The organism is Kitasatospora sp. MAP5-34, assembly GCF_029894335.1.
Taxonomy (GTDB): Bacteria; Actinomycetota; Actinomycetes; order Streptomycetales; family Streptomycetaceae; genus Kitasatospora.
The window spans coordinates 1-112,473 of sequence record NZ_JARXZC010000018.1 but is presented as its reverse complement, the minus strand read 5'-3'; the positions used below and the strand labels follow the sequence as shown (position 1 = coordinate 112,473).

At 72.1% G+C, this 112,473-nt stretch carries 106 protein-coding genes and 1 riboswitch; of the genes, 60 read left to right on the top strand and 46 right to left on the bottom strand.

Annotated features, from left to right (window positions below; translation table 11 throughout):
* Position 1: 1 nt before the first annotated feature.
* The 4 genes from P3T29_RS17155 to P3T29_RS17140 form a co-directional block, all read right to left on the bottom strand.
* Positions 2–811: a family 1 encapsulin nanocompartment shell protein gene (locus P3T29_RS17155; RefSeq protein WP_280717350.1), complete on the bottom strand. Its 810-nt coding sequence runs from the start codon at positions 809–811 to the stop codon at positions 2–4.
* A gap of 2 nt (positions 812–813) precedes the next feature.
* Complete coding sequence (locus P3T29_RS17150; protein ID WP_280717349.1) at positions 814–1,947, bottom strand: Dyp-type peroxidase; 1,134 nt, start codon at positions 1,945–1,947, stop codon at positions 814–816.
* 183 nt (positions 1,948–2,130) lie between these two features.
* On the bottom strand, positions 2,131–2,586 hold the full coding sequence (locus tag P3T29_RS17145) for an NUDIX domain-containing protein (protein WP_280717348.1): 456 nt from the start codon (positions 2,584–2,586) through the stop codon (positions 2,131–2,133).
* A 73-nt stretch (positions 2,587–2,659) separates the two neighbouring features.
* On the bottom strand, positions 2,660–4,183 hold the full coding sequence (locus P3T29_RS17140) for an SDR family NAD(P)-dependent oxidoreductase (RefSeq protein ID WP_280717347.1): 1,524 nt from the start codon (positions 4,181–4,183) through the stop codon (positions 2,660–2,662).
* 169 nt (positions 4,184–4,352) lie between these two features.
* Between P3T29_RS17140 and P3T29_RS17135 the strand changes: the two genes are divergently transcribed.
* Positions 4,353–5,126: a class I SAM-dependent methyltransferase gene (locus tag P3T29_RS17135; protein WP_280717346.1), complete on the top strand. Its 774-nt coding sequence runs from the start codon at positions 4,353–4,355 to the stop codon at positions 5,124–5,126.
* A 10-nt stretch (positions 5,127–5,136) separates the two neighbouring features.
* Here P3T29_RS17135 and P3T29_RS17130 read toward each other — a convergent pair whose 3' ends face one another.
* From P3T29_RS17130 to P3T29_RS17120, 3 genes are all read right to left on the bottom strand, one after another.
* Complete coding sequence (locus tag P3T29_RS17130) at positions 5,137–5,481, bottom strand: SHOCT domain-containing protein (protein ID WP_280717345.1); 345 nt, start codon at positions 5,479–5,481, stop codon at positions 5,137–5,139.
* Positions 5,482–5,700: 219 nt separating this feature from the next.
* Positions 5,701–6,114 (bottom strand): VOC family protein, encoded by a 414-nt coding sequence (locus P3T29_RS17125; protein WP_280717344.1) that lies wholly within the window; start codon positions 6,112–6,114, stop codon positions 5,701–5,703.
* A gap of 36 nt (positions 6,115–6,150) precedes the next feature.
* Positions 6,151–6,591: an AraC family transcriptional regulator gene (locus tag P3T29_RS17120; RefSeq protein WP_280717343.1), complete on the bottom strand. Its 441-nt coding sequence runs from the start codon at positions 6,589–6,591 to the stop codon at positions 6,151–6,153.
* Between the two features lie 361 nt (positions 6,592–6,952).
* On the opposite strand from P3T29_RS17120, the gene P3T29_RS17115 reads away from it, so the two are divergent.
* The gene (locus P3T29_RS17115; RefSeq protein WP_280717342.1) at positions 6,953–7,828 is read left to right on the top strand and encodes an NAD(P)H-binding protein; all 876 of its coding nucleotides are present in this window, start codon (positions 6,953–6,955) and stop codon (positions 7,826–7,828) included.
* A gap of 35 nt (positions 7,829–7,863) precedes the next feature.
* Here P3T29_RS17115 and P3T29_RS17110 read toward each other — a convergent pair whose 3' ends face one another.
* The 3 genes from P3T29_RS17110 to P3T29_RS17100 all read right to left on the bottom strand — a co-directional run bounded on the left by P3T29_RS17110 (position 7,864) and on the right by P3T29_RS17100 (position 11,799).
* Positions 7,864–9,252: an FAD-binding oxidoreductase gene (locus P3T29_RS17110; RefSeq protein WP_280717341.1), complete on the bottom strand. Its 1,389-nt coding sequence runs from the start codon at positions 9,250–9,252 to the stop codon at positions 7,864–7,866.
* Between the two features lie 13 nt (positions 9,253–9,265).
* On the bottom strand, positions 9,266–10,912 hold the full coding sequence (locus P3T29_RS17105) for an NAD(P)/FAD-dependent oxidoreductase (protein WP_280717340.1): 1,647 nt from the start codon (positions 10,910–10,912) through the stop codon (positions 9,266–9,268).
* A gap of 191 nt (positions 10,913–11,103) precedes the next feature.
* On the bottom strand, positions 11,104–11,799 hold the full coding sequence (locus P3T29_RS17100) for a TetR/AcrR family transcriptional regulator (RefSeq protein WP_280717339.1): 696 nt from the start codon (positions 11,797–11,799) through the stop codon (positions 11,104–11,106).
* Between the two features lie 128 nt (positions 11,800–11,927).
* On the opposite strand from P3T29_RS17100, the gene P3T29_RS17095 reads away from it, so the two are divergent.
* From P3T29_RS17095 to P3T29_RS17065, 7 genes are all read left to right on the top strand, one after another.
* Positions 11,928–13,619, top strand: coding sequence for an amidohydrolase (locus tag P3T29_RS17095; protein ID WP_280717338.1), 1,692 nt, complete (start codon positions 11,928–11,930; stop codon positions 13,617–13,619).
* A gap of 28 nt (positions 13,620–13,647) precedes the next feature.
* Entirely contained in the window at positions 13,648–15,285 is a 1,638-nt protein-coding gene (locus tag P3T29_RS17090) for an ABC transporter substrate-binding protein (protein ID WP_280717337.1), read from the top strand.
* Between the two features lie 20 nt (positions 15,286–15,305).
* On the top strand, positions 15,306–16,244 hold the full coding sequence (locus tag P3T29_RS17085; RefSeq protein WP_280717336.1) for an ABC transporter permease: 939 nt from the start codon (positions 15,306–15,308) through the stop codon (positions 16,242–16,244).
* Positions 16,241–17,080 (top strand): ABC transporter permease, encoded by an 840-nt coding sequence (locus P3T29_RS17080; protein ID WP_280717335.1) that lies wholly within the window; start codon positions 16,241–16,243, stop codon positions 17,078–17,080. The genes P3T29_RS17085 and P3T29_RS17080 overlap by 4 nt, the downstream gene beginning before the upstream one ends.
* Positions 17,080–18,111, top strand: a complete 1,032-nt coding sequence (locus P3T29_RS17075) for an ABC transporter ATP-binding protein (protein WP_280717334.1) — start codon at positions 17,080–17,082, stop codon at positions 18,109–18,111. Before P3T29_RS17080 ends, P3T29_RS17075 begins: the two co-directional genes overlap by 1 nt.
* Positions 18,108–18,971: an ABC transporter ATP-binding protein gene (locus P3T29_RS17070; RefSeq protein ID WP_280717333.1), complete on the top strand. Its 864-nt coding sequence runs from the start codon at positions 18,108–18,110 to the stop codon at positions 18,969–18,971. The genes P3T29_RS17075 and P3T29_RS17070 overlap by 4 nt, the downstream gene beginning before the upstream one ends.
* Before the next feature lie 222 nt (positions 18,972–19,193).
* A complete protein-coding gene (locus tag P3T29_RS17065; RefSeq protein WP_280717332.1) occupies positions 19,194–20,636 on the top strand; it encodes a GuaB1 family IMP dehydrogenase-related protein in 1,443 nt (480 codons plus the stop codon).
* A gap of 10 nt (positions 20,637–20,646) precedes the next feature.
* Here P3T29_RS17065 and P3T29_RS17060 read toward each other — a convergent pair whose 3' ends face one another.
* The 3 genes from P3T29_RS17060 to P3T29_RS17050 all read right to left on the bottom strand — a co-directional run bounded on the left by P3T29_RS17060 (position 20,647) and on the right by P3T29_RS17050 (position 23,037).
* Positions 20,647–21,363 carry a DUF5995 family protein gene (locus P3T29_RS17060; protein WP_280717331.1) on the bottom strand — a complete coding sequence of 239 codons (717 nt, stop codon included), beginning with the start codon at positions 21,361–21,363 and terminating at the stop codon, positions 20,647–20,649.
* Positions 21,364–22,102: 739 nt separating this feature from the next.
* On the bottom strand, positions 22,103–22,540 hold the full coding sequence (locus P3T29_RS17055; protein WP_280717330.1) for a hypothetical protein: 438 nt from the start codon (positions 22,538–22,540) through the stop codon (positions 22,103–22,105).
* Positions 22,537–23,037 carry a DUF5995 family protein gene (locus P3T29_RS17050; protein ID WP_280717329.1) on the bottom strand — a complete coding sequence of 167 codons (501 nt, stop codon included), beginning with the start codon at positions 23,035–23,037 and terminating at the stop codon, positions 22,537–22,539. Before P3T29_RS17050 ends, P3T29_RS17055 begins: the two co-directional genes overlap by 4 nt.
* Positions 23,038–23,282: 245 nt before the next feature.
* Between P3T29_RS17050 and P3T29_RS17045 the strand changes: the two genes are divergently transcribed.
* Both P3T29_RS17045 and P3T29_RS17040 read left to right on the top strand, forming a co-directional pair.
* Complete coding sequence (locus P3T29_RS17045; RefSeq protein ID WP_280717328.1) at positions 23,283–24,029, top strand: SDR family oxidoreductase; 747 nt, start codon at positions 23,283–23,285, stop codon at positions 24,027–24,029.
* 1 nt (position 24,030) lies between these two features.
* The gene (locus P3T29_RS17040; protein ID WP_280717327.1) at positions 24,031–25,095 is read left to right on the top strand and encodes an S-adenosylmethionine:tRNA ribosyltransferase-isomerase; all 1,065 of its coding nucleotides are present in this window, start codon (positions 24,031–24,033) and stop codon (positions 25,093–25,095) included.
* A gap of 30 nt (positions 25,096–25,125) precedes the next feature.
* On the opposite strand, the gene P3T29_RS17035 is transcribed toward P3T29_RS17040, so the two are convergent.
* The gene (locus P3T29_RS17035) at positions 25,126–25,359 is read right to left on the bottom strand and encodes a hypothetical protein (protein WP_280717326.1); all 234 of its coding nucleotides are present in this window, start codon (positions 25,357–25,359) and stop codon (positions 25,126–25,128) included.
* A gap of 34 nt (positions 25,360–25,393) precedes the next feature.
* Here P3T29_RS17035 and P3T29_RS17030 point away from each other — a divergent pair, with 34 nt between their 5' ends.
* Positions 25,394–25,651, top strand: coding sequence for a hypothetical protein (locus P3T29_RS17030; protein WP_280717325.1), 258 nt, complete (start codon positions 25,394–25,396; stop codon positions 25,649–25,651).
* A gap of 177 nt (positions 25,652–25,828) precedes the next feature.
* Positions 25,829–26,158 (top strand): hypothetical protein, encoded by a 330-nt coding sequence (locus P3T29_RS17025; RefSeq protein ID WP_280717324.1) that lies wholly within the window; start codon positions 25,829–25,831, stop codon positions 26,156–26,158.
* A gap of 67 nt (positions 26,159–26,225) precedes the next feature.
* Here the strand turns inward: P3T29_RS17025 and P3T29_RS17020 are convergent, their stop codons facing one another.
* Complete coding sequence (locus P3T29_RS17020; protein WP_280717323.1) at positions 26,226–26,681, bottom strand: group II truncated hemoglobin; 456 nt, start codon at positions 26,679–26,681, stop codon at positions 26,226–26,228.
* 176 nt (positions 26,682–26,857) lie between these two features.
* Positions 26,858–27,202, bottom strand: a complete 345-nt coding sequence (locus P3T29_RS17015) for a hypothetical protein (protein WP_280717322.1) — start codon at positions 27,200–27,202, stop codon at positions 26,858–26,860.
* A 176-nt stretch (positions 27,203–27,378) separates the two neighbouring features.
* Between P3T29_RS17015 and P3T29_RS17010 the strand changes: the two genes are divergently transcribed.
* Genes P3T29_RS17010 through P3T29_RS17000 form a run of 3 tightly spaced genes read left to right on the top strand, consistent with a single transcriptional unit; the run spans position 27,379 to position 29,248 of the window.
* On the top strand, positions 27,379–28,164 hold the full coding sequence (locus P3T29_RS17010) for a DeoR/GlpR family DNA-binding transcription regulator (protein ID WP_280717321.1): 786 nt from the start codon (positions 27,379–27,381) through the stop codon (positions 28,162–28,164).
* 35 nt (positions 28,165–28,199) lie between these two features.
* Positions 28,200–28,592 (top strand): DUF4406 domain-containing protein, encoded by a 393-nt coding sequence (locus tag P3T29_RS17005; protein WP_280717320.1) that lies wholly within the window; start codon positions 28,200–28,202, stop codon positions 28,590–28,592.
* Positions 28,589–29,248 carry an NUDIX domain-containing protein gene (locus tag P3T29_RS17000; protein WP_280717319.1) on the top strand — a complete coding sequence of 220 codons (660 nt, stop codon included), beginning with the start codon at positions 28,589–28,591 and terminating at the stop codon, positions 29,246–29,248. The genes P3T29_RS17005 and P3T29_RS17000 overlap by 4 nt, the downstream gene beginning before the upstream one ends.
* 42 nt (positions 29,249–29,290) lie before the next feature.
* Here P3T29_RS17000 and P3T29_RS16995 read toward each other — a convergent pair whose 3' ends face one another.
* The 3 genes from P3T29_RS16995 to P3T29_RS16985 form a co-directional block, all read right to left on the bottom strand.
* Complete coding sequence (locus tag P3T29_RS16995) at positions 29,291–30,061, bottom strand: DUF4239 domain-containing protein (RefSeq protein ID WP_280717318.1); 771 nt, start codon at positions 30,059–30,061, stop codon at positions 29,291–29,293.
* Between the two features lie 69 nt (positions 30,062–30,130).
* Positions 30,131–30,928 (bottom strand): hypothetical protein, encoded by a 798-nt coding sequence (locus P3T29_RS16990; RefSeq protein ID WP_280717317.1) that lies wholly within the window; start codon positions 30,926–30,928, stop codon positions 30,131–30,133.
* Between the two features lie 99 nt (positions 30,929–31,027).
* Positions 31,028–32,431: a family 2B encapsulin nanocompartment shell protein gene (locus tag P3T29_RS16985; RefSeq protein ID WP_280717316.1), complete on the bottom strand. Its 1,404-nt coding sequence runs from the start codon at positions 32,429–32,431 to the stop codon at positions 31,028–31,030.
* Between the two features lie 309 nt (positions 32,432–32,740).
* Here P3T29_RS16985 and P3T29_RS16980 point away from each other — a divergent pair, with 309 nt between their 5' ends.
* From P3T29_RS16980 to P3T29_RS16970, 3 genes are all read left to right on the top strand, one after another.
* Positions 32,741–32,947 (top strand): antitoxin, encoded by a 207-nt coding sequence (locus P3T29_RS16980; RefSeq protein ID WP_280717315.1) that lies wholly within the window; start codon positions 32,741–32,743, stop codon positions 32,945–32,947.
* Between the two features lie 287 nt (positions 32,948–33,234).
* Positions 33,235–33,408, top strand: a complete 174-nt coding sequence (locus tag P3T29_RS16975; protein ID WP_280717314.1) for a hypothetical protein — start codon at positions 33,235–33,237, stop codon at positions 33,406–33,408.
* Between the two features lie 54 nt (positions 33,409–33,462).
* Entirely contained in the window at positions 33,463–34,770 is a 1,308-nt protein-coding gene (locus tag P3T29_RS16970) for a flotillin family protein (RefSeq protein ID WP_280717313.1), read from the top strand.
* A 12-nt stretch (positions 34,771–34,782) separates the two neighbouring features.
* Here P3T29_RS16970 and P3T29_RS16965 read toward each other — a convergent pair whose 3' ends face one another.
* From P3T29_RS16965 to P3T29_RS16955, 3 genes are read right to left on the bottom strand one after another with little or no spacing between them, the layout of a single operon-like run.
* Positions 34,783–34,995: a hypothetical protein gene (locus P3T29_RS16965; RefSeq protein WP_280717312.1), complete on the bottom strand. Its 213-nt coding sequence runs from the start codon at positions 34,993–34,995 to the stop codon at positions 34,783–34,785.
* On the bottom strand, positions 34,979–35,176 hold the full coding sequence (locus P3T29_RS16960) for a 3-oxoacyl-[acyl-carrier-protein] synthase III C-terminal domain-containing protein (RefSeq protein ID WP_280717311.1): 198 nt from the start codon (positions 35,174–35,176) through the stop codon (positions 34,979–34,981). The genes P3T29_RS16965 and P3T29_RS16960 overlap by 17 nt, the downstream gene beginning before the upstream one ends.
* Positions 35,173–35,349, bottom strand: coding sequence for a hypothetical protein (locus tag P3T29_RS16955; RefSeq protein ID WP_280717310.1), 177 nt, complete (start codon positions 35,347–35,349; stop codon positions 35,173–35,175). Before P3T29_RS16955 ends, P3T29_RS16960 begins: the two co-directional genes overlap by 4 nt.
* Positions 35,350–35,751: 402 nt before the next feature.
* On the opposite strand from P3T29_RS16955, the gene P3T29_RS16950 reads away from it, so the two are divergent.
* Positions 35,752–35,997 carry a hypothetical protein gene (locus tag P3T29_RS16950; RefSeq protein ID WP_280717309.1) on the top strand — a complete coding sequence of 82 codons (246 nt, stop codon included), beginning with the start codon at positions 35,752–35,754 and terminating at the stop codon, positions 35,995–35,997.
* Between the two features lie 165 nt (positions 35,998–36,162).
* On the opposite strand, the gene P3T29_RS16945 is transcribed toward P3T29_RS16950, so the two are convergent.
* A complete protein-coding gene (locus tag P3T29_RS16945) occupies positions 36,163–36,615 on the bottom strand; it encodes a hypothetical protein (RefSeq protein ID WP_280717308.1) in 453 nt (150 codons plus the stop codon).
* Between the two features lie 246 nt (positions 36,616–36,861).
* Here P3T29_RS16945 and P3T29_RS16940 point away from each other — a divergent pair, with 246 nt between their 5' ends.
* The 8 genes from P3T29_RS16940 to P3T29_RS16905 all read left to right on the top strand — a co-directional run bounded on the left by P3T29_RS16940 (position 36,862) and on the right by P3T29_RS16905 (position 43,751).
* Complete coding sequence (locus tag P3T29_RS16940) at positions 36,862–37,557, top strand: response regulator transcription factor (protein ID WP_280717307.1); 696 nt, start codon at positions 36,862–36,864, stop codon at positions 37,555–37,557.
* Positions 37,554–38,915 carry a HAMP domain-containing sensor histidine kinase gene (locus P3T29_RS16935; protein ID WP_280717306.1) on the top strand — a complete coding sequence of 454 codons (1,362 nt, stop codon included), beginning with the start codon at positions 37,554–37,556 and terminating at the stop codon, positions 38,913–38,915. Before P3T29_RS16940 ends, P3T29_RS16935 begins: the two co-directional genes overlap by 4 nt.
* A gap of 128 nt (positions 38,916–39,043) precedes the next feature.
* Positions 39,044–39,568, top strand: coding sequence for a hypothetical protein (locus tag P3T29_RS16930; protein ID WP_280717305.1), 525 nt, complete (start codon positions 39,044–39,046; stop codon positions 39,566–39,568).
* The gene (locus tag P3T29_RS16925; protein WP_280717304.1) at positions 39,565–40,527 is read left to right on the top strand and encodes an FAD:protein FMN transferase; all 963 of its coding nucleotides are present in this window, start codon (positions 39,565–39,567) and stop codon (positions 40,525–40,527) included. Before P3T29_RS16930 ends, P3T29_RS16925 begins: the two co-directional genes overlap by 4 nt.
* Entirely contained in the window at positions 40,524–41,264 is a 741-nt protein-coding gene (locus P3T29_RS16920) for a ferric reductase-like transmembrane domain-containing protein (protein WP_280717303.1), read from the top strand. The genes P3T29_RS16925 and P3T29_RS16920 overlap by 4 nt, the downstream gene beginning before the upstream one ends.
* Positions 41,261–42,637 carry an NADH-ubiquinone oxidoreductase-F iron-sulfur binding region domain-containing protein gene (locus P3T29_RS16915; RefSeq protein ID WP_280717302.1) on the top strand — a complete coding sequence of 459 codons (1,377 nt, stop codon included), beginning with the start codon at positions 41,261–41,263 and terminating at the stop codon, positions 42,635–42,637. Before P3T29_RS16920 ends, P3T29_RS16915 begins: the two co-directional genes overlap by 4 nt.
* Positions 42,634–42,873 (top strand): ferredoxin, encoded by a 240-nt coding sequence (locus P3T29_RS16910; protein ID WP_280717301.1) that lies wholly within the window; start codon positions 42,634–42,636, stop codon positions 42,871–42,873. Before P3T29_RS16915 ends, P3T29_RS16910 begins: the two co-directional genes overlap by 4 nt.
* Positions 42,874–43,037: 164 nt before the next feature.
* A complete protein-coding gene (locus P3T29_RS16905) occupies positions 43,038–43,751 on the top strand; it encodes a hypothetical protein (RefSeq protein WP_280717300.1) in 714 nt (237 codons plus the stop codon).
* A gap of 36 nt (positions 43,752–43,787) precedes the next feature.
* Here the strand turns inward: P3T29_RS16905 and P3T29_RS16900 are convergent, their stop codons facing one another.
* Positions 43,788–44,492 carry a VC0807 family protein gene (locus tag P3T29_RS16900; protein WP_280717299.1) on the bottom strand — a complete coding sequence of 235 codons (705 nt, stop codon included), beginning with the start codon at positions 44,490–44,492 and terminating at the stop codon, positions 43,788–43,790.
* 319 nt (positions 44,493–44,811) lie between these two features.
* Here P3T29_RS16900 and P3T29_RS16895 point away from each other — a divergent pair, with 319 nt between their 5' ends.
* Entirely contained in the window at positions 44,812–45,102 is a 291-nt protein-coding gene (locus tag P3T29_RS16895) for a hypothetical protein (protein ID WP_280717298.1), read from the top strand.
* A 24-nt stretch (positions 45,103–45,126) separates the two neighbouring features.
* On the opposite strand, the gene P3T29_RS16890 is transcribed toward P3T29_RS16895, so the two are convergent.
* Positions 45,127–46,158: a LacI family DNA-binding transcriptional regulator gene (locus tag P3T29_RS16890; protein ID WP_280717297.1), complete on the bottom strand. Its 1,032-nt coding sequence runs from the start codon at positions 46,156–46,158 to the stop codon at positions 45,127–45,129.
* A gap of 231 nt (positions 46,159–46,389) precedes the next feature.
* Here P3T29_RS16890 and metG point away from each other — a divergent pair, with 231 nt between their 5' ends.
* The 5 genes from metG (at position 46,390) to meaB (ending at position 54,714) form a co-directional block, all read left to right on the top strand.
* On the top strand, positions 46,390–48,126 hold the full coding sequence (metG, locus tag P3T29_RS16885) for a methionine--tRNA ligase (RefSeq protein WP_280717296.1): 1,737 nt from the start codon (positions 46,390–46,392) through the stop codon (positions 48,124–48,126).
* Between the two features lie 179 nt (positions 48,127–48,305).
* Positions 48,306–49,499: a hypothetical protein gene (locus P3T29_RS16880; protein ID WP_280717295.1), complete on the top strand. Its 1,194-nt coding sequence runs from the start codon at positions 48,306–48,308 to the stop codon at positions 49,497–49,499.
* A 158-nt stretch (positions 49,500–49,657) separates the two neighbouring features.
* On the top strand, positions 49,658–51,505 hold the full coding sequence (gene mutA / locus P3T29_RS16875; RefSeq protein ID WP_280717294.1) for a methylmalonyl-CoA mutase small subunit: 1,848 nt from the start codon (positions 49,658–49,660) through the stop codon (positions 51,503–51,505).
* Positions 51,502–53,706: a methylmalonyl-CoA mutase gene (gene scpA / locus P3T29_RS16870; protein ID WP_280717293.1), complete on the top strand. Its 2,205-nt coding sequence runs from the start codon at positions 51,502–51,504 to the stop codon at positions 53,704–53,706. The genes mutA and scpA overlap by 4 nt, the downstream gene beginning before the upstream one ends.
* 12 nt (positions 53,707–53,718) lie before the next feature.
* Complete coding sequence (gene meaB, locus P3T29_RS16865) at positions 53,719–54,714, top strand: methylmalonyl Co-A mutase-associated GTPase MeaB (RefSeq protein ID WP_280717292.1); 996 nt, start codon at positions 53,719–53,721, stop codon at positions 54,712–54,714.
* On the opposite strand, the gene P3T29_RS16860 is transcribed toward meaB, so the two are convergent.
* Positions 54,708–55,601, bottom strand: coding sequence for a helix-turn-helix domain-containing protein (locus P3T29_RS16860; protein ID WP_280717291.1), 894 nt, complete (start codon positions 55,599–55,601; stop codon positions 54,708–54,710). The genes meaB and P3T29_RS16860 overlap by 7 nt on opposite strands.
* Before the next feature lie 328 nt (positions 55,602–55,929).
* On the opposite strand from P3T29_RS16860, the gene P3T29_RS16855 reads away from it, so the two are divergent.
* Complete coding sequence (locus tag P3T29_RS16855; protein ID WP_280717290.1) at positions 55,930–56,283, top strand: hypothetical protein; 354 nt, start codon at positions 55,930–55,932, stop codon at positions 56,281–56,283.
* 64 nt (positions 56,284–56,347) lie between these two features.
* Here the strand turns inward: P3T29_RS16855 and P3T29_RS16850 are convergent, their stop codons facing one another.
* Entirely contained in the window at positions 56,348–57,022 is a 675-nt protein-coding gene (locus P3T29_RS16850; protein ID WP_280717289.1) for an MSMEG_1061 family FMN-dependent PPOX-type flavoprotein, read from the bottom strand.
* 354 nt (positions 57,023–57,376) lie between these two features.
* A riboswitch (FMN riboswitch) is annotated at positions 57,377–57,504 on the top strand.
* A 206-nt stretch (positions 57,505–57,710) separates the two neighbouring features.
* On the opposite strand from P3T29_RS16850, the gene P3T29_RS16845 reads away from it, so the two are divergent.
* From P3T29_RS16845 to P3T29_RS16805, 9 genes are all read left to right on the top strand, one after another.
* Positions 57,711–58,373 carry a riboflavin synthase gene (locus P3T29_RS16845; protein ID WP_280717288.1) on the top strand — a complete coding sequence of 221 codons (663 nt, stop codon included), beginning with the start codon at positions 57,711–57,713 and terminating at the stop codon, positions 58,371–58,373.
* Positions 58,370–59,017, top strand: coding sequence for a nicotinamide mononucleotide transporter family protein (locus tag P3T29_RS16840; protein WP_280717287.1), 648 nt, complete (start codon positions 58,370–58,372; stop codon positions 59,015–59,017). Before P3T29_RS16845 ends, P3T29_RS16840 begins: the two co-directional genes overlap by 4 nt.
* A complete protein-coding gene (locus P3T29_RS16835) occupies positions 59,014–60,300 on the top strand; it encodes a bifunctional 3,4-dihydroxy-2-butanone-4-phosphate synthase/GTP cyclohydrolase II (RefSeq protein WP_280717286.1) in 1,287 nt (428 codons plus the stop codon). The genes P3T29_RS16840 and P3T29_RS16835 overlap by 4 nt, the downstream gene beginning before the upstream one ends.
* Before the next feature lie 42 nt (positions 60,301–60,342).
* Positions 60,343–60,828: a 6,7-dimethyl-8-ribityllumazine synthase gene (gene ribH, locus P3T29_RS16830; protein ID WP_280717285.1), complete on the top strand. Its 486-nt coding sequence runs from the start codon at positions 60,343–60,345 to the stop codon at positions 60,826–60,828.
* A gap of 87 nt (positions 60,829–60,915) precedes the next feature.
* Entirely contained in the window at positions 60,916–61,188 is a 273-nt protein-coding gene (locus P3T29_RS16825) for a phosphoribosyl-ATP diphosphatase (protein WP_280717284.1), read from the top strand.
* Positions 61,189–61,257: 69 nt separating this feature from the next.
* The gene (hisG, locus tag P3T29_RS16820) at positions 61,258–62,106 is read left to right on the top strand and encodes an ATP phosphoribosyltransferase (RefSeq protein ID WP_280717283.1); all 849 of its coding nucleotides are present in this window, start codon (positions 61,258–61,260) and stop codon (positions 62,104–62,106) included.
* Positions 62,107–62,165: 59 nt separating this feature from the next.
* Positions 62,166–62,606, top strand: a complete 441-nt coding sequence (locus P3T29_RS16815) for a PH domain-containing protein (protein WP_280717282.1) — start codon at positions 62,166–62,168, stop codon at positions 62,604–62,606.
* Between the two features lie 234 nt (positions 62,607–62,840).
* The gene (locus P3T29_RS16810; protein WP_280717281.1) at positions 62,841–64,283 is read left to right on the top strand and encodes a hemolysin family protein; all 1,443 of its coding nucleotides are present in this window, start codon (positions 62,841–62,843) and stop codon (positions 64,281–64,283) included.
* Positions 64,280–65,326 carry a hemolysin family protein gene (locus tag P3T29_RS16805; RefSeq protein WP_280717280.1) on the top strand — a complete coding sequence of 349 codons (1,047 nt, stop codon included), beginning with the start codon at positions 64,280–64,282 and terminating at the stop codon, positions 65,324–65,326. Before P3T29_RS16810 ends, P3T29_RS16805 begins: the two co-directional genes overlap by 4 nt.
* Before the next feature lie 36 nt (positions 65,327–65,362).
* Here P3T29_RS16805 and P3T29_RS16800 read toward each other — a convergent pair whose 3' ends face one another.
* Both P3T29_RS16800 and P3T29_RS16795 read right to left on the bottom strand, forming a co-directional pair.
* Positions 65,363–67,423, bottom strand: coding sequence for an AAA family ATPase (locus P3T29_RS16800; protein WP_280717279.1), 2,061 nt, complete (start codon positions 67,421–67,423; stop codon positions 65,363–65,365).
* Positions 67,424–67,712: 289 nt separating this feature from the next.
* Entirely contained in the window at positions 67,713–68,360 is a 648-nt protein-coding gene (locus P3T29_RS16795; RefSeq protein WP_280717278.1) for a hypothetical protein, read from the bottom strand.
* 228 nt (positions 68,361–68,588) lie between these two features.
* On the opposite strand from P3T29_RS16795, the gene P3T29_RS16790 reads away from it, so the two are divergent.
* Complete coding sequence (locus P3T29_RS16790; RefSeq protein ID WP_280717277.1) at positions 68,589–69,752, top strand: acyl-CoA dehydrogenase family protein; 1,164 nt, start codon at positions 68,589–68,591, stop codon at positions 69,750–69,752.
* Positions 69,753–69,837: 85 nt separating this feature from the next.
* On the opposite strand, the gene P3T29_RS16785 is transcribed toward P3T29_RS16790, so the two are convergent.
* On the bottom strand, positions 69,838–70,242 hold the full coding sequence (locus P3T29_RS16785; RefSeq protein ID WP_280717276.1) for a hypothetical protein: 405 nt from the start codon (positions 70,240–70,242) through the stop codon (positions 69,838–69,840).
* Between the two features lie 235 nt (positions 70,243–70,477).
* Between P3T29_RS16785 and P3T29_RS16780 the strand changes: the two genes are divergently transcribed.
* The 4 genes from P3T29_RS16780 to fxsA all read left to right on the top strand — a co-directional run bounded on the left by P3T29_RS16780 (position 70,478) and on the right by fxsA (position 74,982).
* Positions 70,478–70,918 carry an Lrp/AsnC family transcriptional regulator gene (locus P3T29_RS16780; RefSeq protein WP_280717275.1) on the top strand — a complete coding sequence of 147 codons (441 nt, stop codon included), beginning with the start codon at positions 70,478–70,480 and terminating at the stop codon, positions 70,916–70,918.
* An 83-nt stretch (positions 70,919–71,001) separates the two neighbouring features.
* A complete protein-coding gene (locus P3T29_RS16775) occupies positions 71,002–72,609 on the top strand; it encodes an amidohydrolase (protein WP_280717274.1) in 1,608 nt (535 codons plus the stop codon).
* A gap of 116 nt (positions 72,610–72,725) precedes the next feature.
* Entirely contained in the window at positions 72,726–74,387 is a 1,662-nt protein-coding gene (lnt, locus tag P3T29_RS16770; protein ID WP_280717273.1) for an apolipoprotein N-acyltransferase, read from the top strand.
* A gap of 58 nt (positions 74,388–74,445) precedes the next feature.
* On the top strand, positions 74,446–74,982 hold the full coding sequence (gene fxsA, locus P3T29_RS16765) for an FxsA family membrane protein (protein ID WP_280717272.1): 537 nt from the start codon (positions 74,446–74,448) through the stop codon (positions 74,980–74,982).
* Between the two features lie 84 nt (positions 74,983–75,066).
* Here fxsA and P3T29_RS16760 read toward each other — a convergent pair whose 3' ends face one another.
* The 3 genes from P3T29_RS16760 to P3T29_RS16750 all read right to left on the bottom strand — a co-directional run bounded on the left by P3T29_RS16760 (position 75,067) and on the right by P3T29_RS16750 (position 77,555).
* Positions 75,067–75,441: an RNA polymerase-binding protein RbpA gene (locus tag P3T29_RS16760; protein ID WP_030396357.1), complete on the bottom strand. Its 375-nt coding sequence runs from the start codon at positions 75,439–75,441 to the stop codon at positions 75,067–75,069.
* Positions 75,442–75,694: 253 nt separating this feature from the next.
* On the bottom strand, positions 75,695–77,245 hold the full coding sequence (locus tag P3T29_RS16755; protein ID WP_280717271.1) for an FtsK/SpoIIIE domain-containing protein: 1,551 nt from the start codon (positions 77,243–77,245) through the stop codon (positions 75,695–75,697).
* A gap of 115 nt (positions 77,246–77,360) precedes the next feature.
* The gene (locus P3T29_RS16750) at positions 77,361–77,555 is read right to left on the bottom strand and encodes a hypothetical protein (protein WP_280717270.1); all 195 of its coding nucleotides are present in this window, start codon (positions 77,553–77,555) and stop codon (positions 77,361–77,363) included.
* A 227-nt stretch (positions 77,556–77,782) separates the two neighbouring features.
* On the opposite strand from P3T29_RS16750, the gene P3T29_RS16745 reads away from it, so the two are divergent.
* The 3 genes from P3T29_RS16745 (at position 77,783) to P3T29_RS16735 (ending at position 79,880) form a co-directional block, all read left to right on the top strand.
* On the top strand, positions 77,783–78,229 hold the full coding sequence (locus P3T29_RS16745) for an ankyrin repeat domain-containing protein (RefSeq protein WP_280717268.1): 447 nt from the start codon (positions 77,783–77,785) through the stop codon (positions 78,227–78,229).
* 46 nt (positions 78,230–78,275) lie between these two features.
* Positions 78,276–78,758 carry a GNAT family N-acetyltransferase gene (locus P3T29_RS16740; protein WP_280717267.1) on the top strand — a complete coding sequence of 161 codons (483 nt, stop codon included), beginning with the start codon at positions 78,276–78,278 and terminating at the stop codon, positions 78,756–78,758.
* Between the two features lie 147 nt (positions 78,759–78,905).
* Positions 78,906–79,880 (top strand): polysaccharide deacetylase family protein, encoded by a 975-nt coding sequence (locus P3T29_RS16735; RefSeq protein ID WP_280717266.1) that lies wholly within the window; start codon positions 78,906–78,908, stop codon positions 79,878–79,880.
* Between the two features lie 229 nt (positions 79,881–80,109).
* Here P3T29_RS16735 and P3T29_RS16730 read toward each other — a convergent pair whose 3' ends face one another.
* From P3T29_RS16730 to P3T29_RS16720, 3 genes are all read right to left on the bottom strand, one after another.
* Complete coding sequence (locus P3T29_RS16730; RefSeq protein WP_280717265.1) at positions 80,110–82,965, bottom strand: BTAD domain-containing putative transcriptional regulator; 2,856 nt, start codon at positions 82,963–82,965, stop codon at positions 80,110–80,112.
* A gap of 226 nt (positions 82,966–83,191) precedes the next feature.
* Complete coding sequence (locus P3T29_RS16725) at positions 83,192–86,689, bottom strand: S8 family serine peptidase (RefSeq protein WP_280717264.1); 3,498 nt, start codon at positions 86,687–86,689, stop codon at positions 83,192–83,194.
* A 439-nt stretch (positions 86,690–87,128) separates the two neighbouring features.
* The gene (locus P3T29_RS16720; RefSeq protein ID WP_280717263.1) at positions 87,129–88,268 is read right to left on the bottom strand and encodes an AI-2E family transporter; all 1,140 of its coding nucleotides are present in this window, start codon (positions 88,266–88,268) and stop codon (positions 87,129–87,131) included.
* 207 nt (positions 88,269–88,475) lie between these two features.
* Between P3T29_RS16720 and P3T29_RS16715 the strand changes: the two genes are divergently transcribed.
* Both P3T29_RS16715 and P3T29_RS16710 read left to right on the top strand, forming a co-directional pair.
* Positions 88,476–89,696, top strand: coding sequence for an aromatic acid exporter family protein (locus P3T29_RS16715; RefSeq protein WP_280717262.1), 1,221 nt, complete (start codon positions 88,476–88,478; stop codon positions 89,694–89,696).
* Between the two features lie 104 nt (positions 89,697–89,800).
* A complete protein-coding gene (locus P3T29_RS16710; RefSeq protein ID WP_280717261.1) occupies positions 89,801–91,993 on the top strand; it encodes an NB-ARC domain-containing protein in 2,193 nt (730 codons plus the stop codon).
* Positions 91,994–92,000: 7 nt separating this feature from the next.
* Here the strand turns inward: P3T29_RS16710 and P3T29_RS16705 are convergent, their stop codons facing one another.
* Complete coding sequence (locus P3T29_RS16705; protein WP_280717260.1) at positions 92,001–93,725, bottom strand: hypothetical protein; 1,725 nt, start codon at positions 93,723–93,725, stop codon at positions 92,001–92,003.
* A 622-nt stretch (positions 93,726–94,347) separates the two neighbouring features.
* On the opposite strand from P3T29_RS16705, the gene P3T29_RS16700 reads away from it, so the two are divergent.
* Together P3T29_RS16700 and P3T29_RS16695 are read left to right on the top strand one after the other, a co-directional pair.
* The gene (locus P3T29_RS16700) at positions 94,348–95,082 is read left to right on the top strand and encodes a glutamate ABC transporter substrate-binding protein (RefSeq protein ID WP_280717259.1); all 735 of its coding nucleotides are present in this window, start codon (positions 94,348–94,350) and stop codon (positions 95,080–95,082) included.
* 73 nt (positions 95,083–95,155) lie between these two features.
* Complete coding sequence (locus tag P3T29_RS16695) at positions 95,156–95,434, top strand: DUF4873 domain-containing protein (RefSeq protein ID WP_280717258.1); 279 nt, start codon at positions 95,156–95,158, stop codon at positions 95,432–95,434.
* Positions 95,435–95,494: 60 nt separating this feature from the next.
* Here the strand turns inward: P3T29_RS16695 and P3T29_RS16690 are convergent, their stop codons facing one another.
* The gene (locus P3T29_RS16690; RefSeq protein ID WP_280717257.1) at positions 95,495–95,869 is read right to left on the bottom strand and encodes a cupin domain-containing protein; all 375 of its coding nucleotides are present in this window, start codon (positions 95,867–95,869) and stop codon (positions 95,495–95,497) included.
* 131 nt (positions 95,870–96,000) lie between these two features.
* Here P3T29_RS16690 and P3T29_RS16685 point away from each other — a divergent pair, with 131 nt between their 5' ends.
* Positions 96,001–96,498, top strand: a complete 498-nt coding sequence (locus tag P3T29_RS16685) for a MarR family winged helix-turn-helix transcriptional regulator (RefSeq protein ID WP_280717256.1) — start codon at positions 96,001–96,003, stop codon at positions 96,496–96,498.
* A gap of 586 nt (positions 96,499–97,084) precedes the next feature.
* The gene (locus tag P3T29_RS16680; RefSeq protein WP_280717255.1) at positions 97,085–97,471 is read left to right on the top strand and encodes an MmcQ/YjbR family DNA-binding protein; all 387 of its coding nucleotides are present in this window, start codon (positions 97,085–97,087) and stop codon (positions 97,469–97,471) included.
* A gap of 19 nt (positions 97,472–97,490) precedes the next feature.
* Here P3T29_RS16680 and P3T29_RS16675 read toward each other — a convergent pair whose 3' ends face one another.
* Together P3T29_RS16675 and P3T29_RS16670 are read right to left on the bottom strand one after the other, a co-directional pair.
* Positions 97,491–99,662 carry a radical SAM protein gene (locus P3T29_RS16675; protein ID WP_280717254.1) on the bottom strand — a complete coding sequence of 724 codons (2,172 nt, stop codon included), beginning with the start codon at positions 99,660–99,662 and terminating at the stop codon, positions 97,491–97,493.
* 8 nt (positions 99,663–99,670) lie between these two features.
* The gene (locus tag P3T29_RS16670) at positions 99,671–101,140 is read right to left on the bottom strand and encodes a tryptophan 7-halogenase (protein WP_280717253.1); all 1,470 of its coding nucleotides are present in this window, start codon (positions 101,138–101,140) and stop codon (positions 99,671–99,673) included.
* 374 nt (positions 101,141–101,514) lie between these two features.
* Between P3T29_RS16670 and P3T29_RS16665 the strand changes: the two genes are divergently transcribed.
* Entirely contained in the window at positions 101,515–101,973 is a 459-nt protein-coding gene (locus tag P3T29_RS16665; protein ID WP_280717252.1) for a hypothetical protein, read from the top strand.
* An 80-nt stretch (positions 101,974–102,053) separates the two neighbouring features.
* On the top strand, positions 102,054–102,527 hold the full coding sequence (locus tag P3T29_RS16660; RefSeq protein ID WP_280717251.1) for a hypothetical protein: 474 nt from the start codon (positions 102,054–102,056) through the stop codon (positions 102,525–102,527).
* A 70-nt stretch (positions 102,528–102,597) separates the two neighbouring features.
* Here P3T29_RS16660 and P3T29_RS16655 read toward each other — a convergent pair whose 3' ends face one another.
* The 6 genes from P3T29_RS16655 to P3T29_RS16630 form a co-directional block, all read right to left on the bottom strand.
* On the bottom strand, positions 102,598–103,305 hold the full coding sequence (locus P3T29_RS16655) for a class I SAM-dependent methyltransferase (RefSeq protein WP_280717250.1): 708 nt from the start codon (positions 103,303–103,305) through the stop codon (positions 102,598–102,600).
* A 23-nt stretch (positions 103,306–103,328) separates the two neighbouring features.
* Entirely contained in the window at positions 103,329–104,087 is a 759-nt protein-coding gene (locus tag P3T29_RS16650) for an alpha/beta fold hydrolase (RefSeq protein ID WP_280717249.1), read from the bottom strand.
* Entirely contained in the window at positions 104,084–105,190 is a 1,107-nt protein-coding gene (locus tag P3T29_RS16645) for a Gfo/Idh/MocA family oxidoreductase (RefSeq protein WP_280717248.1), read from the bottom strand. The genes P3T29_RS16650 and P3T29_RS16645 overlap by 4 nt, the downstream gene beginning before the upstream one ends.
* On the bottom strand, positions 105,187–106,317 hold the full coding sequence (locus tag P3T29_RS16640) for a saccharopine dehydrogenase NADP-binding domain-containing protein (protein ID WP_280717247.1): 1,131 nt from the start codon (positions 106,315–106,317) through the stop codon (positions 105,187–105,189). The genes P3T29_RS16645 and P3T29_RS16640 overlap by 4 nt, the downstream gene beginning before the upstream one ends.
* On the bottom strand, positions 106,314–111,833 hold the full coding sequence (locus P3T29_RS16635; RefSeq protein ID WP_280717246.1) for a non-ribosomal peptide synthetase: 5,520 nt from the start codon (positions 111,831–111,833) through the stop codon (positions 106,314–106,316). The genes P3T29_RS16640 and P3T29_RS16635 overlap by 4 nt, the downstream gene beginning before the upstream one ends.
* Positions 111,830–112,473 (bottom strand): phosphopantetheine-binding protein (locus P3T29_RS16630; protein WP_280717245.1); only part of this gene is annotated, 644 nt, incomplete at its 5' end. The genes P3T29_RS16630 and P3T29_RS16635, both read right to left, overlap by 4 nt.

Here is a 112,473-nt window from a genome sequence, read left to right as displayed (position 1 = left end):
TTCAGGAGTTCAGGGGTGTCAGTGAGACTGCGGCTTCCGGCGAGTGGAGGCTGAAGGTCAGCGTCTGCTGGAGGTACAGCTCGACGGTGTCGGCGTCGTGGGCCCGGTAGCCGATGGACAGGTCCTGGCCGAGGTGGAGTTCGAAGTCGCCGCCACGGGTGGAGACGAGAGCGCCGCCGGTGATGGCGGGAGCCCAGACGATGGGGCCGGACAGGACCCGGGTGATGTGTTCCCGGACGGGGTAGCCGTGGTCGGAGGTCTCGTTCACGGCGGTGTAGGCGTCGGCGCCGAGCAGCAGGGCGTACGGGCCGTCGACGCCGGCCAGGCGCAGGGTGGTCAGGGCGTGGCTGACGGCGTCGGGGTAGGCGGTGACGTCGGCGGGAAGCGGTAGAGGCGGATTGGTGGAACCGGAGCGGATGCCGTCGACACCGGCCTCGGGCCAGCCCTCGAAGATGATCCGGTCCTCGGCGAGGGCCATGGTCCGGGCGGCGACCTTGGCGGGCTCCCAGTCGCTGTCGCCGGCGCCGCGCTCGACGTCGTCGACGGCATCGCGGGCGAGAGTGAAGGCGACGCGTAGTTCCGTGCTGGGCCGGACGAGATGGACGCGTGCCCGCAGGCCGGGGGAGGAGGGCGTGGAGATCTGGGTGAGATGGCCGGTGCCGACGGCGGCGAGTGCGGGACCGGCCGGGTCGGCGGTGTCGACGACCCGGCGGCCCGCCAGGTGCAGGACGAAGGTGCGGCGCACCTCCTCCTCGATCCCGGCCCAGGCGGCGGCGCTGACGGGCGCGAGGTCGCGGTGCAGATTGTCCATAGTCAGTGCGCCTCTTCCGGGGCCGGTGGGCTGTTGGCGGGTTCGAGGCTCGTGGGCTCGAGGTCGGCGGGCTTGGTGTCTGCGGGCTTGAGGCTGCCGATGCCGAGCGAGCCGTCGAGGACGGCGCTGCTCCGTCCTGGCGCGGTGGCGGGCCGCCCCTGCGAGACGGGGACGAGGACGGCGTCGGCGTGGGGAAGCGGCGGCGGGTCGTCCAGGAAGTCTGCGCCGGGGACGAAGAACAGGCCGCCGGTGGTGGCGGTGGAGAAGTCCAGGATGCGGTCGTGGGCGGCGTCGGCGGTGCCGAGGAACATGTTGCGCAGCAGCTGTTCCGTGACGGCCGGGGTCCGGCAGTAGCCGATGAAGTAGGTGCCGTACTCGGCCTGGGAGAGGGACCCGAAGGGCATGTTGGCGCGGACGATCTGCTGTTCGTTGCCCTCGGCGTCCAGCACCTTGTTGACGACGACGTGCGCGTCGGCGGGCTGTGCGTCCTCGGGGAGTTCGACGTCGGAGAGTTTGGTACGGCCGACGACGTGCTCCTGCTCCTCGGTGCTGAGGGTGTCCCAGTGCGTGAGGTCGTGCAGGTACTTCTGCACGATGACGTAGCTGCCTGCGGCGAACGGCGGGTCCTCGGCGCCGACGAACGCTGCCTGCCGGGCCTTGCGGCCTTCGGGGTTCTCCGTGCCGTCGACGAAACCGAGCAGGTCGCGCTGGTCGAAGTAGGTGAAGCCGTGGGTCTCGTCGACGATCCTCGCCGCTCCGTCGAGCCGCCGGGTGACGAGGGAGGCGAGCTCGAAGCACAGGTCCATGTGGTGGGCGCGGATGTGTAGCAGGACGTCCCCGGCGGTGGCGGGGGCGACGTGCCGTCGGCCGCGGAGGGCCTGGAACGGGTGGAGCTCGGCCGGGCGGGGGCCGGTGAACAGGCGGTCCCAGGCACCCGACCCGATCCCCGCCACGCACGTCAGGTGCTCGCCGGGAAGCCGGAAGCCCACCGAGCGGACCAGGCCGGACAGGTCGGCGAGCAGTTCGCGGACCGCGCCGTGGCCGCCGGGTTCGACGGTCAGGACGAGGAACATCGCCGCGCGGGTCGCCCCGGCCAGTACGGGCTGCGGGACCGGCGCCGTCGGTACGGTGTCCAATGGCTGCTTCCCCGTTCGTCGCCGGCCCCGGCCGACGACCGGGCGGGTCCACCCACCGTGCCCGTTCCGGCGAGCCGGTACGGATCAGCGGTCGCAACGTGCCCCGAACGGACCACCGACGCTCACCCGGCTCGCCCAACGTCCGGCCGTCCGGCGGACCGTCGTACGGGTGGCTCGGGCCGACTACCGGCGGACGTCCTGGACGGGGTAGCGGTACGCGCCGTCGGACGGGTGCCGGTAGTCGGGCAGCCAGCTGCCGAGGACCAGGCCGGACGGATAGAACATCGGGGTGGGCAGCGCGTCGAGGGCGAAGCGTTCCCACCCCGAGCAGGCGTGCGGCTCGGTGACCTCGGCCGGGGCGTCGGTCGGCGGGGCGAGCACGGCGGCGGTCAGCCGGGGCCGGCCGAGCTGGTGGTCGAGCAGGACGGCGAGCACCCGCAGCTGCTCGGCGGGCACCAACAGGCCGGTCTCCTCGGCGAGTTCACGCGCGGCGGCCTGCTCGAAGGACTCGCCCGGCTGGTCCACCTTGCCGCCGGGCAGGCTCCAGGTCGGCGTCTCACCTGCGGTGATGCGCCGGCCGAGGAGTACCCGCCCGTCGGTGGTGGGCACGATCACGCCTGCGCCGAGGATGGGTGGCATCCGATGTCCTCCAGGACTACCAGGTCGCTACCGGGGGGCCGGGGTGCTGCCGGGGTTGCTACCAGGGTTGTTGCTACCAGGGCGAGGGGGCGAAGTCCTTCAGGAAGCAGCCGTACAGGTCCTCGCCCTGCTCGCCCCGGACGATCGGGTCGTAGACCCGGGCCGCGCCGTCGACCAGGTCGAGCGGGGCGTGGAAGCCCTCCTCGGCGAGGCGCATCTTGTCGGGGTGCGGGCGCTCGTCGGTGATCCAGCCGGTGTCGACGGCGGTCATCAGGATGCCGTCGGTGTCCAGCATCTCCTTGGCGCTGGTGCGGGTGAGCATGTTCAGCGCGGCCTTGGCCATGTTGGTGTGCGGGTGCCCGGCGCCCTTGTACGCGCGGCTGAACTGGCCCTCCATCGCGGAGACGTTCACCACGTACTTGCGGCGTGCCTTGGCCGCCGCCATCGCCGGTCGCAGGCGGCTGACCAGTACGAACGGCGCGGTGACGTTGCAGAGTTGGACCTCGAGCAGCTCGACCGGGTCCACCTCGCTGACGGTCTGGACCCAGGTGTTGGTCGCGGCGAGGTCGGGCACCAGGCCGCCGGCGTCGATCGCCGTCCCGGCCTCGATCCGGGCCGGGGTGGCCGAGCCGGTGACCAGCGCGAGGGCCGTCACGTCGTCGGCGGTGAGCGCCTCGTGCGCGCCGGAGGACTGCCCGGGCAGCGCCGGGCGCTCCACGCTGCCGCTGCCGAAGCTGCCGATCACGACGGCGGGCGGCAGCTCGCCGGCGGGCAGCGGGGCGGACTCGGCGGCGATCAGCTCGCTGTACGCCTTGGGGGAGCGGCGCACGGTCTGGGCGGCGTTGTTGATCAGGATGTCCAGCGGGCCGTCGGCCGCGACGGTGTCGGCCAGCGCGACGACCTGGGCGGGGTCGCGCAGGTCGATCCCGATGATCTTCAGGCGGTGCAGCCAGTCCGCGCTGTCCGGCATCGCCTTGAAGCGGCGGATCGCGTCGTTCGGGAAGCGGGTGGTGATCGTGGTGTGGGCACCGTCACGCAGTAGGCGGAGCGCGATGTACATCCCGATCTTCGCCCTGCCCCCGGTGAGCAGGGCGCGCCGACCGGTCAGGTCGGCCTTCTCGTCGCGGCGGGCACGGTTCTGCTTGGCGCACGGCGGGCAGAGCTGGTGGTAGAACGCATCGACCTCGACATACCGGGTCTTGCAGGTGTAGCAGGAGCGCGGCCGCTCCAGGATGCCCGCGATCTCCGTGGTGGTGACGGTCGTCAGGCCGAAGGCGCCCTGCGTCTCGTCGTCGATCCGCCCCGGCGCGCCGGTCGCCGTGGCGGCCGTGACGGCGCGGTCGTTGGCGGTCTTGCGAGCGCGGGTCTCCTGGCGGCGGCGCTGCTTGAGCGTCCGGAAGATGCCACCGACCGCCACTCGGACGGTGATCGCGTCCGGGTGGTCCACGTCCAGTTGGTCCAGCTCGGCGAGTACGTCGAGGAAGAGTTCCAGCCGCTCGGGGGCGATGCCCGGGCCGTACTCGATCTCCTGGGTCTCTTCCGTCTGGATCTCTTCGGTGGTCTGTTCGGTGTTCTGGATGTCCTCGCCCGCCGTCATGCCCGCAACTGCTTCCTCGTCCGCCCTGCCTGGTTTAAGGATGAACTCTACGTAGTGCCGGGCGGGTAACCAAACGAGTAATGCCCCCAGGGCCCTTGCGTCCATTACTGATCGTTCTCTAGGGTTGGTAACAGCTGAAGGCGCAAGTGGACCATTACGAGGGGGAGTCTTGATCGAGCGGAAGTACGACCAGAAGCACCAGAAGCACTGGGAGAACTGGCAGCGCAGCTGGGACCGTCAGCAGGAGTGGTACATGCCGGACCGGGAGGAGCGCTTCCGGGTGATGCTCGACCTGGTCGAGGCCGTCGGCGGCTCCGAGCCGCGCGTGCTCGACCTCGCCTGCGGCACCGCCAGCATCAGCGAGCGGCTGCTCGCCCGGCTGCCGGGCGCCGTCAGCGTCGGAGTGGACCTGGACCCGGCGCTGCTCACCATCGCCGGTGGTCTGTTCGCGGCCGAGCCCCGCCTCACCCTGGTCACGGCCGACCTGAGGGACCAGGACTGGGCGGCGCAGCTGCCGCCCGGCCCGTACGACGCGGTGGTCACCGCCACGGCGCTGCACTGGCTGGCCACCGACGACCTGATCCGGCTCTACGGTGACCTCGCCGGTCTGCTCCGCCCCGGCGGGGTGTTCCTCAACGCCGACCACATGCCCGAGCCCGCCACCCCGGTCCTCAACGCCGCCGACCGGGCGTTCCAGCGGCGCCGGCAGGAGCGCGAGCGGTCGGAGGGCGTCCTTGACTGGGCCGACTGGTGGACGGCCGCCGCAGCCGACCCGCTGCTCGCCGACCACGTCGCCGCCCGGTCGGCCCTCTACCGCGAGCACACCGACGGCGACCTGCACCCTGCGGACTGGCACACCGCCCGACTGGTCGAGGCGGGCTTCCGCGAGGCTGGGGTCGCATGGCGATCCGTCAGCGATTCGCTGGTCGCGGCCGTCCGCTGACCCGCCGTCTTCAGCCGGTCGGTGGTGGCGGCTCGGCTCCCGAGCCCGGGGGTGGACCGCCACGGAGTTCGGCCAGCCGCTGACGGTAGTCGTCGATATCGATGTCACCGCGTGCCAGGCGGTCGGCCAGTACCTGCTCGGGGGAGGGGCGCTGGTCGACTGCCGGGCCGGGTGCCTGCCAGTGCGTCGGCTGTCCCTGCTGTCCCGACTGTCCCGGCTTCACCGCGCGGTGCGACCACACCCGCCAGACCAGCGCCAGAACGGCGATCAGCACCAGCCACAGCAACACCATCGTGATGCCGAACGGGACCCACCCCCACCCGCCGTGGTGCCCGTAGTGCCCGAAGTGCCTCATTCCTGTCTCACCTGCCACAGGTGCGGGACGGCTGCCGTCCCGTACCTCGCTCGTCCTGCGCCACCGCCCCGAGGACCCGGACGACCCCGAGTACGAGCGGCCTACCTCTACGTATACGCCCGGCTGGTAAGAACAGTGTTAAAACGCCAGGCGGCCCGCCGGTCGGCCCAGATCGGTAGGCCGCAACCCTGTCACGGCTCGGGGTTGCGGCCTACGAGATCAGCGGAGCTGGGTGAGGCGGATGTTGTTGCCGGACGGGTCGCGGAACCCGCAGTCGCGGCCGTAGGGCTGGTCGGTGGGCTTCTCGTTGAACTCGACGCCACGCCCCGAGAGTTCGTTGAAGGCGGCGTCGCAGTCGTCGGTGGTCAGGAAGACGGTGCCGGACGCGCCCTTGGCGGTCAGCTCGCGCACCTGGATCTGGGTCTCGGCGTCGAACACCGGCGGGCCGGGGATCGCCATCAGCACGATGCCCACGTCCTCCTGTCCGACCGGGCCGACGGTGAGCCAGCGGAAGTTCCCCATCTCGGGGAGGGTGACGTCGGCCCGGACCTCCATACCGACCTTCTTGGTGTAGAAGGCGAGCGCTTCTTCCTGGTCGTGGACCCAGAGTTGTGCGGTGGCGATCTTGATCATCGGATCCTCCTGGCAGGTGTTCTTTAGGCGGTACCGTCACGCTATTCCGGAGTCCTGGGTGCCGTCTTCTCGAAACGTGCGGTGTTGCGGCCGTCCGTAGGCGCGCCGCACGCAGCCGGGGATGATCGCGTGCGCGGCGGCCGGCGGGAAGGCGGCCCGGTAGGCGGCCGGGGCCTGCCCGTACATCCGGGTGAAGCTGGTGGTGAACGAGCCCAGACTGTTCAGCCCGACATCGAAGCAGATGGTGGCGATCGGCCGGTCCGTGGCGCGCAGCAGCGTGGCTGCCCGCTCCAGGCGCCGGGTGAGTAGATACACGTGCGGTGACTCCCCGAACGCGCGCCGGAACTGGCGGCTGAAGTGCGCGCGGGACAGACCGGCCGCCGCCGCGAGTTCGGCGACCGTGAGCGGTTCGGCGTACCGGGCGTCGGCGAGGTCCTTGGCGCGGAGCAGATGACGGGCGGGGGGATGCGGGGCCACGAGGACCCAGGGTAGTCAGCCCCGGGCCGCCGCCGCGCACTCCGGCCTCTCGGTGTCGGATGCCGTCCCGATTCTTGATCGATCCGTCCGCTACCCGCCTCCGTGCGGCAGGCTCGGTCGTGGGCAGCGAACTCGTGGGCGCCGAGCTCGTGGTCGGCGGCGGCACCTCGGCGTGGCGGGCTTCCGGTCGGGGCCGCCGTGGCACCGGGAACGGGACCGGCCGACTGTTTCCGTTCCCGCCTTGATCAGCCACCGCCCTTCTGGCATCGTCAGGCTGACGGACAATCAAGTCCGCAGCAGCGGGTCGGCGGTTCAGGTGGTATCGGCCGGTTCAGGGTAGTTCGAACGGGGAGAGATTTTGATGATCGTGGTCACTGGTGCGACCGGCACTGTGGGTTCGAAGGTCGTCGCCGGTCTGCGCGAGCGCGGTGAGACCGTCCGGGCGTTGGTCCGTGACACCGGCTCGGTACCGGCCGAGTGGGACAAGGGAGTTGAGCCGGTCGCCGCGGATTTCGCGGACCCGGCCTCGCTCGACGCCGCGCTCGCCGGCGCCGACGCCGTCTACCTGCTGGTGGCGGTCCACCCCGAGATGAGCGCGCACGAGCGGAACGTGATCGACGCGGCCGTCCGGACCGGGCGCAGCCCGCGCATCGTGCTGCACGCCGCCGCCGGGGTCGAGCAACGGCCCGAGGGCGTACGGTTCGTGGCCGCGCACGTCACCGGGTACGACCACCTGGTCGCCAGCGGGCTGCCGTGGACGGTGCTGGCGCCCAACGGCTTCTACCAGAACTTCGTCGGCATGGCCGAGTCGGTGCGCGCCGGGAAGCTGGCCGTCCCCGGCGGCGAGGGTGCGGTGTCGTACGTCGACGCGCGCGATGTCGCGGACGCGGCCGTCCGGGCGCTGACCACCGACGGTCACCAGGGCGCGGTCTACACCCTGACCGGCCCGGCGGCGCTGTCGCACGGCGAGATCGCCGCTCAGCTCGGCGCTGTCGTCGGACGGGACGTGGAGTACGTCGCGGTGGACCCGGCGGCCGCCCTCGCCGGGATGCTCGCGGCCGGCTGGGACGCCTGGCGGGCGGAGGGCATGGCCGAGCTGTACGGGCTCTACGCGGCCGGGTACGCCGCCGCCGTCAGCGCGGACGTGGAGAAGCTGACCGGCCGCCCCGCCCGCTCGTTCGCCGAGTTCGCGGCCGAGCAGGCAGGGGTGCTTCGCGGAGCTGGCGAGGGCGTGTGAGGTGACCTGACGTGACGGGCCCGCCCGCCCCGGGGTCAGCGGCCCGACACGCGGTCCGCGAGCCGCGCCACCGGGTCGGTGGCTGCCCGGTGCCCGGCCGACTCACGGCGGTCGGCGCCCCGGTAGGCCGCGTACATGACGTTCACGCCGAGCCAGCGCAGCGGCTCCGGCTCCCAGCGGCGTACCCGGTGTCCGACCCACGGCAGCCCGGTCAGCTCGGTCGCGGCGCCCTCGCCGGAGTCGAGCAGCACCAGGTCGCGCAGCGTACGCGCCGCCAGGTTGGCCGTCGCGACCCCGCTGCCGACGTAGCCGCCCGCCCAGCCGAGCCCGGTGGAACGGTCCAGCTCCACACCGGTGCACCAGTCGCGCGGCACCCCGAGCACTCCCGACCAGGCGTGGTCGACGGCCGCGCCGGCCGTGGCGGGGAAGAAGCGGACCAGGATCTCCCGCAGCGCCTCGACCGTGGCGGCCTGGGTCCGCCCGTCGTTGTCGGTGCGCGAGCCGTACCGGTACGGCACCCCGCGCCCGCCGAGCGCGATCCGGTCGTCGGCCGTGCGCTGCGCGTACATGTAGGCGTGCGCCATGTCCCCGAGCGTCTCGCGGCCCGCCCAGCCGATCTCGTCCCAGACCTGCGCGGGCAGTGGTTCGGTCGCGATCATGGAGGAGTTCATCGGCAGCCAGGTCCGCTTCTGGCCCTTGAGCGCCGCCGTGAACCCCTCGGTGCAGCGCAGCACGTACGTGGCGCGGACGGTCCCGTGCGGCGTGACGGCGCGGTGCGGGCCGATCTCCGTCACCCGGGTCCGCTCGTGGACGACCACCCCGAGCCGCTCGACGGCTGCCGCCAGGCCCTGGAGCAGCTTGACCGGGTGGATCCGCGCGCCGTGCGGGGTCCACGCCCCGCCGAGCGCGCCGGCCACCCGGATCCGCTGCGCCGTCCCGGCCGCGTCCAGCAGCAGCCGGTCCGTCTCGCCGAAGCCGACCTCCGTCTCGTGGAAGGCCCGCAGACGGGCGAGTTGGGCCGGGGAGTACGCCACCTCCAGTACGCCGCCCTGGTGGATGTCGGCGTCGATGCCCTCCGCGCGGGCGGTCCGCACCACTTCGTCCACCGTCCGGTTCATCGCGTGCTGCAGCGCGACGGCGGCCTCGCGGCCGTGCAGGGCGGCGTACCGGTCGCGGCCGGCCACGCCGTTGTACAGCCAGCCGCCGTTGCGCCCGGACGCGCCGTAGCCGCAGAACTCCTGCTCCAGCACGACGATCCGCAGGGACGGCAGCGCCTTCTTCAGGTAGTACGCGGTCCACAGCCCGGTGTAGCCGCCGCCGACCAGGCACACGTCGGCCGTCGTGTCGCCGGGCAGCGGTTCGCGCGGCTCGGGCAGGCCGCTCTGCGCGTACCAGAACGAGATGCCGCCGTTGACGGTGGTCATTGTGCTGTCCCTTTCAGAGTTGCGCGGTGATCTCGGCCGCCACCCGGACCCCGGAGGCCACGGCGGCGTCGAGGGTGGCGTTGTCCACGTCGGTGTGCTCGCCCGCGAAGTGGATCCGGCCCTCCTGGACGGCCTCGTAGCCCGCGAAGGAGGTGTACTGGCCGGTCTTGTAGTAGTGGTAGGCGCCCAGGTGCCAGGGGTCGAGCGACCAGTGGTCCTCGTACGCCTTGCCGTTGTAGGCGGCGGTGGTGCCAGGGTAGACACTTTCGATCTGCGCCAGGAAGGCGTTCACGTCGGTGGCCGGGGCCGGGCCGTGGGCCGCTCCGGTGAGCCGGTCGCGGGCGCCGGCGCCGCCGGGGAAGTTGACCAGCAGGGCGGGTGCGCCCTTGGCACCCAGGCTGACCGAGCCGTCCCAGGCCGTCTGGTAGCCGAGCGGACCGGTGTTGGAGACGCCGTTGTAGCCGAGCGCGGGCCAGGTCTTCTTCGTGAGCTGGGTGACCAGCTTCGCGTTCTGGCCCATGCCCTGCTGCCCGATCGCGGTCAGCTTCAGGGCGGTGAGGTTGGCCCGCGAGAGGTCGACGTTGCGCAGGGTGCTGAACGGGAGTGCCAGCACCACGTGGTCGGCGGGGACGGAGACCGTGCTGCCGCAGTGGTCGAAGGTGCAGGTGTAACTGCCGTCGATGTTCTGGGCCAGCGCGATCAGCTGGTAGCCCTGCTGGACTGTCCCGGCCGGCAGCCGGCCGACCATCCCGCTGACCAACTGGTCGTTGCCGCCGACCAGATGGTACTTCTCGTCGAAGCCGCTGCCGCCGTCAAAGGTACTGGACGAGCCCAGGAAGCTGATCATGTTCAGCGCGGAGGACTGCCCGGGTTCACCGCCGGACTGCAGCTGGATCGACTGGATCAGCTGGCCGAGCTGCGAGTTCGCGGGCAGGCCGATCTCGGCGAGGTAGTCCAGGCAGGACAGTTGGTCGAGTCGGAACGCCTCGGCGGTGTGGTTGTCGTAGCGCGGCGTGCCGATGGCCTGGTACGAGGCGCTGAACGCGGCGAACGCCTGGCCGGCCCAGTCGCTCTGCTGCTCAACTCCGCCGTACAGCGCGCCGTTGATCCAGGCGGCGTACGAACCGGCGTCCAGCGCACCGCCGTTCGCGTACTCGCGTTTCAGGCCGAGGCTGTCCGCCAGGCTGAGCACCGCGTTGTCGGTCGAGCTGATGAACGAGCCGCCGTGCTCGCTCACCTGGCCAGCGGCGAAGAAGCCGCGCAGCGACCAGCAGCGGCCCCCGAGGTGGCTGGTGTCCGCCTCGTAGACCGTCGCGGCGACCGGCTTGGCCCGGTTCCACAGCTGGTCGGCGCAGCGCAGCCCCGCCAGGCCCGCCCCGACGATCACCACCCGGGGTGCGGTCGCACTCGCGGCGGCGGCCCGGGACGGGGCGAGCAGCCCGGCGGGCACGGTGGCGGCGGCCGCGACGGCAGCGGTGGCGCCGAGCAGCTGACGGCGGGTGAAGCGCTGCTCGGTGCGCGCAGCTGCTTCGGCCCGCTGGCCGGCGACCTCGGCGACGGGCATCCGGCGGCGGTGGGCCTCGCCGTAGACGGAGAAGACGGCACGCAGCGGGTCGGGGAGGCCGGCGCGATCTGCGGAGCTGCTGGGTTCGCGGTGCATGTGGTGCCTCTTCTCGTGGGGGAGGTCTCGGAGAGGCTCGTGCGGCGGGGTGGGGCCCGGCGCGTTTTCGAGTTGTGGGGGAGTGAAGCCCGGGCGCAGCAGTGTTGTCAACAGTGTTGCGCAAGATGCCGCGATCCCGGTCCGATCCTGGCGCCCGTCCCGGTGGCACCCGTCCCGGTGGCGTCCAGGCGTCACGCCTCGCGGACGGCCGCCGCCCGCTGCTCGATCGCGGTGATCAGCGCCTCGACCCTGGCGTGGAAGATCTGATCATCCGTCACCTCTGCCAGCTGCTGGGCAAGTCGGGTGATGTTGGGGAAGCCGTGTGCGTCCACCAGTCGGTACTCGCGGTTCCAGGAGGACTCGTCGCCGGCCCGGCTCTCCGGGTCGAGGAGCAGGTAGGCGGCCCGCTGGCCGACGTGGGCGAGCAGGGAGTCGCCGACCATCCGGTAGTGGACGGCCGCCTCGGCGCCGTCCAACCCGGCCTCGGTGACCGCGCCGAGGATCAGTTCGACGACGCGGAACTCGTTGGTGCGCCTGGTGGTCCGGCTGGCCATGATCGAGCTGACCGCCGGGTACTTGAGCGCGACCGCCAGCGAGCCGGCGGCCAGCGCCCGCAGCCGGTCCTTCCAGTCGAGGCCGTCCGGGATGCTGTCGAGCACCTCGCCGAGCGTCCGGTCGGCGACGGAGAGCAGCAGCTCGTCCTTGTCGCGGAAGTGCCGGTAGATCGCGGTCGGATCGGCGCCCAGCTCCTCGCCGAGGCGGCGGACCGTGAAGGCGTCGGCGCTGCCTCGGGCGGCGATGCGCAGGCTGGCCTCGATGATCGCCTCGGGCGTCAGCTGGGCACCGACGCGCTTGGTACGGGCGGGGGTTACGGATGACTTCGACATGGTGCCGTCAGTCTAGCGATGGGTGGGCGACTTCGCGCAACACCGTTGACAACGGCGTTGCGCTGCCGTTCACTCCTCCTCAACACCACGCCGTGCGGGGCTCACCCGCCGAGGGGGAGGAAGCCGTAATGGCACAGAGTAGGCAGCGGGCCGACACCGTCTTCGTCGGGGGCCGGGTCTTCACCGCGATCGCGTCGGCTCCGATCGACGCCGCCGTGGCGATCGGCGGCGGCCGGATCCTCGCCGTCGGCGACGAGGCGGCCGTCCGGCTGCTGGCGGATGAGGCCACCGAGGTGGTCGACCTGGCGGGCGGCCTGCTCGTCCCGGGGTTCCAGGACGCCCACGTGCACCCGGCGGTGGCCGGGGTCCAGATGCTGCGCTGCGACCTGTCGGCGGAGCGCTCGGTGGACGACTACCTGGCCGTCATCGCCGCGTACGCCGAGGCCAACCCCGACGCGGAGTGGATCTGCGGCGGCGGCTGGTCGATGGACGTCTTCCCCGGCGGCATCCCGACCCGCGCGATGCTCGACGCGGTGGTACCGGACCGGCCCGTGCTGCTCACCAACCGGGACGGCCACGGCGCCTGGGTCAACTCGGCGGCGCTCCGGCTCGCGGGCCTCGACCGGGACACCCCCGACCCGGCGGACGGCCGGATCGAGCGCGAGCCGGCCGGCAGCCCGGCCGGCACCCTCCAGGAGGGCGCGATGGACCTGGTCGCCGCCCACGTCCCCGTCGCGACCCCGGACGAGGCGCTGGCCGGCCTGCTCGTCGCCCAGCAGCACCTGTTCTCGCTCGGGGTGACCAGCTGGCAGGACGCCATGATCGGCGCGTTCCCCGGCAACCCCGACAACTACGGCGTCTACCTGCGGGCGGCGGCCGAAGGCTCGCTGCAGGCCCGGGTGGTGGGCGCGCTCTGGTGGGACCGCGAACGCGGGCTCGAGCAGCTCCCCGAACTGGAGGAACGCCGCAAGGGCGGCCAGATCGGCCGGTTCAACGCGACCACCGTGAAGATCATGCAGGACGGCATCGCCGAGAACTTCACCGCGAGCATGCTGGAGCCCTACCTCGACCGCTGCGGCTGTCCGACCCAGAACTCCGGACTCACCTTCGTCGGGCCGGAGTTGCTGGCCGAGGCGGTCTGCGCACTGGACGCGGCGGGCTTCCAGGTGCACTTCCACGCGCTGGGCGACCGGGCCGTCCGCCAGGCCCTCGACGCGCTGGCCGCCGCCCGGGCCGCCAACGGCGCCACCGACAACCGCCACCACCTCGCGCACCTCCAGGTCGTCCACCCCGACGATCTCCCGCGCTTCGCGGAGGTGGGCGCCGCCGCCAACATCCAGGCGCTCTGGGCCGCGCACGAGCCGCAGATGGACGAGCTGACCATCCCCTTCCTCGGGCCCGAACGCTCCGCCCTGCAGTACCCGTTCGGGGATCTGCAGCGGGCCGGCGCCCGGCTGGTGGCCGGCAGCGACTGGTCGGTGAGCAGCCCCAACCCGCTCTGGGGCATCCACGTCGCGGTCAACCGGGCCGTGCCGGTGGACGCCCCCAACGCCCCGAACGCCTCGGAGGATCACGAGCCGCGTGCGCCGTTCTACCCGGAACAGGCCCTGACGCTCGCCCAGGCCCTCACCGCGTACACCGCCGGCAGCGCCTGGGCGAACCACCTCGACGACGTCACCGGGACGGTCGAGGTCGGCAAGTACGCGGACCTCGTCGTGCTGGACCGCGACCCCTTCGCCCACCCGGCCGACGAGATCTGCCGCACCCGGGTGCTCCGTACCTACCTCGAAGGCCGCGCGGTCTTCACCGCCACTCCCTGACCCCCGTATGCCCCACCGGAGGACCCCCATGTCGGCAGACCCTTCCAGACCCGCCCCCCGCCGCCTGCTGGCCGCCGTCGTCGCGGCGACCGCCCTCGCCACCAGCGGGTGCGCCGGCACCGCCCACCCCACCGGCGGCACCGCGTACCAGCTGACGAACACGACCCCCGCCTCCGCCGGCGCGATCGACTCGTTCACCTGGTCCCTGTTCGCGGAGCCGACCTCGATCGACTACGCCTACTCCTTCGACTTCCCGCCGAACCAGATCCTCGCCAACGTCTGCGAGAGCCTGCTGCGTTGGAACCCGGACCTGACCACCTCGCCGAACCTGGCCACCTCGTTCAGCAACCCGACCCCGACCACCTGGGTCTACCAGATCCGTTCCGGCGTGCACTTCCACGACGGCACGCTGCTCACCGCCGACGACGTGGTCGCCTCTCTGCGCCGCAACCTCGACCCGGCCGTCGCCGGTGACTGGGCCTTCCCGTACCGCAACGTGCAGTCGGTCGACAAGACCGGGCCGTTGCAGGTCACCGTCACGCTCAAGACGCCGGACTCCACCTTCAACAAGTACCTGGCCGCCAGCCCGGGCACCGTCGAGTCGGCCGCCACCCTGGCCAAGGACGGCAAGAACTACGGCAACCCGGCGACGGGCGTGAACTGCACCGGCCCGTTCGCCTTCTCCTCCTGGACCTCGGGCCAGTCGCTGGTGCTCAAGCGCTTCGACGACTACTGGAACCCCCAGCTCAAGGCCAAGTCCGCCCAGGTGAAGTTCGTCTTCCTGTCCGACCCGACGACCCGCGTCAACGCCTTCCGCACCGGCGAGGTGGACGGCGGCTGGATGGTCCCGCCCGACGCGTACGGCCAGCTGCGCTCCACCCCCGCCGGGACGCTCTACTTCGGCCAGAACACCACCGTCGCCGACGAGGTGGTCAACAACCTCAAGGGCCCGCTGGGCGACGCCAAGGTGCGGCAGGCGCTGCTGATGGCCATCGACCGCAAGGGCATCGTCAAGGCCGGCGCGGGCGGGGTCGGCGAGGTCGCCGACAACATGGTGACGGCCAACAACTGGAACGGCGCGCCGGGGGCCGCCGACCTGCTCAAGGCGCTGCCCGCCTATCCGTACGACCCGGTGAAGGCCAAGGCCCTCGCGGCCCAGGCCGGGGTGAGCGGGCAGAAGGTGGTGATCGCGACCAGCCCGCTGGACTCCCAGACCACCATCATCACCCAGGCCGTCGCCCAGGCCGCCACGGCGATCGGGCTGAAGCCGGAGATCGACACCATCTCCGCCGACAAGTACACCTCGCTCTTCACCGACCCGGCCGCCCGCCAGGGCATCGACCTCTTCCTGACCTTCTGGTACACCTCGATCACCGACCCGCTGGACATGTACGGCGGGCTGCAGACCGGCGCGTTCACCAACTACGGCAACTGGTCCGACCCGAAGTTCGACGCGGCCGTCGACCAGGCCGTCGGCGCCTACGACCCGGCCGCGCACGCCGCCGCCACCGGCGCCGCCCAGCAGATCGCCATGACGGAACTGCCCTGGCTGCCGCTCTACACCGAGCCGGTCAGCGTCTTCCTCGGCAAGCGGATCACCGGTGTCCAGCCGTCCATCGCCTACCTGTACTACCCGTGGGCCGCCGAGATCGGGGCCAAGGGGTGACGCCCGGTCGGCTGTGGGCGGTGGCCCGCAGGCTGCTGGGCATGGCGTTGACGCTGCTGGCCACCTCGTTCCTGGTGTTCTCCTCGCTCTACCTGGCGCCCGGCGACCCGGCGAGCTTCCTGGTCCGGGGACGCAGCGCGAGCCCGCAGGAACTGGCCGCGATCCGGCACCAGTACGGCTTCGACGACCCCTTCCCGGTGCGGTACTGGCACTGGCTGGACGGCGTGCTGCACGGCGACTTCGGCCGCTCGTACCTGTTCCACCAGAGCGTCGGCGAGGTCCTCTGGTCCCGGCTGCCCGCCACCCTGCTGCTGGTCGGGGTGTCGACGCTGTTGATCGCCGTGGTGGGCATCGGCGTCGGCATCGTCGGTGCCCTGCGGCGCGGCACCCGGACGGGGTCGGCGGTGCTGCTGCTGGTGACGGTCGGCGCCGCCGTACCCTCGTTCGTCGCGGCGATCGTGCTGCGCTCGGTCCTCGGCGTACGGCTGGGCTGGTTCCCGACCATCGGCAACGGCACCGGCGTACTGGACCGGCTGCACCACGTGGTGCTGCCCGCGATCGCGCTCTCGGTGACCTTCATGGCGCTGGTGACGCGGGTGACCCGCTCGGCGATGCTCGACGAACTCCGGCGCGAGCACGTCGAGGTGGCGCTCAGCCGGGGGCTGCCCCGGCGGACGGTGATCCGGCGGCACGTGCTGCGCAACGCGCTCGGCCCGATCGTCACCGTCTGCGGGCTGCTGGTCTCCGGAATGCTGGTCAGCACCGCGATCGTGGAGACCGCGTTCGGGATGTCCGGGATCGGATCGCTGCTGGTGCAGAGCGTGGACGAGCTGGACTTCCAGGTCGTCCAGGCGATCGTGCTGCTGGTGGTCGCCGCCTTCGTTGTCGTCAACACCTTGGTGGATCTGGTGTATCCGCTGATCGACCCGCGCGTGCGCGCGGCTGGAGGAGCCCGATGAGCGCTTGGACCACCCGCCTGCGAAGGCTCGGCGGCGGCCCGCTGGTACGGATGTCCACCGTGGTGCTGGCCCTCTTCGTGCTGGTCTCGGTGCTCGCGCCCTGGCTCGCCCCGCAGGACCCGACCTTCGGCGAACTGGGCGACAGCTTCGCCGGGATCGGCGCCGGCCACTGGCTCGGCACGGACGGCGGCGGGCACGACACCTTCTCCGCGCTGATCGAGGGCACCCGCACCAGCCTGGTCGGCCCGCTCGCCGTCGTGCTGGCCTCCACCGTCACCGGCGTCGCCGTCGGCCTGTTCACCGCCTGGCGCGGCGGCTGGGTCGACACCGTGGTGGGCAGGGTGCTGGACATCCTGTTCGCCTTCCCGGCGCTGCTGCTGGCGATCCTCGCCGTCGCCCTGTTCGGCAAGGGGCTCGGGGCGCCGGTTCTCGCCATGGCCGTCGCCTACATGCCGTACACCGCCCGCCTGGTGCGCAGCCTCACCGCGCAGGAGAAGGTGCGGCCGTACATCGCGGCGTACCAAGTCCAGGGCCACAGTGAGGTGTTCGTCGCGCTGCGGCGGCTGCTGCCGAACATCACGCCCACCGTACTGGCCCAGTCGACGGTGAACTTCGGTTACGCGCTGCTCGACCTCGCGGCGCTGTCCTTCCTCGGGCTCGGCGTCCAGCCGCCGACCCCCGACTGGGGCGCGATGATCAATCAGGGGCAGGCGGCCGTGCTGCAGGGGCAGCCGATGTCCGCGATCGTCCCGGCCGTCGCGGTCGTGCTGGTCGTGGTCGCCTTCAACGTCGTCGGGGAACACCTCGGCGACCGGCTCGCGGGGAGGGAATCCTGATGCCGCCGCTCGAAATGCCGCTGCTCGAATACGACGGCCTGCGGGTCGAGTTGCCCGGGACAGCACGTCCGATCCTGGACGGCGTCACCCTGAGCGTCGCCGCCGGGGAGGCCGTCGCCCTGGTGGGCGAGTCCGGCTCGGGCAAGTCGGTGACGGCCCGCGCCGCGCTCGGCCTGCTCCCGTCCGGGGCCCGGACGGGTGGCCAAGTACGCGTCGACGGAACCGACTTGGTCGGCGCGGACGCCGCCCGGCTGCGCGCGGTGCGGACCGGCGTGGCCTCCATGATCTTCCAGGACCCCCGGGCCGGCATCAACCCGGTCCGCCGCGTCGGCGACTTCCTCACCGAGTCACTGCGCCTGGTAGGCGGCCGGACCAGGGCCGAGGCCGAGGCCCGCGCCCTCGAACTGCTCACCGCCGTCGGCCTGCCCGACCCGGCCCGCCACCTGCGCCAGTACCCGCACCAGCTGTCCGGCGGCATGCTCCAACGCGTGATGATCGCCGGAGCGCTCACCGCCGACCCGCAGTTGCTGCTCTGCGACGAACCCACCACCGCCCTCGACGTGACCACCCAGGCCGAAATCATGGCCGTCCTGGGGCAGTTGCAGCGCGACCGGGGCCTCGGCCTGCTCCTGATCACCCACGACCTCGACCTCGCCGCCGCCACCTGCGACCGGATCTACGTGATGTATGCCGGACGGATCGTCGAGACCGGCACCGCCGCCGACCTCCTCGCCATCCCCCGACACCCCTACACCGCAGGGCTGTTGGGCTCCTCCCCGCCGCTGGAGGGCACGCCCGGCCGCCTCACGCCCATCCCCGGCGCCCCGCTGAGCCTGGCGGAGGCCGCATCCGGTTGCGCCTTCTTCGCCCGCTGCCGCTTCGCCCAGCCCGGCCGGTGCGACCTCACCCCGCCGGTGCTGACCTCGCCGGTGCTGACCCCGCCGGTGCCCACGCTGCCGGTGCCGGCCCCCGCAGCGCCGACGCTCGTCGCCTGCCACCGGGCCGACGAACTCATCGAGGAGAACCGTTGACCGCCGACCCCGATCTCCTGCTCCAGGTCGACGGCCTGCGCAAGACCTACCCGGGCGACGGAGCACCCGTCGTCGCCGTCGACGACCTCTCCTTCTCCCTCCGCCCCGGCGGCGCGCTGGGCATCGTCGGCGAGTCCGGCTCCGGCAAGACCACCACCGCGCGAATGCTGGTCGGTCTGGAACGCCCCGACCAGGGACAGATCCTGGTCCAGGGCACCCCGCTCGTGGCCAGAGCTCGTGGCCGGGTAGCCCGGCTGGCCCGCGCCAAGGCCGTCCAGATCGTCTTCCAGGACCCGTACCTCTCCCTCGACGCCCGCCGCACCATCGGCGCGACCCTGGACGGGGTGCTGCGCCTGCACGGCTCCGCTTCACCCGCGCGTACCAGGGAGCTCCTCGCCCAGGTCGGCCTGGGCGACCGCGAGGCCGCCGCCCTGCCCCGCGAGCTGTCCGGTGGGCAGCGCCAACGCGCGGCCATCGCAAGGGCGTTGGCGGTCGAGCCGGCAGTGCTGGTGCTCGACGAGGCGGTGTCGGCGCTGGACGTCTCGGTCCAGGCGCAGGTCCTCAACCTGCTCTCCGACATCCGGCGTGACACCGGCATCGGGTTGGTCTTCGTCAGCCACGACCTGGCGGTCGTCCGCTACGTCTGCGACGAGGCGCTGGTGATGTACCGGGGCCGGACGGTGGAACACCGACCCGTGGCCGACCTCCTCGCCACCCCCCGGCACCCGTACACCCGCCTGCTGCTGGCCTCCGTACCGCACCCGGGCTGGAACCCCGAGGCCATCGGCCTGCAACGCCGCGAACTCGCGGCGTTGCAGGCACCCCTGCTGCTCCCGGTCGACGCGGGCGGTGGCCGGTAGGGGCGCCCGGTGTCGCGCTCCGGCTGTTGTAGGTTCCTACAGCAGCCGGAGTGATCTTGTCGGTCGGCGTTGTGCGGAGCTTCAACGTTCGCGTGGGAACTGGCTTTCGGGCCCGGGATCGACAAGTATTGACGGTTGGGTGCGGGACGCCCGAGTGCGCCCGGCGGCAGAGCCGTAACCGCACCCGAGGTGTACCTTTCTCCCAGCCAGAGAGCCCCATTCATGCGCTTCCTGAACGACCTCAAGCCCGCGTACGACCTCACGTACGACGACGTCTTCATGGTCCCGAGCCGTTCCGCCGTGGGCTCCCGGCAGGGTGTCGACCTCTCCTCGAACGACGGCACCGGGACCACCATCCCGCTGGTCGTCGCCAACATGACCGCCATCGCCGGCCGCCGGATGGCCGAGACCGTCGCCCGCCGTGGCGGCCTGGTCTCCATCCCGCAGGACATCCCGACCGAGGTCATCACCGACGTCATCGGCTGGGTCAAGCAGCGCCACCTGGTGCACGACACCGCGCTGACCCTCAGCCCCGGCGACACCGTCGCGGACGCCCTCTCGCTGCTCCCCAAGCGTGCCCACAACGCGCTCGTGGTGGTCGAGGGCGGCAAGCCGGTCGGCGTGGTCACCGACTCCGACTGCCACGGTGTGGACCGGTTCACCAGCCTCTCCGAGGTGATGTCCCGCGACCTGCTGCTGCTGGAGGACGGGATCGACCCGCGCGCGGCCTTCGAGAAGCTCAACGAGGGCCACCGCAAGCTCGCCCCCGTGGTGGACGCCGACGGGCAGCTGGTCGGCATCCTGACCCGGAAGAACGCGCTGCGCGCCACCCTCTACACCCCCGCCGTGGACGCCGACGGCAAGCTGCGGATCGCCGCCACCGTCGGCATCAACGGCGATGTGGCCGGCAAGGCGAAGGCCCTGATCGAGGCCGGCGCCGACGTACTCGTCGTCGACACCGCGCACGGCCACCAGGAGTCGATGATCAGCGCGCTGCGCGCGGTGCGCGGCCTCGACCCGCAGATCCCGATCGTGGCGGGCAACGTGGTCTCCGCCGTCGGTGTCCGCGACCTGGTCGAGGCCGGCGCGGACATCCTCAAGGTCGGTGTCGGCCCCGGCGCGATGTGCACCACCCGGATGATGACCGGCGTCGGCCGCCCGCAGTTCTCCGCCGTCCTGGAGTGCGCCGCCGAGGCCCGCAAGCTCGGCAAGCACGTCTGGGCCGACGGCGGCGTCCGCCACCCGCGCGACGTCGCGATGGCGCTCGCCGCCGGTGCCTCCAACGTGATGATCGGCTCCTGGTTCGCCGGGACGTACGAGTCGCCCGGCGACCTGCAGACCGCCGCCGACGGCCGTCAGTACAAGGAGAGCTTCGGCATGGCGTCCGCGCGTGCCGTGCGCAACCGGACCTCCGAGGAGTCCGGCTACGACCGCGCCCGCAAGGCGCTCTTCGAGGAGGGCATCTCCACCTCGCGGATGTTCCTCGACCCGGCCCGCCCGGGTGTCGAGGACCTGATCGACTCGATCGTCGCGGGCGTGCGCAGCTCCTGCACCTACGCCGGCGCCAACAGCCTGGAGGAGTTCCACGAGAAGGCGATCGTGGGCGTCCAGAGCGCGGCCGGCTACGCCGAGGGCAAGCCGCTGCACTCCAGCTGGGGCGTGTAGTACCAGCGTGTTACGGTCGGCTTCCTGCTGCGGCGGGGAGCCGGCCCTCGCTGTCCAGCGGGGTGAGCAGCGCGCGGCTGACCATGCCGACCGAGCCGTCCAGCGCTCCCAGTACGGCCCGGTACGCCATCGGCACCTGCCGCAGCTCCCAGAACCCGACGATGCTCGCCCAAGCCGCCTCGCGAGCCCGGTCCACGCTCCAGACGCCGACCACGTGCAGCAGCGGGTCGGCGACCCGCAGCGCCTCCGGTTCGGGCAGCAGTTCCTCCCGTACCCGGGCCTCCACCCGGGCCAGCAGGTCGTTGATCCGCTGGTAGTCGGCCTCGACGTCCTTCGGCTCCTGCCCGGTCGCGCGGCAGGTGTCCAGCACGGAGACCGGCAGGTCGTACTCGATGTGCGCGTTCATGCCGGCTAGGGCAAATTGCAGGGGGTGGATGCCGGGATGGTGGCGCAGCTCGAAGAGCGGGCGCCAGCAGGCGGGCAGCCGCTGCCCCGCCGCGTCGCCCGCCACGGCGTCCAGGTAGCGGGCGGCGAACAGCGCGTCCAGCTCGGCCATGGCGACCGGGTCGTCGAAGTACGTCTGCTTGAGCTGATCAGAAATCAGCTCGGTGACGGTCAGGTACATCCGGTTGAAGACCGCGACCCCGTCAGCCGTGGGCAGCCCCGCCTCGATCTCCCGCATCCGTTCGATCACCTGGTCGACGGTCAGTACCTGGCTGATGGTCATCCGGTCATCTCATCCTCTCGGTCGGGACAGGGAGTACCTACCCTGGCAGTCACCCGGCCCCGCCGGAAGTCGCCGCGCCACGACGTGGCGGTGGGCGCCCATGCCGCCTGGTTCGGACAGACCTGAATCCCCGGGTGAGGGTGCAACCCGTACACCACTTCCCTGGACGCAGCCGACGCCCGACACATCCACGGTCGGCCGAACACCCCGCCATGGGTCAGCGCTGCTTACCAGCCTCTCCGATCGGCAGGCTCACCGCACGACCCCCGTCCGCCTGATCGGACGGAGGCCCTGACGGAGTTCACCACCACCACCCGCGGCACGGTCGGTGGCCCGCCGAAGTCCCGTGTTCCACAAGCCTGTTAACGGATCGGTCCCCTTACCCGGGGTGGGTGGTGTTGCTAGTGATCCACGAGTACCGACACGCCGCCTGGCCTCGTCCGATGAGATTTCGGCAGGCGCAGAACCCTTTCTCCTCGCCCGGCAGGGCGGACCGGTCTTCGCCGCCCCCGGTGAGCTGTGCCGCGCTGCGTTCTCCAGGCGCGGTGGCGACGACTGCCGCGGAGCCGCCCCGGTGTCCCGCCGAAAGCCCTGGGCGGGACACCGGCGGCCGTGGCCGAAGCGGGCGTCGGCCTTGTCCGGGCCGGGTCCTGATCCCCAGGCCGCCCGGGCGGGGCTCGCCCGGGCGGCCTGACCGGTCAGCTACGCATTCGGCGCTGACCGTGCTCACTTGCTACGTTCAGCAGTTCACCGGCACATCGATGGTGACCGGGGTGTTGAACCGCCCGAAGGAGGCGACCGAGAACGAGCCGTGGACGGTCGAGCCGCACGGCACGGTCCCGCCCACGCCGCCGACCTGCAGCGTCTGGCTCTGGAAGTGAAGCGACTGCTGAACGGTCCCGAGGGTGCCCCCGCCGACGACGTTGCCGCTCAGGGTGACCACGACGTCCTCCTGCAGCGGGGAGGGGCCGGCCAGGCCGAGCTGGCCCGTGAGCTGGACGGTGCCGTCGGTCACCGTGGCGCACAGCTTGGTCGCCAGGCCCGCCTGGAGGCCGTAGTTGCCACAGGTCGTGCTGGTGGTGGTGGGCACCGTCGCGGCACCGGCCGGAACCGCGCCGACGAGAGCGATGCCCATGGCGCCCACTACGCCGGCCACTGCAAGGATTGTGCGCGTCATGAGGGTTCTCCTGGTTCGTAAGAGCCACTGGATCGTCCAGAGCAGTTGCAATGTGATATTGCACATGCTCTCTGGATCTGAGGCATCGTCAATCTGAACAGACTGCGGCCAGTTGAAGTGGATCTCGCCACGCGATCGCCTGTGGCGCTCGGAAAGACCAGCCGAGCATGAGCCTCGTTCATGATCAGGACGTGGTCGAGCGCCTCGCGCCCGATACTGCCAGCCGCCCGTTCGCAGTGGGCGTTCATCCGGGGAGCCCGTGGCGCGCTCTTGATCACGTCCATGTCGTCGGCTTCGAAGACGGCGTCGAGCCGGGCCACTCCCGCCGGATCGCCGAAGTACGTGGTCGCGAGCTGGTCCCGGATCAGCTCGGTGACGGTCAGGTACACCTGGTTGAAGACGGCGACGCCGTCGCTCGCGGGCAGGGACGCCTGTAATCCCGTCAGCCGGTCGACGACATGATCGATCGTCAGTGGATTGTCCGTCGACTGCGTCATCTCGCCTCGTTCCGTCGGCCGTCCGTCACAGGTCCAGCGGAGTGTCGATCCACCGTCCTCATCGGTCCACCGGCGTCATCGATCCACCATGACAAGGCGCCGCCGTTCCGAGAAGCCCCCTTTCGGGCGATGTACGGCAGGTGGCGGACGGCATGCCGACCGCAGCCGTCCTAGGCCGAAGGACCAACGGGTGGGAGGACCGCCGACCGATCCGCCGGGACCGGTGGCGGGGCGAGAGTCGAGTCATGGACAACACACCTGCCGACAAGCGCACCGCACCTTCCCCCGTCGCCGTCATCACCGGAGCGTCCCGGGGGCTCGGCCTCGAACTCGCCCGGGCACTGGCCGAGGACGGGTGGCGGCTCGTCCTGACCGCCCGGAACCCGGACGAACTGGCCGCCGCCGAGACCGAACTCAAGGAGCACACCCGGACCGTCGCGCTGCCCGGCTCGGTGGTCGAGGACGAGCACCGCGAGCGGCTCGCGCAGGCGGCCGCTGAGCTGGGCGGCGCCGCACTGCTGATCAACAACGCCTCCACCCTGACCGGCTACGACCTCGCGGGCGCACCGCTGCCGACGCTCGCCGACTTCCCGCTGCCCGGCCTGTTGGAGACCTTCGAGGTGAACATCCTCGGCCCGGTCGCGCTCACCCAGCTCCTGCTGCCGCAGCTGAGGGCCGCGCGGGACGGCGCGATCATCAACCTCAGCTCCGACGCCGCCGTCGAGGCGTACCCGGGGTGGGGCGGGTACGGCGCCAGCAAGGCTGCCCTGGACCACGCCTCCGCCGTCCTCGCCGCCGAGGAACCGGCGCTGCGGGTCTGGGCGGTGGACCCGGGCGACATGCGGACCCGGATGCACCAGGACGCCTTCCCGGGTGAGGACATCTCCGACCGTCCGCTGCCCCGCACGGTCGTACCGGCCTTCCGTGCCCTGCTCCGGGATCGTCCCGACTCCGGCCGCTACCGGGCCGCCGACCTGACGGCCGGTGAGTGACGTGGCCACCGTGCTGGAACCCGACTTCGACTTCGTCGTACCGTCCGAACTCTCCGCCCGCGCCCCGGCGGAGGCCCGGGGCGCGGGGCGTGACCGCGTCCGCATGCTGGTGGGGCGCGGGGCGGGCCTCGCCACCGAACACTGCGAATTCACCGACCTGCCAACGGTGTTGAATCCCGGGGACCTGCTGGTGGTCAACAACTCCGCCACCCTGCCCGCCGCCCTCCCGGGCCGGTTCCCGGACGGCACCCCCGTCGCCCTGCACCTCTCCTCCGCGCAGCCCGACCCGCGCGGCGCCCACCTGGTCGAGCTGCGCCGCCCGGCGGCCGGCACCTCCGAGTACTACCCGCCCGAGCACTCACCCGCCCGTCCCGGGCTGCGAGTTGTCCTGCCGGGGGGCGCGTCGGCCGAGCTGACAGCGCCGTACACCGCCCGGCTCTGGCACGCCCGGCTCAGCCTGCCGGGGGAGTTGACGGCCTATCTGGCGCGGTACGGCAAGGCGATCCGGTACGGCTACGTGGACCGCGACTGGCCGATCGAGGCGTACCAGACCGTCTTCGCGAGCGTGCCGGGCAGCAGTGAAATGCCCAGCGCGGCCCGCCCGTTCACCGCCGAGCTGGTGGCCCGGCTGGCCGCCAGGGGCGTCCTGCTCGCCCCGATCACGCTGCACACCGGCGTCGCCTCGCCGGAGGCCCACGAGCCCCCGTACCCGGAACGCTTCCAGGTGCCGGAATCCACCGCCCGGCTGGCCGAACACGTCCGCGAGCAGGGCGGCCGCGTGATCGCCGTCGGCACCACCGCCGTCCGCGCCCTGGAGTCCGCAGTCGGCCCGGACGGCCACCTCCACGCCGCCGACGGCTGGACCGACCTGGTGATCACCCCGGAACGGGGCGTCCGCGCGGTCGACGGCCTCCTCACCGGCTGGCACGAGCCCCAGGCCTCCCACCTGCTGATGCTCCAAGCCGTCGCAGGCCGCGCCCTCCTGGACCGCTGCTACCGCGAGGCGATCGCCGCCCGCTACCTCTGGCACGAGTTCGGGGACGTGAACCTGATACTTTCCCACTGACAGTGGTCGGGCACGGCAGCGGCCACCCAGTTACGGCCTGTACATCTCTCGCCGGATCATCGCGTCCGCCTCGGCCACGTGCGCCCGCAGAGTCTCGGCCGGGTCCGCCGGGCGTACCTGCTGCGGGATCGCCTCCCACTCTTCGCGCATCCCGAGCCACGGCGGCCGGAGGGTCGGAGCCCGGTCGGCCACGTCGGTGACGACGGCCGTTCGGTCGGTCCGGGTGTCGACCACGACCACGCCGATCTCCGGAGTCTCGTTCACGCGATCACCGCTTCACGGGACCGGCACGCTGACCATGACTGCGGCGTCCGGGGACGGGGGCGAGACCGGTGTCAGCGCAGTCCTCGGGTTCGACGGTTCGACGTACTCGCTGGTCCTGACGGTCAACGGTGCCACCCCTGTCATGTGGACCGGCCAGTCGGCAGCCGGTGCGGTGGCGAGCCGTACCGTGGACACGGTCAAGCTTGCGGGCCTCGCGGTCACGCAGCCGACCGGCAGTACTGCCACGGCCACCGGAACCCTGACGTGCTCGGGGACTCAGGCGCTGCTCTGACCTCGGGCTGATTCCGGCCCTGCCCTGGCTGCGGCAGGGCCGGCCTGTGGTGCGTCGGCGGGGGATCGGGAAAAAGGCCGTGCACGGTGTGTGATGGTTCGTATACTCTTGGCATCCGATGGCGCTCGGGCCTCGTGGCGAGCAGCGCCGACAGTGACCAAAGCGAGGAGAAGAACCATGAAGCTCCGCCTCCGCAAGGCCGTTGCCGTGCTGGCCGCCGCCGGTACGGTCTGCGCTCTGGGTATCGGCACCGCGACGGCTGCCGGGACGGGTCGGGCGGTGCCCGGGTCGGTGGCGAGCACCCGGCAGTCGCCGACGCCGGACTGCGCCGACAACGGGAACGTCAACCCGTGTTACGAGTACCAGACTTGGTTCTGGACGTTCGCAGCCTGCAACGACTACACGAACAACCACCCGCTCGACCCCGCCAAGTACGACCGGCACGTCTGCGCGGTGTTCACCGACGGCGCGACCGTCGGGCTCTGGTACCACAAGGTGAATGGCTGAGGCTCGGTCCGATCAGTGCGGGATTCCGCCACCCCGTCGCTGAACGCCTCGACCCGTCCGGTCTCGCTCACATCAGGCCGTCCCAGCCCCATCGTGGTGTCGGTCCGGGGTCGCCGAGATCCGCGCCGACCGGTGAGGACGAGATGTCGCGGGCGATCCGGGTGCCCCAGTCGAAGTAGGCGAGGACCTGGCGGCGCAGCAGTTCGTCCGCCGGGAGTTCGGCGGCGACGGCGGCGGCCATCAGTTCCAGCCAGCGGGTGCGCTGCTGCTCGGTGATCGACAGGCCGAGATGGGCGCGCAGGAGGGCCTGGTGGCCGCCGAGTTCCGTACTGAACCCGGCCGGGCCGCCGAAGACCTCGGCGAGCCAGACGGCGACGTGTTCGACGTGAGTCGGAGTGAAGTCCGCGAAGACCGGTGCGAGCAGCGGGTCCGCCAGGACCTGGTCGTAGAAGGTCAGGCTGAGCCTGCGCAGGCCGTCGATACCACCGACGGCTTCGTACAGGTTCTCGGTGTGTTCGGACATGCGGTGCCTCCGACGACGATGACGTCAACGCTTCCCGGGGCCGTCGACTCTACTGGTCGGGCACAGCCGAACTCGCTGCTGAGAGCCGTGATTGACGGAGTGTCTCGGCTGGTCACTCCTTCGGGGCGACACCTGCCGGCGGTCCGTGCCGTCAGGGCCGGGCCGGGTGAGAGCTGTCAGAGGAGTTCTTCGGCCGGTGTGTCGGGGTCGATGCGCAGACCGAGGTCGTCGCCCTCCAGCCAGGTGACCCGCAGGCCGCGCTCGGCGCTGAGGTGCCGCACGGCGCTGCGGACGCGGTAGAGGCAGAGCAGCAGGGCCTGCAGGGCGTCGACGCCGTGGACGGTGACGACGGAGTCGTCGCCGAGGCCGTCGACCTGGCCGGGGCAGGACCAGTCGAGGCCCTTTTCGCGGGCGGGGTATGGGCGGCCGATGCGGATCACCACGCGATGGGTGGAGCCGTCCGGGTGGTGGACCTCCAGGACGCGTTCGGCGATCACTTCGCCGAGGGGCTGGTTCTCCACGGTCCGCTCCGTTCGCCAGGGCCGGCCGGTGGCCGTGCGTTCCGTGATTCTCGCGGTCCGCGCGCCGATTGCCGACGACCCGGGGCGGTGTGGCGGGGAGATCGGGGGAGATCCGCCCGGGATGGCTTCCTAACATGAAGCTGTCACTTCGAACATTTGCGTGATAGAAAGATGGCATGGGAATCGCAAACCGGCTCGATGTGACTCTGCGCCTGGTGCTGGGTGGCGGTGGAGCGACGGTGACCGAGCTCGCGCGGCGGCTCGGCGTCTCGGAGATGACGGCGCGCCGGGATCTGGACGAGCTCGAACGGCAGGGCCTGGTCCGCCGGGTGCGTGGGGGTGCCGTCCCCGTCCGTACCGTCGAGGCGGGGTCGGGCTTCGACGCGCGGGAGGTTTGGCAGTCGGCGACCAAGGAGCGGCTCGGCGCGGCGGTCGCCGGGCTGGTGGAGCCCGGGCAGACCGTACTGCTGGACGCCGGGACCACCACCGTGCACGTGGCCGAACAACTGGTCGCCCGGGCGCCGTTGACCGTGGCGGTGCTCAGCCTGCAGGCGGCCGTCCGGCTCGCCGACCGGCCGGGCATCCGGCTGCTGGTGCTGGGCGGGGAGTCCAGGCCGGGGGAGCGTTCACTGGTCGGCCCGCTCGCGCTGAGCACGCTGGAGACCCTGGCCTTCGACTGTTTCGTGATGTCCATCGGGGGTGTGCACGGCGAACACGGCTGGTCGGAGTTCTCGCTGGACGACGCGTCGGTGAAGCAGGCTGCCCTGGCCCGTGCCGAGCGCGTGATCGCCGTCGCCGACGCCACCAAGCTCGGCGTCCGGGCCTTCAGCCGGGTCGCCGACCTGGGTGCCGTCTCCACCTTCGTCACCGACACCGCCGCCGCCGACATCGCCACCCACCCCAGCGGCCCCGAGACCCTGACCGCCCTGCGCGAGGCGGGCGTCTCGACGTTGCTGGTCTGACCGCTACCGAATCCTGAGGAAGAGGCAACAGCCTGATGCAGCACACCGATTCCCGCTCGCTGATGATCCTGGTCGCCGGGCCGTACCGGTCCGGTACCGGGGACGACCCCGACCGGCTGGCCGCCAACGTCAGGGCCATGAACGAGGCCGCGCTCGTTCTCTTCCGGGCCGGCCATCTGCCGGTCACCGGAGAGGCGTTGGCCCTGCCGCTGGCCGAACTGGCCGGCTCCACGACGGTCGGCGACCCGGCCTTCGACGAGGTCTTCCACCCCGTCGCCGAGCTGTTGCTCACCCGCTGCGACGCTGTCCTGCGGATCGGCGGAGCCTCCGCCGGAGCCGATCTGATGGTCAGTCAGGCCGGTATCCAGGGCAAGGCCGTCTACACGGACCTCGGCGATGTCCCGTCCGTCCGAGGCGCGGGCCGATGACCGAGGGCATCGACACCCCCGACCGACGCGGGCGCACCGGCCTGGACCGGCAAGGCCGGGATCTCACGGGCAACCCGGGCGTCCGGGTCCGCGACGTCCGGCTGCTCTCCTGCCACTGGTACGTGCTGCGCACCACGAGCTTCGACTACCGGCACGCCGACGGCCACTGGAGCACCGAGCAGCGCGAGACCTACGACCGGGGCAACGGCGCGACCGTCCTGCTCTACGACCGCAGCCGCCGGGCTGTCCTGCTGACTCGTCAGTTCCGTTACCCCGCCTACGTCAACGGCCACCCGGACGGCATGCTGCTGGAGACGGCCGCCGGCCTGCTGGACGACCAGGACCCCGAGACCGCGATCCGCCGGGAGGCGGTCGAGGAGACCGGCCACACCATCGGCGAGGTCGAGCACGTCTTCGACGTCTACATGAGCCCCGGCTCGGTCACCCAGCGGCTGCACTTCTACGCCGCCCCCTACAGCCCGGCCGACCGTACCGGCGCGGGCGGCGGCCTCGCCGAGGAGGGCGAGGACATCGAAGTCGTCGAACTACCCTTCCAGCAAGCCCTGGAGATGGTCCGCAGCGGCGAGATCGCCGACGCCAAGACCGTCATGCTGCTGCAGTGGGCCGCCCTGGACGGCCCGTTCGCGGCCGGGTGATCCCAGCGGGCAGGTGATCCCAGCGGCCGGCCGACCCTGCGGTCAGCTGGATCCGCCGATGCCGGGGAAGAGGTCGAGGAAGGGCTGGGCGGTCATCGAGATGCCCCGGCTGAACGGGTTGTCGAAGTCCCAGATCAGGAAGAGCAGGAAGCCGATCAGCGCGCTGAACACCCCGGCGAGCAGCAACTCACGTGGGGTGCGCCGGATCTGCAGGGTGAAGATCAGGCCCACCGTGATCACCGCGCCCACGATCAGCCCGAACCAGACCACCGGTGGCATCGTCGGTCCGGCGGCCTGCCCCCGGGAGTTGCGGGCCGACTCCACCGCCGCGATCTGGTCCACGATCGGCTGGTACGTCTGGGACTCCAGATCGCTCTGCGGCGCGCGGCTCGCCACGTCGGTGCGGAGCTTGTCCAGCAGTTCCGTGCCGCGCGGCGAGATCGCGCCGTGGTCCTGCATGTATTGGGCCTCGGTGTTGACGACGAACGACGCGTAGGCGTCGACGTCGGACCGGACGAGGTTGCGGAAGTCGGCCGGGTACACCTGCGCCCGAGCGCTCACCTCGTGCAGCGCCTGGGCCTCCTGCTGTACGTCGGCCTGAGCGCCGTTGCGCCCCTCCCAGACGCCCGCGATGGCGAGGCCGAGCACGATGGCATAGACCACGCCGATCATCATCGTCATGTACTCCATGACGTCCGGGCTCTCCGAGGTGTCCTCGTCCTCCCCGGCCCGTCGGCTTCTCAGCAGCACCACCGCCACGACGACGACGCAGGCCACCGACATGGCGATCGCCAGAACCAGCCACTGCGACATGACAACTCCTTGTAAAAATACGGTTGTTGGTACTGCTGCGCCGTCAGCGGGAATCGGGACGGCGGCGGGTCAGGACCTGCTGCCCCGGGAGTTTCGCGAGCGCGGCTTCAGGGTCGCGGCAGCCAGTACCGCCGGCACGGTGACGACCATCATCGTGGTCAGGGGTGACCCGCCCCGGTGCGGCTTGCGGGCGAGCACCGGCGCGGCCAGGGGGAGGTGCACCCGGCGCGGTGCGGCGGGCGGTGGCGCGGGCTGCGGCGCGCTCGGTACGGGCGTCGGCCTGGCCACGACGAGCACTGGGTGCGGGCTCGGCTTCGGCGCGGGTGGGCGCGGTACCGGCTGCCTGACCGGGGTCGGAGCGGGCGGCGGCGGAGTCGTCGGCGGCGGCGAAGGTGGCGGGGTCGGCGTGGGCGTGGGCGTCGGCGTCGGCGTCGGCGTTGGTGAAGGCACCGGCGTGGGCGTGGGCGACGGGTGCGGAGGGCACGGAGTGGGGTGTGGCAGCGGCGGGCACTGCCAGGGCGGGTCGTGCCGGTGATGGTGGGAGGGCAGCGCCACCGACACGCTCACGCTCACCTGTACGTTCACGTCGCCCCCGCCCTCCGGCAGCCCGGTCCGGGCGACCACGCAGGCTGCGACCACCGTCCCGCCCGGGACGGGCCAGGACGACGGCTCGTCCTTCGCCTCCGCCATGCCGGTGAGCGCGCTGCAGAGCGCGGCCACCCCGGCCGCCGCCCCGGCCAGCCGGGTGGCCCGCCCGACGCCACCGGTCGAGCGCTGCGCCTCACGGCGCGGCGGCTCACCCCGCCGTGGCTCACGCTGCCGTTCGCGGTCCGGCCGCCCGCTGCGGATCAAGCCCTGGTCGTCCATGCCCCACCCCACCCCAAGCCCGAGGTTCGCGTTCGGAAGCGCCAGGCCGCCCGGGGTGGGCGACCTGACGCAACGTCAACTGTCATTACCCGCAACTGGTTACGGGCGGTGCGCGATCTCGACGTTCTCCAGGACGCCCAGGGCGTCCGGGACGAGGACGGCGGCGGAGTAGTAGGCGGTGACCAGGTACGAGATGATCGCCTTCTCGTCGATGCCCATGAAGCGGACGGAGAGGCTGGGCTGGTACTCGTCCGGGATGCCGGTCTGGTGCAGGCCGATCACGCCCTGGTTGTCCTGGCCGGTACGCATGACCAGGATGGAGCTGGTCCGCTCCTTGGTGATCGGGATCTTGTTGCACGGCAGGATCGGGACACCGCGCCAGGCGGGGACCTTCTGGCCCTGCAGATCCACGTGATCCGGGTACAGGCCACGGGAGTTGAGCTCGCGGCCGATGGCGGCGATGGTCTTCGGGTGGGCCAGGAAGAACTCGGAGTCCCGGCGCCGGCTGAGCAGCTCGTCGAGGTCGTCGGGGGTGGGCGGGCCGGAGTGGGTCTGGATCCGCTGGTCGAACTCGGCGTTGTTGAGCAGGCCGAACTCGGGGTTGTTGATCAGCTCGTGCTCCTGGCGCTCGCGGAGCGCCTCGATCGTCAGTCGGAGCTGCTGTTCGGTCTGGTTCATCGGCTGGTTGTAGAGGTCGGCGACGCGGCTGTGCACCCGCAGCACGGTCTGGGCGACGCTCAGTTCGTACTCGCGCGGACGCAGGTCGTAGTCGACGAAGGCGCCGGGCAGCTGGACCTCGCCCGTGTGGCCGGCCGACATCGGGATGTCCGCCTCACCCCGCTCGTTCTGGCGCTGCAGCGGCAGTGCCAGGAAGTCCCGGATATGGGCCTGCAGCGCGGGCGAGGCGGCCACGACGGCCTCGAACTCCAGGCGGGACAGCGAGAGGATGGTCCCGCTGGTGAGGGAGGTGGCGGTGTACTCCCAGCTGCCCTGGCCGTCGAGGATGCTCTGCTCGCCGAAGCGGTCGCCGTCACCGAGTACGCCGAGCACGGTGGTGTCGCCGTACTTGCCGGTGCCGACCTGGTTGATCTTGCCATGGGCGATCAGGTGGATGTGGTCGGCCGGGGTGCCGCGCTCCGCCAGGACCTCGCCCGGACCGAAGTCGCGCTGGACGCAGCGGTCGGCGATCGAGGTCAGTACGTCGACGTCCTCGAAGCCGCGCAGCAGGGCCAGCTCGCCGAGCTCGCGCGGGATGACCCGGACCTCGGGCCCGGTCTTGATGAACTCGATCCGGCCGTCGCCGACGGTGTAGGTGAGCCGCCGGTTGACCCGGTAGGTCCCGCCTGCGGTCTGCACCCAGGGGAGCACCTTGAGCAGCCAGCGGGAGGTGATCTCCTGCATCTGCGGTGCGGACTTGGTGGTGGTGGCGAGATTGCGGGCAGCGGCCGTCGCAAGGCTCTGCTGCGGTGTCTGCTGGGTCTCCGGGCTTGCGTCCACGGACATCGGCAGAGTTCTCCTTCATGTGGCCTTTTCGTGCCGCCAGGCTGTCCTGGTGACACGTCAGATCTGGTCTCCCACACGCGATATGGCGAGCCAGGCGTAACGGTTCTCCAGAGCGGGACACTAGATCGTCCCGGTGCCGCCGTACCGCCGAAAGGGTGCGTCACTACCCGATTGAGTGAATATCCCGGGAGGAACGGTTGGCGGTCACCGGCGGCTGTGGTGGCAGCGGGTGGTGCCCCTACTGCGGATGCGGAACCGTTCGGCCGCGGACATCCTGGAAGCCTGAAGCCCGGAAAGGCAGGACGAGCCATGTCGATGTTGGACAAGATCAAGAGCATGCTCAGCGGCCACGAGGACACGGTCCGCTCGGGAGTCGACAAGGCGGGTGACGCCGTCAACGACAAGACGCAGGGCAAGTACGGCGACCCGGTCGACTCGGCTGAGCAGAAGATCAACGACCAGCTCGGCGGCCAGGCGCCACCCACCTCCGACGACTCCCACCCGCCGCAGAACTGACTTGCCGCGCGGGTCAACCGTGCGTGGGTCCGTACTGGGACCGTAAGCAGGTCGGCGGCGCGAGCCCCCGCGACCTCGGCCGACCCCGGCCGGGTCGCGGGGGTGTTTTCCGTTCCGGCGGCGAACAGGGGCCCGGAGCCGCGCCGGAGTGCCGCTGTCCGGACAAGGTCTTTTTGGCGCTGCGGTCGTTACATTGGAGGCAGGAGTTCTGCTGCGCGAGAGGGCGGGCGAGCCGGATGGACGGGTCGGACGACGCCGAGCAGAGCCCGGTGGGAGCCGTTGGGCGGGTGACCGTGTCGATCCCGCAGGATGGGCCGGGCGAGGTGCTGGTGCCCGTACGCGGCGGAAGTGAGGCGTTCGCCGCCTGGTCCGAGGCGCCGATCGCGCGGCACACCCTCGTCATCGTCGTGGACCGCACCTCGGCGCGGTCCGTCGTCGTCGTACCGTTCCCGCCCCCGTAGGAAGCCTTCCCCGGCGGCCCGGTGCCGGCCGCCCGACACCACAGGAGACTCGTCATGTTGTTCTGGCACGTTCCCGCGCCGAACGAGGCGCTGCTGATCTCCGGCTCGAAGCGGCAGCAGCAGGACACCCAGTTCCGGATCGTCACCGGCCACGGCAGCTTCGTGATGCCGGTCAAGCAGAAGGCCCGGATCCTGTCCCTGGCGCTTCGCGAGGCGGAGATCGCGGAGGACTGCGTCACGCAGCAGGGCATCCGGCTCAACGTCCGGGCCGTCACGGTGTTCAAGGTCGGCGACGACTTCGTGTCCATCGCCAACGCGGCCCGGCGCTTCCTGGCGGAGCAGGAGCGGATGGAGGAGCTGGTCGGCCGGATCTTCGCGGGCCATCTGCGATCGATCATCGGCGGCCTCACGGTCGAGCAGATCATCCGGGAGCGGGACCGGGTCGCGCAGGAGGTGAAGGAGGGCAGCCACACCGAGATGGAGAAGCTGGGCATCGTGGTGGACGCGCTCCAGATCCAGGAGATCGAGGACGCCTCCGGCTACATCACCAACCTTGCCGCGCCGCACGCCGCCGCCGTCGCCAGCCAGGCCCGGATCGCGCAGGCGAAGGCCGACCAGGAGGCGACGGAGCGCGAGCAGCAGGCCGCCGCCCTGAAGGCCCAGTACGAGCGGGACACCGCGATCAAGCGGGCCGGATTCGTCGCCGAGACCGAGCAGGCCAACGCCCGGGCCGCGCAGGCGGGGCCGCTCGCCCAGGCGCGGGCCTCGCAGGAGGTCATCGAGGAGCAGACCGCGCTGGCGCAGCGTCAGGCCGACCTGGCGGCCCAGCGGTTGGAGGCGGAGGTCCGCCGCCCGGCCGATGCGGAGGCGTACCGGCAGCGGACGCTGGCCGAGGCCCAGCGTGACCAGGCGAAGTTCGAGGCGGAGGGCGAGGCGTACCGGCGTACGACGCTCGCGACCGCCGAGGCCCAGGCGGTACGCGTCCAGGCCGACGGCACCGCGTACGCCGAGCGGACCACCGCCGAGGCGCAGGCCGCCGCCAACAACGCCCGGGCCGAGTCGCTCAAGGGCGGGCACCAGGAGCTGATCGCCGCCAACCGGGTCATCGAGAACCTCCCTGGCCTGGTCGACGCGGCGGCCCGGGGCATCGCGGGTTCGAACCTGACCATCCTGAACGGGACGGACGGCGTCAACCAGGTCGCCGCCGGGATCGTCGGGCAGGGGCTGGCGATCCTGGACACCCTCCGGCAGTCCACCTCGGCGGTGGGCCGCAGCGCCGCGAGCGCTGCCGCGAGTGGCGGAGCGGACGCCGGGTCGGGTACTGGGTCGGGTGTCGTCGCGGTGGATGGTGACAACAAGTAGTGCTGGGACGGGTCACCGGGCGGACCGGAAGGCGAGGACGGCGTTCTGGCCGCCGAAGCCGCTGGAGACGCTGAGGGCGAGAGCGAGGTCCGCCGGGCGGGCGGCGGTCCGGGCGAAGGCGACCGCGATGGCCTGCCCGATGCCCCGGGAGGCGCCGGTGACCAGCGCGCGGGTGCCGTCGACGCGGAAGGGGTCGCGGGTGCTCTCGTCACCGGGGGCGTTCATGGGAGTCCTCTCGGGTGGGTCCGGTCTGCCGGTTCGCGTCGGGCGGCAGCGGGCTGCGCGCGGGGTTGGTGGTGCCGGTCCAGGTCACGACGGTGCTGCCCCAGGTGAGGCCGGCCCCGAAGGCGATCAGCATCACCCGGTCGCCGGGTAGATCCGACTCGCGGACGGCGCGCCCGTTCACTCGTCGGGGGTGGAGGTGGCGAGGACGAGCAGATCCAGCTGCCCGGCGTCGATACCGGCGCAGTCGAGCGCCGAGCGGACGGCCTGCGCGGCGAGGTCCGAGGTGGCCTGGCCGGGCGGCGCGTAGTGCCGGCGAAGGACGCCCGTCCGTTCCAGAATCCATTCCGGACTCACGCCCGAGCGGGCCGCGACTTCGGCATTAGTTCGTATTATCAGCGGAAGATATGCGCCGGTTCCCAGAATTCCGGTACAGGTTCTCATGGTCTGGCCCCTGGGTGTACGTGTACGTCCGGGCTGTGCGGGGAAGTCATGCTCCGCGTCAGCAATGCTTCACTGTTGCGGTGCGCGACGGAAAGGGGATCCAGCGCCGGGGTGGGTACGAATCCGCGTGCGTTAAGACACAGGCTCTGGTGCCGGCGGAGGGAATGTCATGGATGAACGCCACCAGCCCAATGCGTCGTTGCGCGCACTCCTGGGCGAGGCGCGCTGGACGGGCGAGGAGCTGGCCCGGGCGGTCAACGCGGTGGGGAAGGAGGCCGGGCTGCCCCTGCACTACCAACGTCCCTCTGTCGCACAGTGGTTGGACGGCGCGGCAGCGCCGACCAGCAGCTGCTGGTCGGCGCCTACCACGGGGCGTCCCTCGCCCATCAGCGCTCGGTCGTCGCCACCCACCTCGGTGACCTGCCCGGCGCCGTCGCGGCCCTGCGGGACTCGCTGCGCCACCGGCCCGCGCAGGAGAACCGCTCGCGCGCCCTCACCCTGGCGAGACTGGCCGAACTGCAGCCGGCGTCCGGCAGTCTCGAGGCCGCATGTCTGACGTAGCGTCAGTTCCTGTCCTGTCGGGAACTGCTGTCCTCGTACCGGTCCGACCGGGCGGTCGTCCTGATGCGGGCGCACACCGCGCTGCACCGGAACCACCCGGCGGTCCGGGAACTGCTGGGGCGTGTCCGAGTGTGACCTGCGGCCGGCGGGCCCGATCCTGCCGGGTCAGCGGCCGGCGAACTCCTTGGCCCTGCGGGCCTCGGCGGCGATCACGGGCCTGCGGGTGCCGGCGAACAGGAAGGCCAGGGCGGCCACCAGCAGCACACCCTCCACGGCGACGCTGATCAGGCCGAGCGGTTCGGTCCAGTTGCCCTTGTCGTCGGCGTAGTCGGGCAGGCCCGGCCCGCGCGAGAGGACGAAGCCGACCAGCGGGCCGAGTGCGATGCCGACCGCCAGCAGCCAGCCGATCCGGTTGATCCGCTCGCGGTGCCCCGCGAGCAGCAGGACGGCGCAGAGCACGCCGGCCGCCTCCAGCAGGTAGTAGCCGACGCCGACGTAGCCCGGTGTCTTGTCCCCGGGAAAGCCGCCCTGGTCCTGTACGTGAATCCAGGAAACGGCGAGGCAGAGGGCGGCGGCGGACACTCTTGGGAGAGTGCCGGTGGCTGACGATGCTGGCATGGGAACCTCCGTTGTTTCGGGGTGCGGGCATGCGTGCGAAAGCGGGCGTGATCGGCGGCTCGGCGCCTTGGCGTACGCGCGCGGGAAATCGCGTCCGAGCATTTGACGCGACAGTGCCAAGTCTGATGCAGTCTCAGCTCCGGTGTCAGCCCCGCCCGCCTCTGAGAATCATCTGAATCAAGCCCCGCCCGCCTCTGAGAATCCTCTGAATCACCCGGGACCACACGGGGGTCATAGGCTTGTCCCATGCAAGAGACGAGCGCGGAGGCCGGTGCCGTGCGGGTGCTGGTGGTCGAGGACGATCCCGGCATCGCCCGGTCACTCGTACGGGGACTGGACCGGGCGGGCTACTCCGCGCAGAGCGTCGGCACCGGACGGGCGGCGCTGGCCGCCGACCCCGCACCCGAGGTGGTCCTGCTCGATCTCGGGCTGCCGGACCTGGACGGGGCCGAGGTCTGCCGGCTGCTCCGGCGGCGGTCCGACGTGGTGATCATCGTGGTGACGGCACGCGGGGAGGAGGGGGACCGGGTCTCCGCCCTCGACGAGGGCGCCGACGACTACCTGGTCAAACCCTTCGGCCTGGCCGAACTACTGGCCCGGATAAGGGCGGTACTGCGCCGGACCCGCCCCAGCGAGCCGGAGCTGCTGCGGCACGGACCGCTCACGGTGGACCTCCGCACCCGCAAGGTCAGCGTCGGGGGCGACGAGATCGCGCTGACGCCCAAGGAGTTCGACATCCTGGAGTGCCTGGCCACCGACCCGGGCCGGGTGGTGACCCGCCAGGAGATCCTGGAACGGGCCTGGGACGAACACTGGTACGGACCGACCAAGGTGCTGGACGTCCACATGGCGGCGCTGCGCCGCAAGCTCGGCCTGCCGGGGCTGGTGGAGACGGTCTACGGCCGGGGGTTCCGGCTCGGTGACGTGGGCCGGCCGGCGTGACCCGCCGGATCGCCCTCACCGTCCTGGCGCTGGTCACCGTGCTGCTGGTGCTGGCCGTGGTGCCGCTCGGGGTGCTGCTGACGGAGCGGGAGGAGACCAGCTTCCGGGGCACGGCGGAGGCCTCCGCCCGCGCCGTCGCCTCGGCCGCCGAGGAGCACCTCTCCGACCACAAGCCCGAGGACGCGATGCTGCAACTGCTCGACGAGACCCAGCAGGCGGGCGACTGCGCGGCGGTCTACGGGCCGACCGGCCAGGTGATCGCGCGCACCTCGTGCACCACCGCCACTGGCAGCCGCGTGCAGACACAGGTGAGCGCGGTGCTCGCGCATCCGCAGACCCGCAGCGCGCAGGCCGACGGCCGGTTGACGGTGGCGGCACCGATCGGGGACAGCGAGGAGACCGTCGGCGTGGCGGTACTGGCCCGTTCCACCGACCCGCTGGACGACCGGATCACGGTCGTCCGGGCCTGGCTCGCGACCATCGGCGTGGTCGGACTGCTGGCCGGCACCCTGGTCTCGGTCCGGCTCGCCCGCTGGGTGGGCAGCCCGCTGTACCAGGTGTCCGAGGCGGCCCACCGGCTCGGTGAGGGCGCGCTCGACGTCCGGGCGCCGGCCGGGCGCGGGCCGCAGGAGGTGCGGCGGCTCGCCGCGACCTTCAACACCATGGCGGCCCGGACCGAGGCCCTGGTGCATGGACACCGAACGGTGATCGCCGACGTCTCCCACCAGCTGCGGACCCCGCTGGCCGCCCTGCGGCTGCGCCTCGACCTGCTGGCCTCCGACGCCGACGGGGAGGCCGCGGTGGATCTGGCGGGCGCCCAGGAGGAGATCGCGCGGCTCTCCCGGCTGGTGGACGGGCTGCTCGCCGTCGCCCGCGCCGAGAGCGCCGTGCCGAGGCCGGTCGCCGTCCGGGTGGACGAGGTGGTCGCGGAGCGGCTGTCCGCCTGGGAGCCGGTGGCGGCCGAACGGCGGGTGGCGCTCACCGCGCGCTGCGAGGAGGGGATCGCGGCCTCACTCGGCCCCGGTGATCTCGAGCAGGTACTCGACAACCTGCTGGCCAACGCCCTGGACGCCGTCCCGGTCGGCGGCCGGGTGCGGGTCGAGGCCGAGGCGGCGACCGGGCAGTCGAACACCGCCCCGGTACTCCTGCGGGTGGTCGACAACGGACCGGGAATGAGCGCGTCGGCCCAGGAGTCGGCGTTCCGCAGGTTCGGCAACCCCGAGGCCAGGGGGACCGGCCTCGGGCTGGCGATCGTGCACCGGTTGGTCACCGCCAACGGGGGTACGGCCCGCCTGGCGGACACCACCGGGGGCGGCCTGACGGTCGTCCTGGAACTGCCCCGGGTACGCCGCAGCTGACCGGTACCACCACTCCCACCTGGGGTTTCGTCCGGCTTTACGAGTTCCGAAGGTTTTCTGAACAGGTTCCCGACGGCCGGTCGCGGACGCTGGAACTCAGCCGACCGATCGCCTGAGGAGCACCGACGATGCCGCACCAACATCGAGCCCCACGCGGCCGGACGGCGCAGCACCGCGCGCAGGGACGGCGCCGGGTCGGGCTCGTCACGGCCGGGATAGCCGTCGCCGCCGGTGGCTCGGTCATGCTGGGCACCGCGTACGCGCAGTCGGTGACGAGCACCGCCGCCGGTACCGGGCCGCGACCGAGCAGCGCCTCGCCGTCCGCCACCGGCACCCCGTCGCCCACGGGCACCCCGACCCCCACGGCGCCGACCAGCACCCCGGCCACCAGCGCTCCTGCGTCGGCCGCGCCCGCTCCGCCGACCGCCACCCCGTCGCACCGGCCGGTCCCGGCCCAGCAGACCCGTAAACCCACAGCGGTCCAGCCGCCCCAGGCCCCGCAAGCGCAGGCCCCGCAGACCCGAGCCCCGCAGCCCCAAGCCCCGAAAGCCCCCGCTCTCCAGGCCCCGGCCCAGCCGCCCGCTCCCGTCGCGCCGGTGCCGCAGGCCACCCAGGCACCGCAGCCGCCGCCGACGAAATCCGGTGCGTCATGACAGTCGGCGCAGCAGGTCCGGTCACGGTCGCCTTCCCAGCCCTCGGCACGACCGCCGTGCTGGTGGTCACCGATCCGGCCGCCCTCGACGCGGCCCGGCAGGTCCTGGAGGCGGAGCTCGCCGCGATCGACCTGGCGTGCAGCCGGTTCCGCCCGGACAGTGAGCTGTCCCGGGCCAACGCGGCGGCGGGGAAGCCCGTCACGGTGAGCCCGCTGTTCGCCGAGGCGCTGGAGACCGCGCTCCGGGCCGCCGAACTCACCGACGGCGTGGTCGATCCGACGGTGGGTACGGCGGTGGCCGCGCTCGGCTACGACCGGACGTTCGCCTCGGTCCGGCCCGAGGGGATCGGCGCCGTGACCGTCGTCCGGCCCGCCGGTCGGCGGAGCGTCGGCTGGGAGCCGGGCCGCCGCCGACTCCTGCTGCCGCTCGGCACGGCCCTCGACTTCGGGGCCACCGCCAAGGCGCTGGCCGCCGACCGCGCCGCCGGGCGGGCGGCACGGGCCGTGGGGTGCGGCGTGCTGGTCGGCCTCGGCGGCGACCTGTCCACCGCCGGGCCGGCACCCGCAGCGGGCTGGCAGGTGGAGATCGCCGACCACCACGCCGAGAGTTCGTTCCCGCCCGGCCCCACCGTGGCCCTGCACACCGGTGGCCTCGCCAGTTCCGGCACCACGGCACGGACCTGGCGGCGCGGCGGCCGTACGCTGCACCACATCGTCGACCCCGCCACCGGTGACGTGCCGTCGCCGGTCTGGCGGACCGTCAGCGTCGCCGCCGCGAGCTGCGTGGACGCCAACACCGCGAGCACCGCCGCCGTCGTCCTGGGCGAGAAGGCACCCGGCTGGCTCGGGTCGGCCGGGCTGCCCGCCCGGCTGGTCCGTACGGACGGCTCCGTGCTGACGCTGGGCGGCTGGCCCGCCGATCCGCCCGCCCGCACCCCGGACCAGGGAGGCCCCGGATGACCGGGCCCGTTCAGCTCGCCGCAGCCACCCCCAGCCCGCTCTGGTACGCCACCCGGGCCGGCGGTACCGTCGCGTTGCTGCTGCTCACCGCGACCGTGGTGCTCGGCATCGTCGCGGGCGGCCAGTACGTGCCCCGCCGGATCGCCCGGTTCGAGATCACCGCGTTGCACCGGAACCTGTCCGTGCTCGCGCTGCTGTTCCTCGTGCTCCACATCGTCACCGCGATCTCCGACACCTTCGTCCACCTGACCTGGGCGGACGCGCTGGTGCCGTTCGCCGGCTCCTACCGGCCGCTCTGGCTGGGCCTCGGGACGCTGGCGTTCGATCTGCTGCTCGCGGTGCTGCTCACCAGCGCGGTCCGGCTGCGGATCGGCCGAAGCCGCTGGAAGGCGGTGCACTGGCTGGCGTACGCGTGCTGGCCGCTCGCGCTCTTCCACGGCGCCGGCACCGGGACGGACACCCGGCTCTCGCTCCAACTCGTGCTCTACGCCGCGAGCCTGGCCGCCGTGGTCCTCGCCGTGTGGTGGCGCCTGTACCGGGCCGGGCCCGGCCACCGTGCCCTCCGGCTGTGGAGCGGCGTGGCCGCCGCCGCGATCCCCGTCCTCCTGACCGTCTTCCTGGCGGCCGGCCCGCTCAAGCCCGGGTGGGCCCAGCGCGCGGACAGCGCCCCGCAGGCGGCCGTGACCACCGCCGCCCACCAGCCGACCGGCGCAGACCGGACAGGAGCCTCCGCGTGAACCAGCCGCACCCCGACACCCTCCCCGCTGCGCTGACCCGCGCCGTGCCGGTCTCCACCCTGCCCGTCCACGCCGGGCCCGACGGACCGTACGGCAGCCGACTGCTGCACGGCTGGTTCGCCACCGGCGGCCCGGCCGGCCTCGCCGAGCACCTGGGCCGCTACGGCCAGGCGCCCCTGCCGGACGGCAAGCGGCCGTCGATGCCGCTGATCCACGCCGTCGAGGAGGCCGGGCTCACCGGCCGTGGCGGCGCGGCTTTCCCCACCGGCCGCAAGCTGCGTTCGGTCGCCGAGCGGCGCGGACCCGCCGTGGTGGTGGTGAACGGCATGGAGAGCGAGCCGGCCAGCCAGAAGGACGAGAGCCTGCTCCACCTCGCACCGCACCTGGTGCTCGACGGCTCGGCGCTGGCCGCCGCGGCGGTCGGCGCCGCCGCCGTCCACCTCTGCCTGCCGCGCAGCCGCGCGGACCAGGTGCGCGCGCTCCTCGCCGCCGTCGAGGAGCGCGGCCGGGCCGGGATCGACCGCCTGCCGGTGCAGGTGCACGTGCTGCCGCACCACTACGTCTCCAGCGAGGAGACCTCCCTCGTGCGCTGGCTGAACGGCGGCGAGGCCCGCCCGATGGCCACCCCGCCGAGGCCGTTCGAGAAGGGCGTGGACGGCCGGCCCACCCTCGTCGACAACGTGGAGACCCTCGCCCACCTGGCCCTGATCGCCCGCTACGGTCCGGCGTGGTTCCGCAGCGCCGGCCGCCCCGACGCCCCCGGCACCACCCTGGTCACCGTCTCCGGAGCCGTCCGCAGCCCGGGCGTGCACGAGATACCGCTCGGCACGCCCGTCGGCGCGGTGCTGGAGCTGTCCGGGGGACCGTCCTGGCCGCTCGCGGCCGTACTCGTCGGCGGCTTCTTCGGCAGTTGGCTGCCGGCCGACCAGGCGGTGCGGGTGCCGTTCAGCAAGGCGGAACTCGCCGCCGCCGGGGCGGGACCGGGCGCGGGCGTACTGGTGGCGCTCCCGCACGGTGCCTGCGGCCTGACCGAGACCGCGCGGGTGCTGGACTACCTCGCCGCGCAGAGCGCCCGGCAGTGCGGCCCGTGCCGGTTCGGCCTCCCGGCCGTGGCCGAGGACTTCCGCCTGCTCGCCGGGGGCCGCCCGGACGGCGGGCTGATGGACCGGCTCCGGCGCCGGGTCGGGCTGCTCCCCGGACGCGGCGCCTGCCGCCACCCCGACGGGGCGTCCCGGCTGGCCGCCACTGCGCTGGCCACCTTCGCCGACGACGTACGCCACCACGAGCGGCTGGGCCCGTGCCCGGGTGCGACGGGCCGGCCCGTCATCCCCGTCCCCGGCGGACCGGGGCCCGAACAGGAAGGCTGGCGATGACCCCCCGGAGTTCGCGCACCTCCCGCACCGCCGGGCACCTTCTCGGCATCGACCGCGTCGCCTGCGACGGCCGGGGCCTGTGCGCCGAGCTGCTCCCCGAACTCGTCGAGCTGGACGAATGGGGCTACCCCGTCATCCACGACGCCCGGGTGCCCGCCGAACTGCTCACGCACGCCCGGCGCGCGGTCGCGGCCTGCCCGGTCCTGGCCCTCCGGTTGGACCGGGCTCGCGCCTAGCTAGGCCCTGCCTCGGGCCGAGCGTGATCTGAACCACTTCTTAGTCTTTGATCCAGGAGACTACTGCCCTCCCCCGTGGTGGTGGCGGCGCCGTCCGTCCGCCGGCCGAGCGTGCGCTCGTGCCGCGCCATGTCCCGGGCCGGCAGCAGTGGAAGGACGCGTGGATGTCCACGATCAGCAGCGATCCGGCGACGGTCGGCGAACCGGAATCGGTCGGTGACCGGTCTGCCACCGCGCCGGGCGACGAGCACGGACCGGCGGGCAACGAGCGGCTCGCCGCCGCCACCGGCGCGGTCCTGTTGCTGCTGCTCGCGGCGCAGGGCGTGACCATTCTCTTCCTCGGTCGGCTGCTGGCCTGGCACTTCTTCATCGGCATGCTGCTGATCGGCCCGGTCTGCCTCAAGCTCGGCACCGTCGGGTACCGCTTCGTCCGTTACTACACCGGCGCTCCGGCCTACCGGCGCAAGGGGCCGCCCGCCCTGCCGCTCCGGCTGCTGGCGCCGCTGGTGGTGGCGACCAGCGTCGCCGTCCTGGTCACCGGTGGTTCGCTGGCCCTGCTCGGGCCGGACACCGGGGCGATACCGGTCCTGTTCCTGCACAAGGCCAGCTTCGTCTGCTGGGGCGCCGTCATGAGCGTGCACGTCCTCTGCCACCTGCTGCGGCTGCCCCGGCTGATCGGCGCCGACCTGCGGCGTCGGCCGGCCCGCCACGGCGCCGGCCAGGTCGGCGGGGCGGCGCTGCGCTGGTCGCTGCTGGCGCTCTCGCTCGGGACGGGAGTGGTCATCGCGCTCGCCGGGGCCCACCTGGTCTCCCGGTGGGACTCGTCCGGTCAGCACAGCTCGCACGCCTCGTCGGGACACCGGCCAGGCCAGTCGTAGCGGCCGGTCCGGTGTCCCTCCGTCAGACCCACTGCGTCAGCTGGTGAGTCCGGCCGCAGCCCGGGCGGCGGCACCGCGAGCGGCGGCGCGCTTGCCGTACCGGATGGTCCAGGTGATGACCAGGAAGAGTGCCACGAACGGCAGGAAGGCGTTCACGGTGACCATGGCCGAGACCGACAGCAGGTAGGTCAGGACGATCCGCAGCACCGCTTCGCCGACGAAGACCGTGCCCCAGACGATGGTGATCACCTTCTGGTTGTGCCGGAAGGCGGGGAACTTCCAGAGTCCGTTCCACCACTCGACCGCGGCCGGGCTCCCGTCGGTGGCGAACTTGCGGCCGAAGTAGAAGCAGAGCGGCCGGGGCGCGAGCAGGCTGGCGAACAGGACCAGTCCGAACAGCCCGGTCAGGGCGGAGTCCTTCACCAGCACCAGCCGGGGGCTGTTGAACGCCACCGAGCTGAGTAGGCCGAGAGCGAGGAAGGTCAGCACGATCATGGCCATCTCGTCGATGTGACGACGGATCAGGAACACGACCAGGGTCTCCACCGCCGGCCAGAGGCCGGAGATGATCAGCGAGCTCACTTCGCTGTGGTGATGGCCCTTCAGGTAGTTGTAGGTCAGCACCGGAAGAACGGCGCTGAAGAGGATGGACGGGCCCCACTGCAGCAGGAGCGCGCGGAACCCGCCGTGCGCGGGCGGAGCCGGTTCCATCGGTCCGGACGCCGTCTGAGTGTCAGTCATATCTCCCCCGTGGTCAGCTGAAACTGCTCGATCAAGACGCGGAGGCTAGCAGCCGGGTGGCGAGGAGTTCGCAGGTGGGAGCGGGTGCGTAGACCGGACCGGGGTGGAATGCCCGGTTCCGCCACGAAAATCCCGCACCAGCCGCCGGAGGACGGGTGGAAACGGCCTCTTTGGAACAACTGCGGGATTTCTTCACCGGTCGCATACACCCTGTGCCGGACACTGGAAGCACGGCGACCACGACCGGCGGCTGCGACCGCCGGCGAGAGCCGCCGACGAGTGGCCCGACCGGGCCGGTCGGCCTCGGGAGGTGAGCGCTGTGTACAGCCCACAGAGCCGGCAGCGGGACGAGGGCCTGGCCCGGACCGCGTCCTGGACCCGCCGTACGGCAGCGGCCGGAGCGCTGCTCTGCGCGGCGCTCGCGGCGGTCTTCGCGCACGCGCTGCCCGGCCAGGCCGCCGCTCGGAGCAGTACGTCCCCGGGGACCGGTACGGCCCCGGCCCAGCAGTCACCGGGCCACGGTCTGCGGGCCCCCGCCCAGCCCCCTACGGCCGGATCCGGCTCGAACTCCGGGTCAGGGTCGGGCCAGGTCAGGTCCGGCGCCTCTTGAGAGTCCGGACGGACGCGGAGCCGGTCAGCTCCCGGCGGGGTTGCAGCCGCAGGAGCGGCGGATCACGAGTTCGGCCGGGAAGCGCCGCAGCGCGCCGCCGGGGCCGGCCGGTGGTTCGAGGCCGAGGGCCAGGCTGACGGCGGCCCGGGCCATCGCGTCCCGGTCGGCGCGGACGGTGGTCAGCGGCGGATCGGCGAAGGCCGACTGCTTGATGTCGTCGAAGGCGGCCACGGCGAGGTCCTCCGGCACCCGCAGGCCCAGCTCGCGGGCCGCCCGCAGGACGCCGATCGCCTGGTCGTCGGTCGCGCAGAACACGGCCGTCGGCCGGTCCGGACGGCTGAGCAGCTCCAGCGCCACGCCGAAGGTCTCGGTCCGCTTGAACGGTGCGTCGACCAGCAGTCCGTCGGTCGGCACCCCGGCCTCCGCCATGGCATCCAGCCAGCCCGCCACCCGCCCGGCGACCGGGTCCCCGGCGCCCAGCACGCCGACCGGCCGGCCGAGGCAGACGACCGCCGCGTGGCCGTGGTCCAGCAGGTGCCGGACGGCCAGCCGGGCGCCGCCGCTGTCGTCCGTCACCACCGCCGGGTTGTCGGCCACGTCCGAGCGGTGGTGCAGCAGGACCACGCGGGTGGTGTCGTCCGCCGCGACCTCGGCGGCCACCCGGCTCGACGGCATCTGGCTGATCAGGATCAGCCCGTCCACCCGCATCCCGAGGAACTCGCGGACGTAGTGGTCCTCGCGCGCGTCCCGGTAGTCGGAGTTGCCGATCAGGACGAGCTTCCCGTGCTCGGAGGCGACCTGTTCGACGGCGTGTGCCAGCTCGGCGAAGAACGGCTGGCGGGCGTCCGGCAGCACCATGCCGATCAGGTTGCTCCGGCGCCTGGCCATGGCCTGGGCCATGCTGTCCGGCCGGTAGCCGAGCTCCTCGATGATGGCCTTGACGCGCTCGCGCGTCGCGGGCGCCACCGGCCGTGGGCCGTTGTTGATCACATAGCTGACCACCGCAGTGGAGACACCTGCGAGTCGGGCTACATCATCACGCGTCACCTTGGCCACCGGGGGAGCCTACACGGATGATCGGACAAGCCGGGACAGGTCGGGGTGTGGCGCGGGCGGTCGGCCGGGCAGGTGGGCCCTGACCAGGCGGGCGCTGGGTAGGATGGCCCTGCCCACAGCAGACCAACACTCTCGTGGTGCCCCGGCGGCCGAACCCGCCGGACGCGCCCCAGAGCTGCCCCCCGTCGCGGCGCTCCTGGGGTGCCGCAGAAGAAATTGGAGCATCCGAGGATGGCTCGACACCTGATCACCAGCGCCCTCCCCTACATCAACGGGATCAAGCACCTGGGGAACATGGTCGGGTCGATGCTCCCGGCGGACGTCTACTCCCGGTACCTGCGCCAGCGCGGCCACGACGTGCTGTACATCTGCGCGACCGACGAGCACGGCACCCCGGCCGAGCTGGCCGCCAAGGAGGCGGGGCTGCCGGTCGCCGACTTCTGCGCCGCCGCCCACGACCAGCAGAAGGCCGTCTACGACGGTTTCGAGCTCTCCTTCGACTTCTTCGGCCGCAGCTCCTCGCCGCAGAACCGCGAGATCACCCAGGACATCGCCCGTGCCCTGCACGCGAACGGCTTCATCGAGGAGCGGGCGGTCCGCCAGGTCTACTCCGTCACCGACGAGCGTTTTCTCCCGGACCGGTACATCGTCGGGACGTGCCCGCACTGCGGCTACGACAAGGCGCGCGGTGACCAGTGCGAGAACTGCACCCGGGTGCTCGACCCCACCGACCTGATCGACGCCCGTTCGGCGATCAGCGGCAGCTCGGACCTGGAGGTCCGCGAGACCAAGCACCTCTTCCTGCTGCAGGCCAAGCTGACCGACGAGGTGGAGGAGTGGATCGCCGCCAACGGCGACCACTGGCCGGTGCTGGCCTCCTCGATCGCCCGCAAGTGGCTCACCGAGGGCCTGCAGGACCGCGCGATCACCCGTGACCTGGAGTGGGGTGTCCCCGTCCCGGCCGACGTCTGGCCGGAGCTGGCCGCCGAGGGCAAGGTCTTCTACGTCTGGTTCGACGCCCCGATCGAGTACATCGGCGCCACCAAGGAGTGGGCGGACGCCGCCCCGGCCGGTGAGACGCGCGACTGGAAGTCCTGGTGGTACGAGGCCGAGGACGTCCGCTACACGGAGTTCATGGCGAAGGACAACGTCCCGTTCCACACGGTGATGTTCCCCGCCACCCTCCTCGGCTCGCGCCAGCCGTGGAAGAAGGTCGACTACGTCAAGGCCTTCAACTGGCTCACCTACTACGGCGGGAAGTTCTCCACCAGCCAGCGCCGGGGCATCTTCACCGACGTCGCGCTCGAGCTGCTGCCCGCCGACTACTGGCGCTACTTCCTGATCGCGAACGCCCCCGAGTCGGACGACTCCAGCTTCAGCTGGGAGCTGTTCTCGTCGGTCGTCAACAAGGACCTCGCCGACACCCTCGGCAACTTCGTCAACCGGGTGCTCTCGTTCAGCCGCAAGCGGTTCGGCGACGACGTCCCGGCCGGCCAGGCGCCGGGCGAGGCCGAGCAGCGTCTCGGCGAGCAGATCGCCGAGCTGCTCGCCGAGTACGAGGGCCACCTCGACGCCCTGAACTTCCGCAAGTCCGCGCAGAGCCTGCGCGCGCTGTGGAGCGCCGGGAACTCCTACCTGGAGGAGAAGGCGCCCTGGACGCAGGTCAAGACCGACCCTGAGGGCGCGGCGCTGACGCTGCGCACCGCGATGAACCTGATCTACCTCTACTCGGTGGTCTCCGAGCCGTTCATCCCGGCGACCAGCAAGGCGATGCGCGGTGCCTTCGCGCTCGGCGCGGACGCCCCCGCGTCGGCGCTGGCCTGGGTCGGCGCGGAGCAGGCGAAGGCGCTGGACTTCGTCCCGGCCGGGGTGGGCTTCACCGTTCCGCCGGTGCTGTTCGCGAAGATCACGGAGGAGGACCTCGCCGGGTACCGCGAGCGCTTCGGCGGCGACCCGGACGCGGTCTGACGGTGCGCGGTCCGACGGTGCATGGTCTGACGGCGCGTCACTGATCCACAAGAGTCCGGATATTCACTCGAACGAGTGGTTTGACTCGTGGTGTACCAGAGGCCCTTCTCGGTCGCAAGCAGGATGAGCGCGCACTCCTTCGAGTGCAGACCATTCGCATGCCGAGAAGGGCCTCCGCTGTGACCGATCAGACCGAACCGACCATCACCCCGTTCGGCTTCCTGGCGCCGAAGCCGCCGGAGGGCATCGCGCCCGCCCCCGCGCCGGACGCGACCTGGGAGTTCCCCGGCGGCCGGGCCTGGGTCTACTACAGCAACAGCAAGTTCGGCCTGAAGCGCCCGGTCCTCCTCTCCGACGGCTTCGAGAACGGCCCGAGCAGTCTGGCCGTCCTCTGGGACGGTCTGGAGCGCAAGGACTTCCCGTTCGTCAGCGAGCTGCGCAGCCGTGGCTACGACCTGATCCTGATCGGGTACGACGAGCGCAACGCGTCGATCCTGGAGAACGCCAAGGTCGCCACCGCCGCCATCAAGAAGGCGATCGAGGAGCGCAAGGGGACCGCGCCCCTGACGGTCGGCGGCTTCAGCATGGGCGGCCTGGTCACCCGGTACGCCCTCGCCAAGATGGAGGCCGAGGACGACGAGCACGAGACGGCGCTCTACGTCTCCATCGACAGCCCGCACCGGGGCGCCTGGGTGCCGATCGGCCTGCAGGCGCTGGCTCACTTCCTCACCGCCACGCCCGCGCTCTCCAAGCAGATCAACAGCGCGGCCGCCCGCCAGCTGCTGTGGCGTCACATCGAGACCGTCGAAGGCACCCCGGCGGAGGACGAGCTGCGGACGAAGTTCCTCGAGGAGCTGAAGCGCGTCGGCGGGTGGCCGTCCATCCCGCGCAAGATCGGCTTTGCCAACGGCAGCGGCGACGGCACCGGGAACGGCGTCAAGCCCGGCGTCGACGCGGTGAAGGTGACCACCGGCTGGTTCGCCGGCACCGACCTGCGCACGCAGGAGTCCGGTGACAACCGGCTGGTGGCCCGCCTCAAGGGCCTCTTCCAGGACAAGCCGATCCGCACCAGCGGCCTGCCCGACATCGACGGCGCCCCCGGCGGCACCCTGGAGACCTTCGGCATCGCCGGGCTGAACCTGAAGAAGACCGGCAAGACCGAGATCAAGGAGAGCACGGTCTGCTTCGTCCCGACCGTCAGCGCGCTGGCCATCCGGGACCTGGACGAGACCGAGGACCTCTACGCCCCCATCAGCAGCCACCGGCGTGACGAGAGCGAGCTCGACGACTTCGCCTTCGCCCCCACCAACGAGGAGCACTCGCACATGAGTGAGCACCTCGCCACCTTCATCTTCGACAACCTGCCCAAGTAGCCGTAACACGCCGGGGCCGGGCGCACGCCACCGAGCGTGCGCCCGGCCGCCGGCAGGCCCTCCCACCTGCGACACTCCGCGCCGTCAGGAGTGCAGAGAGGGCAAGGTCACATCGGTTTGGTCTGCTACCGACCGTTAACAGGCTCTAACCTTCCCTCATGACGGTCCCGCCCGAAGGGCTCTCCCTGGCCGCCGAGTTCCCGGACGCAACCCGTGAGCAGTGGCAGCACCTGGTCGAAGGCGTCCTGCGCAAGGCAGGCGCGCAGGATGTACCCGGCACAGCCGCCGAGGACGCACTCGCCACCGACCTCCAGGACGGACTGCGCGTCCGCCCCCTGTACACCGCGACGGACACGGCGGCGGCTCCCGGCTACCCGGGCTTCCCCCCGTTCGTACGCGGCGGTCGGCCGCAGGGCTCGGCGGTCGCCGGTTGGGACGTGCGCCAGCGCCACGCCCACCCGGACGCACGCCGCTCCAACGAAGCCGTGCTCGCCGACCTGGAGAACGGGGTCACCTCGCTCTGGCTGACGGTCGGCGCCGCCGGCCTCCCGGTCGCCGCGCTGCCCGAGGCACTGGACGGGGTCTACCTCGACCTCGCCTCCGTGGTGCTCGACGCGGGTGCCGAATTCACCGCTGCCGCCGAGGCGTTGCTCGGCCTGTGCGAGGACGTGCAGGGTGCCTCCGGCAACCTCGGCGCGGACCCGCTCGGCCTGCTCGCCCGTACCGGCGACGACAGTCGTACCGCCCAGCAGCTGGCCGCCGCCGGCGCGCTCGCCGCCCGGTGCAGCAGCGGCCACCCGGGCTTCCGCGCGCTGACCGTGGACGCGCTCGGCTACCACGAGGCCGGTGCCTCGCCCGCCCAGGAGCTGGGCTGCGCCCTCGCCACCGGCGTCGCCTACCTGCGCGAGCTGACGGCTGCCGGGCTCACGGTCGACGCGGCCGCCGGGCAGTTGGAGTTCCGCTTCGCCGCCACCGCCGACCAGTTCCTCACCATCGCCAAGCTGCGCGCCGCGCGCCGGCTCTGGGCCCGGGTGGCCGAGGTCTCCGGGGTGACGGCCCCTCAGGCGGCGCAGCGTCAGCACGCCGTCACGTCGACGGTGATGATGACCGAGCGCGACCCGTGGGTGAACATGCTGCGCACCACCGTCGCCTGCCTGGCGGCCGGGCTCGGCGGCGCGGACGCGGTGACGGTCCTGCCGTTCGACGACGCGCTCGGCCTGCCGGACGCCTTCGCCCGCCGGGTCGCCCGCAACACCCAGTCGATCCTGCTGGAGGAGTCGCACCTGGCCCGGGTGATCGACCCGGCCGGCGGCTCCTGGTACGTGGAGCGGCTCACCGACGAACTCGCGCACGCCGCCTGGGCCTGGTTCCAGGAGATCGAGCGGGCCGGCGGCCAGGCCGCTGCGCTGCGCTCGGGCCTGGTCCGGGACCGGATCGCCGCGACCTGGGCCGAGCGCTCGGACGATCTCGCCCACCGACGCGAACCCATCACCGGTGTCAGCGAGTTCCCGAACCTGGCCGAGCAGCCGGTGGTCCGCGAGCCCGCGCCCGCGCAGCCGTCCGGCGGCCTGCCGAAGGTCCGCCGCTCGGACGCTTTCGAGGCGCTGCGCGCCCGCTCGGACCAGCGGCTCGCCGCGACCGGGGAACGGCCGAAGGTCTTCCTGACGACGATCGGACCGGCCGCAGCCCACACGGGCCGGTCCTCCTTCGCCGCGAACCTGTTCCAGTCGGGCGGAGTCGAGACCGTCTCGGGACCGGTGGACGCGTTCGCCGCCAGTGGCGCGAGCGTCGCCTGCCTCTGCTCCAGTGACAAGTTGTACGCCGAGAGCGCCGAGGAGGCCGCCGCCGCGCTGAAGAGCGCCGGTGCGCGCCGAATCCTGCTGGCAGGCAAGCCCGGTGAGCGCCAGGAGGCGTACCAGCGGGCCGGGGTGGACGAGTTCGTCTTCGTGGGCAGCGACGCCGTCGCCGTCCTCACCTCGGTCCTCGACGAGATCGGAGCGGTGTGATGATCCCGGACTTCACCGAGATCGGCCTCGAGAGCGATGCTTCCGACGCCACCGAGCAGCAGTGGCAGGCCGGTTGGCGGCAGGCCACCGGCAAGGACGTCGGCGAGCTGGTCTGGGACACCCCGGAGGGCATCGCGGTCAAGCCGCTGTACACCGGCGACGACCTGGCCGACGTGGACTTCCTCAACACGTACCCGGGTATCGCGCCGTACCTGCGGGGCCCGTACCCGACGATGTACGTGAACCAGCCCTGGACGGTCCGTCAGTACGCCGGGTTCTCCACCGCCGAGGAGTCCAACGCCTTCTACCGCCGCAACCTGGCGGCCGGTCAGAAGGGCCTCTCGGTCGCCTTCGACCTGCCCACCCACCGGGGTTACGACAGCGACCACCCCCGGGTGACGGGCGATGTCGGCATGGCGGGCGTGGCGATCGACTCGATCTACGACATGCGCCAGCTGTTCGACGGCATCCCGCTGGACAAGATGTCGGTGTCGATGACGATGAACGGCGCCGTGCTGCCCGTGCTCGCGCTCTACATCGTCGCGGCCGAGGAGCAGGGCGTACCGCCGGAGAAGCTGGCGGGGACCATCCAGAACGACATCCTCAAAGAGTTCATGGTCCGCAACACCTACATCTACCCGCCGCAGCCGTCCATGCGGATCATCTCCGACATCTTCGCGTACACCTCGCAGAAGATGCCGCGCTACAACTCCATCTCCATCTCCGGTTACCACATCCAGGAGGCCGGAGCCACGGCTGACCTGGAGCTGGCCTACACACTGGCCGACGGCGTGGAGTACCTGCGCGCCGGGCTCGGCGCCGGGATGGACGTGGACGCCTTCGCGCCCCGGCTGTCGTTCTTCTGGGCGATCGGCATGAACTTCTTCATGGAGATCGCCAAGCTGCGCGCCGCCCGGCTGCTCTGGGCCAAGCTGGTCAAGGAGTTCGAGCCGAAGAACGCCAAGTCGCTGTCGCTGCGCACCCATTCGCAGACCTCCGGCTGGTCGCTCACCGCGCAGGACGTCTTCAACAACGTCGCCCGCACCTGTGTGGAGGCGATGGCCGCGACCCAGGGCCACACCCAGTCGCTGCACACCAACGCGCTCGACGAGGCGCTCGCGCTGCCGACCGACTTCTCGGCCCGGATCGCCCGCAACACCCAGCTGCTGCTGCAGCAGGAGTCCGGCACCTGCCGGGTGATCGACCCCTGGGGTGGCAGCGCGTACGTCGAGAAGCTCACCCACGACCTGGCCGAGCGCGCCTGGCAGCACATCCAGGAGGTCGAGGCGGCCGGCGGCATGGCCAAGGCCATCGACGCGGGCATCCCCAAGCTGCGAATCGAGGAGGCCGCCGCCCGCACCCAGGCGCGGATCGACTCCGGCCGCCAGCCGGTGATCGGCGTCAACAAGTACCGGGTCGCCACCGACGAGCAGATCGAGGTCCGCGCGGTCGACAACTCCTCCGTCCGCACCCAGCAGATCGAGAAGCTGCGCCGCCTGCGCGACGAGCGCGACGAGCAGGCCTGCCAGGATGCGCTGCGCGCCCTGACGGCCTCCGCCGAGGCCGGGCCCCGCAACGACGGCACGCTGGACGGAAACCTGCTCGCGCTGGCCGTGGACGCGGCCCGCGCGATGGCGACGGTCGGCGAGATCTCCGACGCCCTGGAGAAGGTGTACGGGCGCCACGCCGGCCAGATCCGTACCATCTCCGGTGTGTACCGGGACGAGGCAGGACCTTCCACCGCAGTCGAGCGCACCCGCGCGCTGGTCGAGGCGTTCGAGGAGGCGGAGGGCCGCCGCCCGCGCATCCTGGTCGCCAAGATGGGCCAGGACGGCCACGACCGTGGGCAGAAGGTGATCGCCACCGCCTTCGCCGACCTCGGCTTCACGGTCGACGTCGGCCCGCTCTTCCAGACCCCGGCCGAGGTGGCCCGACAGGCGGTGGAGGCGGACGTGCACATCGTCGGCGTCAACTCGCTGGCGGCCGGCCACCTGACCCTGGTCCCCGCGCTGCGCGCCGAACTCGCCGCCGCCGGGCGCGAGGACATCACCATCGTGGTCGGCGGGGTCATTCCCCCGCAGGACTTCGACGCCCTGTACGAGGCCGGCGCCGCCGCCGTCTTCCCCCCGGGCACGGTCATCCCGGACGCCGCGTACGACCTGCTGAAGACCCTCGCCGTCAGCCTCGGCCACGAGCTGTGAGCCGCTGAACCGATGGCCCGGACGATCGATCTCGACGCTTATGTCCAAGGGGTGCTGGCGGGCTCGCGCGCGTACATCGCGCGGGCCATCACCCTGGTGGAGTCCACCCGGCCGGACCACCGGCAGCTCGCCCAGCGCCTGCTGATCGAACTGCTGCCGCACTCCGGCAACGCCGTCCGGGTCGGGATCACCGGCGTACCAGGTGTCGGCAAGTCGACTTTCATCGACTCCTTCGGGACCATGCTCACCGGCCAGGGCCACCGGGTCGCGGTGCTCGCCGTCGACCCGTCCTCCACCCGTACGGGCGGCTCCATCCTGGGCGACAAGACCCGGATGGAGCGCCTGGCGGTGGACCCGGCGGCCTTCGTCCGGCCGTCGCCCACCTCCGGCACGCTCGGCGGGGTGGCCCGGGCCACCCGCGAGAGCATGGTGGTGATGGAGGCGGCGGGCTACGACGTCGTGCTGGTCGAGACCGTGGGCGTCGGGCAGTCGGAGACCACCGTCGCGCAGATGGTCGACTCCTTCCTGCTGCTGACCCTGGCCCGGACCGGCGACCAGCTCCAGGGCATAAAGAAGGGCGTGCTGGAGCTGGCCGACCTGGTCGCCGTCAACAAGGCGGACGGCCCGCACGAGCTCGACGCCCGGGCCGCCGCACGGGAGTTGGCGGGTGCGCTGCGCCTGCTCCAGGCCCCGGACGCGGCCTGGACGACGCCCGTGCTCACCTGCAGCGGACGCGACGGCGCGGGCCTGGACACCCTCTGGGAGCGCCTCCAGCAGCACCGCCGGATCCTCGAGGCGACCGGTTCGCTCACCGCCAAGCGCCGCGACCAGCAGGTCGACTGGACCTGGGCCATGGTCCACGACCAACTCCTCGCCCAGCTCCGCGAGAACCCAGAGGTCCGCCGCATCGCCCCGGACCTCGAACAGCGCGTCCGCGAAGGCACCTTGACGGCGACGCTGGCGGCCGAACAGATCCTCGGGGGCTTCCGGAGGACAACCGGTCAGTAACGCTCGGCGGTCGGTGTGGTGTGCTGCCAGTCCACCCGGTGTTCCGTCGCGCGGGTGGGGGAGCAGCCGATCATCTCCCGGTAGACGCGGTTGAGGTGGGACTGATCGTGGAATCCGGCCGCGTCGGCGACCTTGGCCAGCGGCAGGCCGCGCTCGTGCAACCGGAGGGCGGCGCGCAGGCGGAGGACCTGGGCCACCTTCTTCGGTGAACAGCCCACCTGCTCGGCGAATTTGCGCTCGAGGTGGCGCCTGCTCCAACCCGTCCTGTCGGCCAGCTCCGTCACCGACACCCGGCCGCTGGAGCGCCGCAACTCGCCCCAGGCCCTTTCCAGTTCGGGGGAGCGGTCGAGCGCGTCCGGCAGTCGGCCGGTGAGGACCTCGTCCAGCAGGCCGAACCGCCCGGCCCAGCTCGGGCACTCGGCGAGCCGTTCGCCCAGCCCGGCCAGCGAGGGGAGCAGGACTTCGATCGGTACGAACTCCTGCTGCTCCCACTCCGACATCGGGAGACCGAAGATCCGGTGAGCCCCGAGCGGGGTCAGCAGGACCGCGAGTCCGTGCACCTGTCCGTTGTGGCTGCCCACCATCGCGGTGGTCTGCAACGGGACTGCCACCGAGAGCATCGAGCCGACCCGGCGCGGATCGACCGCGTCGACGGTGCTGACGGGCTTCCCGAAGGCGAACACCAGCTTCACCACGGCCTCCGGCAGGACGACTCGGCGCACCGGCTCCGAACTCCGGTAGTGGAAGCCCTGATAACTCGTCACCAGCCCGCGCAGGCAGCGGTCCGGTTGGCCGGCTGCCAACTCGCGGTCGGTCTCGGGCGGGTCGGTCTCGGGCCGCTCGGTCCCAAGCGGGTCGGGACCGGTGGTCCGTGCCGAGGACGCCATCTCAGATCCAATCCCCTCGTGTCCGAACTTGCTCGACGGCGCGCAGCGTACTCCACCTTCGGCTGCGCCGATACGGCTTTGTTCGGACCGGATCATGGGTCAACTACCTTGCAGTGAAAGGCTGGTCGCCTTTTTCCAAGACGGCCGGGAGGCCGTGCGCGACGCTGTACGAGCGAACGGGTGAAGGTCCCGGGCAAGGCCCCGGAAGGCGCAGCCCGGATCGCCGTCGCGTCATCCCTCACGCACGTCATCCGAGGACGAAACCCCCACCGGCACCCGGCTCTTCAGGATGCCGACGGGTGCGTCCCTGCCCGAAAGCTGGTACTCCATGAACATCAAGAAGTTCGTCCGCCGCACCGCCGCGCTCGCCGTCCTGCCGGTGGCGTTCCTCGCGGTCTCCGCCACCTCCGCCAGCGCGGCCGAGGGCACCTGGCAGGTGGGCTCCGGCGGCTGCGTCGCGCTGGAGAAGGTGATCCTGATCAGCGGGCACGACTACATGGCGATCGACCCGATCGTCAACAACGGCGGCTGTTCCTTCGGCATCTACAGCTGGGCCACGAGCCAGTGGCTCTACGGGCCCACCGGCAGCGGCGCGCAGTCCCCGTGGATCTACGACGGCCCCGGCCAGAACATGTCGGCGTGTGTCTGGGGCGGCAGCTGGAGCTGCGGCCCGGCCAACTGACCGCGCAGGCTCGCTCGGCCCGCAGGGGCGCCGCCGGCTCCGGCGCGCGCCCCTGTTCCGCCTGTCACTCGTAGCGGTGAAGCAGTGCGTCGCGTTCGTCCTGCTCGATCAGCTCGACGGTGAGCGCGGGGTTCCGCAGGTGGGAGAGGGTGATCTGGGCGGAGCTGGGGGCGGCGTCGGGGGCGAGCCGGTTGGCGGGCTTCCAGGCGGAACTGCGCAGGAAGGCCTTCGGGCAGTGGCCGTAGACCTCCTCGACCTGGACGACGATCGCGCTGCGTGGCGGCTTGCCGACGGCGGTGAGCTGCCCGAGCAGCTCCGGATCGGTAGAGACGCAGGCACGGCCGTTGACCCGCAGGGTGGTGTCGCGGCCGGGGATGACGAAGAGCAGCCCGACCTGCCCGGTCTGGACGATGTTCTGGAGACTGTCGAGCCGCTTGTTGCCCGTCGCGTCGGGGATGGCGAGCGTGTGCTCGTCCAGGACGCTCACCAAGCCGGCCGGGCCGCCCCTGGGGGAGACGTCGCAGGTGCCGTCCGCGCCGACGCTGGCGACCAGGACGAGCGGGCAGCAGGCGATGAGCTTGCGGGCCACCTCGTTGATGTGGTCGACCTGCTTGAGCCGGGCGTTGGCGCCCGGCTGCTCGTAGACCTCGCGGAGTTCGGCCACCTCCTGGACGGAGGTCACGCGCAGGGCGTCGAAGAGGCTGCTGGTGCCGGCGGGGGCGGGCGTCGTTGTGGTCACGTACCGGCAATCTAGCGCGCTGTGGATCTTTGCGACAGGGGTTATCCCCCGCGTCCCGCCGTACGCCTCGCTGCACGTCCCACCGCACGCCCCGCCGGGCGGCCGGCGCCGCGCTACGTGGTCGGGCCCGGGTCGCCTCGTCAACCGCGATGCTGACCGCCCGCAGGGCGAGGCAGACCGGGCCCGCAGACGGGCGGGTTACCCGGTCGGACTGCTCGGCAATCCTCCTGGGGCGAGGGGGCCTTCACTATTCCCGGCTCACCGGTGGACACTCAGTGAACCAGGCCACATGAGCACCCCCTCCCGCGTCGGGGCCGGGCCGTGGCATGATGACGGCATCAAGCAGTGACGTTCAGCGCACTCCGGGGTCGGTGAAAATCCGAACCGGCGGTTACAGTCCGCGACCCGTCCGCAGCCAGCGGCCGGTTGACCAGGTGAAATTCCTGGACCGACGGTTAAAGTCCGGATGGGAGGCGTGCGCGGGCGGTTCAGCAGTGCCGTGGTTCCCCGTGGACCGTGGCAGGTGTACCAGCGGGAGAGTTCTCTCTCGGGCTCGGTGGTCGGCGCGGTCCGCGTCTGCCGTCGTCGCTCGTTCGAGGGGTCGTCCTCCGTACTCCGTTTCTGCTGGTCCGTGTCCTCTCTCATGCCGACCCCCGGAGTCCGCGCCCCAAGCGCGAGGAGAACCCGGGTGTTCACCGGCATCATCGAAGAGCTCGGCGAGGTCGTCTCCATCGAGGAGATCGGCGAATCCTCGCGAATTCGTCTGCGCGGCCCCGTGGTCTGTTCCGGTGCCCGGCACGGCGACTCCATCGCGGTCAACGGCGTGTGCCTGACCGTGGTCGACACCTCGGAGCAACTGGCCGCCGACCCGGGCGAGTTCAGCGCCGACGTGATGGCCGAGACCCTGCTCCGCTCCAGCCTGGGCGCGCTGGCGCCGGGCTCCCGGGTCAACCTGGAGCGGGCCATGGCGCTCGGCGACCGGCTCGGCGGCCACCTCGTGCAGGGCCATGTCGACGCCACCGGAACCCTGTTGGGCCGCGCGCCCGGTGACCTGGACGCCGACGGCCTGCCGCGCTGGGAGGTGCTGCGCTTCTCACTGCCGCAGAGCATCACCCGCTACCTGGTCGAGAAGGGCTCCATCACCGTCGACGGCGTCAGCCTCACCGTGGTCGAGGCCGCGATCGACAGCTTCACCGTCAGCCTCATCCCGGCCACCCTCGCCCTGACCACCTTGGGTACCAAGGCGGTTGGCGACCCGGTCAACCTCGAGGTGGACGTCCTCGCGAAGTACGTCGAGCGGCTGCTCGACTCCCGCACCCTCCCCGACACCCTTGCCAAGGACGCCTCATGAGCTGGCTCACCGGCATAGCCTTCACCGCCTTCGGCGAGCCGGTGAAGTGGGCCGACATGATCGGCAACCTGCTCGGACTGGGCGCGCTCGCCCTCGGTTGGCGCCGCTCGGTGGTGAGTTGGCCCGTCCAGCTGCTCTCCGGTCTGGTGCTGATCGCCGCCTACCTCTCCGGTCACGTGCCCGGTCTGATCGGTAAGCAGCTGATCGTGATCGCTGCCGCGTCCTGGGGCTGGAGCCGGTGGCAGCGCAACCGCCGGGAGACCGGGGGGATCGCGGTCCGCTTCGCGACCTGGCGCGAACGCGCGCTGCTGGCCGGCGCGACGGCCGTGGGCACGGTGGCGGTGGCGGGGATCTTCCTGGCCGTCCCCAGCCTGTCCTGGAGCCCGTGGGCCGATGCGTACATCTTCGTCGGCACGCTGGCCGCGATGTTCGCCCAGGCCCGTGGCTGGGTCGAGTTCTGGTTCGCCTGGATCGCCGTCGACATCGTCGGCGTCCCGCTGGCCTTCGACAGCGGCTACAGCTTCTCCGGCCTGACCTACATCATCTACTTCCTCCTGGTGCTGGCCGGCCTGCGCGCCTGGTGGCTGAGCACCCGTACCGCCCGTCCCTCGTCCGCGACCGTCCTGCAGGGAGCCACGGCATGACCATCCAGCCCGTACACGACGTCCGCGACGACCTCCCCGGCGACGCCCTCGCCCTCGACCCGGTCGAGCACGCCATCACCGACATCGCCCTCGGGCGGCCGGTGATCGTGGTCGACGACGAGGACCGCGAGAACGAGGGCGACATCGTCTTCGCCGCCTCCGCCGCCACCGCCGAGCTGATGGCGTTCACCATCCGCTACAGCTCCGGCGTGATCTGCGTCCCGATGACCGGCGACGAGCTCGACCGGCTCAAGCTGCCCCCGATGACCGCCGTCAACGAAGACCGCAAGGGCACCGCCTACGCCGTCTCGGTCGACGCCCGCGACGGGGTCGACACCGGCATCTCGGCCGCCGACCGCGCCCGCACCGTGAAGCTGCTCGCCACCGAGGCGACCGAGCCCACCGACCTCACCCGCCCCGGCCACGTCTTCCCGCTGCGCGCCGTCGACGGTGGTGTGCTGGTCCGTCCCGGCCACACCGAGGCCGCCGTCGACCTGGCCCGCCTCGCCGGGCTGCCGCCGGTCGGCGCGATCTGTGAGGTGGTCAACGATGACGGGACGATGGCCCGGCTGCCCGAGCTGGTCGCCTTCGCCCGCGAGCACGGCCTGTCGATCATCTCGATCGAGGACCTGATCGCCTACCGCCGCCGCACCGAACTGCACGTCGCCCGCGCGGCGGTGACCGCCCTGCCCACCGCGTTCGGCGACTTCACGGCCGTCGGCTACAAGGGCACCATCGACGGCACCGAGCACCTCGCCCTGATCGCCGGCGGGCTCGGCGAGGACGGCAAGGTCACCGACGGCGCGGACCTGCTGGTCCGGGTCCACTCCGAGTGCCTCACCGGCGACGTGTTCGGCTCGCTGCGCTGCGACTGCGGCCCGCAGCTGCAGGCCTCGCTGGCCCAGGTCGCCGCCGCCGGCCGCGGCGTCGTGCTCTACCTGCGCGGGCACGAGGGCCGGGGCATCGGCCTGGCGCACAAGCTGCGCGCGTACGAGCTCCAGGAGCAGGGCCGCGACACCGTCGACGCCAACCTCGAACTCGGCCTGCCCGCCGACGCCCGGGACTACAGCATCGGCGCCCAGATGCTCACCGACCTCGGCGTGCGCTCGCTGACCCTGCTCACCAACAACCCGGCCAAGCTCACGGCCCTCACCGAGCACGGCCTCAAGGTCAACGCCCGCCGCCCGGTCGAGATCGAGCCCGGCGAGCACAACGCGGCGTACCTGCGCACCAAGCGCGACCGGATGGGCCACCAGCTGCCGTGGCTCGACCCCAACTCCTGATCTCCTTCTGTTACCAGCCCTGAACCGAGAGGAAGTACGCACGTGAGCGGCCACGGAGCCCCCGAGCTGACCATCAAGAACGCCGGCGACCTGCGCGTCGCGGTGATCGCCGCGCAGTGGCACGAGAAGGTGATGGACGGCTTGCTCGACGGCGCCCACCGGGCCCTCAAGGAGCTGGGCATCGACGAGCCGACCGTCATCCGCGTCCCCGGCACCTTCGAACTGCCGGTGGCCGCCAAGCAGCTCGCCGACCGTGGCTACGACGCGGTGGTCGCGCTCGGCGTGGTCATCCGGGGCGGCACCCCGCACTTCGACTACGTCTGCGAGGCCGCCGCCCTCGGCCTGACCCAGGTCAGCGTGGCCACCGGCGTACCGGTCGGCTTCGGCGTCCTGACCTGCGACAACGAGCAGCAGGCGCTGGACCGTGCGGGCCTGCCCGGCTCCGCCGAGGACAAGGGCCACGAGGCGGTCACCGCCGCCGTCGCCACCGCCGCCACCCTGCGGGCCGTCCTGGAGTCCTCGCGGTAGGACCCTCCGGGTAGTCGTCCACCGGACTGTCCACGGTCCGGGACCGTTTACCAACCGTCGGCCCGCAAGCCGTAAGGTGAGCACATCATGGCTTCGAAGACATTCGAGGAGCTGTTCACCGAGCTCCAGCAGAAGGCCGCCACCGGCGACCCCTCGTCCTCCCGTACCGCGCAACTCGTCCAGCAGGGCGTCCATGCGATCGGTAAGAAGGTCGTCGAGGAGGCCGCCGAGGTCTGGATGGCCGCCGAGTACCAGTCCGACGCGGAGACGGCCGAGGAGATCTCGCAGCTCCTGTACCACCTTCAGGTGATGATGGTCGCCAAGGGTCTGACCCTCGACGACGTGTACTCCCATCTCTGAGCCCGTACCTCTCTGAGCCCGCACTCCCGTAACGCCAGAACCCCTACCACCGTGAAGGATTCACCTCTCATGCTGCGCATCGCCGTCCCCAACAAGGGTTCGCTCTCGGGTCCCGCGGCGGAGATGCTCCATGAGGCCGGCTACCGGCAGCGCAAGGACCCGAAGGAACTGGTGCTGGTCGACCCGGAGAACCAGGTCGAGTTCTTCTTCCTCCGCCCGCGCGACATCGCCGTGTACGTCGGCTCCGGCCGCCTGGACATCGGCATCACCGGCCGTGACCTGCTGCTGGACTCGGCGTCCGACGCCGAGGAGGTGCTCGCGCTCGGCTTCGGCGGCTCGACCTTCCGGTTCGCCCGCCCGGTCGGGGCGCTGGTCTCGGACGTCCAGGGGCTGGAGGGGCTGCGGATCGCCACCTCCTACACCGGGCTGGTCGAGCAGCACCTCGCCGAGCAGGGCGTCAAGGCGACGGTCACCAAGCTGGACGGCGCGGTCGAGACCGCCGTGCAGCTCGGCGTCGCCGACGTGATCGCGGACGTGGTGGAGACGGGCACCAGCCTGCGCAACGCCGGTCTGGAGATCTTCGGCGAGCCGATCCTGATCTCGGACGCGGTCGTCATCCGCCCCAAGGGCGCGGGCGAGGACACGGGTGTCGAGCAGTTCCTGCGCCGGCTGCAGGGCGTGCTGGTGGCCCGCCGCTACGTGCTGATGGACTACGACATCCGGGCCGAGAGCGTGAACGCCGCCGTGGCGCTCACCCCGGGCCTGGAGTCGCCGACCGTCTCCCCACTGCACACCGAGGGCTGGGTGGCCGTCCGCTCGATGGTGCTCCGCAAGGAGGCGCAGCGGATCATGGACGACCTGTGGGGCATCGGCGCCCGGGCCATCCTGGTCACCAACATCCACGCCTGCCGCCTCTAGATCCGCTCTGCCGGGCGGGGGCCTCAGCGGCCTCCGCCCGCTTTTTTTGGAGTCCCGCCGTGTCCACCCCCGTCCAGCTCCCGGTCACCTGGGCCCCGCGCCGCAACCGTGGCGTGCTGCTGTCGCTCAGCGCCGTCCTGGTGACGGTCTTCACCGTGATCGCGTTCGCGCTGCCCGCCAACTGGCAGCTCAACGACCGTCTCGCGATGGTCCTCAGCGGCCTGGTCTTCGGCTCGCTCGGCCTGATGCTGGCCCGGCCCCGGGTCAGCGCCGACGCCGAGGGTGTGACGGTGGTCAACTTCGTCCGGACCCGTCGGCTGGCCTGGGCGGAGATCGTCCGGGTGAACTTCCGCCAGGGCGACCCCTGGGTCACCCTCGACCTCGCGGACGGCACGGCGCTGGCCGCCGTCGGCATCCAGCCCGGCGGCGGACGCGAGCAGGCGATCCGGGCGGCCCGCGCGCTGCGCGATTTCGTGGACGGTCACGTCCCGGTGAGCTGACGTCCTCGTGGGCTGACGTCCGCTGCGGGCCGCAGGGACACGGATCGAACGGGTTGGCGGTGCTCGTACGGGTATCGTCTAGTCTGGTAAAGCCGGTGCAAAGCCCCGGCTGGACCCGGCGCGCCCGGGACCTGCCCGCCCGCGACCTGAGGAGTGACACCTCCCCTCGATGGACGATCCGTCCGGTGGTACCCACGCCGTCTCGCTTCCCCGCACCGGAAGGCAGGCGGCTCCGTGATCACCGCCTGGCTGCTGCTGTTCGCGGCCCTGCTGCTCATCCTCGCCAACGGTCTCTTCGTGGCCGCCGAGTTCGCCCTCATCACCGTGGATCGCGGCGCCGTCCGGCGCACGGCCGCAGCCGGTGACCGGAAGGCGGCGAACGTCGGCAAGGCGCTGCGGCAGCTCTCCTTCCAGCTCTCCGGCGCCCAGCTCGGCATCACCGTCACCTCGCTGGTGGTCGGCATGCTCGCCGCGCCCGCGCTCTCCGTCCTGCTCAGCCCGGTGGCCACTGCGGCCGGGGTGCCCGCGTCCGCCGCGACCGGCGTCGCGGTGCTGGTCGGCATGGTGCTCGCCACCGTGCTGCAGATGGTGATCGGCGAGCTGGTCCCGAAGAACTGGGCGATCTCCCGGCCGCTCCAGGTGGCCCGGGCCGTGGTCGCGCCGCAGCGCGCGTTCTCGACGGTCTGCCGCCCGCTGATCACCTTCCTGAACGGCACCGCGAACCGGCTGGTCCGGGCGCTCGGCATGGAGCCCGCCGAGGAGCTGGACCAGGCCCGTACGCCCGCCGAACTGGTCTCGCTGGCAAGGCACTCCGCCCGGGCCGGGGTGATGGACGAGGAGTCCGCGACGCTCTTCGTCAGGACGCTCGGCCTCGGCGAGCTGACCGCCGAGAGCGTGATGACCCCGCGCGTCGACGTCGTCGCGCTCCGGCGCGACGCCAGCGCCGCCGACGTGCTCAACCTCACCCGGGCCACCGGCCTCTCCCGCTTCCCGGTGTACGGGCACAGCCTGGACGAGGTCACCGGCACCGTCACCCTCAAGGACGCCCTCGCCGTCCCCGCCGAGCGCCGGACGGTCACCCGGGTCGCCGAACTCGCCGCCGCCCCGCTGCTGGTGCCCGAGTCGCTGCCCGCCGAGCGGCTGCTCGACCGCCTGCGCCGCGCGCAGCCGATGGCGATCGTGGTCGACGAGTACGGCGGCACCGCCGGGGTGGTCACGCTGGAGGACATCGTCGAGGAGATCGTCGGCGAGGTGCAGGACGAGCACGACCCCGCCGACACCCCCGAGTTGCACGCGCTCCCGCCCGTCGACGGCCTGCCGGCCTGGGAAGCCGACGGCCGGGCCAGGACCGACCAGCTGGAGACGATCGGCCTGCTGGCCCCCGAGGGGCCGTACGAGACCCTGGCTGGCCTGCTGGCCGACCTGCTCGGCAAACTCCCCGCTCCGGGCGAGCAGGCCGCACTCCCGGGCTGGCGGTTCACCGTGCTCGCCGTCGAGCGCCACCGCACCAGCCGGGTGCTGATCCAACGCGTCGAGCACCCCGCCGAGCCCGGGACGCGGCACGGCGCCCGCAACCGAGGCCACGACCGCGCGAACGACCGCGCCAACGACCGCAGCCATGATCGCGCCCACGACCGCTTCGCGCACGACGAGCACGACGAGAACGAGACCCGATGACCACCGCACTCCAACTCGCCGCCGCGCTCCTGCTGCTGCTCGGCAACGGCTTCTTCGTCGGTGCGGAGTTCGCGGTGATCTCGGTGCGCCGCAGCCAGATCGAGCCGCTCGCCGAAGCCGGTGACCGGCGCGCCCGGACGGTGCTGCACGCGCTCTCGAACGTCTCCGCGATGCTGGCCGCCGCCCAACTGGGCATCACCGTCTGCTCGTTGCTGCTGGGCGCGCTCGCCGAGCCGACCATCGCCCAGCTGCTGGAAGGCCCGTTCGGCGCGATCGGGATCCCCGATGCGCTGATCCACCCGATCGGCTACGCGCTGGCGCTGGCCCTGGTGGTCTTCCTGCACATGGTGATCGGCGAGATGCTGCCGAAGAACATCGCGCTGGCCGGCCCCGAGAAGGCCGCGCTCTGGCTCGGCCCGCCGCTGGCCCGGCTGGCCCGGCTGCTCGCGCCGGTGATCCGGGCCCTGAACGCCTTCGCCAACGGCGTCCTGCGGCTCTTCGGGGTGGAGCCCAAGGACGAGGTCGAGTCCGTGTTCACCGACGAGCAGCTGCTCCACCTGCTCGCGGACTCGCACGCGGCCGGGCTGCTCGACGAGGGCCGCCAGGAACGTTTGGAGGACGCGTTGGAACTCGGCCGCCGACCGGTCACCGACGTGCTGCTCCCGGCCGGCCAACTGGTCACCGTCGACAGCTCGGTGACCGCCCGGGAGATAGAGCGGCTGGCCGTCCGGACCGGCTTCTCACGCTTCCCGGTGGTCGGCCCCGACGGCACCGTGCTCGGCTACCTGCACGTCAAGGACATCCTCGACGTCGACGACCCGTCCGCCCCCGTCCCGGCCCGGCTCTGGCGCCCGGTCACCGTCCTGCGGGGCACCCTGCCGCTGGACGACGCGCTCGGCGCCATGCGCAGGGCCGCCGCCCACCTGGCGGCCGTGGTCGACCAGGACGGCCGCCAGCTCGGCCTGGTGGCCCTGGAGGACGTCCTGGAGGAACTGGTCGGCGAGATGCACGACCCGGACCACCGCGAAGCCGCGCGCAGCTGACCGCGCGCAGTTGATCAGGCAGGGCCCGGGGTCGCCTCAGGCCCGGCCGTCGATCAGCTCGCCGTACGCCTGGACGAGGTCGGGCAGCCGCAGGGTCGACAGGTCCTCCCGGGTGGGGAGTTGGCGCAGGGTGGAGAGTCGTAGGTCCCGGTAGGCGCAGGACTTCTCGTAGAGGGTCCGGATGAAGCGCGCGTTGCCCAGTTCGTCGATCCAGCCCTCGCCGACCACGTGGGCGCAGATGCTGGCGAGCTCGTCGGCCGCGTCCTCGTCCCAGCCGTCCCCGCCGCCGGAGGCCAGGGTGCGGCCGATCGCGGTGAGTTCGGCGGGCCGGTAACTGGGGAAGTCCACCCGGGTGGTGAAGCGGGAGTTGAGGCCGGGGTTGGTGGCCAGCAGCCGGTTCATCCCCTCGGGGTAGCCGGCCAGGATCACCACCAGCCGGTCCCGGTTGTCCTCGGCCCGCTTCAGCAGCACCTGGAGTGCCTCGTCCCCGTACGCGTCGCCCTTGCTGTAGCCGGAGTTGGAGAGGCTGTACGCCTCGTCGATGAAGAGCACCCCGTCCAGCGCGGAGTCGATCAGCTCGTTCGCCTTCACCGCCGTCTGGCCGAGGAACTCGCCGACCAGGTCGGCTCGTTGGGCCTCCACCAGGTGGTCGCCGGAGAGCAGCCCGAGGGCGTGGAAGACCTGCCCGAGGATCCGTGCGACGGTGGTCTTGCCGGTGCCGGACGGGCCGGAGAAGACGAAGTGCCGCTTCGGCGGCTGCACCGGCAGCCCCTGGTCGGCCCGCAGCCGGGACATCCGCAACTGCGCCGACAGCGCCCGGACCTGGCGTTTCACGGGGTCGAGCCCGACCATCTGCTCCAGCTCGCTCAGGGCGGCCTCCAGCCCCTTCCGGCCGCGCACCCGGTCGAGTCCGGCGGGCACGGCGGTCAGCGGAGCGGGCTCGCCGCCGGCCCGGGCGCCCGGCACCGGCAGCCCGGCGGCCGGCTGTCCGGCCGTCGCCCCGGAGCGTTCGGCGGCCGCCCGGGGCGCGGGCGAGTCCAGCGGCTCGGTCCGCTCCTCCGCCGGGTAGTACGACTGGTAGCCCGTCCGGCGGTCGCCCGCACCACCGGGATCGTAGCCGGGGTCGTACCCCTGCCCGTACTCCTGCTCGAAGCCCTGCTGGTAACCCGGCTCGTAACCCTGGTCGTCCTGCACGTCGAAGTCGGAGCCGGAGTCCCGGTCGTCGTCCTCGCCGTTCCGGTCGGGATCGAAGTCAGCCCCGGGGAGCAGCAGTTCAGGTACGGAGCCGTCGTCGTCCGGGTCCTCGGCGAGCAACAGGCCGTCCATCACCCCGTCCTCGGTGGAGATCGCCGCGAGCCGGGCGGCGGTGTCCATGAACGCCGGGTCGGCCCGGTGTACCGCCCGGTACAGCGGCAGTGCGGCCGCGCTGCGCCCGGCGCCCTCGTAGGCGCGGGCCAGCCAGTAGCGCAGCTCCTTGCGCTGCGGCTGCTCGGAGCGGCAGCGGGCCAGCGAGGCGGCCAGCGGGCGTTGGGCCTGGGCGCACATGTCCAGCCGGACCCGGGCCATGCCGCCGAACAGTCCCGCCTCGATGCCCAGCAGTGGGTCGTCGAGCAGCCGGTCGGTGTCCCGGATCAGCTGCTCCCAGTCCTTCAGCAGGTAGGAGCGGCAGGCGTGCAGGAAGCGGACGGAAGGGTCCTGGTCGGCGGGCGGGCACTCGGCGAGCGCGCGGTCCAGCTCGGTCAGGTGCCGGCCGTCGAGCCAGTGCGAGGCGTGGGCCAGCGTCAGGTCACGGCTGTCCTCCAGCACCGGCTGAACCCACCAGCCCAGCCAGTACCAGGAACTGAGCGGCCGCCGGTGCCGGGCCCGCTGCTCGCCGAAACGATTCTGGTGCCGGTACATCGCCAGCAGCGCACCGGCGGTGTCGCAGCGCAGCGCGTGCAGCCCCAGCCAGCCGTCGGCCATCCCGGGGTCGAGCTGGACGGCCGCGCGGAACTCCTCCTCGGCCCGCGCGTACGCACCCGCCGCGTAGGCGTCCATCGCGCGCAGCCAGGCACGGTCGGCCAGCCTGTTCGACCCGGTCGTACTGGGACTCTCCATCGCCACTCACGCCCCCCGGTGTGTGTTTCGAGGACCGGCCGAACTCGTTCGACAACAGCGCCTGACAGGAATCGTACCGGTGCCGGGCTGATCCGGAAGGGTGCCGCGCGAGGCCAAATCAAAGCGCCTGGCGGGTTGTTGGCGTTCCGGCCGAGCGCGGTGCCGTTGCCGGGAACGCAGAACGGCACCTTCGGCTCACGGGGGAAGGAGTCGAAGATGCCGTGTCTGGTGGTTACGAGATCAACGAATCTCGTGACGTGCAGAACCTATTTCTTCACGACAACCCTGGTCAAGGGTGCGGCGCTACTTCGCCAGGTCGGCGGAGGATGACGTCTCCTGTCACTCCGTCAACTCGTAGATCGGCCGACGGGCGGCTCGGATCGGTCAGGAAGTGGGCCCGCTCGGCGCGCGCCCAGCCGGCCCAGAACTCCGCCAGCTCCGGGCCGTCGCGCCGTTCGCCACGGGCCCGCGCCTCGGGTGCGTCCAGCTCCATCCAGATCAGCCGCGCCAGCCATGGCCGCAGCTCCCGCCGCCCGGCGCCGACCCCCTCGACCAGCACCACGGGGGCGGCGGGCACCGCCCGTTCGGTGTCGAAGCGCCGCGAAGTCCAGTCGTACACCCGGTGCCGGGCCTGCTCGCCGCGCGCCAGCGGCTCCAGCACCTGCGCGCGCAGCCGCCCGACCCAGCCGAACGGCTCGGCGTGGGTGGCGAGATCGTCCAGGTGCACCACCGGCGCCCCGCCGAGCGCGACCGCGAGCCGCCCCGCGAAGGTGGTCTTCCCCGAGCCGGCGTGCCCGTCCACCGCGACCAGCCGCACCGGCCCGCAGGACGGCGCCAGCGCGCTCAGCTCCGCCGCGAGCGCGTCGTACGTCCGCCCGGCGGAGCCGTCCGGACCAGCTGCCGGACCAGCCACCGGGGCCACTGCCGGATCAACCATGGGCCCCACTCTACGGTCGGCGACCCGGCCGGCGACCGACTGGCGACCGGCCGTAGATCGGCTGATGATCGGACCGAGCCAGTGACGGACCGGCCGCCATCAGGCATACTCGCATCGCCACGCCTGTGAACGACCGTTCACCGCAATCCGGTGCCGGTCGGGCGAAACTGCCGTGCCGTGCCTGCTCACCCCAGGGACCGGCGCCCGATCGAGGAGGCCCGTACCCTCATGAGCCCCGCACCCGCCAAGCCCGTCGACCGCCAGCTGCCCAGCGACGAGGCCCGAGCGCTGCTCGGCCTCACCCGTGACCTGGTCGAGCGTGAACTGCACCCGCGCGCCGCCGAGGACGAGGCGGCCGGACGCTTCCCCCGCGAGGTCTTCCGGACCATCGGCGAGGCCGGCCTGCTGTCGCTCCCGTACGGGGAGCAGTACGGCGGCGGCGAGCAGCCGTACGAGGTCTACCTGCAGGTGCTGGAGGAGCTCGCGTCCGGCTGGCTCGCGGTCGGCCTCGGGGTCAGCGTGCACACGCTCTCCTGCCACGCGCTGGCGACCTTCGGGACCGACGAGCAGCGGGACCGCTGGCTGCCCGGCATGCTCAGCGGCGAGCAGCTCGGCGCCTACTGCCTCTCCGAGCCGCAGTCCGGCTCCGACGCCGCCGCGCTGCGCACCAAGGCCGAGCTGCAGGGCGACGAGTACGTGGTGAACGGCACGAAGGCGTGGATCACCCACGGCGGGTTCGCCGACTTCTACAGCGCGATGGTGCGGACCGGTGTGGAGGGCTCGCGCGGCATCAGCTGCCTGCTCGTCCCGGCGGACAGCGAGGGCCTGACGGCCGCCGCGCCGGAGCACAAGATGGGCATGACCAGCTCGCCCACCGCCCAGCTGAACTTCGACGGCGTCCGGGTCGGCCGTGACCGGCTGCTGGGCGACGAGGGCCAGGGATTCCAGATCGCCCTGTCCGCGCTCGACTCGGGCCGCCTGGGCATCGCCGCCTGCGCGATCGGTGTCGCCCAGGCGGCGTTGGACCTCGCGGTCGACTACGCGGGCACCCGGCAGCAGTTCGGCCGGCCGATCGCCGACTTCCAGGGGCTGTCCTTCATGCTCGCCGACATGGCGACCCAGATCGAGGCCGGCCGCGCGCTCTACCTGGCCGCCGCCCGGCGCCGCGACGCCGGGATCGCCTTCTCCAAGGAGGCGGCGATGGCGAAGCTGTTCTGCACCGACGCCGCGATGCGGGTCACCACCGACGCGGTCCAGGTCCTCGGCGGCTACGGCTACACCCAGGACTACCCGGCCGAGCGGTACATGCGCGAGGCCAAGGTGCTGCAGATCGTCGAGGGCACCAACCAGATCCAGCGCCTGGTCATCGGCCGCCACCTCAGCGGCAAGTAACCGGGTCCCGGGGAGCTGCGCGCAGCCGTCCACCTTCGTGGGTGCCCGGCCGCGCAGCTCCCCACGCCCGTAGGGTCACCGCAGGTCAGCCACGCAGCCACTGCCGGGGCACGGACCCCGGCCCGCCCGCGTGCGAGAAGGGCTGGGTGCGCCAGTCCAGGGCGGGCGGCGGGGTGAGCAGCGCCTCCAGGCCCGGGGCAGTGGAGTGGTCGGGGGAGTCGCACTCGGCGAGGCCGTCGGCGGGGGCGCCGGAACCCGGGCAGAGCGCCGGGGAGAAGGGGTGCCAGGCGGTCGGCAGTACGGCGTGCTGCGGGAGCCGCTCCTCGTCGCCGACCAGGGCGATCGGGCGGTCGCACTCGGGGCAGTGCACCCGGAAGATCTCCCAGGTTTCCATCTCGCCGGGGTCGACCCCCGGGTAGTCTCCGGGGTACTCCGCGTCGAGGAGTTCGTCGTTCTCCGCAGCACGGAAACGCTGGTCAGTGGCAGGCATGTGATCCCCCTCGGATCGGGCCGGGCCCGCGTCGGGTGCGGCCACAACCAGCACTTCCCGCTGACGTGGCGTCATAACCCTGCGGCCGGGCGTACGTCGATGCATTCGGTGTGTCCTTCGCCACATTCCAGCGGCACATGCCGCATTCACCTGCCCGTTCTGCTGCGCCGACCTCCCCGGCCCGCCGTCCAGGGTGGTCGGCGGCCGGGCTCCCGGGGCAGTAGGTTTGCGCATTGTGGAGGATCTCGATCAACGCATCGTCCAGCTGCTCCTTGAGGACGGCCGGATGAGCTACACGGACCTGGGCAAGGCCACCGGCCTGTCCACCTCGGCGGTGCACCAGCGGGTGCGGCGCCTGGAGCAGCGCGGGGTGATCCGCGGCTACACCGCGATCATCGACCCGGACGCGGTCGACCTGGCGCTGACCGCGTTCATCTCGGTCAAACCGTTCGACCCGAGTTCACCCGACGACACCCCCGACCGGCTGGCCGCGCTCCCCGAGATCGAGGCGTGCCACAGCGTGGCGGGCGACGAGAACTACATCCTCAAGGTCCGGGTCTCGGCCCCGGGCGCCCTGGAGGACCTGCTCGCCCGGATCCGCAGCGCCGCCGGCGTCTCCACCCGCACCACCGTCGTCCTCTCCACCCCGTACGAGGCCCGCGCCCCGAAGCTCTGAGCCGCGATCCCCCCGGTCCCCGCGCCCTCGTACGTCGTGCCCTCGTACGTTGTCCACTCCGTGCGTTGCCTACTCTTAGCCCCATGACCAACCGCCTCAACCGGACCGTGCTGCTGCGCGGCGGCACCGTCCACAGCCCCGCCGACCCGTTCGCCACCGCGATGCTGGTCGAGGGGGAACACATCGCCTGGGTCGGCAGCGACGGCGCCGCCGAGTCGTACGCGGCCACCGCCGACGAGGTGGTGGAGCTGGCCGGTGCCCTGGTCACCCCCGCCTTCGTGGACGCCCACGTGCACGCCACCTCGGCGGGCCTCGCGCTCACCGGCCTCGACCTCACCGGCTGCGCCTCGCTGCCCGAGGCCCTGGCCCGGATCACCGCCTTCGCCGCCACCGCCGACGGTGTGCTGATCGGCCACGGCTGGGACGAGACCAAGTGGCCGGAGGGCCGCCCCCCGACGCTGGACGAGCTGGACCGGGCCGCTGCCGGCGCGCCGCTCTACCTCTCCCGCACCGACGTGCACTCCGCCCTCGCCTCCACCGCGCTGCGCGCCCTGACCGAGGGCCTGACCGGCCTCCCGGGCCACCACCCGGACGCGCCGCTCACCCGGGACGCCCACCACGCCGTCCGCCAGGCCGCGCTGGCGCACCTGACGCCCGCCCAGCGCCGCGCCGCCCAGCAGGCGACGTTGGCCCGCGCCGCCGAGCTGGGCATCGCCGCGCTGCACGAGTGCGCGGGCCCGGAGATCTCCTCCGAGGAGGACCTCGCCGCGCTGCTCGCCCTGGCCGCCGAGACCGACGGCCCCGAGGTCTTCGGCTACTGGGGCGAGCTGAGCGAACGCGGCGGCGTCGAGACCGCCCGCCGCCTGGGCGCCGTCGGCGCCGGTGGCGACCTCTTCGTGGACGGCGCGCTCGGCTCGCACACCGCCTGCCTGCACGCCCCCTACGACGACGCCGCGCACACCGGCACCGCCTACCTGACGGCCGAGCAGGTCGCCGACCACGTGACCGCCTGCACCGAGGCCGGGCTGCAGGCCGGCTTCCACGCCATCGGCGACGCCGCGTTGACCGCCGTCCTGGACGGTGTGCGCGCCGCCGCCGACCGCGTCGGCCTGGCCCGGGTCCGGGCGCTGCGCCACCGGGTCGAGCACGCCGAGGCGCTCGACGACAAGGCCATCGCCGCCTTCGCCGAACTGGGCCTGACCGCCTCCGTCCAGCCCGCCTTCGACGCCGCCTGGGGCGGCCCGGACGGCATGTACGTCCAGCGCCTGGGCGCCGAGCGGGCGGCGGGGCTCAACCCGTTCGCGGCGCTGCTGCGCGCGGGTGTGCCGCTGGCCTTCGGTTCGGACGCCCCGGTCACCCCGCTCGACCCGTGGGGGACGGTCCGCGCGGCGGCCTTCCACCACAACCTCGACCACCGGATCTCCGTACGCGCCGCCTTCGCCGCCCACACCCGGGGCGGCTGGCGGGTGCTGGGCCGCGACCAGGACGGCGTACTCGTCCCCGGCGCGGTCGCCAGCTACGCGGTCTGGGCCGTCGACGAGCTGGTCGTCCAGGCCCCCGACTCCCGGGTCGCGGGCTGGTCCACCGACCCGCGCTCCGGCACCCCGGGCCTGCCGGACCTCACCCCGGGCCTGCCGCTGCCGGCCTGTCTGCGCACCGTGGTCCGGGGCCGCACCGTCCACCGCGCGTGACCGTCGCCACCCCCTTTCCGTCCGCCCGATGATCCGGGGTACCGTCTTCGCACGGTGCCCGGTCCCGGGCGGCCGGGAGCGCGCGAGCAGCACACAGCCAGAGAGGTGGTGCGCAGGTGGCACTGCCTGAGGACCAGGAGCGTCCGACAGCGGAACCCAAGGCGGCAGCCCCACGACCGGGACGCCTCGCGCGGATCCGGGACGGACTCCCCAGGACGGGCCTCGCGGCCTTTTGCGGCCTGCTGCTCGCCCTCGCCTTCCCCCCGTACGACCTCTGGCCGCTCTCCGTCCTCGGGGTCGCCGGGCTCTCCCTGCTCACCCGGGGCCGGACGGTCCGTCAGGGCACCTGGACGGGCTTCGCCTTCGGGTTCCCGTTCTTCGTCCTGCTGCTCGACTGGCTGCGGGTGGTCGGGACCGACGCGATGATAGGCCTGGCCGCCCTGGAGGCGCTCTTCGTCGCCGCGCTCGGCGCGGGCCTGGCCCTCACCTCCCGGCTGCGCGCCTGGCCGCTCTGGGCGGCCTGCCTCTGGGTCGCCCAGGAGTGGGCCCGCGACCGGCTGCCGTTCGGCGGCTTCCCTTGGGGCCGGCTCGCCTTCGCCAACACCGGCAGCCCGTTCACCCCGCTCGCCGCCCTCGGCGGCGCGCCGCTGGTCACCTTCGCCGTCGCCCTCTGCGGCGCGCTGCTCGCCTGGGCCGCGCTGCGCGTGCGCGGCCCGCTGCGGGCCCGCCGGGTGCCCCGCGCGGCCGCGTTCGCCGGTGCCGGGGCCGTCGCGGCGATCCTCGCCGGGTACGTCGTCCCGGTGCCCACCGCCGCCGCGAGCACCTTCAAGGTCGCGCTGGTCCAGGGCAACGTCGCCCAGCCCGGGATGGACTTCCTGGGCCGCCCGATGATGGTCCTCAACAACCACGCGGCCGCCACCGAGCGCCTCGCCGCCGACGTCAAGGCGGGCAAGGTACCCCGGCCCGACGCGGTGATCTGGCCGGAGAACTCCTCCGACCTGAACCCCTTCCTCGACCCGGCGGCGTACGCCCGGATCAACCAGGCCGTGCAGGCCGTCGGCGTGCCGACCCTGGTCGGCGCCCTGATCGACGGCCCGGACGACCAGCACGTGCAGAACGAGGGCATCGTCTGGGACCCGAACACCGGCCCCGGCGCCTCCTACACCAAGCAGCACCCGGTGCCGTTCGGCGAGTACGTGCCCTTCCGGGCCGAACTCTCCACCGTCATCACCCGCCTGCAGCGGATCGCCCGCGACTTCTACCCGGGCACCCACAGCGGCGTGATGCAGCTCGGTCCGGCCCGGATCGGCGACGTGATCTGCTTCGAGGTCGCCTACGACGAGATCGTCCGCGACACCGTCAACCAGGGCGGCCGCGTCATCGTCGTCCAGACCAACAACGCCACCTACGCGCTGACCGGCCAGCCCGAGCAGCAGCTCGCGATGTCCCGCCTGCGGGCCGTCGAGCACGGGCGGTCCGTGCTGATCGCCGCGACCAGCGGGATCAGCGCGGTGATCGCCCCGGACGGCACGGTGCTCCAGCACACCAAGGAACTCACCGCCGCCGAGCTGAGCGCCGTGGTGCCGCTGCGGGACGGTAGGACCGTCGCCGACCGTGTGGGTGCCGCACCCGAGTGGACGCTCGCGCTGGCCGGCCTGCTGGCCTGCGGCGCGGCCCTGCTGGGCGGCGTCCGGCGCCGGCGTGCCGGTGGGACCCCGGCCGGAACAGCCGTCGGAACACCGGCCGACTCCGGGGCGTTGAGCTCAGTGGTGCCGTAACCGGTCCGGATCAGCCGACCGGTGCAACGAGAGCGCCGCGATGGAGTGGATTCGTACCGTGAGCCAGCAAGCTACCCAGGCCCCTCCGGCCACCCGCAGCCGACTGCGTCGGGTGCTGCCCCTGCTGATCACCGCCTGGCTGGTGCTGGAGATCTGGCTGCTGACGGTGGTCGCCTCCGCGCTCGGCTGGTTCGTCGTACTGATGCTGCTGCTCGGCGGCGTCCTGCTCGGCGGCCGGCTGATCAAGGGCGCCGGGCGCCGGGCCCTGTCGGCCGCCTTGGAGCAGAGCCGCAACCCGCAGTCCAAGCAGCCGCAGACCGGCACCAGCCTGACGGTGCTGGCCGGTGTGCTGCTGATACTGCCGGGCTTCCTCTCCGACCTGCTCGGGCTCACCCTGCTCCTCCCGCCCACCAGGGCGCTCTGGCGTTCGGCGGGCCGGCGGCTCACCCGTACGGGGCCTCTCGCGGACGCCGTCCGTCTCCAGGAGCAGGTACGGATCCACCGTCCCGACGGCAAGATCATTCAGGGCGAGGTGGTCGACCCCGACGCCGGTCCGCGCCCGGACCCGGAGTACCGCCCGCCCGTCGCCGGTTAGCGGCCGACAGTACGACATGACGGAGGGCCCCTGGCTGTGAAGCCAGGGGCCCTCCGTCTACCTCCGCTGGGGCGAAAGTCTGGGTCAGGCGCTCTTGCGGGTGTCGCGCGGGTGAACCGCGAGGTTCATCCCGCCGGAGCGGAGCACGGCCAGCCGCTCGGCCAGCACCTCCTCCAGCTCCTCACGCGTGCGGCGCTCCATCAGCATGTCCCAATGGGTGCGCGTCGGCTTGGTCTTCTTCTCCTCCGGCTCATCGCCGTCGAGCAGTACTGCCTCCTGGCCGCAGAAACGGCATTCCCAGGCCGAGGGGATCTCCGCCTCAACGGAGAAGGGCACCTCGAATCGGTGTCCGTTCTGACATGCGTACTCGACGGTCTGGCGGGGAGCCAGATCGATTCCACGGTCGGTCTCGTAGCTAGTGGCCCCGAGTCGCGTGCCGCGGAGAGCTCGCTCGCTCATGAATCGTGCCTCCCGGGCTTATGGCCCACAGGACTAGTGGTCGCTGTCATCGTCGTTCGGTCAACGCTCGGCCTTCGACGAAGATTCCCGTCCCGGGATATGCGTCGCCTGTCGTGCCGCCCCTGTTTGTACCCATCATCGTCCGATTTGTCACATCTGAGCTAAATTATCACCCTGCGTATCACAAATTGTGCACACAGCGATCAAAATCCGCTCGGGGGTGACCCACCCTATCGGCGCGAGCCGGTCCCGCTCACCACACCGGATCGGGCCGCACCGCTGCGGCTTCCTTGCTGAGCCGTACGGTCGGTGCGGGCGCCTCGGTCCGGGTGTCCCGGTGCGGCAGCAGCGCGATCACCGCGTCCCGGTGCCGGGCCTGGGTCTCGTCGTCCAGCGGGTCCACCGTGACGGGTACCTGGAGGCGGACGGGCGTGGCGGCGCCGAGCCTGGCGTAGCCGCGTCCGGGGGCGGTCTGCGCGGCGGGGGCGATGTCCAGCGGCACGCCCAGCGCCTCCTGGGCCACCTCGGGGGTGGCCGGGCCCAGCACCACGCGGGCCCGGGTGGTGGCGCGGACACTGGGGGAGATCCGGTCGCGGGCCTCCAGGTCGTCGGCGATCACCACCGTCACCCGTGCCGCCCGGCCGTGCCGCAGCGGGACCTCCAGTAGCTCCTGCGGGTCCTGGCGGCCCTCGGCGTTGGCCAGCTCGCTCAGCTCGGTGGGGTGGTCGAGCAACAGCCAGAGCGGGCGGGTGACGTCCGCCGGGGCGGCGACCCCGTGGTGCCGCGCCGCGTTCAGGGCAGCCAGCCGCCGCTCGGTCTCCTGGGCCGCCCACTCCAGCGCGGCCAGCGCGCCGTGCAGGCTGGTCTCCACGGTGTGGACGCCGGGCCGGTTCACCAGGCAGGCGTGCTCGCCGGTGCCCGCGCCGTCGATCACCACCAGATCGCCGTGCGGCAGCGCCTGCAGGGCGATCGACCTGAGTAGCGTCGAGGTGCCGTAGCCCGGTGCGCCGAGGGCCAGCAGGTGCGGTTCGGCGGCCCGCGCCCCGGTCCGCCAGACCACCGGCGGCTGCTGGGAGGTGACGCCGCCCTGGTCGACCGGGATGGTCCGCCGGCTGCCGCGCCCGTCGGTGAACCCGAGCACGATCTCACCGGGTGCGGTCACGAACGGCTGCGCGACGATGTCGATGGCGAGCGGGGCCAGCGCGCTGACCCGCAGCCGGTTGGACTCCTCGTCCCAGTCGAAGAGGTACTCCCTGGCCCGGCCGGCCTTGCCCTGGACGACCTGCTCGATCCGGGCCCGCGCGGCGGGCTCGGTGTCGGTGAAGTACGGGGGGTAGCGCAGTTCGAGGGCGGCGAGCCGGCCCTCGTCGTCGAACTTCCAGGAGTCGAAGGCCGTCTTGTACTGGCCGTCGAGGCCGTAGAGCGGGGCGGCGTCGTCGAACCCGCCCAGGTACGGGGTCAACGCGGCGTACAGGGCGGCCAGCTTCAGGTCTGCGGTGTCCACCTGGGGCGCGGGCGGGGCCTTCGGCGCGCGGCCGACCCAGGCGGCGCTGGCCATCAGCGCGACCAGGGCGAACAGCGGTCCGTGCGGCAGCAGGGCGATGCCGAGCAGCATGGCGGCGGTCAGGAAGATCGTGGGCCCGCGCCGTTCCTTCGGGGTGGCGGCCCAGCGGGCCTTCGCCCAGTCGGCGTGGCTCCGCAGGCCGCGTCCGATGACGGTGACCGGCGCGAACATGTCGGAGGCGTGGTCGCCTGCGGTGCGGGCGAGGTCGCGACCTCTGCTGAGGTGACGGGTGAGGGACATTCCTGGACTCCCCGGGCGAGTGGGACAGCTGGCAGGGCGGGACGCGAAGGGGTGGAAGAGGGCCCGGGGCGGTTGGTATCCGCGCCCGGGCCGGTGCCGCAGGTGGGGAGAGAGCTCAGAACTTGAGGCCGCCGAGCAGGCTGGCCAGGCTTGCTCCGCCTGCCTGGATGCTGGGGGCGATCGACGAACCCGCGATGTAGAAGCCGAGAAGGGCACAGACGATCGCATGCGAGACCTTGAGGCCGTCCCGCCGGAAGAAGAGGAAGGCGATGGTGCCGAAAAGGACGATGCCGGAGATGGAGAGGATCATGCGTCTGCTCCTCGGAGAGGGGGGACAGGGACGACGGGAAAGGTGTTACCAAAAGTGCCCTTATCGTGACAAAAAGTAATAGATGATGGAACGTGTCAAACGGGTGTTTCTGTCCGGGGGTCGTCCGAGTGCGAAGAAGTTCGCTCGAACGGATGCGTTACCACCGGGCAGTCGTGTCGTCCGCTACGGTGCCGTTTGGCACGCACCAGACCGAGGAAGGCACTGACATGGCAGATTCCACCGAGCAGACCCCCGCCCCCGCTCCTGATGCCCAGGCTCCCGACAGCCGGACGCCGGACGCCGATGTGATCGAGCTGGCCGGCAAGCTCTTCGATGCGGCCCGCACCGGCGACACGGCGCTGCTCGCCGCCTACCTGGACGCCGGGGCCCCCGCGAACCTCTCGAACGACCGGGGCGACACCTTGGTGATGCTCGCCGCGTACCACGGCCACGCCGACACCGTGCGGGTCCTGGTGGAGCGCGGCGCCGACCCGGACCGGGTCAACGACCGGGGGCAGAGCCCGCTCGCGGGGGCCGTGTTCAAGGGCGAGGAGTCGGTGATCGCCGCGCTGCTCGCCGGTGGCGCCGATCCGCAGGCCGGTACGCCGTCCGCCGTGGAGACCGCCCGGATGTTCGGCAAGGACGACCTGGTGGCCCGCTTCGAAGGGCGCTGACCGGGCCGGTCCGGGGCGCCGGGCGGCGCGCCGTACGCTGATGACCATGGAGATACGCACGACCGGATACGGTCATCCGGATGCCGAGAAGCTGTCCGCCGAGGTTCAGCAGGAGTACGTCCGCCGCTACGGCGACGTCGATGTGACCGTGATGCACCCCGATCACTTCGACCCGCCGACCGGACTCTTCGTGGTCGCGTACCTCGACGACGAGCCGGTCGCCTGCGGTGGTTGGCGGGCCAAGGAGGCCGACGGGGACGGCGGCGGCCTGCTCGACGGTGACGCCGAGCTCAAGCGGATGTACGTGGTGCCGACGGCCCGTGGGCGTGGGCTCGCGCGCGCCGTCCTGCGCCACCTGGAGCTCACCGCCGAGCAGGCCGGCCGGACCCGGCTGGTCCTGGAGACCGGGACCGAGCAGCCGGAGGCCCTGGCCCTGTACGCCTCCGAGGGGTACGTGCCGATCACCAAGTTCGGCGTCTACCAGGACCACCCGCAGAGCGTCTGCCTGGGCAAGGGCCTCCCGGTCTGACGGTGCGGGTCGGGGGGCGGCGGGGGAGGGGCGCGTCACACTTCGTTTGTGTGCGTGCTTTTCCGTGGCCCGGTTGCGTAGCCTCGCAGCGGGTGCCGCAGTCCGACCGTGCGTCGCCTCACGCCGTTCGACGCCAGGAGACGCTGCATGCGGGACCGCCGTACCCACGCTGCCCCCAGCCACCCGAAGCGCACCCGTCGCGGGGTCGCCGCCTGCGCCGCGCTGCTCGCCGCCGGGGTGGCCGTGGTCACCGCCGGGTGCGGGCCGACCCACGGGATCTCGCAGGATGCCGCAGGGCCGGTGGCGGACGCCGTCTCGAGTGGGTCGGCGAGCCCGTCTGCGTCCGTGTCGGCGTCCGACCTGCCCTCGGCGTCGGACACGTCGGCTGCCACGGCCGATCCGTCCACCGCTCCCGCCGCGTCCGGCACGCCGACGCCCACCGGTGGTGTCCCGTCGACGCGGACCCCGACGTCCGGTACGCCGACGCCCGGTTCACCGACGGCCACCGTGCCGGGTGGGCCCGTGATACCCGTCATCGGGCACACCGCGTCGGGCGGGCGGTCCGTCGCGCTGACGTTCGACGACGGTCCGGGGCCGTTCACCGGGCAGATCCTGGACGTGCTGGCGCAGTACCACGTGCAGGCCACCTTCTGTGAGATCGGGCGGCAGGCCGCCGCCGACCCCGCGATGGTGAAGCGGATAGTCGCGGCGGGCCACCGGCTCTGTGACCACACGGTGGACCACCCGCAGCCGATGCACACCCTGCCGCACGACAAGCAGGTGTCCGAGATCGACGCGGCCGGCGCCATGATCACCAACGCGGCCGGGGACGGCACCAGGATCGGCTGGTTCCGCGCGCCGGGCGGTGACTTCACGGCGGAGAACAAGCAGATAGCCGCCCAGGCCGGCATGAAGTCGCTGGGTTGGTCGGTGGACACCCGCGACTGGTCCCGGCCGGGCACGCCCGCGATCCTGGCCGCCGTGCAGCAGGAGCTGAAGCCGGGCGGAGTCATCCTGATGCACGACGGGGGCGGCGACCGCAGCCAGACCGTCGCGGCGCTGAAGCAGCTCATCCCAGCGCTGACGGCCCAGGGCTACACCTTCGACTTCCCCGCCGGGTAGCAGGGGTAGCAGGGGTGGCTCCTGAGCGGAGCCGGAGCGGCGAGGCCCACCCCCGTGAGGCCCCGCCGCTCCACCTGCTCCCCGCCCCGGTCCGGCGTCCGGGGTGGGGGGTTCACGCCCCGGCCGCCGAGAGCGGCGGCGTCCGGGGCGTCCCTCGGGTGCCACCGGAGGGACGGGCCTGGTCGGCCTGTGATCACCATCCTGGACGGGGCCACTACTCGGCCCCTCTTCACCCGCTATCCGGCCTGCTGCTCCCCGGCTCCGACGCCGGCTCGGGCTCGGCCAGCCGCGCCGCCACCTCCTCGGCCTGCGGGCTGCCGATGGAGGCGAGCACCTGGGCCGCCTCGCGCCAGGACTCGCGGGCCTCGGCGTGCCTGCCCAGCCCGGCGAGCGCGAGCCCGATCTCGTCCAGGTTGTGGCCGACCCGCATCGGATTGCCGTCCCGGCGGGCCGCCGCCAGGGACTTCCTGCCGAGCGTCAACGCCTCCTCGAACTCGCCCAACCTGACCAGTACGAGGGCGAGTTGGCCTCGAGTGGTGTCCACCATGTGCTCGTTGCCGCTCGCCTCGGCGACCGCCAGCGCCTCGGTGAGCAGCCCCCGGGCCTCCTCGTGGTCGCCCAGGTCGGACCGGATCAGGCCCAGGGCGCCCAGCGCCCGCAGCAGCATGTAGTCGTCGCCGGCCTCGCGCGCCGCAGCCACCCCCTCGGTCTGGATGGTGCACGCCTCGGCCAGCCGCCCGAGCATGTACTCGAGGTTGCCGAGGTTCAGCCGCGCCAGGGCGGCCCGGCGGAGTTCGCCGAGCCGGACGAAGGTCGTGATCGCGCGCTCGAACGGCTCCCGGGCCTGCGGGTCGTGCCGCATCGAGTAGGCGATGGCCTGGTTTCCGGCGAGTGTGGCGGCCGCCAGCTCGTTCCCGACCGCCCGCGCCGCCCGCTCGCCGAGCCGCTGGGTCTCCAGCATCGTGTCGAGGCGGTGCCGCCGGGTCAGGTACCGGGCGAGCGAGGCCGACAGCTGCCAGACCACCCGGTGGTCGTCGCGTGCGGAGGCGAGCTGGATCAGCGAGGTCAGGTTCGCCAGCTCCTGGTCGAACCAGTCCAGTGCCCCGTCATGGTCCTCGAACGGCGCGGGGCCGCGCCAGACGTGCCGCAGGTCGCCCGGCAGCTGCGGGCTGCCCGGCTGGACGAGGTCCTGCGCGGCGGTTCCGACGCTGATGTACCACTCGAACATCCGGGTGAGCGCCGCGTCCCGCTCGGTGGCGGACAGCAGCCCGGACTCCCGGCTGTAGAGGCGTACCAGGTCGTGCATCGAGTACCGGTCCGGCCCGGCCTGGTCGAGCAGGTGGACGGCGTCCAGCTCGCGGAGCGTCTGCCGGACCCGGGGCGAGGCGGAGCCGCGCAGCAGCTCGCCGGTACCCGAGAGCGCCTCGGCCGCCGCCGAACCGATGCTCGCCCCTGGGTGCAGGCCGAGCAGCTGGAACAGCCGGGCCTGATCGGCGGTCAGCCGCATGCAGGTGTGGTCGAGCGCCCGGGACACCGTGTGGTCGTCGCCGGGCAGCCCGAGGCCCGCGAGCCGGTCCTCCTCCGGGGTGAGTTCGGCGGCCAGCCCGGAGAGCGGGGTCGCCGGGTCCTCGACCAGGCGGACGGCCGAGATCCGCAGGGCCAGCGGCAGCCCGCCGCACAGCCGGGCCAGATCCCGGGCGGCGTCCGGCGTGGCCGCGACCCGGTCGGCCCCGGCGATCCGGCCGAGCACCTCGACCGCCTCCTCGATGGGCAGCATCCCCAGCGGGACGGAGGCCGCCCCGGTGTCGGCCACCAGCCCGCCCAGCTTGCCCCGGCTGGTGACCAGGGTCAGGCAGCTCGCGGAGCCGGGCAGCAGCGACCGGATCTGCTGGTAGTCGTGGGCGTTGTCGAGCACCAGCAGCACCCGGCGGTCGGCCATGCTGGAGCGGTACAGGTCCTCCCGCTGCGACAGGTCGGCCGGTACCTGGTAGCCCGGCACCCCGAGCGCCATCAGGAAGCGCTCGAGTACGCGTCCCGGCACCTCCGGGTCCGCGCGGTCGTAGCCGTGCAGGTCGACGAAGAGCTGGCCGTCGGGGAATTCGGCGAGGCGGCTGTGGGCCCAGGAGAGCGCGAGCGCGGTCTTGCCCACCCCCGCAGGGCCGTTGACCACGGCGATCCGGGCCTCGCCGGCAGTCGGGTCCAACAGTAGGGAGAGCGAGGCCAGTTCGGCGGACCGCCCGACGAACCCGGCCGGTGGGCGGGGGAGTTGAGCTGGGCGCGGGACGTCGGAGGAGCTCCTGGGGGCCGGGGCGGGAGCGGGTTCGGAGGGTGCTGCCGAATGCTGCAGGGCGGTGTCACCCCGTAGCACCGCCGCCTCCAACTCGACCAGGCGGCGGCCCAGATCGAGGCCGTACTCCTCCGCCAGCAGCTTGCGCAGCGTGCTCACCACGGCCAGTGCGTCGGCCTGCCGCCCGCTGCGGTAGAGGGCCAGCGCGAGGCGCTCCGCGATCGACTCGCGGGCGGGGTACTGGTCCGACAGGGCCGTCAGCTCCGGGACCAGCTCCTGGTGCCGGCCGGCCCGCATCTCCAGGTCGGCGAGCAACTCGTGGGCGGCGAACCGCTCTTCCTCCAGCCGCACCCCGGCCGGTCCGGCGAAGGGCGCGTCCACGCCGGTCAGCGCCGCACCGCGCCACAGGCTCAGGCCGTCCCGCAGCGTCCTGACGGCCTCGACGTGCTGGTGCCGCTCGGCGAGCCCGCGCGCCCGGGCCAGCCGCAGCCGGAACTCCGCCGAGTCGAGGGCCCCCTCTGCGACGTGCAGCCGGTAGCCGGCGGCCTCCGAGGACAGCTGCCCGGCGAGCTCCTCGGGCAGCCCGCCGCGCAGCGCTGAGACGGCGGTGTGCACCTGGGCCCGGGCGGTCCGGGGCGGGCCCTCGGCCCAGAGGGCGTCCACCAGTTGGTCGATGCTCACCCGGCGGTTGGCGTGCAGCAGCAGGAAGGCGAGCACGGCCCGCCGCCTCGGACGGGCCACCTCGACGGGCCGGCCGTGGGAGTGGACTTCGAGCGGCCCGAGAATCGCATAGTTCATCTGAGTCATCAATCGCCTGGTCAGGACCCGTCCCCGTGGCTGTGGCCACCGCTTGTCCGGCGGCGGTCGCGAGTGTAGCCGTTGGGTGGGGCAGGACCGCCGACGGGTCCACGGCGTCCGGCTCGGAGCCGGTTCAGGTCCGGGAACGGGCCGAGGCCGCCCCGACGAATCGGGACGGCCTCGGTCTGTTACCGATGGTGCTTCTGGAACGTCAGTTCACCGGGTATCAGTTCACCGTGTAGGTGTACGGGATCGCGGCCAGGACGGAACCGGTGGTCCCGAGCTGGTTGTTCGCCGTGGCGATCCCGGTCGGCGCGGTCACCAGGTACAGGACGCCGCTGACGACGCTGCCCTTCGCGCCCGTGGGCGTGATGGTGACCTTCAGGGTGCCCTTGGCGCCCGGCTGGACGACGACGGGGTTGACCGCCGAGGCCAGGGCGTTCACCGAGAGGGCGAACGGGTCACCGGTGCTGGAGGTGAGCGCCGGGTCGAACGCCTGGGTGTGCGCGACGGCGGTGACCGTCGAGGTGCCGGCCGGCGCGCCGGCCGTCCCGAACGGGCCGATCTGCTGGACGTAGCTGGACCAGTAGCCCGCGACGATCGGCTCCTCGGCGCTGCCGGCGTCCTTCGCGACCGAGATCGTCGAACCGTTCTGTGCCTTCTTGAGGTCGCCGAACAGGTCGGGCGAACCCGTCGTGCCGGAGATCTCCAGCTGGGCCGGGACGGACGAGGCCGCCACGGCGGTCAGCTTGTCGGTGCCCGGGGGCACCAGGAAGCCGGGGATCGCGGAGCTTGCGCCCAGCGGCAGGCTGACCGTGCCGGAGGCGCCCTGCGGCACCAGCGGCAGGTCGACGCGGGAGGTCAGGCGGCCGTCGGCCTGGATCAGCTGCGCGGCGGCGGTGTTGTTGGTGTAGCTCACCGTCAGCGCGGTCGGGCGGCCTGCGGCCAGCTTGGTGTGGACGTTGTTCGGCAGACCGGGAACGGTCGCGACGTTCTGGTCGAGACCGATCCGGCCGGCGAACGGCTGGCTGAGCTCAGCGCCGCTGACCGGGTTGAGCACCACCAGGGCGAAGCGCCAGCGGCCGGCCGCCGGGTTCACGGCGGTGACCGAAAGGCCCGCGCCGGTGCCCGTCTGGGCGCCCTGGGCGTTGAAGAGCGCGTTGCTCTCCACGTCGATCGGCGTTCCGTTCGGGCTGATCAGCACACCCTGCATCAGCAGGTTGGCGTCCTTGCCGACCGTCAGGCCGACCCGGACGTCGTGCTTGCCCTTCGGCACGTCGAACGCGTAGGTGAAGCTCTGCGCGGGGGAGGAGGCCCGGGCGTTGCCGCCGGTGATCGTCCCGTTGAAGGTGCCGGTGTTGTGCGCGATGTCGACCAGGCTGCGCAGGATCACCGGAACGCTGGTGGTGTGGCCGTTCGAGCCGGACACGGTGACCGACTCGGTGGCGTCGCCGCTGTTCACCGGGGTGGTGAGCTGCACGTGCAGGGTCTTGGACTCGCCGGGAGCCAGGTCGGCCACCTGCGGGCTGACGTTGCCCGCCGGGACGGCGCGCTGGGTGGCGGTGTCCAGGACGACCGGACCGGTGAAGCCGTTGGTGCCGGCCGGGGTGTAGAGCACCGCCGTCCAGTCACCCGCGACCGGGTGCGGCACGTCCACGATGCCGAAGTTCGGCGAGACCGGGCCGCCCTGCGGACGGGTGTTGGTCTCGAACCGGCCGGACGGGTCCAGCAGGGTCATCCGGACGACCGGGGTGACGGTGTTGGCGCCCGACTGCTGGGACTTGCCCTGCCAGGCGATCGACGCCGCCAGCCGGTCCGCGCCGGCCGGGACGGTGAACTTGACCTGGTGCTGGACCCACGTGGCGCCGTTGGTGGCGTACTTGAAGGTCTGGTTCGAGGACGAGTCCAGCGCGACGGTCTGCTGCGAGTCCGCCAGCGGGGCGAAGGTGCGGGTGGCACCGCTCACCGTCTGCGGCTTGCTGCTCGTGTTGACCACCGTGATGTCGGCGGTGTGGTTCGAGCCCGCGTGGCCGGTGATGTCGACCTGACCGCTGGTCACCGCGACGGTCGAGCTGTGCTGCGCGCCGGAGCCGTTCTGGTAGCCCTCGGCGGCCTCGACGGCTGCACGCACGTTCAGCAGACCGGCGCCCTGCTCCTCGGCCGGCAGGCCGAGGTCCTGGGCGGTGCCGGTGAGCAGCTTCTTGACCAGCGCGGGGGCAGGGGAGGCGCCGCCGTGCGTGTTGCGGTACGCCTCGATGACGACCGCGGCTGCGCCCGCCGTCATCGGCGCGGCCTGGCTCGTCCCGCCGAAGGGCTGGATCGGGCTGGCGCCACCGGCGAAGTTGGTGCACTCGGTGTACTTGGTCAGGTCGGGCGTGCAGAGCGCCCAGTCCGACTCACCGGGGGCGACCAGGTCGACCGTCCGGCCGGCCTGGGTGATCCCGCCAGAGGAGAGCGCGGAGATCATGTTGTTCGCCCAGGTCCCGTTCGAGAACTGGAAGGCCGCGTACCCGGTCTGCGCGTAGTTCTGGCTGTCCGTGGACGCGCCGGCGGCGATCACGTTCGGGTCGGTCGCCGGGGCGCCGATGGTGCCGTTGATGCCCGCGTCACCGCTGGACACCGCGACGGTCACACCGGCGGCGACCGCCTGGTCGTTGAAGAGCGTGATGGTGTCGTGCGCACCGCTGTCGGGCGCGATGTTGCTGCCGAACGACTCGTTCAGCACGTCGACGTGCGCCACCGAGACGGCGTAGTCGATCGACTGCAGGATCGCGGAGTTCGGCAGGGTCTGGCCACCGGCCTTCAGGGCCACCAGCGAGGCGCCGGGCGCGATGCCCTTGATCCGGATGGTGCAGCCCTTGGGCAGCGGGTGCGAGGGGTTGACGAAGTCCGACAGGTCGTAGGACTCGCGGCCCTGCGCGATCATCGCCGAGGCGTCACCGAACGCCTCCGCCGCACCGGTCGGCGCGGCCGTACCGTCACCGGAGAAGTCCTGGTAGTCGACCACCGCGTGCGAGCCGTCGGGCCGGATGAAGTCCGGGTTGAGCGGGTCCAGGCCGTCCGCGATGTAGGCGACCTTCACCCCCTTGCCGTCGGCCAGCTCGTGGGCGCCCGGCGCGCCGGGAGTCCCCTCGGTGTGGGTGGAGTACAGCGCCTCGGGCTCCAGCAGGGGCTTCGAGGGGTCACTCGGGCAGACCGCGTTCGGCTGCTCGGTGCTGCCGGTGGTGGCGGCCGAGGCCGCGGCCTTCGGCGCCTTCGGCGCCTTCGACGCCGGGGCCGGTGCGGTGGGCGTCCCGGCGCCGGCGGAACCGGTGCTCGGCGGCGCGACCCGTACCGACTGGTCGGTGACCACGGAGGCGACCGAGGGGTCGGCCTCCAGGGCCGCACGCAGCGCGGGGCTGACCGTGGCGGAGAAGGCGTTGCCGACCACGAAACTCTTGATGTTACGGCCGCCGTTGGCCTTGACCTTCGCCAGCAGCGGGGCCTGCGCGGACGCCGTCCGCTGCTTCCGGGCGCCGAGGTGACCGGAGTCGGCCGGGGCGCTCGGTATCTGGTCCTTGAGGATCACGATCACCGCTGTCGGCGCTCCGCTGTCCGAGAGCGCGAGCGCGTTCGGAGCGGGAATGGCCGTGCTGCCGCTCGCGGTGGTCCCGAAACTGAGGACCAGCGAGGCGGCGGTGATGGTGACCGCTGCTGTTAGCTGCGCTTTGCGCCAGCCGATCATGAACATCCCTTCGCCTGATAAGACGTCAGGGGGCAGGCCAGGGCGCGCGCTCCGGGGTCGGACGCGTGCATGATCCCGGAACGCCGGTCCCGACAAGCTCACGCATTCCAGCGCATGTGGTGCTGCCGGGACAAGGGGTTGGCGTACGCAGAATTATGGCTGACCCATATCGTCAATGTTCGATTCGGTGTTTCCGCAGTTCACGGGGGGTTGCCTGCCCGAGGAGCGGGGCAGAACTTGATCAGTTCGAAACATTCCGCAGCGTTATGAACCACGCGGGATCAGTGACTGACGATATGTCATGTTGTCGATAAAAATATGGTTTGACACGTCGGGTGGGAGCGTCAGCCCCCGTTCGGCCCCTGTCGGCTGCCTGTCGGTTCCGGTTCGGCCCTCGATCGGGCAGCCCCAGACCGGGCAGCCCCGACCGAAGCCGGCGTCAGCGCGCCCGCGCCTCGCGGAGTTCGAGCACGACGGCCCAGATGACGGAGACGACGGGCAGCGAGACGGCCGCGCCGATCACACCCGCGAGGATTCCGCCGGCCGTCACCGACAGTGCGATCACCACCGGATGGATCCGTACCGCCCAGCTCATGACGACCGGGTGCAGCACGTGTCCTTCGATCTGGCCGATGACGACGATCAGCGCCAGCACGATCAGCGCGGTCACCGGCCCCTTGGCCGCCAGCGCGACCACCGCCGCGACGGCCATCGCGATGGGCGACCCGATCAGCGGGATCAGCGTTGCGAAGAACTCCAGCACGGTCAGCGGCAGCGCCAGCGGGACACCCAGGACGGTGAGCGCGATGCCCACCAGGATGGCGTTGCTGGCGGCGACGATCATGATCCCCCGGGTGTAGCCCGCGAAGCTCCGCCACCCGGCCCGGCCCGCCAGGCTCCAGCTCCGGCGGGCCGAGGCGGGCAGCTGACGCTCCGCCCAGTGCCACATCGCATCGCCCGAGTGGATGAAGAAGATCGAGCAGAACAGCGCCAGGGCCGCGCCGGTGACGGCCTCGACCACGCGGGTGGCCTCGCCCACCGCCGTGCTGATCAGGGTGGACCGGTGCGCGGAGACGAACGAACTGACCTTGCTCCGCAGCCCCGAGACCGCACTCGGCCGAACGTGGAACGGAGCCCCTTCGAGCCAGCGGTCGATCCGGTCCAGGCCGCCCCGGAACTCGTGGCCCAGGCTGCTCCACTCCCCGGCCACGGTCGCGCCCACCAGGCTGAGCAGCCCGGCGATCAGCAGCAGCGCGCCGAGGATCGTCACCAGTACGGCGAGCTCACGCGGCATCACCTTGCCGGCCAGGTCGGCGGCCGGCCGGAGGATCGCCGTGATCACCAGCGCGGCGAAGACCGCGACCACGGGCAGCACCAGCCGTCCCAGCAGCACCAGGACCGCGTAGAGCGCGGCGCCGACCACCAGCAGCCGCCAGGCGTACCCGGCCGCGCGCTGCAGTCCGGGGACGATCCTCGGTGCGGCCCGTCCTCGCTGCGGCGCGGTCGCGGGCCGGACGCGCGGCCGGGCGGGGCGGGTGTGCGGAGCGGGCCCGGGGTGCCGGGCCGACCTCTCTCTCATCCCGGCTCACCTCCCGTCACATCTCGTCCCGTCAGGTCCAGGTCCAGATCCAGTCACGTCGCGCCTCGTCCCGGTGGCATTCCGGGCGGAGCAGCAGCCACCACAGTAGGCAGGAGCACCGGCGTGGCGCAGCTCGCGCCTCGCCGGTACGGGCATCCGAGTCGTGTCGGTGCGGGCGTGACCGGCGGGGGCGGGAAGACTGGGAAGATGCCCGATGTCCATGGTGCGGTGACCTCGCTGATGGAACGCCGTAAGGACCCGGTCGTCGTGCAGACGGTGCGGGCGACCGTGGCGGCGACGCTCTCGTACGCCGTCGCGGTACGGCTGAGTTCCGAGCCGGCCCCGCTGACCGCGCCGCTCACGGCGCTGCTCGTCGTCCAGGTCACCCTCTACTCGACGCTCACCACCGGCATCCGGCGGGTGAACTCCGTGGTGGTCGGGGTGCTGATCGCCATCGGGTTCAGCTCGGTGGTCGGCCTGTCCTGGTGGAGCCTGGGCCTGATCATCCTGGCGTCGCTGACCATCGGGCAGTTCGTCCGGGTCGACGAGTTCGTCAACGAGGTCGCGATCAGCGCGATGCTGGTGCTCGGGGTGACCCGGCTGGCCTCCCAGGCGTGGGACCGGGTGCTGGAGACGTTGATCGGGGCCGGGGTCGGACTGATGTTCAACTTCCTGTTCGCGCCGCCGGTGTGGCTGGACACGGCGGCGGAATCCATCGAGGACCTGGCCCGCCGCACCCGCCATCTGCTGCTGAGCATCGCCGAGGAGCTGGGCAGCCCGGTTCCGGTCGAACGCGCCGCCGGCCGGCTCCACGAGGCCCGTCTGCTCGACCAGGCCATCGCCGAGGTCGACGCCGCGCTGCGCCAGGCGGAGGACAGCCTCCGGCTGAACCCGAGGATCACGGAGGGGCTGCTCGCCCGGCTCGTGCTGCGCACCGGGCTGGACACGCTGGAGATCTGCGTGGTCGTGGTGCGCGTGCTGGCCCGCTCGCTCACCGACCTCGCCAAGCGGCGGGAACCGGGCGAGCTGCTCTTCCCGGCGGAGGTCGCGGTGGCGCTGGAGGAACTGCTCGCATACATCGGCGCGGCCCTGGTCAGCTTCGCCGTGCTGGTGACCACCCCCGTCAGCAGCAACGCCGACGAGGCCGAAGCCCGCCTGACCGCAGAACTCTCCGCCGCCTGGCACAGCCGCGAGCAGGTCGCGCAGATGCTGCTGCGGCGGGTCCAGCAGCATCCGCACGCCTGGCAGCTGCACGGTTCGCTGCTCGCCGAGGTCGACCGGATCCTGGACGAGCTGGACCTGGAGCACCGCTCCCGCCGCCTGATGGAGGAGCTGGACCGTGCCACCGTGGCACACCACGAGAGGTTCACCCGGCTCGGCCGGCTCCGCCGCTTCGCCCGTGGCGAGCAGCTGCGCCGCCGGGGGTGAGGGCCTGTGTCCGGTGGGCGCCGGAGCCGGCATCCGGCGGCGCTGCGGGTGGGTCTCCGGTAACGTGACAGCAAGTCAGCTGGCTTCCGGCGTCGGGGGAGTGGATGGACAACCACGGACGTTTCGCAGACCGGGGCGAGTCGGGTGCGGTCCGGATGGACGGGGTCACCGTCCACGGCGACGCCTACCAGATCGGCCGGGTCCACGGCGGCATCACCGTCAACATCAACGTGCCGCCCACCGCGCGGACTCGGCAGGCGGAGCCGCCCGATGACGTCCCGGGGGACCTGTCCGGTTTCGTCAACCGCATCGAGGAGCTCGCGCGGCTGGCCTTATGGCTCGACGCCGGTACGACCGGCGCGGTGGCGGCGGCCCTGGTGAGCGGCCTGCCGGGGGTCGGCAAGCGGGCGACGGTCCGCCGGCTCGCGCAGAGCGTCCGGGAGCGCTTCCCGGACGGGCAGCTCTACGTCGACTTCGCGGTGTCCGCCGGCGGGGTGGGCGGGAACGCCGCCGAGGCGCTGGCGGTGTGCCTGAAGAGGCTGGGCCAGGCCGAGGAGTACCTGCCGAACAGCGTCGAGGACCGGTTGCTGGAGTACCGCCGGCTGTCGGGCGGGCGGCGGCTGCTGGTGGTGCTGGAGAACGTGACGGAGCCGTCCCAGGTGCGGATGCTGACGCCGAAGGGGGCGGGCAGCGCCGTGGTCGCCACCAGCGACCTCCAGCTCGGGGAGCTGAGGCTCGACAAGGTGCGGCTGATGAAGCTGGCGCCGCTGGACGACGCGGCCTGCCTGGAGTTGCTGGCGGTGCTCTGCGAACCCGAGCGGGTCGAGGCCGAACCGGACGCGGCCCGCGGCGTCGTCCAACTGTGCGCCGGGCTGCCGGTCGCCCTGCACCTGGTGGCGGCGCGGCTGGCGATGCAGCCGCACCTCACCCTCGCGGCGGTGGCCCACGAACTCTCGGACGAGTCGGCCAGGCTGTCGGCGATGACCGTGCGGACCACTGAAGGGGAGAGCAGCGTGTCCAGTGCCTTCGAGCTCGCCTACCGTACCCTGACGCCCGATCAGGCCGGGCTCTACCGCGTGCTGGGCGTCCTCCCGACGCCGAGTTTCGACGCGGGCGCGGTGGCGGCGGCGGTCGGTGCCGAAACCTCCGCCGTGCAGCTGCAGCTGGCGGAGCTGGTCCGGACGAGCCTGCTGGAGGCGACCCCGGACGGGCGCTACCACCTGCACGACCTGGTCCGGCTGCACGCCCGGCAGTGCGCCCAGCGGGACGCCACCGAGGAGGAGCGGGCCGAGGCGGTACGCCGACTGGTGACGCACTACCTGGCCCTGACCGCGCTCGCGGACCGGGCGATCCGGGCCGACCGGCTGCGGATCGCCGACCTGCGGGAGCTGCTCCGGGACGCACCGGACCCGTTCGCGCAGGCCGGCCCGGCCGCCGGCCGGTTGGCCCTGGCCTGGCTGGAGGCCGAACGCGCCTCGATCCTCGCGGTGCTGCGCGCGGGCCTCCGGCACGGCCTGTACCGGCAGACCTGGCAGCTCGCCGAGGCGTTCACCGCCCTCTTCCTGCACCACCGCCACCTCGGCGACTGGCGGGAGTCCCTCCAGCTCGGAGTGGACGCGGCGGTCGCGGACGACAACGGCAAGGGTGACCCGGCCGCCGAGGCCCGACTGCGGAGCCTGCTGTCGCGCCCGCTGCTCGACCTCGGGGAGGACGACCGGGCCAGCCGGGAGCTGGAGACGGCCGTCCTGCGCGCGGACGAGTCGGGGCGGCTGCTGCTCCGGGCGTCGGTGCAGGAATTCCTCGGCCGCTACTGGGAGCGGCGGGACCCGACCCGCGCGGTCGCCGTCTTCGAGGAGTCGCTGCGGCTGAACCGGGAGGTCCCGGACCGGCGAGGGGCGGCGGTGGCCGGCTTCTTCCTCGGCTGCGCGCTGGACGCCGACGGCCGTACCGAGGAGGCGGCCGCGACGCTGCGGTGGGTCATCGAGGAGTTCGACAGCCTGGCGGACGAGGACCGGCGGATGGCGGCCCGGGCGCTCGCCGCCCTGGGCCGGGTCCGGGCCCGTCTCGGCGACACCGACGGCGCCCGGAGCGACCTCGAACGGGCGGTGGAGGCCCTGCGGGCCACCGACGCCTCGCACTACGAGGCACGGACCCGGATCGCGCTCGCCGACCTGCTCGAAGGCACGACGGGGGACCGGGGCGGCGCCCGTGGCCACCTGGTCCGTGCGCTGGAGATCTTCGAGCAGGGCGGCAGCCCGGACGCGGACGAGCTCCGGCGCAGGATCGACGGCGGGTGACGCTCCCTCAGTCGGACCGGTCCGCGTGTACGCGCAGGCGCAGGGTGAGCGGCTGCGCCGGTCCGGGGGCGGTTCCGGTCCGTACGGTCCAGCGGCTCCGGTCGAGCGGGAGGTCCGCCCGCAGGCAGGCGTAGACGGCGGCGACACCGTGGTCTCCGGTTCGTGCCCCGGAGACCTCGACGAGCCGGCCGTCCCGTAGCCCGACCAGGTGTCCGCCGGTGGTGTCCGGAGTGCTGGTGTCCAGGGTGGTGATGTCCAGGGTGGCGGCGGCCAGGAGGCTGCCGGGGTGGGTGGCGAGGATCTCGGCGATCCGGGCCGCTGCGCTGGGTGCGTCGAGTGGTGTGCGCTCGATCAGGACGGAGGCGTTGAGCGCGAGTTTCGGGTCGGGCTCGTCCGTGTCGCAGGCCAGGTAGCGGAATTCGTCCGGGGCCTCGTCGACTCGGCGGGCGAGCGCGGCGGGGTAGCGCTCCATGCTCAGGGTTCGACTGGCTGACGATTCGTCAGGAACTGTTCCCAGGTGCAGCGACACCGAAGTCGCGGTGACGGCACTTCGCTGGGTCTGCGGCGCCGGGAACGCGCGCACGGGCGTCGGGCCGGTCGGCTCCGCCAGGTCCAGCAACTCGCAGACGAGGGAACGCAGTCGCGCCATCGCCTGCCCCGGATCGGCGAACGCCCGTCCGGCGAGCGCGGCCCACCGGTCGGGGTCGTTGGTGTCGATGGCGCGTTCGAGCTGGGTCCGAAGCGGCGCGCGAGGGTCCAACCGAGGTGCGGTACGGCCGAGTTCGGCTCCGGCGGTGCCCGGTACCAGGTCCTCGCCGAAGGTGGCGAGCATGGTGGGCCGGCCCAGGGACGCGCCGTACAGCGTCACCGAACCGTGGTCGCCCACGACGGCGGAGGCGGCGACCACGGCAGCCTGCCAGCCGCGCGTGGGCGGGACGATCAGCAGCCCGGCCTCCAGAGCAGCGGATTGGAGCGCGCGGATCTGCCAGGCGCCGTGCGCCGACCAGACATTGGGGTGGAGTACGACGGCGACCCGGTACTCGTCGAGCGGCAGCTCGGCCAGCAGCCGGGCGGGCAGCTCGGGGTCCCGGGCGATCAGCGACGTCGGCCCCCAGGTCGAGCTGACCACCACCAGACGCTTTCCCGGCTCCACCCGCAACGCCCGTAGATAGGCCGCACGTTGCGGCAGGCTCGCGATCAGCCGGTCGTAACACGGGTCGCCGACCAGCTCGGTGCATCCCGCCGCCTCCGGGTGGGCCTCGATCAGTTGGGCCTCCTGGTCCGGGTGCGAGATCGCCAGCCGCGTCCGCTTCAGCAGCCGCTCCGGCACCACGCCGGACAGCCGCGTACGGGTGCTGCGGGAGTCCGGGACCAGCTTCTGGAAGCCGATCCCGTGCGGCAGCACGAGCACCGGGCAGTCCCCGTCGGGGAGGTCGAGATTCTCGCTCGCCGACAGGATCAGGTCGGGCGAGATCTCGGCCAGCTGCTCCCAGGGCAGGATCCGGCAGCCGGAGTCGCGCAGCAGGTCGAGGACACCGTCGCTGAACGCGGAGGTCGGATCGTAGGCGAACACGACGGAGACGCGGTCGTCACCGCGCAGCAGGTCGGGCAGCACCTCCAGCACCCGCACGGTCGAGGTGACGGTACGGGCCACGACCACGAGGGTGCGCAGGCTCTGGAAGGTCCGCCAGCGCCACGGGTCCGTACCGACCGGGACCCGTAGCCGCGCCACCCTACTGTCCACACTCGCCCCGGCTACTCAGACCGACTTCGCGGCTCGCGGCTCGCGGCTCGCGGCTCGCGGCTCGCGGCTCGCGGCTCGCGGCTCGCGGCTCGCGGCTCGCGGCTCGCGGCTCGCGGCTCGCGGCCATGCTTACCGTAGTGGGGGTGATCGGGCAACTCCGGTACCTCGGTTCTTCCAGGCGGGCGAGAACCAATATCGTAGGGCGGCGCGAGGTCGAGCCCCGCACGCCGGCCGCAGGTACTACCAGGATTCCCTGCAGAGATCACGGGATGGCAGTATCCATTGAAGGATCGTCGGAGGATCCCTACGCTGGGGGCGGAGGCCCCGTCGTGGGCAGGGCACTGGGGGAGGGGCGGTGCCGGTGCGGCGCTTACCGGGACGATGGAGAGCAACGCGGGCCCTGCGGTTGCTGGTTGTGTCGGCGGTGGTCCTGCTGCCGGCCTTCGCGGGGGCGCAGAGCGGGCCGCCCAGGGTGCGCGGTCTGAGCGTCGGCTCCGCTACCGTGGCCAGCACCGGAGTCGCTGCCGTGCCGGCCTGTGACCCGCTGGCGAGCCTGCATCCGATGGACCCCCTGCCTCCGCCCGGTGCCCCGATGCCTTCCGGTTCGACCATGCAGCGCATCCAGAGCCGGGGCCGTCTGATCGCCGCCGTCGACCAGAACTCCTACCTCTGGGGCTATCGCGATCCGCAGACCGGGACCCTCCAGGGCTTCGACATCGATCTGGTCCACGAGATCGCCCGCAGGCTGTTCGGGGACCCGAACCGAGTCGACTTCCGTACCGTCAGCTCCGCGCAGCGGCTCACCGTGGTGGCCTCGGGCGAGGTCGACCTCGCCGCCGACTCGATCACCATCAACTGTGCGCGGGAGCAGCAAGTCGCCTTCTCGACGGATTACTTCGACGACGGTCAGCGGGTGCTTGTCAGCCGGGGATCCGGGGTTCGCAACCTGGCCGACCTGGCCGGTCGCAAGGTCTGCGCGGCCACCGGGACCACCTCCATCGCCGAACTGGCCGCAGCCCGCCCGCCGGTGGTCCCGGTCGGGGTGGCGGACTGGACGGACTGCCTCGTACTGCTCCAACTCGGCCAGATCCAGGGGATCTCCACGGACGAGCACATCCTGCAGGGGCTTCAGGCCCAGGACCCGCAGACCGAACTCGTCGGCCCCGCCTTCACCGCCGAACCGCACGGCCTGGCCATCGCCCGGGAGAACACCGACCTCGTGCGCTACACGAACGCCGTGCTGGACCAGATCCGCACCGACGGCACCTGGCAACGGCTCTACGAACGCTGGATGGGCCGCTTCGGCCCGACTCCGCAGCCCCCCATGCCCCGGTACGCGGGCTGAGGCCGGTCGGTCCAAGCCCGGCCGGAGCGCACTGGGAGTGCAGACCCGGACCGGACGGCAGAGACTGGGGGGCGTGAACGAGAACAGCTACCGAGGGCTGGCGACCGTGCTGCACAGCGGCTTCGAGATCGTCGTGCATGCCGACCTGTCCGTCCACCGCTCCTCGGACGGCGGCCCGGGTTGGGGCGGCCACCTCCAGGCGGACCGGGACGAGGACTTCGAGCTGATGGGGGACGTGCGCAGCGGGCAGGTGCGCCTCCCGGACGGGCGGGAGGGCGACTTCGTGCGGACGGACGGCAGTACGGGGGCCGGGGCTCTGGAAATCACCGGTAGCGGTCCGGCCCCGTTCTGACGTTCTGACGTTCCGCGCGAGTGTCCCGCGTCGGGGATCACGGCGACGCGCGATGTCGGCTCACTGGGCCCACGGCGGCGGGAAGGTCGCGTCACCGACCGTGGCCTTCATCCCGACCGAGGTCGCTGCGGTCAGCGTCGCGGGGTTCTCCGAGCCGGCGTTGCGGATCTGCAGCAGGGTACGGGCGGGGACGATGATCGCGTCACCGCTCCCCGCGCTGAGCTCCTGGCCGCCGACGGTGGCGCAGACCTGGCCGGTGATCACGACAAAGACCTCTTCGCGGTCCATCGAGTGGACCTCGCTGGCCGCGCCCGGCGCGATCTCCAGCGCCCAGAGCGCCAGTTCGGTACTCCCTCGGGACGGTACGGCCAGCGGTCGGAAGGTGAAGCCGTCGCGCGCGAACACCTTGGCGTCGGCAAGAGTCGACAAGGGCATGGGTCTCTCCAGGGGAAGTTGGGAAGTAGTCAACTGGACTGACTAATTCGACCCTAGGGCGGACCCGCGAAAAGGTCAACCAAGCTGACTACAATGGCCGAGTACGCATCATCCCGCCCAGAAGGGACCTCATGGAGACGCACGCCGCCCCGACCGCCGGGGCCGACGACCGCAGGCCGGGCGAGGTCCCGCTGCTGCTCGCCATGGCCTTCCGGGCGATGAGCGACCACCTGCACAGCCGCCTGGCCGAACTGGGGCGTGAACCCCTGCGCCCGGCCCATGGCTACGTCTTCCGCTACCTCGCCGACCACCCGGACGCCACGACGGTCGACCTGGCGTCCCATCTGGGCGTGACCAAGCAGTCCGCCTCCAAGACCGTCACCGAACTCGCCGAGTGGGGCTACCTCCAGCGCCATCCCCACCCCACCGACCGGCGCGCACAGGTCCTGCGGCTCACCGACCGGGGGCGGGAGTACCTGCGGCTCGCCGATCAGCTGTGGGCCGAGGCCGAGCAGCGGTGGGCCGACCTCATCGGCCCCGACCGGCTCGCCGCCATCCACCACGACCTGCGCGCCTACCTCGACCACCTGCACGACGGCCGGCCGGCCAAGCTCCGGCCGGTCTGGTGAACGCGGTTCGGTTGAACCTGCCCGGCGGCGCGGGTGACCGCCTCGCCCTGCGAAGCCGACGGCGTCGCCGCTTGGGCGGCCTCCGCTGTCGCGGGTATGGCGGAACGCGGGCGGGGCGGAATGATAAATATTGTCATTCGTGCACGGAATGATCCGAACGAACGCCGTCCGGAGTATTCTGGAAAGTGCCGGGAAATCTCACCGGCAGGCGATCGCGAGGAGGTAAACATGCAGCTCAGTAGGGCAGAAGCCCTGGTTCTGCGACTCGTGATCGCGAAATTCTCACCCGACCCTTCGGCGGGAAGCAATTAGCATCACTTGATGGGGGTCAAGCGGGTCGCAGGTTCATCATCTCGACCGGCGTTTACCCAGGTCGGAGGCCGTTTCCGCTTCGTGCGGGACGGCCTTTTTGTCGGCCGGGGGACTATCGGCAGGGAGCACTGCCGGTCGACCGAGGCCGGGGAGTGCGTCCTGCCGCCCCAAGAGGAGTGGCGGTATGACGCGCTGCGGCTGCTGCCGGTGCGACTTGATCCTGCGCGAGACCCTCTGGTGACCGGCTGTCAGTGCCGCAGGGCAGAATCGGGGTATGACGCCCAGTGAACTCAAGGCCGCCTGCCTCGGCCTCAGCGGTGCCGAGGAGACCTTCCCCTTCAACCCGGAGACCTCCGTGTTCAAGGTGGCCGGCAAGATGTTCGCCATCAGCGACCTCGGGGCCCCCGCGCTGGGGGTGAGCCTCAAGTGCGACCCCGATCTCGCCGTGCGCCTGCGCGCCGAGTACCCCGCGATCACCGGTGGCTGGCATCTCAACAAGCGTCACTGGAACACCGTGGCGCTGGACGGCACACTCCCGGACGTCATGGTGTGCGAGATGATCGAGGACTCCTACGATCTGGTCGTCGCCGGTCTGCCACGCCGTCAGCAGCTCCTGCTCGACTGGCCGGGCCTGCGCGGCCCCGGCGCCGAGCAGGGCTGATCCAGCACCGCTCGAGCCGTCAGTACGGGCTGTGCACCCCCGTGGTTCGCTCGGGGTCCAGGGCCGGACCGGGGGCCGGGCGCTGCGCGCCGACCGGGACAGGGCCGCCGGTGGCGCTGCTGGTGGCGCTCCCGGTGACGGGGGCCGGTCCGGCGGTCGGCGGTCCGGTGGCGGTCCAGTCGACAGCGGCCTCGCGCAAGGGGGACACCAGACCGCGCCAGACGAGTACCACGAAGCGGCTGAAGGAGTAGCTGGGCTGGAAGTCCTGCAGGTGGAGGGGGGCTGTGCCGATCCGCCCGGTCACCTCGCCGCCAGCCGGGCAGCTCAGGTCGGGCGGCAGGTCGCCGGCGTCCCGGAGCAGGACCAGCAGCTCGGCCGGCACCCGGAAGTCCAGCGGCTCGGCCGTGCCGGTGATCATCGAGCGGAACACCCCACCGGCCGCGAGATCAAGCTCCTTGGCGGCCCGCAGGGATTCGCGATCCGGCCGGGACTCCTCGGGGACCGACCGCAGCAGCACGGCGACGGCTTCGTCGAGAAAGCGTTCCAACCCGGCCCGGTCCTTCACCAGGCAGTGCAGCAGCGCTTCGTAGTGGGTCTCCTGACGCCCGTACAGCTCGCCGCCGCCGACCTCGATGTCGAGTTCGCCCTCGATCAGCCGCCGGTCGATCCGGTCGGGCTGCTGCCAGGAGTGGCGGTAGTTCCGGGCGATCGCGTGGGCCACCGGATCGGGGGAGCGCTCGAAGAGGAAGTCGCGCAGCAGCTCGCACAGGTCGACCATGCGTACGCCGCCGGTCGAGTGCAGCAGGCGGAGCGTGCAGCGCAGCAGGGACTTCTGGAACAGGTAGAGGCAGAACCGGAACTCCAGACCGCGCAGCCACTCCTGCTCGGTCATCGTGGCGTGGGCCACCACGGTGTCGCCGGTCAGCTCCGGATCGCTGACGTCGACCGGGAGTTCGCGGACGACGATCTTCTGGTCCCGCATGAACTTCTCGCGGGTGTAGTCGGTGTTGTTCAGCAGCAGCAGTGGGAAGATGATCGGCGCGCCACCGGCGGTCAGCACCTCCTCGGTGCCGGCCAGGAAGCTGTCGTAGGTCTCGCCGGGCATGCCCCAGATCAGGTCGGTGTACGTGGGGATGCCCAGATCGCGGAACTCGGTCTGCAGTCTGCGGAAGTGGTCCGCCCGGATGTTGGAGCGGTTGCCCAGCTCCAGCGCGGTGGGGCTGAAGGACTGCGCCGACAGCGTCACCGGGGCCAGCAGCCCGCCGTCGCGCAGCAGTCCGGCCATCTTGACGATCCGTTTGTTGCTGTTCTTCGCCCAGGTGACGAAGAAGTCCACCCGCTTGTCGTACTTCTGGCAGGTGTTCACCAGCAGCTGGGCGATGTCGACATCCCGGGGCAGGATGCCGAAGTTCGCGTCGGCCAGTGCGAACATCATGTGGGGACCGGCCACCCGGATGATCCGGTCCACGTCGGCCGCGATCCGGTCCATCGGGAACTGGCGGACCTTGGAGTTGGTCGCACCGCCCCAGTAGCAGAACGCGCAGCTGTAGGGGCAGCCCCGGTTGGTCTCGTACACCAGCAGGGAGGTCGCGGCCAGTTCGGTGTCCGAGTAGACGGAGATCGGCGACGGCACCGTGGACAGGTCCGCGATCCGGTCGGCCGGCTTGCTGCTGACGAGTTGCCGCTGCGCCCCGGAACCCGCCCAGTAGCTGAGGCCGTCGATCGAGGACAGGTCCTCGTCGCCCCGCAGCAGTGTCCGCAGCAGTTCGACGAACCGGAACTCGCCGTCCCCGTGCACCAGGACGTCCACCCAGGGTGCCTCGGCGAAGAGCACGTCCTGCTGGTAGCTCACGTCGTTGCCGCCCATGACGAGGTGGCAGCCAGGCCAGGCCTGCTTGATCCGCCGGGCGAGTTCCAGGGACTTCGCCCGGTTCCAGAAGTAGACCGTGAAGGCCACCGCCAGCGGATCGTCCAGCGACGCGAGCACCTGTTCGCAGACCTGCTCGAACTGGGACCCGCGCGACAGCAGGGCGTGCCGGGTGAAGCTGCAGCGGGCCGCCACCTCCGGATCAGCCTGGGCGGCCGCCTGCAGATAGCCCAGTGTCGGGCTGTAGCTGGCGCCTGCGATGGTGGTCAGGTCCACCAGGTGCACCTGGCGGGGGCGGTGGGCCGCTTCGGGGAGGCTGCTCATGGTGTTCGTCACCCTGCCGTGGTCAGGTCGGCCTGCTCGGCGGCCTCGGCCGGGCGTGGCGGGCGGAGCCGGCCGCCGCCCGTGGCGGGCTGTTCGCGCCGCAGTCCGAGCCGGGGTGAAGTGACCAGGCGCAGCTGTGAGTTGTCGTCGTAGAGGTCGCGCGGCATGATCTCGACCAGGCCGAGCGTGTCCTCGTTGGCGGGCGCCGCCGGGCCGGGCACGGTTGCGACCTGGTCGGACTCCTTCCCGTGCTGGGCGTCGAAGAGGTCCGAGATGCCGGCGACCAGCTCGACGAAGGCCGAGTTGGGCTGGACGGCGCGTTCGGCGGGTGTGCCGGTCAGCCGCTGGGCGAGCCAGAAGTAGCCGGCCTGCCCCTGGTACTGGTCGTACATGCGGGACACCATGGCGAGCATCCGGGTGTAGGCGTTGCGGTAGAGCGACTCGTAGAACGCGCTCGCCTCGCTCTCCTCGGTGTCGCCGTCCACCACCGCGACGATGGAGGCGGCGGCGAGCAGTGCGCTGTACGAGGCGAGGTGCACCCCGCTGGAGAGCAGCGGGTCGAGGAAGCAGGCCGCGTCGCCGGCCACGAAGTAGCCGGGGCCGGAGAAGTCGCCGGAGACGTAGCTGTAGTCCTGCTCGACCCGCGCCTTGGCGAGCCGGGTGTCCCCCTGCACCAGGGAGCGGACCGTGTCCGACTCGTCGACGAGGGCGGAGAGGAAGTCCTCGAGGGAGTCGTAGTCGCGGCGCCGCTCGCGGAAGGCGGTCTCGTGCATGACGAACCCGACGCTGCGGCGGCCGTTTCGCAGCGGGATGACCCAGTACCAGCCGTCCGGCGAGGAGATGATGTTGCTGCCGCCCTGCGGGGTGCCAGGCAGCAGCTCCTCGCCGTCCCAGTAGCTCCAGATCGCGACGTTGCGGAAGACCTCGTGCCGGGTGCGGTTCTTGAAGTGCTGCGCGGTGAGCACGCCCGCCCGGCCCGAGGCGTCGACGATGAAGTCGAAGCGGGTGGTGCGGAGCTGCTCGGGTGCGTCGCCCCTGACCCACTCGGCGGCGACCGGTCGGCCGTCCTCGAAGACGACCCGTTTGACGGCGGCGTTCTCGACGACCCGGGCCCCCTGTTCGGCGGCGTTCTTCAGCAGGACGTGGTCGAATTCTGAGCGGTCGACCGACCAGGATCGTACTTCGGGCCCGAACATCTCAGTCCAGTCCGCACACCAGTCCTTCTCGGTGCCCCAGCGGAAGAGGCCGCCGTGCTTGCTCATGAAGCCGAAGTCGTCGACCTTCTGAGCCGCGCCCGCGAGCTCCAGAATCGATCGGCAGGACGAGGCCAGCGCCTCGCCGATGTGGTAGCGCGGGAATACGTCCTTTTCGAGCAGGAGTACGTCGATACCCGCCCGGGCGAGCAAGGCGGCCGCGAGTGAACCGGCCGGACCACCGCCGACCACCAGGACCTTCACATCAGCTGTACTCAGCTCCACTGGACTCTCCATCAGATTGTCGCGGCACCGGATCGCACTCACCTTAGAGGCCGTTCGGTGCAATTCCGCACCTGGTTTTAGGCCGAATGAGTGCATCCTTGATTCTGTAGGGGAGATAAGTTTGAAGGCTCGTAGGTGGGGCAGTGAAAGCCCTTGATAGATGGTCATATAGACCTAATGATTATTCAAAAGGTCATGATCGACGCAGGGTTCATGCGTATGGATGACGCGATCGGCTACTGATGCACCGTGAGTAGCCGCTATGGTTCTTGTTGTTCGCGCACGTCGTTTAAATTCCGGACCTGGATGGGCGACGACGACCCTTGCGTGGGCACTCGCTGAAATGTGCGTTCACGGTAGAGAGGCGTTCCCCCATGATGTCGACCCGACGGCTTGCGCTGTCCGTCCTGTGCTCCACCTCCCTCGCCGCTGCGCTGGTGGCCGCGTCCCCGGCCGGTGCCGTCCAGTCGGCGCAGCACCGGGCCGGCGCCTGCGGCATGAACCGCGCGGACTACAACGGGACTTTCGCGGGCACCTTCCAGAACAACCCCGCCGCCAGCATCTCGGCCACCTTCGCCGTACCCCGGTCGGTCACGACGCAGTGGGCCGTCCAGGGCTGGAGCGGCTCCGGCAAGGGTGAGTACGAGCTCAGCGCCACCGGCCCGGAGTGGACGAACTCCGACACCGTCAGCGGCCCGCTCACCGGCGTGGACTCCGAGGTCTACCGCAGCGTCAACATCACCTGTGCCAACGGCGACAGCACCGTCACGTCGATCGACGGCATCGTCGACTCCGGCATGGCGCAGATCCCGTTCACGATCAACCGTCAGTAGTCCCGGCCGGCCGTCCGTGCGGACGGCCTGTCGCACCACCTCGGCCGCTGAAATGTGCATTCAGTAGAAAGGCGTTCCCAATGATGTCGATCCGACGCTTCGCGCTGCCCCTCGCGTGCGCCACCTCCCTCACCGCCGCGCTCGTGGCGGCCTCCCCGGCCGGTGCCGTCCAGCCGGCGCAGCCCCGCGCCGGCGCCTGCGGCGCGGCGGACCAGGACTTCAACGGCACCTTCGCGGGCACTTTCGACCAGGCCCCCGGCGACACCATCAACGTCGCGTTCGCCGCGCCCCAGTCGGCCCAGACGAACTGGACCGTGGAGGGCTGGACGGGCCACGGCAAGGGCACCTTCGAGCTCACCGCCTCCGGCGTGCGGTGGAACAACTCCGACCTGGTAGCCGGCCCGGCCACCGGCGTGGACACCGAGGAGTACCGCTCCACGGCCATCAGCTGTGACGTCGGTACGAGCGAGGTCAGTGTCATCCGCGGTGAGGTCACCGCTCCGACCGCGAGCGGCACTGTGAGGTACCCGTTCACGGTCGTCCGCCAGGCCTAGTCCCGCCGGAGTGCTCACGGTGCTGGGCTGGTCCGCCGCCTCGGCGATGGACCAGCCCAGCACCGCGTGCTCAGCGGACCAGCACGCCCAGCTCGGGCGTGATCTGCTTGGCCGTCAGACCCGTCCCGGCCGCGAGGTCCTCGATCCCGAACGTGTACCACTCATGGGTGACGTCGACCTCGCGCAGCACCCGGCTCCCGCGCAGCACCCGCCAGGTGGCGGACCAGCGCATCTGCTCGGGCCCGCAGGGTTCGCCGGAGAGCCAGGCCTCGTAGTCCTGCTCGCCGAGCGTCTGGCGGGCGATCCGCATCGGTGCGACCGACTGCGGGGCCCTGACCGCCATCAGTTCGACGACGATGGGCGCACCGGTGGGCAGCCGGTCGGTGATCCGGCCCAGCAGCGCGGTCCGCTCCGCCCGGTCCAGGTAGCCGAGCACTCCGCAGATCACTGCGGCCGAGAGCCGGTCGGGGAGTTCCATCTCCTGGGCGGTGGCGGCGACCACGGTCACCCGGGGCCGCAGGTCCTCGTCCCGGACCACGCGGCTGGTCAGCACGGCCCGCATCGGGGACGACGGCTCGACGGCGAGGATCCGCGCGTCGGGCAGGGTCCGCGCGATGACTTCGGTCGCCCGACCGGTGCCCGCGCCGAGGTCGAGGACCGGTCCGTGACCGGTGCCGGTCCCGGTGAGCACCGAGGCGAGCAGCGCGTCGCTCTGCGTCCAGCGCTGGACGCCGACGAGGTCGTAGAACTCGGCGGTGGGGGAGTAGTAGTCGATCACTGGGAGCCTTCCTTCAGGGTCGGTCAGCGGACGGCGGGGGCCGGGAGCAGGCACTCGGTGAGTGCCGCGAGCACCTGCTCCCGCTGCGGCACCAGGTAGAAGTGGTCGCCCGGGAAGGTCCGCAGGGTGAAGCGGCCCGTGGTCGAGCGGTCCCAGGCCCGGGCCTGGTCGAGCGTCAGCTCGGAGTCGTCCTCGGCGGCGAACGCGGTCACCGGGCAGTCGAGCGTGCGGCCGGGGACCGGGCGGTAGGTCTCGACGGCCCGGTAGTCGGCCCGGATGACGGGTGCCATCAGCTGCCAGAGTTCGGCGTCCTCGAACAGCAGCCGGCTGCTGCCGCCCAGCCGCGTCAGCTCGGCCCGCAGGGCCTCGTCGCCGCCCAGGTGCACCGTCCCGGCGGTCACGTGCTCCACCGGTTCACGCGCCGAGACGACCAGGTGGGCCGGGTCCGGCAGCCGCAGGGCCACCTCGTGGGCGATCGCCGCGCCCATGCTGTGGCCGAACAGGGCGAGCGGACGGTCGCCGAGCCCGGCGATCTCGGCGATCTCGGTGCCGACCGCGTCGGCCATCGAGGTCAGGTCGGTGGCCGACGGCTCGTTGAAGCGGTCCTCCCGCCCGGGGTACTGCACGGCCAGCAGCTCGACCGACGGCGGCAGCAGCTCCGGCCAGCCACGGAACGCACCGGCGCCGCTGCCCGCGTGCGGGAAGCACACCAGCCGTACGGCGGCGGTAGGTTGCGGCCGGTAACAGCGCAGCCAGGAACCGGGCATGCCGGAAGTAGTCATACGGTTGTCTCCAGGATCAGCTCGGACGGGTGTACGGGCGGCGACTGCGCGCCGCTGATCAGCTCGGGCCGGCCCAGCCGGGTCGTCAGGTCCAGCCACATCCGGCTCACCGTCAGGTCGTACTGCCCGCGTGACGCCCCCGGACCGCCGTCCAGGACCGCCGCCCGCAGTTCGGCGAGCGCCTGGCGGACGGCGTCCGGCCAGAGTTCGGCGAAGGTCTGCCGGAAGGGCCGTGGCGGCGCGCCGCCGAGCAGCGAACCGGTCGGCTGGTCCAGGTGCTCGGTGCCGGGGCCGTCCAGGGTCAGCTGCCCTTCGCCGTCCCGGTCGACGTGCAGCCGGGGGCTCCAGAGCACCGGGCCGTGGGTGTCGGCGAGCGTGAGGGTGCCCGCGTCGGTGCCCAGCGAGACGCGGTGCAGCAGGTGGGCGTGGTTGTCGGGGTCGCCCGGGTCGAGCTGGTTCTGCACCCGCAGGGTGAGCGGCACCCCGGTGACCACCCCGTGCAGCAGCCGGAACGGTACCGGTACGCCGGTCGCGGCCTGCACCTCGGCGACCGGCACCGGATCGGTGAAGGCCCACGGACCGAGCCCGCCGAGCGCCCGGCCGAGGATGTCCAGCAGTGGGAGGAGCACCTGGCTCGAACACGCGGCGTCCACGAAGCGGCAGGCCCGCAGGTCGCGCAGCGCCCGCGCCGAGGCGAGGAAGCGCCGAACCGGCTCGACGTGCGGGTAGAACGCGTTCAGCTGGTACTGGACGCGGTGCGTCCGCGCCAGCCGCAGGCAGCCCGCCACCTCCTCCGGATGGGCCGGCTGCTCCTGCAGCACGTGCACGCCACGGGCCAGCAACGCCCGCGCCAGCTCGCCCCCGGCACCGCCCGCCACCGCCGAGCGGACCACCACGCAGGCCACGTCGACGTCGTCGGGGAGCTGCTCGACCCGGGTGTAGTACGGCACGCCGTACCCGGCCGCGCACCGGCGCGAGCGCGGGCTGTCGTTGGCCAGCACACCGACCAGCTCGAAGCCGGGCGAGGCCGTCCGCAGGGCCTCCAGGTAGAACGTCCCGAACACCGTGCCGCAGACCACGGTGCGCAGCGCGCGCCCGTTCACAACGCGCCCACTACGGCGTCGAGTTCGACCGGGTCGTGCGACACGTCCAGGGTGACGCCGGGCGTCGCGGTGACCCGGCGGACGGTCTCGCCGGGGTCGAGCACCTCGGCTGCGTAGTGCAGCCCGGCCGGGACGTCGCCGGCCAGGGTGGCGGCCACCGCGAGCGCGCCCACGGCCGCCGTGAGCCGGTAGCTGTCACCGGTGCCGAGCACGGCTGTGGCGGCACCGGACGGGGATTCGAGCGCGAACACCATGCGGTAGTACGGCCGACGCCCCGTCAGGTCCAGCTCGGCGGCCCGGACCAGCCGGTCGGCCGCGTCGCCGAGCTGGACCCGGCCGCCGGTCAGGGCGGCGAGCAACTCCCGGACGTGGCGGCCCGGGAACACGTTGAACCAGTCCAGTTCGTCGAGTCCGAGCGCCCGAGCCAGCCGCTCCGCCTCGGTGCTCAGATAGGGCTGCAGGGACACGGCGGCGGGGAAGTACGGCAGCTCCGCCGCATCCTGGGCGCAGAGCGCCCGACTGACCCGACGGCCGTGCCGCCAGGCCGCCAGCGATTCACCGAACGGTACGGCGGCACCGGCACGGTCGCCGCCCAGCGAGAGCACCAGGTCGGCCGCGACGGTGGGGCTGCACCGGTCGAGCCCGCCCGTCCACACCGTCAACCGCCCAGCCCCACCCGGCTGTTGGCCGGCCAGCCAGCGGGGAAGCAGCCCGGACAGGCCGGGCAGCATGCCAGCCGACAGCACCGCGCTGCGCCCGAGACCGGCCAGGTCGACACCGTGGAGTTGCTCGTGCGCGGGGTCGTCGCCCGCGACGTCCACGTAGTCGGCCCCGGCGGCGAGCGCCGCCAGGGCGACCCGCCCCCGGACCTGGTACGACGGCCCCGCGCAGTTCAGTACGACGGCGCAGCCCGCGCAGAACGCCGCGAGGCTCTCCCGGTCGTCTAGGTCCACCGCGAGCGCCTGCGCCGGGCCACCCGGCAGACCGGCCGCGACCGCCGCCACTGCCTCGAGCCGTCGGCCGCCCAACCGGAGCCGCTCGACGCCGAGTTCACGCAGCGCGCCCGCCGCCGCCCGTCCCACCACGCCGGAACCGCCCAGCACACCGACCACCTCGGCGCTCGTCATGAGGCACTTCCGCCGAGCAGGCCGCGCACGGCTGCCGCCCGGGGCCCGGCGATGCACCCGAAGTGGTCGCCGTCGATGTCCCGGACCCGCAGCTCGCCCAGGCAGATGCGCTGCCAGTACGCCGCCATGTCCTCCTGCAGGCCGGGCACGAAGCTGTACGTGCCGGTGTGCGACAGGAAGGTGATGTCGCCGACGTAAGGGTCCGGCCGGTGCCGGGTGACCGCGAAGAGGCTGTGCCGGAAGATCTGGTAGCGCCGGGCGAGCCGGCCCCGGTCGACCGGTGCCGTCAGGAGCGCGGCGGCGTGCGCGACGGCCGTCAGCCGCTCCTCGGGGTCGCGTTCGGCCAGGGCCCGGAAGGCGTCGCCCACCTTGGCGTGTTCGCCGTCGAGCGCGGCCAGCGCACCGGCGCCGAGTCGGCCCGGGGTCGTCACCAGCACGGCTTCGATCGCCCGGCCGAGTGCCACCGGGTCGGCGGGGAAGCCGACCGACGCCGGGTCGACGCCGAGCGAGAGCGCGAAGGTGTACTCGGCGAGCAGCTCCTCGTGCACCTCGAACGAGGGGCGGTAGCAGCTGATCACGGTCAGGCTCTCCACCTCGGCCCCGCTCTCGGCGAGCACCCTGGCCACCTCGGTGGCGATGAGCCCGCCCATGCAGTAGCCCACCACCTGGAAGCGCCGACTGCCGCGGGCCAGCAGGCTCCGCGCGTACTCCCCGCCCAGCCGGTTGATCAGCAGGGCGGGATCGGTGTCGAGATAGCGGGCCGGGGGGCCGGCCTCCAGGCCGACCAGCGGCCCGGCCACGGGCAGCTTCCGGTACTCCTCCAGCAGAGCCTGGTACGGCAGCAGGGTGCCGGTGCCGTCGTGCACCAGCACGGTGGTCGGACCGTCGGCCGCGCCGGGAAGCAGCAGGGTCGGCGTGGCCGGACCGTCGTCGGCCTCGGGCGCGGTGATGGTGGCAGTGGCCGCGCCGCGCAGGAAGCCCGCCAGCGCGGCCACGGTCGGGCGCTGGAGCAGCTGGCGGAGCAGGTGCTCCCACTCCACCCCGGCCGCCGCCGGTTCGCCCTCCCGGAGGCGGCCGACCAGCCGGGCCACCAGCAGTGAGTCGCCGCCGAGTTGGAAGAAGTCGTCGTCCCGGCCGACTCCCGGGCGCTCCAGCACCTCGGCCCAGAGGGCGGCGAGCCGGTGTTCGAGCTCGTCGGCGGGCTCCGCAGCGCCGGGCTGCCCGCTCTGCTCGCCGGGCCCGCCCGGTTCGGGCAGGCGTCGGCGCAGGCGGGCACGGTCGATCTTGCCGTTGGGGGTGAGCGGGAGTTCGTCCAGGATCTCCAGGTGCGCCGGGAGCATCTGCTCGGGCAGCCGCTCCGCCAGATGGCGGGTCAGTTCGTCGGTGGTCAGCCGGGCCCGGTCGGTCTTCAGGCGGGAGAAGAAGATCTGCTGCCCGGCCTGCGACAGGACGTCTTCGGCTGCCGGGAAGCAGAGTTGAACGTCCGCTCCGGCCTCCGCCAGCAGCCCCAGCCACTGACGCTGCGTCAGAAACGTCTGGTCGGCCGCCTCCCGCAGATCGGAGAAGCCGCCGCTCAGCCCGTCGACGAACTCCATCGACACCAGCAGCGGATGACGCTCCACGGTTGCCTCCATGAACACCAACCACCCACCCGGCGCCAGCAGTTCGCGCAGCCTTCGCAGTGCCTGCGCCGCGTCCTTGGCGTTGTGCAGAACGTTCGCGCACAGGATCACGTCGAAGCTGTTCGCCGTCAGCCCCTGCCCGGCGGCGTCCGCGTTGACGTCGAAGAGGCCGTAGCGCACCCACGGGTACGGCTCGAAGCGCTTGCGCGCCTCGCCGAGGAAGAACTTCGAGATGTCGGTGAAGAGGTAGTCGACGTCGAACTCGGCGAGCGCCGGGATCAGGTCGATGCTGGTGCCCCCGACACCGGCGCCGACCTCCAGGATCCGGAGCGGACCGGGCCGGGCGTGCGAGGCGGCCAGCTCGCGCAGCCCGGCGACGGCGACCCGGTTGAGGGTGCGGCTGACCAGGTTGTCGCGGTAGGCGGCCTCCGCCACGTCCAAGTTGCCCTGGGGGAAAAGCAGTTCCAGCGGGTCCTCCTCGCCGCGCAGCAGCTCGGCCAGGTGCTCGCTGCTGGTCCGCACCAGGCGCAGCAGGTCGGCGCCGTAGTCGAGGCGCCGGCCCAGCTCCTCCACCTGCTGCCAGCCCTGCTCCGGGTCCACCGGGTCGGTGGCGGCCAGCCCGGAGTACCGGCCGGTGGCCGGGTCGTGCCGCAGCCGCCCAGCCCGGGTGAGCGCACGCAGCCAGCGGCGGACCGCCCGGGTGTGGCGGGTGTGCGCGCCGAGCCCGGCCGCCGCCTCCGGCGCGGTGTGCGCGGCGTCGGGGCCGGCGAAGAGCCCGGCGGCGCGCAGCGTGCGGGCGATGGCGGTGAGCGCGACCTCGTCGGCCAGGGTGAGGAAGGTGCCGAGCAGCTCGCGGTCGACCGCGGCGCCCACCTCGGCCCCGGCCGCGCCGGCTGCGGTGACTGCGGTTGAACCCGTGTCGGTGGGTGTCTGGTCTGTGCGCTCGGTGGTCGCGAAGGCCACCAGCCGCCGCTGCGCCGGATCGTCACCCGACACCAGCGCCACTGCCGCCGACACCGCCGGGTGGGCCTCGAGGGCTGCGGCGAGTTCGGCGGGCTCGACCCGGTGGCCCCGGATCTTCACCTGGTCGTCGATCCGGCCGAGCAACTCGATGGTGCCGTCCGGCAGATAGCGCCCGAGGTCGCCGGTGCGGTACATCCGCTCGCCGCTGCGCGGGTGGATGCGGAACCGCTCGGCGGTCCTGGTGGCGTCCCCGAGGTAGCCGAGGGCGAGCCCGGCGCCGGTGATGTACAGCTCGCCCGGGACGAGGTCGGGGCGGTCGTACAGGTCGGTGTCGAGTACGTGCCAGCCCTGGTTGGCGAGCGGCGTGCCGTACGGGACGCTGGGTGTGGTGAGAGCTTGGTGGTCGATCGGGTGGACGATCGACCAGATGGCCGCCTCGGTCGCGCCGCCGAGGCCGACCAGCTCGCACTGCGGCAGCCGCCGGCCGATCCGCTCGGCCAGCGGGACGGGGATCCAGTCGCCGGAGAGCAGCGCGAGGCGCAGCGGGACCGGGCCGGCTGTGGGGCCGTCGGCGCTCAGGAAGCTGTCCAGCATCTGGAGTTGGGCGGGAACGGAGTTCCAGAGGGTGATCCCGTGCCGGGTGATCAGCTCGGTCCAGTGTGCGGGGTCGGCACGGCGCTCCGCGTCGGGCAGCACCAGGCAGCCGCCACGGGCCAGCGGCCCGAAGACGTCGTACACGGAGAGGTCGAAGCCCAGGGCGGCCAGGCCGAGCACCCGGTCGCCGGGGCCGACGGCGAACCGGTCGTTGATGTCGGTGACGGTGTTGAGTGCGGCTCGGTGACTGATCATCACGCCCTTGGGGGTACCGGTCGAGCCCGAGGTGTAGATCACGTACGCGAGATCGTCCGGGGCGGCCGCGCGCAGCGGCGTCCGTTCCGCTTCCGCCGCTTCCGCCGTCCCGTCGACGATCATCATCCGCAGGCCCGGCAGGTCGGCCGTGGACGACGGCTGGACGAGTACCGTCCCGACCCCGGCATCGGCGAGCATCGCGTCCCGGCGGGCGGCCGGCTGGTCGGTGTCGATCGGCAGGTAGGCCGCGCCGGCCAGCAGGGTGCCGAGCACGGCGACCACCTGCTCCCAGCCCTTGTCCATCAGTACGGCGACAACCTGACCCGCCGGGTCGCCGTGGGCGCACAGTTCCTCGGCGACCGTAGCAGCGCGGGCCAGTAGTTGACGGTACGTCATATCAGTGCCACTCGCGATCACGGCGGTCCGGTCCGGAGTGGCGAGCGCCTGGGCGACCACCCCGGCGTGCAGCAAACCCTCCGGCAGCGGCCGTGCGGTCCGGTTGACCCGCTCTCGCCGCTCGCGCTGGGCGGCGGGCAGCTCCACGACCGAGTGGGCCTCCCACGCCAGGTCGGAGGCGGCCAGCCGGTGCACGGCCGCCGTGAACGCCGCGAAGGCCTCCTCGGCCAGACCGTCGGGGAAGACGTCCCGCCGGACGTCCCAGCCGAGCAGCAGGGTGTCGCGGTGTTCCATCACCTGGCAGTCGATCCACACGTGCGGAGTGCGGCTGCACCCGAGGACGATCTCGCCCGCGCGCAACCGGGCCGGGCCGTCGGCGTCTTCGGCCGTCAGCCCCACGGTACTGGTGAACACCACCGGCATCAGCGCGGCGTCCTGGCCGCGCCGCCGGGCGAGTTCGCGCAGGACCTCCACCCCGGAGCAGGTCCGGTGGTCCAGGTCCTGCCACAGCTGCGCCTGCGCGGCGGCCGCGCGGGACGCGAACGAGCCGTCGGCCGAGGAGTCCACGGTCAGCAGCTCGACCGAGGTGAAGTCGCCGACCAGGCGGCCGACTTCGGGATGCAGCGGCAGTCGGCTGAACATCGGCAGGTCGAGCGTGAACCTGGGCCGACCGCTCCACCGCCCGATCACCTCCGCGTACGCGGTGAGCAGGGCGACGGTGGGCGTGACGCCGTGCGCGGCCGAGCGCCGACGCAGCTCCTGCCACTCCGGCCCGGCCAGTTGAGCCTGCAGCCGTTCGAATCGCGGCGCGCCCCCGGCGGAGCCGTGCGGGCGCACCGGCAGCGCGGGAGCGGGAGCCAGCGCGCCCGCGCCCGCATCCGCCTCGTTCTCGTCGGCCGTCAGACGGTTCCACCAGTACGCGCGGTCACGCTCGAACTGCCGCTCGTGGAGCTGCCGTTCGGCTGCCAGATAGTCCCGGTACCGGATCTCCAACGCGGGCAGCGGGTCGTCGGGGCGCAGACACAGCTGCTCCAACTCGCCCAGCAGCAGCTGAACACTGGCGTAGTCGCAGATCAGCAGGTCGATCGAGAGCTGAACGACGACGTCCTGGCCGGTCCTGGTGACCCGCAGGTCGTGCAGCGGCCACTGGTCGGGGCGGTACTCGCGGGCGGAGAGCGCGGTCCGGGCCTGCTCGACCGCCTGGAACTGCGCTTCGGGGGAGGCGTCCCGCAGGTCCGCGAGCTCCACCGGCGGCTCGGGCACCTCCGGCAGCACCTGCTGGTAGCCGTCCGGGTGCACGATCGTCCGCAGGGCGTCGTGCCGGGCCACCAACTGCCGCCAGGCACCGGGTACCAAGGACGGTTCGAAGGCCGGGAACCGGACCTCCAGATATGCCTGGCAGCCAACGCCCCCGTACTCGTATGCGTTGCTCCGGCCGAGCAGGTACGACGACTGGACATCGGTGAGGGGGAACGGCTCGAACCGGGCAGCCGGGTCGGCCGTGAGCTGTGCACCGGTCGCGTTGCGCCGGAGCTGCTCGAGTACGGCGGGCTTGTGGTGGCGCAGCCGCGCGAGCCGCTCCTCGGTCATCACATGGCGGGGTGCGCGGTAGCGCAGCAGGCCGTCCTCCTCCCACAGTCGGACGCCGATGTTCTCGAGTTCGCCGATGAGTTCGCTGACCGTCACAGCTCGCCCTCCTCCGTGTCTTCGACCTCGGTACCGAGGTGCTGGCGCTGATGCTCGATGAGCTTTGCGAGCCCTGCGATCGTTGGCTCGCTGAGTAGTTGACGCAGGGACAGCTCACAGCCGAACCGGTCGCGCAGCCGCTGGACCAGCCGGGTCGCCTGCAGGCTGTCGCCGCCCAGGGCGAAGAACGTGGCGTCGCGCGGGACTTCGTCCTTCCCGAGCAGGCTGCCCCACAGCTCGGCCAGCGCGGTCTCGACCGGACCGCTCGGCGCCGTACCGCCCTGCGGCTGGGCAACCCCCCTGGATGCCAGGGGTTTCAGTGCCGCGCGGTCGACCTTGCCGTTGGCGGTCAGCGGGAGCGCGTCGAGCAGGGTGAGCCCCGCCGGGCGGGCGTACTGCGGCAGCCGGTCGGCCAGGAGCCCCTGGAGCTCGGCTGGTTGCAGATCCCGGTCGTCGGTGACGACGAACGCGTGCAGGCGGTAGCCGCCCCGCGCGCCGACGGGTACGACGACGGCCTGCCGGACAGCCGGGTGAGCTGTCAGCGCGGCTTCGATTTCGCCGGGTTCGAGGCGGTGGCCGTTGATTTTGAGTTGGTGGTCGGTGCGGCCGAGGAATTCGAGGGTGCCGTCGGGGTGGTAGC

Coding starts and splice junctions, on each gene's coding strand:
- P3T29_RS16760 (WP_030396357.1), bottom strand. CDS start 75,441: ATGAGCGAGCGAGCTCTCCGCGGCACGCGACTCGGGGCCACTAGCTAC.
- P3T29_RS17125 (WP_280717344.1), bottom strand. CDS start 6,114: ATGATCAAGATCGCCACCGCACAACTCTGGGTCCACGACCAGGAAGAA.
- P3T29_RS16835 (WP_280717286.1), top strand. CDS start 59,014: ATGACCATCCAGCCCGTACACGACGTCCGCGACGACCTCCCCGGCGAC.
- P3T29_RS17100 (WP_280717339.1), bottom strand. CDS start 11,799: ATGTCGAAGTCATCCGTAACCCCCGCCCGTACCAAGCGCGTCGGTGCC.
- P3T29_RS16840 (WP_280717287.1), top strand. CDS start 58,370: ATGAGCTGGCTCACCGGCATAGCCTTCACCGCCTTCGGCGAGCCGGTG.
- P3T29_RS17020 (WP_280717323.1), bottom strand. CDS start 26,681: ATGTCCGAACACACCGAGAACCTGTACGAAGCCGTCGGTGGTATCGAC.
- P3T29_RS17010 (WP_280717321.1), top strand. CDS start 27,379: ATGGGAATCGCAAACCGGCTCGATGTGACTCTGCGCCTGGTGCTGGGT.
- P3T29_RS16700 (WP_280717259.1), top strand. CDS start 94,348: ATGCAGCGCATCCAGAGCCGGGGCCGTCTGATCGCCGCCGTCGACCAG.
- P3T29_RS16680 (WP_280717255.1), top strand. CDS start 97,085: ATGACGCCCAGTGAACTCAAGGCCGCCTGCCTCGGCCTCAGCGGTGCC.
- P3T29_RS16665 (WP_280717252.1), top strand. CDS start 101,515: ATGATGTCGACCCGACGGCTTGCGCTGTCCGTCCTGTGCTCCACCTCC.
- P3T29_RS17105 (WP_280717340.1), bottom strand. CDS start 10,912: ATGCACCGCGAACCCAGCAGCTCCGCAGATCGCGCCGGCCTCCCCGAC.
- P3T29_RS16905 (WP_280717300.1), top strand. CDS start 43,038: ATGTCCACGATCAGCAGCGATCCGGCGACGGTCGGCGAACCGGAATCG.
- P3T29_RS16825 (WP_280717284.1), top strand. CDS start 60,916: ATGGCTTCGAAGACATTCGAGGAGCTGTTCACCGAGCTCCAGCAGAAG.
- P3T29_RS17095 (WP_280717338.1), top strand. CDS start 11,928: ATGGCACAGAGTAGGCAGCGGGCCGACACCGTCTTCGTCGGGGGCCGG.
- P3T29_RS16775 (WP_280717274.1), top strand. CDS start 71,002: ATGACCAACCGCCTCAACCGGACCGTGCTGCTGCGCGGCGGCACCGTC.
- P3T29_RS16640 (WP_280717247.1), bottom strand. CDS start 106,317: ATGACGAGCGCCGAGGTGGTCGGTGTGCTGGGCGGTTCCGGCGTGGTG.
- P3T29_RS17000 (WP_280717319.1), top strand. CDS start 28,589: ATGACCGAGGGCATCGACACCCCCGACCGACGCGGGCGCACCGGCCTG.
- P3T29_RS16725 (WP_280717264.1), bottom strand. CDS start 86,689: ATGATCGGCTGGCGCAAAGCGCAGCTAACAGCAGCGGTCACCATCACC.
- P3T29_RS16715 (WP_280717262.1), top strand. CDS start 88,476: ATGCCCGATGTCCATGGTGCGGTGACCTCGCTGATGGAACGCCGTAAG.
- P3T29_RS16930 (WP_280717305.1), top strand. CDS start 39,044: ATGCCGCACCAACATCGAGCCCCACGCGGCCGGACGGCGCAGCACCGC.
- P3T29_RS16860 (WP_280717291.1), bottom strand. CDS start 55,601: ATGGCGTCCTCGGCACGGACCACCGGTCCCGACCCGCTTGGGACCGAG.
- mutA (WP_280717294.1), top strand. CDS start 49,658: ATGACGGTCCCGCCCGAAGGGCTCTCCCTGGCCGCCGAGTTCCCGGAC.
- P3T29_RS16690 (WP_280717257.1), bottom strand. CDS start 95,869: ATGCCCTTGTCGACTCTTGCCGACGCCAAGGTGTTCGCGCGCGACGGC.
- P3T29_RS17030 (WP_280717325.1), top strand. CDS start 25,394: ATGACTGCGGCGTCCGGGGACGGGGGCGAGACCGGTGTCAGCGCAGTC.
- P3T29_RS17155 (WP_280717350.1), bottom strand. CDS start 811: ATGGACAATCTGCACCGCGACCTCGCGCCCGTCAGCGCCGCCGCCTGG.
- P3T29_RS16755 (WP_280717271.1), bottom strand. CDS start 77,245: ATGTCCCTCACCCGTCACCTCAGCAGAGGTCGCGACCTCGCCCGCACC.
- P3T29_RS16920 (WP_280717303.1), top strand. CDS start 40,524: ATGACCGGGCCCGTTCAGCTCGCCGCAGCCACCCCCAGCCCGCTCTGG.
- P3T29_RS17045 (WP_280717328.1), top strand. CDS start 23,283: ATGGACAACACACCTGCCGACAAGCGCACCGCACCTTCCCCCGTCGCC.
- P3T29_RS17055 (WP_280717330.1), bottom strand. CDS start 22,540: ATGACGCGCACAATCCTTGCAGTGGCCGGCGTAGTGGGCGCCATGGGC.
- P3T29_RS17060 (WP_280717331.1), bottom strand. CDS start 21,363: ATGACCATCAGCCAGGTACTGACCGTCGACCAGGTGATCGAACGGATG.
- P3T29_RS16985 (WP_280717316.1), bottom strand. CDS start 32,431: ATGTCCGTGGACGCAAGCCCGGAGACCCAGCAGACACCGCAGCAGAGC.
- P3T29_RS17115 (WP_280717342.1), top strand. CDS start 6,953: ATGATCGTGGTCACTGGTGCGACCGGCACTGTGGGTTCGAAGGTCGTC.
- P3T29_RS16750 (WP_280717270.1), bottom strand. CDS start 77,555: ATGATCCTCTCCATCTCCGGCATCGTCCTTTTCGGCACCATCGCCTTC.
- P3T29_RS17140 (WP_280717347.1), bottom strand. CDS start 4,183: ATGACGGCGGGCGAGGACATCCAGAACACCGAACAGACCACCGAAGAG.
- P3T29_RS17080 (WP_280717335.1), top strand. CDS start 16,241: ATGAGCGCTTGGACCACCCGCCTGCGAAGGCTCGGCGGCGGCCCGCTG.
- P3T29_RS17005 (WP_280717320.1), top strand. CDS start 28,200: ATGCAGCACACCGATTCCCGCTCGCTGATGATCCTGGTCGCCGGGCCG.
- P3T29_RS16970 (WP_280717313.1), top strand. CDS start 33,463: ATGTTGTTCTGGCACGTTCCCGCGCCGAACGAGGCGCTGCTGATCTCC.
- P3T29_RS17065 (WP_280717332.1), top strand. CDS start 19,194: ATGCGCTTCCTGAACGACCTCAAGCCCGCGTACGACCTCACGTACGAC.
- P3T29_RS16720 (WP_280717263.1), bottom strand. CDS start 88,268: ATGAGAGAGAGGTCGGCCCGGCACCCCGGGCCCGCTCCGCACACCCGC.
- P3T29_RS16800 (WP_280717279.1), bottom strand. CDS start 67,423: ATGGAGAGTCCCAGTACGACCGGGTCGAACAGGCTGGCCGACCGTGCC.
- P3T29_RS16685 (WP_280717256.1), top strand. CDS start 96,001: ATGGAGACGCACGCCGCCCCGACCGCCGGGGCCGACGACCGCAGGCCG.
- P3T29_RS16925 (WP_280717304.1), top strand. CDS start 39,565: ATGACAGTCGGCGCAGCAGGTCCGGTCACGGTCGCCTTCCCAGCCCTC.
- P3T29_RS16940 (WP_280717307.1), top strand. CDS start 36,862: ATGCAAGAGACGAGCGCGGAGGCCGGTGCCGTGCGGGTGCTGGTGGTC.
- P3T29_RS16855 (WP_280717290.1), top strand. CDS start 55,930: ATGAACATCAAGAAGTTCGTCCGCCGCACCGCCGCGCTCGCCGTCCTG.
- P3T29_RS16650 (WP_280717249.1), bottom strand. CDS start 104,087: ATGACTACTTCCGGCATGCCCGGTTCCTGGCTGCGCTGTTACCGGCCG.
- P3T29_RS17145 (WP_280717348.1), bottom strand. CDS start 2,586: ATGCCACCCATCCTCGGCGCAGGCGTGATCGTGCCCACCACCGACGGG.
- P3T29_RS16965 (WP_280717312.1), bottom strand. CDS start 34,995: ATGAACGCCCCCGGTGACGAGAGCACCCGCGACCCCTTCCGCGTCGAC.
- P3T29_RS16805 (WP_280717280.1), top strand. CDS start 64,280: ATGACCACCGCACTCCAACTCGCCGCCGCGCTCCTGCTGCTGCTCGGC.
- P3T29_RS16740 (WP_280717267.1), top strand. CDS start 78,276: ATGGAGATACGCACGACCGGATACGGTCATCCGGATGCCGAGAAGCTG.
- P3T29_RS16795 (WP_280717278.1), bottom strand. CDS start 68,360: ATGGTTGATCCGGCAGTGGCCCCGGTGGCTGGTCCGGCAGCTGGTCCG.
- P3T29_RS17050 (WP_280717329.1), bottom strand. CDS start 23,037: ATGACGCAGTCGACGGACAATCCACTGACGATCGATCATGTCGTCGAC.
- P3T29_RS16990 (WP_280717317.1), bottom strand. CDS start 30,928: ATGGACGACCAGGGCTTGATCCGCAGCGGGCGGCCGGACCGCGAACGG.
- P3T29_RS17130 (WP_280717345.1), bottom strand. CDS start 5,481: ATGAGGCACTTCGGGCACTACGGGCACCACGGCGGGTGGGGGTGGGTC.
- P3T29_RS16900 (WP_280717299.1), bottom strand. CDS start 44,492: ATGACTGACACTCAGACGGCGTCCGGACCGATGGAACCGGCTCCGCCC.
- P3T29_RS17025 (WP_280717324.1), top strand. CDS start 25,829: ATGAAGCTCCGCCTCCGCAAGGCCGTTGCCGTGCTGGCCGCCGCCGGT.
- P3T29_RS16660 (WP_280717251.1), top strand. CDS start 102,054: ATGATGTCGATCCGACGCTTCGCGCTGCCCCTCGCGTGCGCCACCTCC.
- P3T29_RS16745 (WP_280717268.1), top strand. CDS start 77,783: ATGGCAGATTCCACCGAGCAGACCCCCGCCCCCGCTCCTGATGCCCAG.
- P3T29_RS16945 (WP_280717308.1), bottom strand. CDS start 36,615: ATGCCAGCATCGTCAGCCACCGGCACTCTCCCAAGAGTGTCCGCCGCC.
- P3T29_RS17110 (WP_280717341.1), bottom strand. CDS start 9,252: ATGACCACCGTCAACGGCGGCATCTCGTTCTGGTACGCGCAGAGCGGC.
- P3T29_RS16785 (WP_280717276.1), bottom strand. CDS start 70,242: ATGCCTGCCACTGACCAGCGTTTCCGTGCTGCGGAGAACGACGAACTC.
- P3T29_RS17090 (WP_280717337.1), top strand. CDS start 13,648: ATGTCGGCAGACCCTTCCAGACCCGCCCCCCGCCGCCTGCTGGCCGCC.
- P3T29_RS16735 (WP_280717266.1), top strand. CDS start 78,906: ATGCGGGACCGCCGTACCCACGCTGCCCCCAGCCACCCGAAGCGCACC.
- P3T29_RS16710 (WP_280717261.1), top strand. CDS start 89,801: ATGGACAACCACGGACGTTTCGCAGACCGGGGCGAGTCGGGTGCGGTC.
- meaB (WP_280717292.1), top strand. CDS start 53,719: ATGGCCCGGACGATCGATCTCGACGCTTATGTCCAAGGGGTGCTGGCG.
- P3T29_RS16675 (WP_280717254.1), bottom strand. CDS start 99,662: ATGAGCAGCCTCCCCGAAGCGGCCCACCGCCCCCGCCAGGTGCACCTG.
- P3T29_RS16790 (WP_280717277.1), top strand. CDS start 68,589: ATGAGCCCCGCACCCGCCAAGCCCGTCGACCGCCAGCTGCCCAGCGAC.
- P3T29_RS16910 (WP_280717301.1), top strand. CDS start 42,634: ATGACCCCCCGGAGTTCGCGCACCTCCCGCACCGCCGGGCACCTTCTC.
- P3T29_RS16730 (WP_280717265.1), bottom strand. CDS start 82,965: ATGAACTATGCGATTCTCGGGCCGCTCGAAGTCCACTCCCACGGCCGG.
- hisG (WP_280717283.1), top strand. CDS start 61,258: ATGCTGCGCATCGCCGTCCCCAACAAGGGTTCGCTCTCGGGTCCCGCG.
- P3T29_RS16980 (WP_280717315.1), top strand. CDS start 32,741: ATGTCGATGTTGGACAAGATCAAGAGCATGCTCAGCGGCCACGAGGAC.
- P3T29_RS16995 (WP_280717318.1), bottom strand. CDS start 30,061: ATGTCGCAGTGGCTGGTTCTGGCGATCGCCATGTCGGTGGCCTGCGTC.
- metG (WP_280717296.1), top strand. CDS start 46,390: ATGGCTCGACACCTGATCACCAGCGCCCTCCCCTACATCAACGGGATC.
- P3T29_RS17075 (WP_280717334.1), top strand. CDS start 17,080: ATGCCGCCGCTCGAAATGCCGCTGCTCGAATACGACGGCCTGCGGGTC.